The following is a 115,343-nucleotide window of genomic DNA, read 5'->3' as shown; positions in this document are numbered from 1 at the left end:
ACAGAATAGGCTCATTCAACGAAGCAAGCATGCGATACACAGAATTAAAAGATGAATTTTATATACCAGATCACATTAGAGTAAACACATCAGATGATAAACAAAAGGGAATAATAATCGATAATGAAAATTTAAAAAACAAAACTATTGAAGCTATTAAAGGTGCTGTAAATAATTCATACAAAGTGTATAAAGAACTTTTAGAGGCAGGAATTGCCAGAGAGCTTGCAAGGATAGTTCTTCCGCTGTCAGCATATACACAATTTTACTGGACAGTGAACGCGAGAAGTCTTATGAATTTTTTGAATTTAAGAGCTGATTCGCATGCTCAGTGGGAAATTCAACAGTATGCTCTTAAAATTGCTATAATATTTGAAAAACTCTGTCCCTGGACTTATGAGGCATTTATAAAATATAAATATACGGGAGATTTACTCAAGGGGGAGAAAAAATGATGCTTGAAGAAATTGTTGAACTCCTTGAAGGGAAGGTAATTGTTAACAATGGACTTGATAAAAATATTGAAAAAGTTGCCGCATCAGATTTAATGAGTGATGTGTTAGCTTTTGGAGAAGAAGGCTCTTTGCTCGTGACAGGTCTTGCAACTCCGCAGTGTGTAAGAACTGCTGGAGTGGTAGGAATACCAGCAGTAGTGATAGTGAGAAATAGAGAGTTAATGCCTGAAACAATAAAGGCTGCTGAATTAAGTGGCGTTACGCTTATCTTAACAAGGTTTGGAATGTTCGAAACTTGTGGACTTCTGTTTCAGAAAGGGTTGAAACCTTTAAGGAAATTTTAGGGGGGATTTTCAAATGTATATAGATATTAAACCTTTATGGACCACAATAAAAAATAATATAATAGAAAAAATCTCAACCCTCAATAAAACAATTACATTAGCAGCGGTTACGTTGAAACCAGATGATGCAACACAGAATTACCTGAAAAATCAGGAGAAGCTTGCAAAAAAGCTCGGTATAAATTACTCGGTATATGAAGCGATAAATAGAAATCAACTTTTTAGTATTTTAAGAGAACTTTCTTCTGATAACAATGTCCATGGTATATTTGTGACGCATCCGCTGCCTGGAATAGAGGAGATGGAAGCTGTAAATATGATATCTCCAGAAAAAGACGTGGAAGGTCGGCATCCTTACAATATGGGAATGTTAATGTATGGCTCAGAATTTTTTGCTCCCTGTACAGCGGAAGCAGTTGTAAAAATTCTGGAAGATATTACAAAACTTTCTGGAGCAAATGTTGTGGTAGTTGGAAGAAGTACCACTGTTGGTAAACCTCTGGCAATAATGCTTCTCAGAAGGGATAGGAGCGCTACTGTGACTGTGTGTCACACAAGAACAAGAAATTTGCAACAAATTACCAGAAACGCAGATATTGTTATAGCTGCGGCGGGTAAGATAAATTTAATTACGTCAGACATGGTTAAAGAAAATAGTATAGTTGTTGATGTAGGTATAAATGTAACTGATAATGGGATTGTAGGTGATGTGAATCCGGAAGTTTCAGAAAAGGCTCTTGTAACACCGGTTCCAGGTGGAGTCGGACGTATAACTACTATTATCTTAATGGAACATGTAGTGAAGGCGGCAGAAAAACTAAAATTAACATAAATCATAAAAATTGAGGAGGTGCTTCTATGAAAAATTTTGTATTTGCAGGACCACCAGATGGTGGTGCAGTAGCTACTACTCCAACCGCTACACCAGGTGCTGCGGGAGGATTATTTCAGCTGGTTTTTCTGTTATTGATATTTTTTGTCATGATGTATTTTCTTGTAATTCTGCCTCAAAAGAGACGTGAAAAACAGTTTAAGCAAATGATATCTTCTATAAAACGTGGAGATACTGTTATTACAAGCGGTGGTGTTGTAGGGAAAGTTTTAGATGTAAAAAAAGATACATTAAAAATTAAGACAGCTAATACTACAGAACTTGAAATAGCTAAAGCATATGTCTCAAGGGTTATAAAGGAAAAAACTGAAACCCAAAATAGTAAATAAGGGGGTATATATAGATGCGTGGTGATAAAACACGGGCAATTATTTCATTAATTGTTATAGCTTTAGCTTTTGTAGCCCTGCTATGGCCTGGAGGAGCTAATTATCAGGGAATAGGTAAGCTATTTAGCAGAATAAAATTAGGTCTTGATATAAGCGGTGGTGCGCGTATAGAATATCGAGTTGATATAGAGCAATCTGTTGAGAATCCTTCGGAAATAGTAGACGATGTGTGGACAGTGCTTAGAAACAGACTCGATGCTGCTGGATATACAGAGGCTATAATTAAAAAAACTTTTAGAGAGGAAAATTCATTCATAGTTGTAGAAATTCCAGGTGCTACTGATACTGCAAAAGCAGAACAACTTATAGGTTCCACAGGTGTTTTATGGTTTGGACAGGTTGTAAATGAGGCAACGTCGAATCCTTTTACAGATCCAGCTTTAGTGAACGAAGCAAAACGCGAAAAAGCGCAATGGCTTCTGGATCGTGAAGGAAAAAAATGGTATCTTGTAAGACAGGAAATTGAGAAAATAACAAATCTTAAGCTGGTATCTCCAAGAATAGTAGAAGCAATGCCAGTAGTTGATCAAAACAATGTAGCAGGTTACGTTGTTTCTTTTACCATGGCAAAAGAATATGCTGAAATATTCAAGAAAATTACAGAGAAGCTGTATGTTCCAGAAGAAATTCTTAACAAAGGTGGTATAAGCTATCAACAGGCACTTAAAAAAAGGTTAGCCATTGTTCTTGATAATAGAGTTCAATTTGCTGGATTTGTGGTTGCCAAAATAACTGATGGTAAAGCTCAAATAAGAGGCAATTTTAACCTGGACGAAGCAAAACAACTTGCAGCTATTTTAAGAAGCGGTGCACTTCCAGCCCGGCTTGAAAAAACGTCTTCTGGATGGGTAGCGCCACTTCTTGGAGCGGATATAGTCAGAACTTCTTTAAAAGCTGGTATATGGGGAATAGGCATTGTGTTAGTTTATATGATTATTGTATACGGTGTAATGGGTATAGTAGCTGATATTGCTCTTCTCTATAATACGTTCCTGCTTCTTGGAATTCTTGCTGCTACTGGAGCTATATTAACACTCCCTGGTATTGCAGGTATCGTTTTAACAATTGGTACAACTGTGGATGGGAATATAATTATCTATGAGCGTATAAAGGAAGAATTAAGGAGAGGTAGTTCAATAAAAGCAGCAATTGCTACAGCATTTTCAAAATCTTTCTGGACTTTATTCGATGCTAACCTTACTACAATAATCGCTGGTCTTTTCCTTTACTATTTTGGAACAGGAACCATTAAAGGATTTGCTATAACGCTTATCATCGGTGTAATAGGTAGTTTATTTGTCAATCTTGTAGTTACAAGAGTACTGATTGATTCACTTTCTGGTGGAATAAAAGTCAAAGCTCCAAAAGAAGGGGGTGCCAGGGCATGATAGATTTTATAGGAAAAAAGAATATATTCATAGTTGTATCATTAGTTCTTATCGTGGCATCTCTTGTTAGTATGTTTACCAGAGGTTTTAATTATGGTGTGGAATTTCTCGGAGGTTCAGAAATTATATTAAAAATAGAGGCCAGAGTTGATGAAGCTTACGTGAGAAATTTATTGCAAAACCTGGCACCTGAATTTGAAAAATCTCGTATTACGCAGATAAAAAGTGTTGATGATCCAGCAAATATAACGAAGTTTTCTATAGTTGTTTCTCCAAAAGATGAAAATGGAAATCTCCGTGTTTATACCGGTGCAGAAAAAGCTAAAATAAAAGAAGAAATTGTTGCTCGTTTTAAAGAAAACGGGAAAGTAGCTTATGTTGCAGGATTTAATGAAACAAGTGGGTATGCTGCACAGGAAATCAAAAATTTGACATGGAAAGCTATATTATTTACTCTCCTTGCCATTTTGTTTTACATTACTATACGATTTCAATTTGTATTTGGCGTTGGAGCGATACTTGCATTAATTCACGATGTAATAATAACTCTTGGATTTTTCTCATTCTTTAATTATGAACTTAACGTTGCCGCTATCGCTGCCGTTTTAACTCTTATAGGTTACTCATTAAACGATACTATAGTGGTTTACGATAGAATCAGGGAAAATTTAAGACGCCAGAGAGGTCGCTCTATTGATACATTAGTTAATGATAGTATTAATCAGGTTATAAAACGAACAATCAATACATCACTTACTACCTTTATAGTTGTCTTCATACTTTTATTGTTCTCTGGCAATAGTATTAAACCGTTTGCATTTGGAATGACTGTAGGAGTAATTGTTGGAACTTATTCTTCCCTTTATATTGCAAGTCCTGTAGTTATAAAATGGATAAAGAAGTGACTTCCTTGCAAAAACTATACGTTGGGGGCGGTGCCCTCAACGTTACTTTTTAAGGGGGTAGAAAAAATTGAATAGTTTTTTAATAACAGGAGCGATAACTGCTGCAATAATTATTTATATAACATTTAAAGTACTGGATCATTCCCCTGGAAACAAGCAAACGAACAAGCTTTCAAATATAATTCAAAAAGGTGCCCGTTCATTTCTTTTTCAGGAGTATAAAGTTTTCTTTCCGGTAGTGATAGGGCTTTCATTGCTTTTTTCGCTAATTATAAGCTGGAAAGCTGGAGTCGCCTTACTTATAGGCTCTTTTCTTTCAACGTTAGCAGGATTTTTTGGAATGACGATAGCCACAAAATCGAACGCAAGAACTACCTGGGCTGCTACTAAAGGAATTGGAGAAGCTTTAAAGGTTTCATTCTCAGGCGGAGCTATTATGGGATTGACTGTTTCAACTCTTGGGATTGTTGGGCTTGCGGTAATTTATCGTATAACAAATGAAATAGAAACTATAAGTTATTATGCTCTTGGAGCTTCTCTTGTGGCACTTTTTGCAAGAGTTGGCGGGGGAATTTATACCAAAGCTGCTGATGTTGGAGCTGATATTGTTGGAAAAACTGAGGCAAATTTACCTGAGGACGATCCAAGAAATCCTGCCGTTATAGCTGACAATGTAGGAGATAATGTGGGAGATGTTGCAGGTATGGGGGCCGATCTTTATGAATCGTATGTTGGTTCCATATTTTCTGCATTAGCGCTTGGTATATACTATTTTGGAGAAAAGGGATTCAATACAGTTATATTTGTGGTTATATCTGGATTGATCTCTTCTGTAATTGGCATTTTCTTTACTTTATTTAACGCTGCAAAAACGCAAAACCCGGCTAACACACTTAGAACAGGTACCTTTGTTGCAAGTATTCTTACTTTGGCTGCAGTCTTTTTTTATAGCATTTTAAAGTCATGGATTGAAATTTTTATAGTAATATTATTGGGTATTATTGTTGGAGTTACAATAGGGTTGGTTACCGAATACTATACTTCCGGGAGAAAGATTAAAAAGCTCGCAAAGTCAGCTGTTATGGGCCCTGCAAATATTTTAATCAGTGGAACAGCTCTTGGTATGGCTTCAACTTTTGCTGTAACGTTATTGATAAGTCTTGCTGTTATACTCTCGTATAAATTTCTTGGACTTTTTGGGGTGGCGTTGGCAGGTGTTGGAATGCTCTCAACAATTGGAATTAGTCTTTCAGTGGATGCCTACGGACCTATCGCAGACAATGCCGGCGGGATAGCCCAGATGGCCGGTTTAGATCCAAAAGTCAGGGAAATAACAGATGCGCTTGATGCTGTTGGCAACACAACAGCTGCCATGGGGAAAGGTTTTGCTATAGGTTCCGCTGCATTAACCGCTCTTGCACTTTTTGCAAATTTTAGCAATCTTTCGGGTATTAAGAGCATCTCTCCAGGTGATCCGTATTTGTTTCTGGGAGCGTTAATAGGAGGTATGCTTCCATTCTTTTTCTCTGCTTTGACAATGAATGCTGTAGGTAACGCGGCAAACGATATGGTAAATGAAATACGTCGTCAGCTCAAAGAGATACCAGGAATTCTCACAGGGGAAGGCACACCTGATTATGAAAAATGCATTCAAATAGCAACTAAAGGGGCGTTAAAAAGAATGGTTCTTCCCGCGTTACTTGCTATAATAAGTCCCATTGCAATATATTTGTTTTTCACAGCTGTAGGTATCGCAGGTCTTTTAATAGGCACAACTGTGTCTGGTGTAATGCTTGCAATATTCATGGCAAATTCAGGTGGAGCCTGGGACAATGCTAAAAAATATGTTGAAGAAGGCCATTTTGGTGGCAAGGGATCTTTTGCTCATAAAGCAACTGTTGTTGGAGATACAGTTGGCGATCCATTCAAAGACACTGCAGGACCATCTATAAATATATTGATAAAACTTATGGCCATTACATCAATTGTTTTGATAACAATTGTAAGGAGGTAATAGGAATGAAGCGTGTTGGGATACTTTGTGTTGGCAATGATTCACCTGGAATAAACGCTGCTATACGTTCAGCGGTAGTTAGAGGATTAAATTTAAATATAGAAGTCGTGGGTATAAAAGATGGTTTTGAGGGGCTTCTAAGAGACGATTTAGATGTGCTTCTTCGACCAAATGTTTCTGGAATTCTTCATCAGGGCGGAACAATACTTGGCACTTCCCTTTTTGTCCCAGCTGAAGATGATGAGATAAACAAAGTGAAAGAAAAAGTTGAGCAATATTCTTTGACATCACTTCTTATAATTGGTGGTAGATTGGGAGCAAAAGCAGCTATAAATTTAATGAAATTTGATGTTCCTTCTGTTTTAGTACCAGCTACTATTGATAATGACCTTTCATTTACAGATTTTTCTATAGGATTCTTCACTGCTGTTGAACATGTTACAAACGCTCTTGACATTTTGCACTCTACCGCTGAAGCTCACCACAGAGTTATGATCGTTGAAACTATGGGACGACCCGGTGGATGGATTGCAACAGTTGGTGGGCTTGCTGGAGGTGCAGACTTTATAATTACAAATGCAGAAAAGATAAATTTTGAAGAATTGATAGACAACATAAGAAATAGATACGAGGGTAAAAAAAGATTTTCACTTGTTGTAATAGAAAGTGGAGTGGAAATCTCTGAAAAAATTAAAAATGAATGCGGATGTACAAACAATGAGAACGCTGCGGAAATAATAGGAAAGTTTATAGAAAAAAGATTAAAGCCAGAGTTTGACATAGAATGGAGGTATACAAACCTTGGTTACCTTCAACGTGGTGGTACTCCTACCGCTATGGATAGAATAATAGCAACTCAAATGGCATCCCACGTAATAGAAATGATCAAAGCTGGTAAGAGCTATCACGCTGTAGGAATAAAGGGATTTTCTTTAACAGAAGTACCCTATTCTGAAACGATGTTAAATATAAAACCAGTTGATTTTTATTTAAAAGAATTAACGAAACTATTCTTTTAATTTTTTAAGAGGTGAATAGCATGATTGCGTTTCTCACAGATTGGGGTAATTCTCATTATGTGGGAATTTGTAAAGGCGTGATAAGGCAGATAACAAATGATGAAGTAATTGACATTACTCACAATATTACTCCTTTTAATGTTAGAGAAGCAATGTATATTTTAGATAGAACGATGATTCATTTTCCAGAAGGTACAGTTTTCCTTGCAGTTGTAGATCATGGAGTTGGAAGCTTTAGAAAAGCGATTGCTGCAAAAACTGAGAAATTCTTTTTTGTGGGGCCAGATAATGGCATTTTTACACTGGTGTTTGAGCATCAGCCTCCTATTGAAATCAGAGAATTAAACAATAAAAAGTACCACTATTTAAGCTCCAATACATTCCATGGTCGCGATATTTTTTCACCTGCTGCGGCATACATTTCAAAAGGTATGTTTGAAGAGCTTGGAGATTTACTGCCAAATTATGCGACAATTCCTTACATAAAGCCAAAAAAATCTGAAAATGTTTTGAAAGGTGAAGTTGCTTATATTGATCGATTTGGTAACATTGAGACGAATATACCTTACGAATGGGTAAATAATAAAGAATATGTAAAATTAAGGGTGAGGCGCAAATTAATAAAGATACCTGTGACAAATTTTTATGCAGAAATAGGGAAAGGAGAACTTCTTGTCCACAACGATAGTACAGATTACATTGAAATTGCGGCAAACCAGGCAAGTGCGTATGAAAAATTGAAATTAACTCCGGGAAGTCTTTTGGAGATGATAATATAGAGTTAAAAATTGAAAATGTTACAGCAGAATACAACGGAAGTAAAGTGTTAAGTTCAATAACACTGACTTTAAAAACAAAAGAAGTTGCATTATTGCTTGGGGAAAATGGTTCAGGTAAATCCACATTACTTAAGGTTCTTGCAGGACTTTATCCATATAAAGGAACTATTTCGTGTACTGGTAATGCTGATCACAGTGATGTTACCGGGTATGTATTTCAAAATCCAGAAACTCAAATAATTGGTAGTACTGTCTGGGAAGACGTTATATTTGGTTTGGAAAACATCGGGTTGAAAAAAGAAGAAATAAAAAAAAGGGCAGAGTGGGTTTTAAAAGTTGTTGGTTTATATGAATTTAAAGATAAGGATCCTTTTTTACTTTCAGGAGGCCAGAAGCAAAAACTTGCTATAGCTTCCATTTTAGCTATGAGACCTGAGTTTTTACTATTGGATGAACCAACAGCCATGTTGGACAAATATGATAGAACTGCTGTAAAAGAACTAATTAAGGAAATAATAAGGTTGCAAAAAGGTATAATTATAGCAACACATCATGCTGAATTCTTTTTCGATATAGCGCAAAGAGTCATAGTTCTTTCAAGAGGAAAGATAATTTACGATGGATTCATTGAAAATCTTCCAGAAAAATTTATAAATCGTTTTTAAATATATACCGCAGGTGATACACATGGAGATAATTAATCACATAAAAAATACCATCGAAAAATCTTCAGGCATTTCTTTGGCTTTTGTAGGAGACAACGCTGCTTATTTGAAGAAAAAAGCACTTGAGATTGCTGAATTATTCAGTTCAAATCGCTTAGAAAATCTTTTACTTATTGAAGGAAAAAACATAACCATACAGAATGTTAGAACTCTTCAAGAGTTTCTGAGTTTTGCCCCTGAGGCAGGAAAAAAATTTGTGTTACTTATAAATGCTGAGAGACTTCTTCCAGAAGCAGAAAATGCTTTGCTTAAAATTTTGGAAGAGCCTCCTGAATATTCAGTAATAATTCTTACTACTACAAGCTGGAACTCACTATATCCCACTGTTCGCAGTAGATTGCAAAGGTTTAATATTAGACGAGAGATTGAAACGATTTCATCTGAAATAAAAGATCCATTCCTGAAAAAATTGATAATTTTAAATCCCGAGTTTAAAGGGAGAATAGTAAATAATGATTACAAAGTCCTTAGTATAGATGAACTGCTGGAAGAGGACGATCTGCTGAGTATTTACATAAGCCTTTATAAGCTTATAGAAGATAGTGTAAATCAAAAAGATGTGCTATTGAAGCTAACTAAAATTCTTTCTACTAAGAAAGAGTTCGACTTTTTAGTTATTCTGGCAAGAGTATGCTTATGGGTATTAGAAAACAACCTTGGAATTGAGCATATACCTTATGAACTTGCCCTGGAGATAGATAGAATTGTCTCATCAAAAATCGGCAATTATAATTATGAATTAACGTATCATTTTCTATTACTTAGTTTAGAAAAGGCTTTTTCTGAGAAAAGTAAGTAATCATTCTTAAATGGTTAAAATCTAACTTTATTTTTTTATAATTGTACTGTATAATTTTTTCTGAAAAGTCAAGAGAAGGAGGAAAGATTTTGTTAGAAGCATTAACAGCATTTCTTCAGAGCACCGCATTTGCTCACATAACTCTTGGTAATATTATCATGTATATTATTGCAATTGCCCTAATTTACATTGCCATTGAAAAAGAAGCAGAACCACTTCTTTTGATCCCCATAGCTTTTGGAATAATCCTTGCAAATATTCCGCCAGATGTCACAGGTATTTTAAATCCTCCGTCAGAAAATTCGCCAGGTGGACTCCTCTGGTATTTACAACAGGGACTCACACTGGGAATATATCCTCCGTTGATTTTTCTTGGTATAGGTGCACTTACTGATTTTTCTTTTATATTGTCTTATCCGATAACAATCTTTCTTGGAGGCGCAGCTCAGATTGGAATATTTGTTACTTTTATTGTTGCAAGATTTCTTGGTTTTTCTTTAAAACAGGCGGCCTCTATAGGTATAATTGGTGGTGCTGATGGCCCCACTTCAATTTATATAACATCCAAATTTGCGCCTGAACTTTTATCCATAATTGCAATTTCTGCGTATTCATATATAGCGCTCATACCAGTTCTTCAGCCAGCTGTTTCAAAACTCTTAACCACGAAAGAGGAAAGAAGAATTCGAATGAAACCTCCCAGGAAAGTCACGAAAACGGAAAAAATCTTATTTTCTCTTCTCACTACGGTGATAGTTGCTTTTATTGTTCCAAAGGCGTTACCGCTCATTGGAATGCTCATGTTCGGTAATTTATTGAAGGAAGCAGGGGTTGTAAAAAGACTTGTTGAAGCTGCAAGCAGGTATATACTTGATACTGTAACTATATTATTATGCATTTCAGTGGGTGCTTCTGCAAGAGCAGATATATTTCTAACTCCACAATCATTAATGATTTTCGGTATGGGGGCGCTTGCGTTTATAGTTGCAATTAGTTGTGGTATATTTTTTGCAAAAATATTGAATTTATTTTTGAAAGACAAAGTTAATCCGCTCATAGGTGCAGCTGGAGTTTCAGCGGTACCAGATTCAGCCCGTGTTTCTCAAAAAATAGCTCAAGAAGAAGATCCAACAAATTTCATCCTTATGCATGCCATGGGACCAAATGTTGCAGGTGTTATTGGTTCTGCTGTTGCAGCTGGAATTTTCTTATCAATTATCAAGTGAGGTGATATTGTGCCAAAGCGCAATTTTATAGTAAAAATAAATTACAGCTGGTGTAAATCATGTGGAATTTGTTATCATGTTTGCCCCACTCAAACTATAAACCGCGGTGAGTTGAATAAACCTATTGTAGAAAATCATGATACCTGTATAGGATGTATGATGTGCGAAAATTTATGTCCTGATTTTGCCATAGAAATTGTTGAAAAAATGCCAGTCAAAGAGGGTGAAAACAATGCATGAAAAATCCAGAATTGTGTTTATGCAGGGAAATGAAGCAGTAGCTTATGGGGCAATCAAAGCTGGTTGTAGATTTTATGCAGGATACCCTATAACACCGTCATCAGAGATAGCTGAAACGATGGCGCGTGAACTTCCAAAAGTTGGGGGAGTATTTATACAGATGGAAGATGAAATAGGGAGTGCAGCAGCTATTATAGGGGCATCACTTGCAGGAGTAAAGTCTATGACAGCTACAAGTGGACCAGGGTTTAGCCTTATGCAAGAAGCGTTAGGATACGCTATTATGACTGAAACTCCCTGTGTCTTTGTAAATGTCATGCGTGGAGGTCCATCAACAGGTCTTCCAACGAAACCGGCTCAGGGAGATATTATGCAGGCAAGATGGGGAACCCACGGAGATCATGCTATTATAGCACTTTATCCTTCAACAGTTGAAGAGGCGTATAAATATATTATACGTGCTTTTAATCTTGCAGAAATTTACAGGACTCCTGTAGTATTTTTAATGGATGAAACTCTTGGACATATGAGAGAAACTTTTTCTTTACCTCTTGAAAGTAAAATAGAGATTGTTAAAAGAATTTCTGAGAAAGAACTTGAAGAAGAGGAAATATTTGTTCCATACGCAGAGAGCGAATACGCCGAGCCAACCCCTACAGCTCTTGTGGAAATGGGAAAAACTCGCTTTCACGTTTCAGGACTGGTGCATGATGAATCAGGTTTCCCAAATGCCTCTTATGAAACAGCAGAAAAACTGATCAAAAGATTAACAAACAAAATAAGATTGCATATAGATGAAATAGCTATGTACAACGAATATTTAGTTGACGATGCAGAAGTTCTTGTTATAGCATATGGGGTTGTAGCAAGAAGCGCACTTGAAGCAGTTAAAATTGCCAGAGAGGATAAAATGAAAGTAGGCCTTTTCAAGCCAATAACCATCTGGCCTATTCCTGTTCATCAGCTTAGAAAAAGATTGTCAAAGGTAGAAGCTGTTGTAATACCCGAAATGAATCTTGGACAATACGGGAGAGAGATTTTAAGGCTTGTAAAACCCGGGACTAAAGTTAAATTTATAAACAAAGTAGGCGGCGAACTTATAACTCCTGAAGAAATACTTGATGGAATAAACGAAATTTTAACAGAAGGTTTCGATTTTTGATGTGGAATTATGGATTGGGAAAAAATTATTGAAGAATTTTCTTCAGAATCTGCTCATTGTCCAGAATGTTTAAAATGTGGTTACTGTTGCAAACATACTCCGTGTTTTTATGGAGAGTGGGATTCTGAAAAGCAGCGATGTAGATATTTAACTGAAAATAATTTATGCGGAAAATATAAAGAAATTGTTGCACTTGAAGAAAAAATGGGTCTTCGTGAAAAAATGTTTGGTTCAGGATGTTGCTTGAATTACATGAATCCTGATAGGTTAAAACTTTTGAGAGAGGTAGAAAACAAAGAACGGTGATGGTTATGAGAAAAAACTTTCTTATATACTGGTTATGGGCTATTCCAACAATAACTGGATTGTTTTTTGGTTTTATAAATAATGATGTTTCTGATATTTTGCTTACAGTTTCATCTATATTTTTTCTAATACTTCTTTATCAATATGGAAAGATTCTTAAGGATATAACAAATGGTGTTGTAAATTTAATTCCGCTTTTCTGGACAATCGTTTTTCTGGCACTCTTTGCAAATATTCCACTTTATCTTACCAATTCATATTTTACCTGGCTTTTTGCGCAATTTATAGTTTTTTTCTTAAGCCTTTTGTATTTAAGAAAAATAATTGTTGAAATAAACTCAGACAAAAGTATACTTGCATTGCTGTTGTTATCCATAGTAACTCTTGGTATATATCCTTTCTTTTTCTACTATTCCTTGACAAAGGAAATCAGCGCTTTTGAGGAAAAAAGATTAAGCAGGTAATAATTCCAGACAGCAAGAAATATTTAAAAAGCCACTTATTTAATATTAACTGTTTTTCTACATGTTTGGTGAGTGTTAAAAGCTTCAGACTAATGTACTGTAAGAGTTTTAACCACAGATTTGACATATTTTGGACAGCTGAATAATTATTATAAAGTTGCTATAGTCGGAAAAGATTTTAATTATATCTTTTCCGGCTTTTTTGTATATTGTATATTATGTAAATACGTTGAGTGATCTTATAATGAAAAATTAGCAGTAATAGTAATGTATTCATTAACAAACTGTAAAACCGGGGAGCACTTTTATTGTCGATAAAAATGGTATAATTTTTTTGTCAATATTTACACGAGGAGGGAAATCATGAGAATATCAAAACTTTTAAATCTAATAATTCCTGTCTTAATAATTACAACATTTTCCTCTATATTTCTTATTGTTTCTCTCTCAATCAATAGTTTAAACAAACATTGGACAATGGGTGAAATGGAAGTTTATGCTTCATATGCAGATGATTTAATAAAATCTCAAACACATGGATTGCTTGAGGCTATGGCGTTTGTTGAGGGAAATAAAGATATTTTAGAGACTTTTGCAACGCGAAACAGGGAAAAATTGTATGATTTAACAAAAGATACATACGATAAGCTTAGAGAACTTGGTGTTACCTTTTTTCATTTTCACACTCCAGATAACAAAAGCTTTTTAAGAGTCCACAAGCCCGGTAAATATGGTGATGATTTATCTTCTTTTAGAAAAACTGTTGTTGAAGCAAATACCAGGCAAAGAGTAATAACAGGACTTGAGATAGGTGTTGATGGTTTAGGTTTAAGGGTAGTAAAACCTTTAATTTATAAAGGAAATCATATTGGGACTGTAGAATTGGGATACGATTTAGGTTCCTCATTTTTAAAATCACTTCCAGGAAAAAATATGATTTACATATTTTACGACAAGAATGGAAAACGAGTCGATAAAATGGTCAAAGAAACCAATGATATGGAAAATATAAGCAAATACATAGATATGTCAGCAGTGCTAAATGGAAAAGATTACACATATTTTTCAAAGACAAAATTATATGCTGGAATGCCATTGAAGGATTTTTCCGGGAAAACAATAGCTGCTATTATAAGTGAAATAGATGCTTCACATATTAATCTTGTTGGGAAAAATTTAAAGAAACAGCTTCTAATCTTTTTTATTGTTTTCACTGTTATTATGATAGTCTTTTTCTTATGGATTTCTTTGCATGTTAATAAGAACATAAGTAGAACGCTTAAAGGTCTTGAAATAATATCAGACGGAGACTTGACATACAAAATTAAAGCAAAAGGAAAAGACGAATTTGCCCTTATTGGAAAATCCTTAAACCATACTGTTGAAAAAATGAAAGATTCCATTCTGACTATAATAGGAAGTATTAAAAAAGTATATATTTCAACAGGTAAGATTTCAAACGATTTAAACAATTTCAGTGAAAATATAAATATAACAAACAAAAAGTACTCTTCCATAGCTGAAAATATAGAAAATGTTTCAGCTTCTATGCAAGAAACAAATTCTGGAATAGAAGAAATTGCTGCGGCTGCAGAGAACGTTTCAAAAACTGCTCAGGAAATCTCCCGGCAGGTAGACACAATATCTGAATCAGTGAAAATTGGTGAGAAATCTTTAAACAATATTATTAGTATGGTAAGTTCTACTCTGGAAGAATCAAATCTTACCCAGGAAAGTGTCAGTGAGCTCCTTCAAAACACCGATGGAATAAGCAAAATCCTGGAAAGTATAAATTCAATAGCGGAACAAACAAACCTTTTAGCGCTTAACGCCGCTATAGAAGCAGCAAGAGCTGGAGAAGCCGGAAAAGGTTTTGCAGTAGTTGCAGATGAAATTAGAAAACTTGCCGAGGAGAGTAAAAGGTCTACTGAAAATATAGCAGAAATACTTAAAAATATTAAAATCAGCGTTAATAAGGTAAGCCAGTTAACAAACTCGGTAGTTAATAAAATTACGGAAATCAATGATGGAACGGTAACAGCCAACACGCAATTTAAAGAAATAAAAAGAGAAGTGGAAAAAGTTTCACAAATGGTGGATATACTGGCAAGCTCAAGTCAGGAGCAAAGTGCAACCACGGAAGAAATTTCTGCTGCTATGGATAATGTAACAAAGCAAATAATGGAAATAGTTGAAATGGTAGAAGATATGTCAAAAAGAAATGACAAGCTTAAAAAGGACTCTGAAAACATAAAGGACGAAATAGAGAATATTGTTCAATCGCTCGTTTCAACTGCACATATTGTAAAAGAAACATTTTCAGTTTCAACTAAAAAAGATTATGAAAGAGAAATAAAAGAAGCTATAGAGGCTCATAAAATATGGGTTGATAAGGTAAAAGAGGCGGTAAGTTCTGGTGAAATTCCAGATGTCGAGTTTGACGCAAGAAAATGTACGTTTGGAAGCTGGTACAATTTCGTTAGACCTCCAGAGGGGCTTGAGAAAGAATGGGAAGATGTAGAAAAAATCCATCACTTTGTCCATGAAGCTGGCAAAGATATAGCAGAGGCTATTAAGCAGAATAATATTGAGAAGGCTTCTTCCATTTTGCGTGAAGCGGGAAATAATGCGATAGAATTAATAAAGCTACTTGAATCTATAGTAAGTAAGTTATAAATATCAAAGCGTAAATAAAAGATAGGACCAGTATAAAAATAGTGCGGAGCGTATGTCCGCACTATTTTTAATTAACAAATATTTACTGCAAACTGTGATGTGATAAAATAATCATAAAGCTGTATAAAGGGGGAAAACATGGGGGCTTTCTGGATATCTTTGCGTATTTTATTATTGGGGTATGAGCGAATCGCAGGGAAAAAGATAGGAGAGAAAAATTCTTCCATTTTATCTGCGTGGGGATTTTTTGGATTTTCACTTTTGTCCATGTTACCTTTTATTGGTTTTGTAAATTGGGATATAATAAAAGTATCTTTCATAAGCGGTAGTATATACTCCTTTTCTTTTTTTCTTTATATGTATGCATTAACTCACGAAGACATTTCGGTAGTGGCTCCACTTTACAATATCAATACTATCTTTTTAATTTTTGGTGCATATTTTACACTTAATGAACCTATGAATTTTTCAAAGTTTTTTGGAAGTATTTTAATGATTTATGGAGTTTCATTTTTAAAAAAGTCGAATAAAATATATAAATCCTATGTGAATGTTCTAAAAAGTAAAGGTGCACTTTCTATGATAGTATCATCAATTTTAATAGCTGTAGGTAGAATAGTCGACGGATTTCTTACTAAGGAACAAGGATATAATCCTATAGGATATTCTGTTGGTGTTTATTTTGTAATGACAATATATTTTTTTGTTTCGAGTGTTCTATATGAGAGAGGGATAAAGCACCACATTATTCTTGTTAAAGATAAACTTTTGTATCTTATTTTAGGCGGGTTTTGCAACGCGTACGCTTATATTGCTCTTCTAAAAGCGTTTAGATATATTGATATAAGTGTTGCTGAACCGCTTTCTATGCTTTCTGCTGTTGTATCCATATTGTTTGCCAGGGTGTTTTATAAAGAGGCTATCAAAATCAGGCTTGTTGGAACAGCAATTTTAATAAGCGGCGCTTTCATTATTTATCAATGAGGAGGTGAAACTATAATTACTGCTGTTGTAAATGCTATCTCGGTGGCTTTTGGAAGTATCGTTGGAATTATTATCAGGAAGGGTTTACCAGCAAACATTAGAACTATTTTGTTCTTTGCTGTTGGACTTTCGACTATTGGCTTGAGTATCACCATGATCATAAAAGTTGATAATTTTTTAATTGTACTTGGTGCTATGGCAATTGGCGGTATTGTCGGGGAAATTTTGGACATAGAAAAATTACTGAAAAAGATTGGCGATCAAATAAAAGAGGGTGATTTTTCAACGGGTTTTGTTGTTTCATCTTTATTATTTCTGGTTGGACCAATGACCATAATAGGTTCTATTACTGCTGGGCTTACAGGAGATGGTTCAATTATTTACATGAAATCATTGCTTGATGGAATATCTTCTATAGTGTTGTCCTCAATGTATGGTTTTGGAGTGATGCTTTCAGCGTTTTCGGTATTAATTATACAGGGAGCAATAGTTTTATTTTCTTCTAAGCTGTCTTTTTTAACAACTCCAGAATATTTAAATAACTTAATAGCAACAGGGGGAATTATGGTGCTGGGAATAGGCTTTAAAATACTTGAAATTAAAGATACCCGTGTGGGGAATTTTTTACCTGCACTTGCGATAGCGCCATTATTAACATTTATCGTATCTTTCTTTTAAAAGCTTACGGGAGATGATAATATGAAAATAAACATAATAGGTATTGGAAAAGTCACAACTGCATTTGCCTACAATTTAAAGGGAAAAGTAGAAATGGGCTTTATAGTATCTCGAAGTAGAGAAAAGGCAAAAGTTCTTGCAAAAGAAATAGGCGGAATTCCTGTAACATACGATGATAATTTTGTTTTAGATGACATTGTACTTGTGGGTTACCCAGATAATCTTCTTTCTGAGATACCTCAAAAATTAGAGAAATTTTTAGGAAGCAACGTAAAGGTGATTCATTTTAGTGGTTTTTATCCTTCTACAATATTTCCTGAAAACTGGTCTCCAGCTTCTGTTCACCCAAATTGTCCGGTTATCGGGAGAAAAACATCTTTTAAAGATGTTATCTTTGGAATAGAGGGAAATATTGAAGTAGCCAAAAAACTGATCTCTCTTGTAAAAGGTAAATATTTTGTTATTGATAGTAGTAAAAAAATTTATTATCATCTTGCCGCTGTTTTGATGAGTAACTTTAATCTTTCTCTCATATACCTTGCAGAAAAACTATATAAAAAAGCTAACATTCCATTTAAACATTTTTCCGAAGTAGTTGAAAGTTTGCTTAAAACTTTAATAAAGAATGTAAAAGAAAACGGGACCGTGAATTCCATCACAGGCCCGATAGTCAGGAACGATATAGAGGTGGTTAACGCTGAGATGGAAATATTCTGTGAGCATTTTCCAGAACACTGTCAACTATTCGATAACTTTATTCAAATTATACTTTCTATGAAAGAAGAAAAGGAGTTAGAAAGTCGGGACAAAAACTCATGAGCTCTATTTTTTGTGTCTCCATTTACCATGATATATGCTTTGAGCTTTGGCTCGGTACCAGAGGGTCTCACGTATATTTTTCCCTCATCGAAATCCAGTCGTAATGTTTCGTTAGGAAGGATATTGTCTATTCCTTTTGAATAGTCTACTGTATTTTGAGCACCTTGAGGGAGCTTTCCAAGCTTTAATTCTTTATAAATTTTTTTAGGAGTAGTTAAATCTTTAAATTTAAAACTCAAAAGTTTTTCCATATAGTATCCATAACGTTTGTAGAGATCTTCAAGTCTATCCAACAAATCAAACTTTTTTGCAGCTAAAGCGATCAACAAAGTTCCAATAACACCATCCTTATCTCTTGCATGGTCTCCTGCTAAATAACCGCAACTTTCTTCAAATCCAAACAAAAAATTGAAGTCTTTCTTATTTTCTATAAGGTCCCCTATAAATTTAAAACCCGTTGGAGTTTCAAAAAGTGTTATATTTCTTTCTTTACACAATGGTTTAACCATATCTGTTGAAACTATTGTTTTAACTATCATAGGATTTTCAGAAACTTTTCGCGATAAAAGATCAGTGAGTAAAACTCCTACCTGGTTTCCTGTTAATCTGCTGTCTTTCCACACAACTCCTACGCGGTCACAGTCAGGATCAGTGGCAATACCTAATTTCACGTTGTGTTTTTTCATGTATTTTCTCACGAAATTAAGCGCTTCGTCTTCTTCGGGATTTGGCGTGGAAACTGTTGGAAAATTACCATCGGGAAACATCTGTTCTTCAACTGTTATAACATTTGCTCCTAATTTTCTTAAAGCAGCTACCACAGGGATTGCCCCGGTACCATGAAGAGGAGTGTAAACTACATCCACTCCATTGAGATCTTCATCTAATATTTCACAAACTTTATCAATATAAGATTCCAGAACCACATCTTCTACGTAACTGAAACTATCTTCAAGTTTGATGTTATCGCGCTTAACATTTTCTATAAATTTTCTCAGTATATCTGTTATTTCTGGTATAGCCTGAACACCATTTGAAGTGTATACTTTGTAACCATTGTACTCTGGTGGGTTGTGACTTGCCGTTATAACAACACCTATATCGAACTTTAAATAACGCACAGCATAAGAAAGAACAGGGGTGGGAACTGGTTCTTTGAAAATCAATGTTTTATGACCATCAGCTGCAAAGACCATCGCGGCAAGTTCTGCGAACTTTCTCGAATTATTCCTTGTATCATAAGCTATAACAACTCTTGATAATCCTTTATCTTTCATATAATTTGAAACGCCTTTGCTTGCTACCATAACCGTTTCATTATCAAATTCACCTCTTTGCATTACCCCGCGAATACCACCAGTTCCAAAAAGTATCATAAACAATTCCTCCTCTCTTACATTATCACATAATAAAATTATACGTTGTAACCACAAAATGGCTTTTATGAAAATGTCTTGGTTACATAAAAGTTACCCTATCTTAACTTGATACTTCCCCAAAAGGTTATATAATATGTTGTGTATTATAGACAAAGTTTGTTTAGTATTATAGACATGTTAGAGGTGGAACCTTGAAATTGGGTATTAAATTAAAAAATCTTAGAATAGCAAAAGGTTACACCCAGGAAGAATTGGCTGATAGATGTGATTTATCAAGAAGTTTCATTTCACAATTAGAAAATGATCAGGTATCACCCTCTATTGACACTCTTGAAAGAATATTGAGGGTACTTGGAACTGACTTAAAAAATTTTTTTGCGGACGATGTGAGAAAAAAAATAGTTTTTCGAGTGGATGAAAGAGTTCCAATGTACATGGAAGAACAGGGAATAATAGGATATATATTAATGGATAATATTGAAGACAAATCTATAGATCCAAAACTTATTGAACTTGAGCCTGGTGCTCAAACAGAGGAAGAGTCACCGCATGAGGGAGACGAATTTGGGTTTGTTATAAGTGGGAAGTTAGAACTAATACTTGACAAGAAAGTATACAAAGTGAAAGAAGGAGATTGCTTTTATTATTGTGCTGATAGAAAACACAAAATTCGCAACCCGTATAAAAAAAGCGTAAAATTCTTATGGATAAACATAGAATAATTTTTACAATAAATTAAAAACGGGGAGGGATTGATATGAAAAGCTTAGGCAGACATATTATAGCAGAGTTCTACGACTGTGACAAAGAAATCCTTGATAATGTTGAATTAATTGAAAGAAGCATGAAAGATGCTGCTTATGAAACAGGAGCAACTATTGTTAATTCCTCTTTTCACAGGTTCCTCCCCTATGGGGTGAGTGGTGTAGTAGTTATTTCTGAGTCACATCTTACCATTCATACCTGGCCTGAATATGGTTATGCAGCGGTAGATTTGTTTACATGTGGCGATGATGTAGATCCATGGAAGGCTTTTTCCTACTTGAAAAAAGTTATGAAATCACAACGAGTCCATGTTGTTGAACACTTAAGAGGAAAATATGACGAAATTGGTATTCCGGAAAGCGCACCACATAAAATGGAGGTGTAATTTATGGAGTATGGTTTTGTACCAAACAGACATCTGTGGTATTTTGAATATTACACACCGGGAAACTGTGGAATCTTTATGAAAATAGATAAAATGCTTTATTCTGCAAAAAGTAAATATCAAAGAATAGACATATTTGAAACAGACTTTTACGGTAGAGTTTTTTCGCTTGATGGTATAACAATGACCACAGAAAAAGATGACTTTTTTTATCATGAAATGTTAGTACATGTTCCTATGTTTTTGCATCCAAACCCTCGGAAAGTTCTGGTTATAGGTGGAGGCGATGGAGGTAGTGTTAGAGAGGTTTTAAAACATAAAAGTGTTGAAAAAGTTATCATGTGTGAAATAGATGAGATGGTAGTAGAGGCAGCAAAAAAATACCTGCCACTTACTGCCAGTAAACTCGATGATCCAAGGGTTGAACTTGTTTATGAAGATGGTTCAAAGTTTGTCAGAAACTTTAAAAACGAATTTGATGTTATAATTGTTGATTCCACTGATCCTACAGCGGGTGAAGGCGGGCATTTATTCACGGTAGATTTTTACAAAGCCTGTTTTGATGCATTAACAGAAAACGGTACATTTGCTGCTGAAAGCGAAGATTGGATGTACGATGGAACATGGATGAGAATGGCTTACTCCAGGATAAAACAGGCTTTCCCGGTAACAAAACTCTATCTTAGTTTCATGCCAACATACCCAAGTGGAATGTGGGCTTATACTTTTGCTTCGAAAGGAATTGATCCATTAAAAGACTTTTCTGAAGAAAAGGTTAAAAGTTTTGAAGAAGAGCTAAAATATTATAATGAAGAAATCCACAGGGCTGCATTTGCTCTTCCTACTTTCTTAAAAAAAGAGTTGGAACAGCTATAAAATATAAAGAAAATGATGTTAAAAAAGATGGACAATTATGTCCATCTTTTTTTGTAAAGTTACTAAGAAATATGTCTTAATATCTCTAAAATTATATTTCCGTACTTCTTTTGCTTTATAATTTCGAGAAATTCTGGAATTTTTACTTTTTCATACTTTGAATGTTCAAAAACAATAATGCTATTTTTCCAGATTTCATTTCCAAACAAATTTAGAAGTTCGTTACCTATTCCTAATTCATATGGTGGATCCATAAAAACAATATCAAACTTTTTTGTATTTCTTTTTAAAAATATTCTGGCATCAATTTTAACTATATTTACACTTTCTTTTACGCCAAGTATTAATGCGTTTTTTTTAATTGTTTTTATAGCCTTTTCGGAAGCATCTACAAAAGTTACGAATTTTGCTCCATTACTTAGAAATTCAAAACCTGTTATACCACTACCCGCGCAAAGTTCTAAAACTTCCTTATCAGATACATCAAACATACTAATTAGTGCTCTTCTTACTTTTCCGGTGGTATATCGTGTGCGCTTATCTGGAACTATATCGATTCTTTTTCCTTTAAATTTTCCACTCTCTATTACAAGCATCTTTTCACTCCCGGAATATTTCATAAGATTTTATTATGCGATTATATTATATCTTTATTTAGGCAATATTCAAGATTGAATGTGTAAGAGTTTTTACCAATATCAGTTTTTGTAACGTCTGCATTATCGTTGTATGAACTTTACACCTATTGACAGTTGCTGACAATGCACGTAGAATATTGATAGATAACTAATTAAAAAATGGTTATTGTAGTTATTTAGTAGTTATTTAGAGCATGGAGGTGAAATTATGAACCGATTAAACAAAATACTTGATATTCTTAAAAATGCAAGGGGGCCAGTTAAAGGGAAAGTTCTTGCAGAAAAATTAGGAGTTAGTCGTCAAATAATAGTTCAGGATATCTCCTCTTTGAAAGTTAAGGGTTATAAAATTTTTTCTACAAGGGATGGATATATACTTGAAAAAGATGAAAATACTGTTAGAAAGATGGTTGCAGTTAAACATACAGCAGATGAAATTTACGACGAATTGTTTTCAATAGTAAACGCTGGTGGGAAAATTATTGATGTTATTGTGGAACACCCAATATATGGGGAAATTACCGGGCGAATAGACATAGGTTCTTCTGACGATATTGCAAAATTCATGAGTTTGTTAAAATCTACCGGTGCAACTCCTTTATTGGAGCTTTCCGGCGGTATTCACATCCATACTATAGAGGCACCTGATGAATCAACTATGAAAAAAGTTTTAAAAGCTATTCAAAAGTATCTCATTGTTGGAGGTGAGGAAATTGAAGATTGATAATATTGTTGATAGGTATATTTCAAAAAAAGAACAGAAACGCCTTTTAATTCTTACTTCTATTTTCTGGATGATTGGAGCTGCTGGTGTAATGGTCCTGGCATTTGCTATACCGGATCTTTCTTCTGAGTGGAAAATTAGTTCACAAACATTGAGTTCTATTATAAGTTCAACCTTTATGGGCATGTTGCTTGGAGCATTATCTTCAGGTGTTATAGTCGATAGTATTGGAAGAAAATTTGGTTCTTTACTTTATTTATTGATCTCGGTTGTTTTTACTTTTAGTTTTGGATTTTCAAAATCACTTGAGGTTGCAATAATATTAAGATTTCTTTCTGGCGTAGGATATGGAGGCCTTTTACCATCAGTTAATACTTATCTTTCAGAGTACACATCTATAAAACTAAGAGGAAGATATCTGGTATTTCTGGAAACAAGCTGGGCTATAGGAAGTATAATTATAGCTCTTTTTGCTGTTACAATTGGAAACAAATTTGGGTGGAGATGGGACTTTTTTATATTCATAATCGGACTTTTTGCGATTATTCCCTTAATCAAAGAGAAAGAGACACCTAAATATATTTACAAAAAATTTGGAGTGAATGGGCTCAAAAAATGGTTTAACATCAAAGAAACTAATATTGAACCTCTTGAGGAAACAAGACTAACTTTTTCTTCGCTTTTTAGGAAAACTCATATAAAACATACATTTTTAATTATAATTACATGGTTTGTTGTTAGCTTTGTATACTATGCTCTTTTTTCATGGGCACCTAAAATCTTTGTTTCTCAACTTGGTATATCTGTAACTAAAGCAAAATGGTTCACATTCTATATGTATGTTGCACAACTTCCAGGTTATTTATCTGTTGCTTATTTTATAGAGAAATGGGGAAGAAAACCCACATTGGCAATCTATTTTATTGGAATGGGATTATCAGCATTTTTATTACCATTGGTAAGTGGTAATATCTCATTTTTGTTGATTATGCTTATTATTTCATTTTTTACCCTTGGAGTCTGGGGACTTGTTTATGCGTATACTCCAGAATTGTTCCCCACTCCAATGAGAGGTACTGCTAATGGAACAGCAGGTGCAATGGCAAGAGTAGCAGGAATAATTGCGCCTTATTTTACAGGTTATTTTATTGACAAATCAATGAGCATAGCTTTAACTGTAATAGCAATATTTTCCATACTGGCAGGAGTATCCGGCATTGTTTTAGGTACTGAGACAAAAAATAAACCTGTGAATTAAACCTTCACCAACTAAATTAATAAAAAATATAGCACTTATATAATCAGAAAGTGTAGGGGAAGTGAAGATTGCCCTACACTTTTTTATTATAACCGAAAAGGATTAAAAAACGCAGTAAAAGTAAAAAACTTACAAAATTTGATATGTAATAGCATTTTAAATACTGAATTTCAAGACAAATATTTGTAATATAGATTTGTTAAAAAATTTGTATAATGTTATAATTGTAAAGTAAAGGTAACTATTGCACAAATTAATCATTAAAAAGGAGGAATTATCATCAGAATCAAATTAGAGTTTATTTCTAAAAAGGATGTTATATTGCCTGTTGGGTTCAACAAATATCTGCAGGCATTGATATATAATATGTTTTCAATGAAGCTTAGAAAGTTTGTTCATGAAAAAGGTTTTGAAAGTTTTAGTAAAAGGGTGTACAGAGATGTTTATGAAATAAGAAAAAATTGAATTTGAAATAATTATTATATGAAAGGTGGTAGAGTAATCTTGCAAATGAAATTGACTTTTCAGTTTGAAAGTTTGTACTTACCTTTTTCTTATAATAGAATTTTACAATCGTTGGTACTAAAATGGTTAAATAATGAGAAATATGCAGAGTTTATCCATAATGAAGGGTTTAAATTTGGAAAAAGGAAGTATAAACTTTTTACATTTTCAAAGCTTTTTGGAAATTTTGAAATAGATAAAAGCAAAAAACTTTTCATATTTAAAAACCAAGCAGATTTTATTGTTTCTTCTCATGACGATAATTTTATGAAATATATTGCACTTTCATTTTTCAAAGAGCCATTTGTGTTTATTAAAAATCAAAAGGTGGAAGTAATAAATGTCCAAATAAAAAAATTCGAACCGTCTAATAAAATTAGAGTTGTTACTAAGTCTCCTGTGACTGTTTATTCAACGTATTATAAAAATGGTCGTAAATGGGTTAACTACTTTAGCCCGTTTGATCAAGAATTTTACAAGATTATCAGAGAAAATTTGATAAGAAAATATATGGCTTTTTATAAAAAGGAACCAAAAGGGAGTATCTGTATAAGACATATTGGAAAAAAGGCTAAAGAACAGGTAATTAATTATAAGAATACTGTGGTAAAAGGCTGGATTTCAACTTTTGAATTGGAGGGCGATGAAGAATTATTGGAATTAGCGTTTAATTCAGGGATAGGAAGTAAAAATTCTATTGGTTTTGGTTGTATAGATTTAATTTAAATAAGGGGCGGCTGAATTATTTTAGTTATATGGTGACTCAGAGTTGGATTGATTTGCAGATTTTTCTACTACATTATACACGGGGGTGTGATGATGCTAAACGGAATAATGGAAGTTGGGAAATTGCTAAAATTGCAAAATGAAGATGAATTAATTCAAAAAGTGAAAATCGATAAAAAATACAAAGCGGTTATAAAAACTAATTTTAAAGATGAAAAAATAGAATTTTCTATTTTTAAAATAGCTCCAGGTGAAAGTTATTTAGACGAGGAAACCATAAAAGAAATTCTCTGGGTTGGAAATACAAAAGGTTCATCACCGCAAAAACGTTTTACAAGTGATGATTTATCATATTTGGCTAAGTCAATCATTAATATTGAAAAAAGCTTATCAGAAAGTTCTCCATTAAAAAAAGAATTAAAAACTATTGCTGAAAAATTTTTAATTTTTCAAAATGACGTTCCCTATTTTAATCCATACCTCTTAGATTTTGAAAAATTGTCCGTTAGTAATAATTCAATGTTTAACGAGTTTATCAGTGAGTTGGATTCAGATTTAAAATCAAAAACACATGATCGAGATTTTAATAAGAAGTATCATAAAAAGATTAGTGATAACATTAGTAAATTGTTAACTTTAAACAAGAGAGATAAAATACTATTTACGGTATTCATAAATGATCACCCTTTATTTACGAATGAAGAGTATAAAGAGATTCTAAGGAAAGAATTGTTTGGCGATAATGATGAAAGTAGATTTTCTCAGGAAGGAGTTTGCTATTCTTGTGGGAAAAAAACTCTTTTAACAACTGATTTTGCAAAATTTAAGTTAAAGTTTTTTATTACACAAAAAACTTCGTTTGCAAGTGGGTTAAAATCTGAAGGTTTTATAAAAAATTACGCTCTTTGCTCTGATTGTTTTATGAATTTTTCTTTGGGGGAAACTTTTATAATTAATAGATTGAAAATTAAATTGGCTGGTGTTGATTGCTTTCTAATTCCAGAATTTGTTAGCAGTTTTACATCAGAAAACTTACCAAAACAGCTAAAGAATTTTTCAAAGAATATTATTGATTCTGTGAATAGTTTAAGTGATTTAGATATTTATAATAAGAGTTTTGATAGGTTATCTGTATTTTTAAAAAGAAAGGATTTATTGATGAATTTTGTTTTTTCGAAAATTGAAAATGCTTCTGTGAAAATTTTATTAATGATTCAGGATGTAAAACCCATGTGGTTAAAGATTTTGCTTGATAATTTAAGAAAAATTAATGAAGAATTTAGTACAGAGTTGTTTAGTAATTCAAGGTTTAATTTCACATTTAGGAATATAGAAAATATTTTTAAAATAAGAGGAAAAAATACTTCGAAATCTCTAATTCTTAATGTCCACAAGCAGTTGATTGGAGGATTAAAAATTGATTTTCCACTTTATATCCCAATATTTAACAATGTGGCAAAGGACTTATTTTACAACGATATAGAAACAAACCTGTTAAATCATATTATTAATACTCATGCATTTTTTAAATATATTACTTCACTAAATTTAAAACTTAATTACGGGGGTGAAAAAGTGTTAGAAAATGATATTATGGAGAAAATTTTGACTATTGATGAATCCTTAGAGAAATATATTAGAGCTTTAGAATTAAACGAACAAAAATTGGCTTTATTTTTATTAGGTATTCTTGTTGCATCAATTGGAGCTGAACAGTATAGAATTAGTTCAAAAAAGGTTATACTTGAAAAGATTAATTTTGGTGGTATGCCTTTCACAAAATTAAAGAGTTTTGCGATTCAAATTTTTGAGAAATTAAATCAGTATAAAATCTTAACCTGGGAAAATGAAAATTTGTATGCAGTAGCAAAGGAGCTACTGGATAAATCTGAAAAAGAGTGGAAATTGTCTCCAGCAGAGAACGTTTATTACATATTAAGTGGATACGCTTGGAAAACTCAAAGAATAATGAGTTTTGCTAATTCAAATAAAAAAGAGGAGGATGATAAATAATGGAAAATCAAGGACTTTTTGCGGAAAATTTGTTTTCAAAAAATTCTGATATTTTGTTTATTTATGATGCGCATTTATCTAATCCAAATGGTGATCCTGATGACGAAAATCGTCCTCGCTTTGATTATGATACCAGTAGAAATCTTGTAAGTGATGTAAGATTAAAAAGATATATTAGAGATTATTTACAAAATAAGGGGTATGAAATATTTGTTACAAAGATCGACAACAAAACGGTAGATTCAACAGGAAGAATAAAAAAATTGACTGAAAAATTAGGTAAGAATGAAGTTGCAAAAATTACCGAAGAAGATATACTAAATTCGTTTATAGATGTAAGACTGTTTGGGGCTACCATTACTTTGAAATCTAATAATAGTAGTAAAGGTTCTTCGTATACATTTACTGGTCCGGTTCAGTTTACATGGGGGTATTCTTTGCATCGGGCCCAATTGCTGGAATCTTCCGGAATAACTTCTATGTTTGCAGGAAGAACAGAAGGCGGAAAAGGCGAACATGGCACAATGGGGAAAGATTGGCGTGTTAAGTATTCACTTATAGGGTTCTATGGTTTAATAAGTGGTTGGAGAGCTAAGCATACTAAATTAACGTATAGTGACGTTGAAAAATTGGATGAAGCTGTTATAAAATCATTGAAACTTTTAACATCAACTAGAAGTAAAGTTGGACAGACTCCCCGGTTTTATTTGAGAATACAATATAAAGACGCTGAAACTTTGTTCGGTGATTTAAGAGATCTTGTTATTACTGAGGAGAAAGGAGAACATTTGCCAGCAAAGCCAGGAGATGTTGAATTAAGTTTTGAGCCGCTCATAGATTATATTTATCAAAATAAAGAAACAATTGAAAAAATAGTTTACTGGCAGGATGCAAATGCGACATTTATTAAAGAGAATTTTGCAGAGGTTTTAAAAGAAAAATTAGGGAGTGATGGAAAACTTTGTGAATTAAATATTTAGGGGATGGTCAAATATGAATAGAGCTCTTATTTTTGATGTTATTGGAAAAGCAGCACATTTTAGAAAATTTTATACAAATTCTTCATCATTATCATATTATTTTCCGCCAAAAACAGTATTAGCTGGAATGATTGCAGGCATGGTTGGTCTTGAAAGAGATTCGTATTATGATTTATTTGACGAAAAAGCTTTTTTAGCCGTAGAAATAAGAACACCTTTGAGGAAGAAAATTAACGTTGTGAGTTACTTGAAAATTATAGGTAACTCAAATAAAATTGAAGAGTTTAGAGGATTTAGCGATAGGACTCAAGTACCAGTGGAGTTTGTTTTTCCAAAATCTAAGTCTAACATAGTTTACAGAGTATATTTTTATCACGAAGATGAAAGATTATTTAATAGTTTGAAATCCAGATTGAAAGGTAAAAAATATATTTATCCACCTTATATGGGAATTACAGAATTACCGGCAAAAATTGAGTACGTTGGTGATTATGAAATTGTGAAGAATGAAAATATAAATGTTAAAGTAAAGACTGTTTTAAAATCAAGTTATTTTAAAAATATAGGATTTTTTGAATATTTGCAAAGAGATAGATGTCCAGAAGCTTTCAATAGTGATAGAACTTTAAAAAAGGTTTCTGATTATATTTTTTCACCAAATGCCACAGAAATAAGTTTTGAAAGTTTGGAAAAAGCTCTGATATATGATGTCCCGGCATTAAATGTTACAATTTCGTTTATGTGAAAAGGTGTGGGAATATGAATTTTTATGCAAGACCTAATCAGTTTTTAATTGAACATTTGCATAATGTTTCAAAAAATATGGTTGAACTTGCTTGTTCTTTACCTATATCTTTTTCAGATATAGAGTTAAAAGTTTTAAGATACATTGGATTATTCCATGATTTTGGCAAGTTTACAACTTATTTTCAAAAAAAATTAAAAGGTGAGAAAACACATTATTCTTCACATTCTTATCTTTCCTCAATTTTTTGTGGGGTATATCTTTACTTAGAGAAAACACCACCTCAATATATTATAAGCGCTATGATGGGTATAGAAGGACATCATAGCGCCTTATCTTATTTTGAAAAATTAGTACCTATTACAATAAGCAGTGAAAGTTTAAGCTTTGAAGAAATTTTTTATGAACATAGAGAATTTATTTATCAGTTTAAAGATATAAAAAGCAATTGGGGAGATATAGTTTTAGAATTTCAAAAAATAGGAGTAATTTTATCAGACGAAATAGTCAACGAAGAGATAATTATGGAAAGCCTGTCATATATCGTTGATGGTTATATAAGAATATTAGAAGAGGGAAAAGATGATAAGAGAGAGAAAATTGCGTTAAAAACTCAACTTTACTTTTCGTTACTTGTTGATAGTGATCAGAAAGATGCAGCGTGTATAGAAAATCCGCAAAGATTAAGTATACCTGAAAATATAGTTAATAAATATCTTGAAAATGTGATTAACAGAAATTTAGAAATTAATAAAATCAGAATGGAATTTTATAAAGCTGTAGAAAAAAATATATATAATAATCAAATAATAAAGAACTTTGGAAAAGTCTATACTTTAACTGCACCAACTGGGATAGGTAAGACTTTAGCAGTTCTTAATTTTGCTTTGAAACTTCGAAATTTAATTTATAAAGAACATGGATATTTACCAAGAATTATATATTCATTACCCTTTATCTCAATTATTGATCAGGTTTCAAAGGTACTTGATGAAGTTTTTTCTTTGATAAGCGACTACAAAGAAAAAAAGAATGAGTATTTACTTCCCTATCATCATTTGTCTTCTTATCATGAAAAAGATTCAGAATCAGATTTCGAAGAAGACTTCGAAAGTGATAAAATTCTTTTGTTTGATACCTGGCAGAGCGAGGTTATAGTTACCACTTTTTGGCAAATTGTACATACGATATTAGGTTATAAAAGTAAGAATTTAAAAAGATTTCATACGTTAGCGGGTTCAATAATAATATTAGATGAAATACAAAGTATTCCAATAGAAAAATTTGATCTGATAGAGAAGTTTATAGGTCTTGTTGCCGAGCAAATGGGAGCTATTTTTATATTTATGACTGCTACACAACCATTATTTAAACACCTTGAACCTATTGAATTAAATGCAATATTTGAAAAAACCTTTTCAATAATGGATAGAACTAAATTGAAGAAAATGTTTAATGTAAAAAGTTTGGAAGATTTGTTGAATATAATAGATTTAAATGACAAGTCGGCCTTATTTGTTTTTAATACTATTCCCCAATCAATAGAAAATTATAGAAAGTTAAAAGGTATATGTGACCAAAGAAAAGTGTTTTATCTTTCAACGAATATTACACCTAAAGAAAGAATAAAAAGAATTGGTGAAATAAAAGCTCTTCTTGAGAAAAAAGAAAAACCTATACTAATTTCAACTCAGGTTGTGGAAGCAGGAGTTGATTTGGATTTCGATGTGGTTTTCAGAGAAATCGGCCCTATTCATAGTATATTGCAAGCCGCTGGAAGATCAAATAGAAATTATATCAATAAGAATGTTTCGAGTGTGTATATAACAAATTTTGATGAATCAGCAGGTAAAAGAGTCTATGGAGCTGCTCATATTGTGGTTTCTAATAATATTTTAAAAATTTTTGAGGGGGAAATAAGTGAAAAAAATTATAAAGATCTTGTAAAACATTTTTTTGAAGAGCTCCAGAAATATTATTCTTCTGGAGAGTTTAAAGAGATTATCAACGCCTATAGGAATTTGGAGTTTAATTCCAAAATTACTGCAAGTTTAAGTGATTTTAAATTAATAGATGAAAAACCTTCTGTTAGTATATTTGTTATTCTTGATGAAGATGATGAAGAAATATTTAGTTTGTTTGAAGAAATTTTAAATAGTAAAGATTATTTATTTAAAAGAAAGATGTATTTAAAATATCGAAGAGAAATTGAAGGCAGGATAATAAATATTCCTCTGGAGAGAGCAAAGAAAAATCTACCACCTGCTGTAAATCATTATGAATCAATTAGATTTATAAATAGAGATAGCTTGCTTACTTATTATGATTTAGAAACCGGTTTCAAATTTAGTGAAACAAAAGGGGATGCTCTTATATGGTAAATTTAGAATCTGTAAAAGCCCATTGGCTTTCTTCTTATTTAATATGCCATCGTGAAGCCTGGCTTATTTCACATGGTATAGAAGGTTATCAGGACAACATTTATTTAGACTTAGGAAGGTTCATTCATGAGCACAGTTATTCAAAGGAGAAAAAAGAAGAAATTTCATTACCCGGCATGAAGATAGATATTTTATTGAAAGGTAGGAAAGGATATGTTCTCGGAGAAATAAAATCGTCTTCAAAAAAGTTATATGAAGCAAAGATACAACTGGCATATTATATTTTACGGTTGAAAGAATATAGTTTAAAAATTGAATCTGAAATAATTATTCCCAAAGAAAAAAAGAGAATAAAAGTAATTGTAGATGATTCTATAGAAAAGGAAGTATATAGTTTAGTTGAAGAAGTTATCAAGTTAGTTCAAAAGGAAAAGCCTCCAATTCCTATAAGGAAAAGTGTATGTTCTAAATGTGCATATTTTGAATTTTGTTGGGGATGAGAGTTTGGATGTGTTGTATATTAATTCGTCCGGAAGGTTAGAAAGAAAGCAAAATACTGTTGCTTTTATACAAAAAGATGGAAAAAGAAGATATCTACCAATTGAAAATTTAAAAGAGATTTATATTTTTGGTGAAGTAGATTTTAATAAAAAGTTTTTAGAATATATTTCTCAAAAAGGTATTTGTTTACATATTTTCAATTTCTATGGTTATTATGTTGGTAGTTTTTATCCAAGAGAAAAGTATAATAGTGGTTATGTTTTTGTAAAACAAGTAGAGAAATACTTGAACCCAGCTGAAAGATTGATATTGGCAAAAAAATTTGTTAAAGGAGCTGCCAGTAATTCAATTGAAAATCTTAAATATTACTCGAGATTTATTTCTGAGATAGGAGCAGTAATAAATTTATAAAGCAAACAATTAAAAAAATAGATTTAGTTGAAAATATTAACCAACTAATGGCTTTAGAAGGTCAAATTAAAAAAAATTATTATTCATCGTTTAATTTGATTTCAAAAACTGAATTATTTAAATTTGAAAAAAGGGATAAAAGACCGCCAAAAACACCTATAGATGCATTGATTAGCTTTGGGAATTCGTTAGTATATACTGTGTCTCTTAGTCAAATTTATCAAACTCATCTTGATCCACGGATTGGTTATTTACACACTTCAAATGATAGGAGTTTTTCTTTGAATCTTGATATTGCAGAAATTTACAAACCAATTTTAGCTGATAGGGTTTTATTTAATTTAATAAATAGAAACCAACTTAGCGAAAAACATTTTTCTAAACACACTAATGGAATATTTTTAAATGACAAAGGGCGAAAAATATTTCTGCAAGAATTTGAGAACAAACTGGGAACAACAGTTTATAATAGTTCTTTAAAAAGAAAAGTATCAATAAAGAGATTGATTAGGATTGAAGCTTATAAAATTGAAAAACACGTAATCGATGACGCGGAATATCAACCTACTGTTTTAAAATTTTAAAGAATGGTGGTTAGTATGTATATAATAATGGTTTACGATATTAAAGAAAAAAGAGTAGCAAAGATTTTAAAAATAGCAAGAAAATATCTTAATTGGGTTCAAAATTCAGTTTTAGAGGGAGAATTAACTAATTCACAATTTAGACGGTTAAAGTTCGAGATAAAGGAAAAACTTAATGTGGAAGAGGATTTTGTAATATATTTTATTCTTAAAAATTCTTCACTATTAAAAAAAGAAATAGAGGGAACACCAAAAGTCGAAAATACAAACTTTCTCTGATTTAGCACTCAAGTTTTGCAAATATTTTTTTTATGATCTTTTTTGGGGAAACCCTAAATGACGAAAATATATAGGGGGGTTTTAGGAATTTTAGTTTATATTGAGAAGCATTTGTCTATGCCATTTTCAATAAATTTGATTTGAAATTTTTCAAAAAAAGTAGTAAAATTATTTTTAGCAAAGGATTATAATTCTCGTTTATAATTTTATATTGCTAAGTGTTTGCATATTACCTATGAGGGATTGAAACGATGAGGCGAACTATGTTTTTAATTCGCGTTTTTGGCGTTTGCATATTACCTATGAGGGATTGAAACGAGGCTATAAAAAAAGTGACTTTTGTGACGCTAAAGTTTGCATATTACCTATGAGGGATTGAAACTAAAGTCCTCCATAAAAATATTTTGCACTGGAACAAGTTTGCATATTACCTATGAGGGATTGAAACAAGTTTGGGAAGGCCTCGAAACAACGTGGGAATGGGTTTGCATATTACCTATGAGGGATTGAAACGCTATTTTGGTGGTATAGTACAAACAACATGGGAAATAGTTTGCATATTACCTATGAGGGATTGAAACAATGCAATAGCCCAAGCTCTTGCCTGGGCTTATAAGTTTGCATATTACCTATGAGGGATTGAAACTAACAAATCTGTCGAAAAAGTGTGTGGGGGATGATGTTTGCATATTACCTATGAGGGATTGAAACTCCTATTACCTCCTTTTTTATCACGGCCGGCGGGCCGGTTTGCATATTACCTATGAGGGATTGAAACTTCCATTTTGAACAAACGAATATCGTCTTAAATCCAGTTTGCATATTACCTATGAGGGATTGAAACCTGCTTTTTTGCGGGCGAGAATTACTACCTTTTTGTTTGCATATTACCTATGAGGGATTGAAACTATATTTTCGCCAGGATATCTGCAATATCCTGTTTGAGTTTGCATATTACCTATGAGGGATTGAAACAACAAATGAAAAATGATTTGTTCGGGGAGTGAGAAAGTTTGCATATTACCTATGAGGGATTGAAACCGCTAATGTTGATTTTTCTGCGCCAAGTGGAGTAACGTTTGCATATTACCTATGAGGGATTGAAACTAAATAGTATGCTTTTTTCTTATTTGTGGTTCTACGTTTGCATATTACCTATGAGGGATTGAAACTTTTGATATGATAGGGAATTTGGTGGATGGTAGAAGTTTGCATATTACCTATGAGGGATTGAAACTAGGAATTCACAACTTGTCCATCGGTGTTCAAAGAAGTTTGCATATTACCTATGAGGGATTGAAACTATGATGGTGTGAACTTGACTCTAAAAGGTGGCACATTGTTTGCATATTACCTATGAGGGATTGAAACTATTCAAAAAATTCAGGTTGCCCAACAACCATAACAGTTTGCATATTACCTATGAGGGATTGAAACATCTTTCCAGTGCGTTTATCCTTTTCATTCCAGACGTTTGCATATTACCTATGAGGGATTGAAACTATTTTCTCTTATTATTTTTACATCTTCTCGACCTACGTTTGCATATTACCTATGAGGGATTGAAACTTACTAAAGTATGTAAAAAACTAATGAGCTTTTGGTTTGCATATTACCTATGAGGGATTGAAACATAGCAAATAAAATCTTTAATGGCGGAGATGGATATAAGTTTGCATATTACCTATGAGGGATTGAAACACGAGATATTTCTTATTTTTTGGCTTCTGGTCTTAGTTTGCATATTACCTATGAGGGATTGAAACCAAAAAAGAATTGGAGGTGGAAGTATGACAGAAAAAGAGTTTGCATATTACCTATGAGGGATTGAAACTTTTTTAGGAACAAAAATATTCTCAACATCAATCATGTTTGCATATTACCTATGAGGGATTGAAACTTTTTTAGGAACAAAAATATTCTCAACATCAATCATGTTTGCATATTACCTATGAGGGATTGAAACATAGCAAATAAAATCTTTAATGGTGGAGATGTATAGTTTGCATATTACCTATGAGGGATTGAAACATTGTAGACACTTCTATTACTGAAATTTCTAAAAGGTTTGCATATTACCTATGAGGGATTGAAACGTCGGCAAATCAGTTTCAACAATATCTGCTATGTTAGTTTGCATATTACCTATGAGGGATTGAAACTACATCCGGATTATGACTTTATGATTGCAAATATTGGTTTGCATATTACCTATGAGGGATTGAAACTTTATCAAAACTACATACGGTATAACCTGTAATTTGTTTGCATATTACCTATGAGGGATTGAAACTACATCATATTAAGCATAAAAGCTGTCTTGCCCATAGGTTTGCATATTACCTATGAGGGATTGAAACTAAAATTTGGAATGCAAAATGACAATTTAAAATTAGTTTGCATATTACCTATGAGGGATTGAAACATATACCGACTGTTAGCACAAACCATACTCATAGTAGTTTGCATATTACCTATGAGGGATTGAAACATAACAGCTTCGTACCCGTTGCCTGTGCCTTTATAGTTTGCATATTACCTATGAGGGATTGAAACAGAAATGCATCCACGAACGAAGATTAGCCGATACATGTTTGCATATTACCTATGAGGGATTGAAACTATTTAACAATTTAAATATTATATGAGGTGATAATATGTTTGCATATTACCTATGAGGGATTGAAACTATTGTATCCCTCCTTTCTAAATTTTTCCTTGTAGTGTTTGCATATTACCTATGAGGGATTGAAACGCTGTAACAGCAGGAATAGCACCAACTGAACCTGAAAAGTTTGCACATTACCTATGAGGGATTGAAACGCGTGAGCTATCCAGAATGGAAGCAGAAAAAATGGGTTTTTACCGTACCTATGAGGAATTGAAATCTACTATTATAATAAATCATCCCGGGTTCAGGATTCGGTTTTTACCGTACCTATGAGGAATTGAAACTGAAATAACGAAAACACGCATGAATAAAAGAAAAAGAACACCGTTTTTACCGTGCCTATGAGGAATTGAGCCCGTTAAAGGTGAAATATTGAAAAAGTTAGTAATTGACTCTAAAGATTAAGAGTATGAAGTGCGCAAATATATAGAAAATGCATAACAAATGCTCCTCATGTACTTATAGCACAAGCTAATGAAAACAGACTAACATCTAAGACTCCTTCTCAACTTTCCTTGGAATTTTTGAAAATTATTAAAAGGGAGTTAAAAAAATGAAAAAATTACCGGATTGGATTATTGAAGAACAGTATAATGAATTTGAAAAGTGGATTGATTATGATGAAAATGGTTGGGTTTTAAAACCAAATGCTCTTCAATTAGTCAAGAAACTTTTTGAAGAGTTAACTGAACCAGATGTAATAATAAAAAATTCCAAATAGAGATAAAAAAACTCTAAAATGTTTAGGAAAGATATAGCAGTTTTTAATTTATATATAAAGTTAGTAGGAACATTAAAGAGAGATATTGTGTCTCTCAATAGTATAAAACTTTGTATTGATTATTAATATGATGTTTGGCGAAATCAAGAGTGCTTATATAATACATGATAAACGGTTAAAAAAACAAATAAAGAGGTGGGTACTATTATGGAAAAGAAAAAAATAGACGCATTAATATATGCAAAGCAATATTATTCAGCTGTAAGGTACTACAAAATAGATCCATATTTTTCTGAGCATGCTGCGTTTTTCAGAAAAATGGCTATTAGAAAACTTAGAAAAGTTCATGATAAGCAAACTAAAAGGTTAGTAAAAACAACTATAAAAGAAACGGATCATTTATTAAGAAAAGAGAAAAAAGAATTTATAAGTACTTTGTCAAAGTTTTCTGATATGGATAAAAAAGAATTGAAATATTTAGAAAAGATATGAAAGGAGAATTATTGTAATAAAATCTTGTGCGCAAGGCTTTTCCACCATTGATTTCTGGATAATTTCCTGGTGATTTGTCAAACATTTGCCCTCAAAAAGTGATTTTTTATAAATAAAATTTTTCCCTTTTGGATAAATCGCTTTTTCCAATCGTAAAGAATTTTTTGAAAATTATGTGAATTTTTCCATTTTTTTAGGTTTATTTTTGCAAAGAATATTTAAAACAGCTATTCTATGTGATTTGTAGTTGTTCAAAGTATTGGCTTGAGTGGATTTAATTCCGATGCTATAATTTTGTTGTACATAGTAAAAGTAAATACACTTCTCCGCAGGGGAGCTGCTGATACCGCAGCTGAGAGTGGGGAGGAATCCCCTGACCCTTTGAACTTGACCTGGGTAATACCAGCGAAAGGAGCGGAGCAGAAGATAGAAAATCTCCTGCTTCGCGCAGGAGATTTTTTTAAGGGAGGTGGTTTCTTGAAAATAAGTGTAAATGGAAAAGAAAAAGTATGTAAAGCATCAAGTGTAAAAGAGCTTTTGGAAGAACTCTTGTTGGTAGATAAGCCTATTGTTGTGGTACTCAATGGAAATATAGTATCAGTAAAGGATTATCCAGAAATAAAATTATCTGAAAACGACAAAGTTGAGATTATTACTGTAGTGGGGGGTGGTTGATATTAAGTTTTATGGAGAAGAAATAGAAAATTTATTTTTTATGGGAACGGGTAAGTTTGGAAATTTTGATATTATGAAAAAAGCGATAGAAGAAGCCAACATAGAAGTTGTTACTGTTGCTGTAAGAAGAGCTTCTTACAGTGAAACAAATGAAAATATTCTTGATTATATAAATGCAAAGAAGATAATGATAAATACATCTGGTGCAAGAAGTGCAGAAGAAGCTTTATTCATAGCAAAAATAGGAAGAGAATTGATAAATACAAACTGGGTAAAAATAGAAATTATAAATGATACAAAGTATTTAATGCCAGACAACCAGGAAACTATAAAAGCTTGCAAATTGCTAACAGAGAATGGTTTTAACGTTTTTCCATATATGTATCCTGATTTATACGATGCAAGAAGAATGGTCGAAAACGGCGCGGAGGTTTTGATGCCACTTGGTTCACCAATAGGTACAAATAAAGGTTTTAAAACAAAAGAGCTCGTAAAGATTTTACTTAACGAGATGGATGTGAAAATAGTGATTGATGCTGGTATAGGTAAACCTTCACATGCGGCCGAAGTAATGGAAATGGGATGTCACGCAGTGCTGGCCAATACTGCTGTTTCTATATCCGATAATCCTGTGAAAATGGTAAAAGCATTTTCATATGCAGTTATGGCTGGAAGGTTGGCGTATCTGGCAGGAATACCAGAGGAAAAGGATTTTGCAGAAGCTTCTTCTCCATTATTTGGTTGTATAGGAAGGGATTGATATGTTTTCAGAGTTAATAGGAGAAATTATTAGGATGGTAAAAAGTGAAATAAAAAGAAAGCATTATGTAAATTTGAATAAGGAATTTTTTATGGCAAGAGATATATTTGCTTTACTTGAAAGTAACGAGCTTTCTTTTATGGCAAAGAGAGTATTAAAAAACAACAAAAAATTTTTTGGAAATGTTGTGTTTTTATACGCACCATTATACGTCTCAAATTATTGTGTAAATGGATGTATTTACTGTGGGTTTAAGAATTCGAATTTAATTAAAAGAAGGAAGCTTAATTATGATGAAATAAGAAAAGAAATGTTATATTTAAAAAAATCAGGTGTAGAACATGTTCTTATTTTAACCGGTGAAGATCCTGAGAATGTGGGGGTGGAGTATTTATACAACGTTATAAAAATCGGTAAAATGTTTTTCAAGGAGGTTTCTTTAGAATCTTATTCGTTAAACGAGGATGATTATAAGTATCTTATTTCAGCAGGATTAACAGGAGTCACTATGTATCAAGAAACATATTGTATTGAAGAATATGCTGAACTTCATCCATTTGGACCAAAAAGTGATTATAAAAAGCGTTTAAATACAATAGAACATGCTATAAAAGCAGGAGTTAGGGAAATAAATATAGGAGTATTATATGGCTTATGTGATCCTGTATTTGAAACAATAATGCTGGCTTACCATATGGATTATTTGTTAAAAACGTATCCGTGGATAGAATACTCTGTATCGTTTCCCAGAATGAAACCTGCATATAATGTAAAATTCGATTTCGAGCAAGTTTCTGATAAAGAGCTCATACATTATATTCTTGCATTTAAGTTGCTTTTTCCAAGAGTGCATGTGAATATTTCTACCCGTGAAAATGAAAATTTTAGAAACGCGCTTGTTGGAGTTGCAACAAAGATGTCAGCTGGTTCAAGTACAAATGTGGGTGGGTACACCATTTACAAAGACGAAGTGAAGCAATTTTCAACAGAAGATAAAAGAACAATAGAAGAATTTATCAGGTATGTAAAAAGTAGAGGTTATAATCCAGCAATGGTTAATTGGGTTTAAAGGAGGAATTTATATGACGCAATTGGAATTTGCAAAAAAGGGAATTATTACGGAAGAAATGAAAATAGCAGCAGAATATGAAGGGTTAGATCCAGCATTTTTGATGAGAAAAATAGCTGATGGAAAAGTTGTACTTCCGAAAAATAAAAATAGAGCTTTTAAAAACATTCGTGCGATTGGTGAAGGTTTAAAGACAAAAGTCAATATAAATATAGGTACTTCAAAAGGATTTTCAAATTTGGATGAAGAAATAAAAAAACTTAAGGTAGCAGAGAAATATGAAGCTGATTCAATAATGAACCTTTCCACATGGGGAGATTTAAGACATATAAGAAAAGAAATAATAAAAAATTCAAATGTAATGGTTGGAACTGTACCTATATATGATGTAGCTGCAAAGGCTGTAAATCAAAGAAAAAAAGTAGTCGATTTTGAGGCAGAAGATTTTATTGAAATTGTAAAAGAACACGCAGAAGATGGGGTTGATTTTATGACAATTCATGCGGGAATTACACAAAATATGATGGAGAAATTAAAAAACTCAGATAGGATAACAAAGATAGTTTCCAGAGGTGGTTCTATAATAGCTGGATGGATGGTAATAAATAAAAGAGAAAACCCATTTTATGAATTTTTCGAAGAGATATTAGAAATATGTAGAAAATATGATGTAACCTTAAGCTTAGGTGATGCTTTAAGGCCTGGAACACTCCACGATGCAACAGATGAACTTCAACTGTATGAACTGTTAACATTAGGCGAACTTGTAGAAAAAGCTCATAGTTTTGGAGTTCAGGTAATGGTCGAGGGGCCCGGTCATATGCCTATGGGTGAAATAGAAGCTAATGTTGTATTACAAAAGAAAATATGTAAGGGGGTTCCTTTTTATGTGTTGGGCCCAATAGTAACAGACATTGCTCCGGGGTATGACCACATTACTTCTGCTATAGGTGGAGCGATTGCAGCTGCAAGTGGGGCAGATTTTCTTTGTGCAGTCACACCAGCTGAACATCTTGGATTGCCAGCTGTTGAAGATATAAAAGACGCAGTTGTAGCTGCGAAAATTGCTGCTCATTCTGCAGACATTGTGAAAAATAGAAAACATATGGAAGTCGATAATAAAATGAGCAGAGCAAGATGTAAATTAGATTGGGAAAATCAATTCAAATTAGCCATTGATGAAGAAAAAGCCAGGAATATTTACAATGAAAGAAAAATAAAAGAGGTTGAAGGATGTTCTATGTGTGGACCATTGTGCGCCTTGAAAATTTCGGAAAAGTATTTTGAAAATTCTTGAAAAATTATTATAGCGTCAGGGAGGAATCGATATGTTAATGATTTTTTCCGGGTTTGATCCATCTGGTGGGGCGGGAATATTACAGGATATAACTATTATGAAGATGTTTCAAATAAATCCAGGAGCAGTTATCTCAGCATACACTGTACAGAATGAGAAGAACTTTAAAAAAGTAATATACCGCGAGAAATTTGATGAATTTAAGTTGTTTGATAATATTACTTTAATTAAAGTTGGTCTTTCAAATTTAAAACAAATTGTTGAGTTAAGAAATAACTATAAAAATGCAAAGATAATATGGAATCCTGTTATTAAAACTTCGTCTGGTTTTAATATAATTTCTCCAGAAGAAGTGAAGAAAGGGGAAAAATACGTAGACTTAATGATAATGAATTCTGAAGAGTACAAATTGGCAAAAGTCTCTTGTGATGTAATAATAACCGGCGGGCACGAAGATACTGAAAAAATAAAAGTATTGTACAAAAACAAAGTATTTTATGCTCCAAAATACAATAAAAATTTACACGGAACTGGCTGTGTGTTTTCTTCGCTAATAGTGGCTTTTCTTTATAATAAATACACAATTGAAGAGTCTATAATAGCTTCTTTATATTATATGGATAAATTGGTTAAAAATTCTGAAAACTATGTGAAAACTGAAAACATGGTTTACGAGTTTCATAAAAGCTATATTCTGGAGGAACTGTGGAAAATTAAGACAGAAATAATAAAACTGGGGCAATATACAATACCTGAAGTTGGTCAAAATATTGTATTTGCAATGCCAAATGCGAAATGCGAAGATGATGTTGGAAAGTATCCAGGGAGGATTTACAAATTCGGTAATGAAGTCAATTTCACACATGAACCAGCATTTTTTGGTAAAAGTCACATGGCAAGAGCTGTTCTTGCCACTATGAAATATTTCCCATGGATAAGGTCTGCTATGAACATAAAATATAAAGAAGATTATATTAAAAGAGCTGAAAAGTTAGGATATAGAACTTTTTACCTGGATAGAAATAAGGAACCTGTTGAAATACGGGTAAAGGAAGGTCATTCTATACCGTATGGTCTTTCAAAGATATATGAACAGGTAAAAGAACCTATAGATTTTGTATGGGATGATGGTTTTTATGGAAAAGAGGCAATGATACGTGTTTTTGGAAGAACTCCATCAGAGGTTATAAATAAGGTGAAGGATGTGGTAGGAGTTGATGGATAAAATTTATTTTGATAGACAAATAAAATGTATTGGTCTGGAAAATACCATGAAGTTGTTAAATTACGCTGTGTATACTAAGAGTTCTCTTGCTAACAAAATTTTAAAAAATTGTGGTGTGAATATAAGCCAAAAAGGTGAGTTTAAAGATATAAAAATTTATGATGATAGCACCGTCAAGCTGGTGGGATCAGCTCAAAATAATAGTATTTTGCCTGATGAAATAATAGGAAGTCTGATTGCACAACTTGTTATATCAGAATTACTCTTTGGGATAAATACCATAAAATTGCCTTTTGACATTAGTAGAAGTATTGCACTTACTCTTAACTCTGTAAAAACCATTGTGGTTGGTTCAGGGGGTCTGGGAAATTTTGTCTCCTATGTGCTTAACAGGCGTAGAGTTCCTTTTACTATAATTGATGACGATAAAATAGATAAAACCAATCTTGCAAGGCAAATATTATTTACCGAAGATGATGTGGGAAAATTTAAGGCAGAAGTACTTGCATCAAAACTTAAGTATTGCAAAAGAGCAATTTTAGAAAAACTTAAATTAGAAAACTTAAATATTTTAGATGAATATGATGTTATATATGTTTGTGTCGATAATTTTAAAGACAGATATCTTATAACAAAATATGGGCTAAGTAAGAATAAATTAGTTTTAAATGCGGGCGTCGAAGGACAACGGGGATTAATATTAAAAAATTTTGATTTTGAAAAATATGTGGGTTTCCATGTGAATGAAAATTCTGGAAATGGTATAGTTCCTGCTATAGTTGCATTGACGGGTATAATACAGGCTTATATGCCAGTTGTAACTTTCTCATTGGTTTATTTAGACTTTTACACATCTCACAGTGTTATTTTATAAAATCTTTTGTACAAATTTTTAATATATTATTCGAAAAAGTTTTTAATAGTTGTTTTGCTGAAATTTATTTAACAACTTACACTACGATAAGTTGGTTCCTTATTATATCATTATACTTTCTACAATTTTTTAATAAATTTTCGTGATTACCTTCACATATCACTCTACCTTTATGCAAAACTATTATTCTATCTGCTTTCTTTATTGTTGATAATCTATGTGATATTATTATCACAGTGATATTCAAATTTTGTAAATTTTTAAATATCTCTGCTTCTGTTTGAGAATCAATTCCTGAAGTTGCTTCATCAAGTATAAGAACATCTGGCTTTCTGATCACAGCTCGTGCTATTGCTATTCTTTGTTTTTGACCATCAGATAGTCTTGTTCCTCTCTCTCCAACAATTGTGTCGTAACCCTTTCCCAATTCATTTATAAATTTATCTATACACGCAACTTTTATAGCGTTTGTAAATTCTTTTTCGCTGAATTTTTCTCCAAGCAAAATATTTTCTCGTATACTCATGTTAAAGAGAAAATCATTTTGATGTACCACGATTATTTTCCTTCTCAGGTCATGCAACGAATACTCAACTATGCTTTTCCCATTTACTAAAATATTTCCTTTGTCTACGTTAAAATACCTCATAACTAACTTTATTACCGTAGTTTTTCCACTACCGCTTTCTCCTACAATTGCTATACGTTCGTTCGATCTTATTTTTAAATTTAATCCTTCTAATATTGGAATGCTATCATAAGAGAAATAAACATTCCTATATTCTATATTTTTAACCTTATTTAATAATTCCAACCCACTTGTTTCTTCTTCCATTTCATGGATTTCTTTTATTCTTTTAAACACAGGTATCGTACTTTGTAGTGAAATAAAAAAATGACTTATTACTCTTACTGGTTCGTAAATCCAATTCATAAAACTGTAAAACCCTATTAAAGTTCCAAGTGTTATGTCACCTTTCATAACCAGGTATCCTCCGAAACTTAATACAATTATCGGACATATTCCTCTTATGAAGGTTATAAAATCTTCGATTGACTGTATAAACAAATTATGTTTATTACTTGCTTTTATCCAATCATTTATATAACTTTTTAGGGCTTCAATAAAGTAATTAGACTTATTAAACCTTTTAATTGTCAATGTACCTTCTATACTTTCTCGTATTCCTTCCATAACTTTGCTGTTTTTTTCACGTTCTAATTTTGAAAGTTTCTTCAACTTTTTATTAAAAGTGTTAATCGATATATTATAAAAAGGTAATGTAGCAAAAACAACTAATGCAAGTTGCCAGCTTAAATAAATAAGTACACCGCTGAAAATAATTAGAGCCATAATATTTAAACTAATACCAGGTATAGCAGCGCTTAATGATTCAGAAAAATTGGGAATATCAGAAGAGACTCGTGCTATCAAATCCCCGGTATTATTTCTCGAAATTTTTTTTTACTGGCAAATTGAAAACTTTTTTAATAAAGTAGATCTGTTCATCGCGAATAATTAAATTCCCACATTTTCTAAAATTATAATTCACAATAACCGAAAGAAATCTTTCAAAACCCTTAATAATGATAAACAGCAAAACAAATAATGGTAATTTTGAAAAATCATACTTCTGAATTATATTGTCAAATAAATATCTAATGATAAACGGGCTTGCTGCACCAATTCCAAGCAACATTGGGGAAAATATGAAAATTAGTTTTTGATATTTTAGATATTGCTTTGAATGTGCTAATAGTTTACTTAATTCTCTGTTTGAAAAAAACGAGAAAAGTTTCATTATAAATTCCTCCTCGTTTATAATGTAGTAGAGAAAATGAAATAACCCATATGATTTAAATCTTTATATTATCTCAACAAGAAGATTACAAAATGGAAATTAAATTGTCAATACTAAATATCAGATAATATTTTTAAATTCAAAAAAAAATCAAATAATGACAATATTCTCTAATTTTCATGTATTTTTAAATATCAAAATAGTTGTAAAGTTAGTTGAAATGTAAATATAACTTTTTTTTTTATTGAAATACAAATATCAAAGAGCATAAGATTTACCACTACAAATCAATTAAGAACTTGACACTGTGTAAAACTATATATAAAATATTGTTATGTTATCTAATAAGCAAAATGAGAAAGGAGAACAATATGGAAAAAATTATGCCGTATCTTTTGGGCCTTTTGATTCCAGTTCTTTTAATTTCGTTAATTGCAACATATTATATTGTTCCCAGACAAACTGTTTACAACTTTAAAGAGCAAATGGCGGCTAATACTATAATGACAAGAGAAGAAATGGAAACCGATTTAAATTATCTTGTGAATACTTTAAAAGATGTCCATCCAAAAACACTTAATGGTTTCAATAAAAAGCAAAATTATGTAATAAAGAAAGCATATAAAAAGATTGAAAGTCCAATGACAGCTGGAGAGTTTTACTTTGTACTTAATGAAGTAATATGTTCTCTGAAAGATGCCCATACTATGATATGGATTGACACAACTAAAGAGGATAAAATTATAAACTTGCCAATAATATGGCTTAAAGATGGAATGTATGTAAGCAAGAGTACAGCTGACTTAAAAAAAGGTGATAAAATTGTTTCTATTGGAGGAAAAACAGAAGCTGAACTATTAGCTGAACTTGAAAAAATAATTCCAGCTGAAAACCAGCAGTGGGTTAAAGTAATGGGAAAAATTAATCTTACTAAAGAATCTTTTTTAAACCATCTTAAGTTGATAGAAAATGACTATGTCAATATAGTGGTACAAAGAAACAATAAAAAAGTTGCAATAAAACTTCCGCTGATAAATCAAGCAGAATCTGGGAACAGTAACAACAATAGAAATTGGGTTAGTTATGATATAGATCTGGAAAATTCACTGGGAGTTTTCCGGCTTGATAAATGCATATACAACGAAGTGTATAAAACAACGTTGAAAAATTTTTTCGAAGAAGTTGCCAGAAATAATATAAAAAATATAGCAATAGATTTAAGAAAAAATACTGGTGGTAACTCTCAGGTTATAAATGAATTTATGAGATATATTGATGTAGATAAATATTTGTTTTATACAGGTGATGTGAGAATTTCAAAGCAAGCTAAACAGCAAAGAGGATATACCGGGGAAATTGATTACAAGTCATATCCAAAAAGGGTAGTCGCTAACAAGAAAGTTTTTAATAAAAACTTAATTTACAATGGCAGGATATATGTTTTAACTTCTTCATATACCTTTAGCTCCGGGAATTGGTTTGCAGTGGTTATGAGAGATAACAATTTAGGTGTAATAATAGGAGAGCCAACAGGTAATCAACCATCAAGTTATGGAGATATTTTGAGATTTCAGTTGCCAGTTTCTGGTTTTAAATTTTATGTTTCGCACAAAAAATGGGTAAGACCAAACACAGATAATGATCCAGAAAATTCATTATATCCTGACATCGAAGTTTATACTACTATAGAGGATATATTAAATGAAAAAGATCCGCAAGTGGAAAAATTAATAAAAATAATATATGAAAGATAACACTTAGGTTTTCTCAGCATGTTTTTTCAATGTATTTTATTGTTTCTTCCAGAACCTGAACTTTTAAGTTTCTGTGATTAAAGGTTTTACAATTAAAAGGTTCTACTACATTCAATTAAATTTATATTGTTATAAATAGTGTCAATCTTTACGATATTTGTTTCATGACTCTGTTCTTAAAATAACCTGAACTCTGGTTTTTTTAAGTTTTCCATTAAGTTCTTTGCTAACGAAAAAATCCTGCTATTTCCGATACTTGCTCCATATGTTATGTCTGCTATAGCTATTTTTACACTTACAATTTTGAGTTGCAAATGTTTTTCCTCACTTTTTTCAAGTCCATATCCTTCAAATAAGGCTTTCCTCAACCTGGGTCTATCTGGAGTGTATCTTTCAATTATTATTCCAAAACTGTCAACGTCAATTCCCCAGAGCATATTCTCAAAATCTATAAAACCAGTAAATCTACCATTTTCATCAACCATCCAGTTATTTTGTGAAAAATCCCAGTTTGTGGGGACAGGTTTGTTATTTGCGAAGACATAGCTATGCTTCATACACCATTGAACTAATTCTTTGTCACTGCCATTAAATAGTTCTTTATCGTATCCCAATTTCAGAATATTTTCTAATGCAGAATTAATATAATCCACTGGATCCGTTTTTGCATCATTTTCGAGGGGCGAACCATCAATCGATGGGATACCATAATACGTTCCTTCGAAATTATTGTGTAGTTGTCTGAGTAATTCTCCTGCTTTATAATATACTCGTTTTAAAATATTCTCATCATTTATTTGAGATTCATTTACTGTTTTTCCACGAATTGGTGTAGTAATTATTCCATAAAAGTTTTCGTTGTTAAAAAAATGCACTAGTTTTGGCACGTAATCTCCAAGTATACAAGTCCAATTTTTGTATGCATAAACTTCAGGACTCCATCGGTTTAACCTTTTATGAATCTTGACAAACATTCTCTTATTATTGGTAATAATTTCCAAAACACCTGTTCTGTTACTGTTACTTCTATGATTTTTTACAACTTCGAAATTCCCTATTAATGATTTCACAAACCGAACAATCTTTTCATTAATGAGCACTTTTTATACCTCCTTATATTGTTCGGCTTAAACTACTAAAATAATATCTATAATACTATAAACAATGAACAGGAAACGAACAACTTGACATACTTTTTAACATTTATTGATTCAAGATTTTTCGTCGCTTTGCTCCTTAGAATGACATAAAAAAGTAGTTAAAATATCTCTCACATTAATCCATTCAATCTAATTACGTCCAGCTCTTTAGCAGAAAAAACACCATGTTCATACAACATTAAAAATTCTTCAGATACACCATTTTGAAAAACTATTACATCGTCTGTGTTTACAGTTACTTTTATACCGTAATCAAATAATTTTCTTATAGGGTGTTTTTTTATTTCTTCTACTCTACTTAACATATAATTGCTTGTGGGACAAATATTTAATTGAATATTATTTTCGCGCAAAAATCTCATAACCGATTTCGATTTAACGGCACTTATGCCATGTTGAACTTCATCCAGTTCGAGAATTTCTACAGTTTTTTGAATGCTTTCAGCATCTCCAAATTCACCAACGTGCGCCTTTAACTTAAAACCGTTCGATTTAGCTATCCTATATAGTTGTTTAAAGTTACTTGCAGGTTGAGCAAGTTCATCACCGTAAAGGTCCACAGATTTAAAATAGTCATAATCAAGGTATGGTTCAAACCATTCAATTAGTAAATCTTGAGAAACGCTGCGGTTAAAACCTAATTCAGGAATGAAATTTACTTCAGGAGCGTATTTTTTATGAAGTTTTTTTAGAACTTCAATTAATTTTCCCGCAGATCCACCGTAAAAGTGCCTGAAATACACATCTATACTCATTTCTAATTTGACAACTCCATCTTCTTTTGCCTGTACAAAAGCAGCTTCTATGGCTTTTTCAAAACCTGTTGTTCCTTTTATATATGGCAAATAATGCTGGTTAACCCAGTTTTCCATTTCTTCAATACTGGTGATTCTTTGTGTCAACTTTGGAATTTTCCTTCCAATCCAATTTTCAATATATTCAAGATTTCCGCCTAAAATAGCATGGTTATGCAAGTCACTTTTTGGAATGGTTCTAAGTTTTTTTACATCTCTTTTTTCAAGCGCTTCAATAAATTCTTTTGTAAACATTTCAATCAGCTCCTTTGGAAACAATTTCGTCGATTATATAACTTTCAAAGTATTTTCCTATTTTAACGAGCTCATTCATAACTATTTTAACTTTGTACATATCAAGAAACCAATTGTCTTTTCTAATATCCCTCTCATCTACTACTGGAGATACAATGAACTTTACAAAATATGGGAAAAACACTTTATATGTTAGATATGCCCGACGGGCGTGAAATGTTTTGCACACCAGTATAGCTTTATTCACTGTTATTCTATGTTTTTCAATAATTTCATATGAAAATTTTGCGTTTTCAAATGTATTTGTTGCTTTATCTTCTTTTAATATTATTTCATTTGGTATTCCAAGGTCTATAGCAATATTATGCAAGAATTCCCACTCTGAATTATATTCAGGTATTTTACTATTATAACCTCCAGAAGGCAGAATATATTTAGCCAATCCTTCGTGATATAATTTCACAGCATGTTCCATTAACTCTCTATGACTACCTCCGGGAATCAATATTATATCCGCTTCTTCCAACTCATCTTCCATAAAAATAAAATCCGTAATACTATCAAACGCCTGTCTCATCCTATCTCCTTTCAATTCTAAATTGGTTTTTTCGTTAATAACGGATTTTCAAAGTCGTTATTATTGATAACAATGTCCGCTTTTTCCTTTGGAGATGCTTTTCTAAAATAAATTTGTTGGCCGGGGATATATCTTTTTTCATATTTACTGCGAATTTTTTGCTCGCTTCCAATGTAATCTTTTTCAGTGTTTCTTTTTACTGCACGTTCAACAGTTACTTTGAAATCAGCATCAACAAAAATTTTAATGTCCCAATAATTTACCAGTTCAGGTCGAAATAGAAATACTCCTTCCATTATCAAAATTGAATTACTTGCTGCTTGCTGGAACGGTGATTCAACATTTGAATCTGTTTTATAATCAAAGACTGAGGTTTTGTATAGTAATTTTCCAGAACTTAATGGTTTTAAAAGTACTTTCACCAGTGCTTTGTAATTAAATGAATTGTAATAATAACCTTCTGGCGAATCTTCACCTTTAGCGTATCGAATACTTTTAGAATTATGAAACCCATCTATAGAAGCTCTTATTATTGGCCGTTTTGAACTTTCCAGTTCCTTTGCAAGTTCTTCAGCTAAAGTTGTTTTTCCAGAAGCATCAACACCATCGATTTCTGCAAGAACAGGTCTTTGTTTATCTTTTTTAAAATAAAATTTGTTAGATATTTTAGTAAATCTTTTCGTTTTACGGAAATCCCTCCCTTTGTCTACAATTTTTTAATAAGTTTTGTTTTTTTCGGTCATTTTGCTTAAAAATTTTCCTACCGCGTCTGGACACATTCGAGAAATAAATAAAAAAACTGAAGTTTTAAAATCTGGGGTGAGCACTTTTTTATCAGCAAAGATCTTTTTTGCAAGTTTTTTTGCTGTAATCTCGGGATCTTCCATCATTTGAGGAGGAATTCCCAATGGTGATGCTGATTTTGTTCTCATTAATGGAGGATGTATTAAATTAACACTTATGTTATATTGTTCAAACTCTATAGCTAATGTTCTTGTAAGTGTTTCAATAGCAGCTTTTGTAGAAGCATAACCATGAATTTTTGCGAATCCCGTTATTCCCACCCCAGAGCTTACGTTGTATATAATACCTTTCCCCCGCTTTTTCATATGAGGAAGCACCGATTTAATCATTAAGATATATCCAAAATAGTTGACAGAAAATTCCTTTTTTGTTTCTTCTATGTTTTTGTGCTCAAAATTTTTGAAGATTGCAAGAGCCGCGTTATTAATTAAAACATCTATCTTTTCCCAATTTTCAATAACTTTATCAACTGAAAGGTTCACTTCATCTTCGATGGAAACATCACATTTGCAAAAAAGTAGATTTTCCGGGTAAATTTCCTGAAGGTTTGTTAGATTTTCTCCTGAAATATCAAAAACAGCTATTTTATGCCCATCTTCCAGAAGTGCTTTTGCCATATAGTAGCCAAGTCCATTATTTCCACCAGTTATTATCACAACCTTTTTATCTGTTTTTTTCATAATAAACACTTTCCTTTCGTAAGTATTTAGAATTTATGGAAAAAGTTTTCAATCTTATAATTTTTTAACTAAAAAGTGATAGTATCCATCTGATAAACCCTCTTCAATTATTTTAAAACCAACCTCATATAGCCATTCTTTAACCTTTTTTATAGGCGGATAATAATGATATCCTCCGTTATATACAACTTCACCTTCAACAATGGGTAATCCCATTCTTTTTCCCTCGATATATGCCTCTTTAAGCTTTTTTTCGTCTATCAATTCAACTGTAAAATATAAATATCCTTTCTTTTTCAACGCTCTGTAGAAGTTTTTTAAAACAAGCGTCCAATCTTCTGGGAAAACATTTTCCATCGCATCTATACAGATAATACCTTCAAATTCATTTTCATAACACATTTCTTGCAATCCAATTTTTACTGTCTCACAATTTGGAAATTTCTCTTTGGCTTTAATTAACATTTGTTCAGATTGGTCTATTCCTACGACCTGACAATTATTTTCCAGTATTAATTTCCAATATTTTCCTGTACCGCATGCCGCATCCAGAATCTTACATTTTTCCGGTAAAAAACTTAAAAATTTCGATAAAAAACTTTTATGTGTTTTATCAATTTTGCCCCATTTTTTATCATAATCAACGGAAAATATCGTGTCATAACGTTTTTCAGCCATACGGCGTTTTTCTTTTATCCATTTCTCTCTGTTGATTTTATCAACCCCTCGAAATTATCATTTATCGAAAAATATCATTAATTGTTCATCTCCGGTTAAAAATTTTTGTTAACACTTATAAAGAAATAAGGGTAAATTTTAGTTATTCCAGACGTGTTCGTCTCACCTTACAACATATCAATTAGTTTTTCGGGATAAAGAACTTTTTTCTTTTCTTTAAATTCTTTTATATTTACCCATTTTGCGATGTTTGGAAAAATATCAGCTGTGATATTAATTTCTTCTTTTTGATACATTTCTTCACTTACTTTTAACTCGTATATTCTACACATTTCGTGGCATTTAATTCCATTAATCTCAAAAAGATTTTCAATTGTAACTTTGTATTTTATGTTGTGAATTTCACATTCCAACTCTTCCCTTATTTCGCGGTAAATTGCATCATCGCTTTTTTCTAAAAATTCAATTCCTCCTCCAGGAAGATAATAGTATTTCCCTTTTATTTCATCTTTTTCTTCCACTACAAGGATTTCATCGCCCCTCCTGATAATACCTCTTACAGTATTTCTTATAGACTGCTTCAAATATTCAAGGGCAATAATTTCTATGTCAAAAAATCTTTCTTGAAAATCTGTTAATACACGAATTTCTTCTCTACTATACAAAGCGTTTTTATTAGCTACAACCAGTTTATCCTCATTGTCATTTTTTCTATGAATTATTCCTATAACCTTTCCCGTAAATTCAACTATTGGTTCATAAATTCCCAATATATAAGCATCTGTTTCTTCTCCATCGCCAGACAGGGTGTTTGGTACATAGCCATAATTTACGGGATAATAAAACCCATATTCCGGATGTTTTGAACCAATAGGTCTATCAACTTTCACTGTTACTGTCTTTCCCAGGAATTGTTTCATTACATTACCCCCTTACGTTTATACTTATTTATTGGAATTTCTTTGTTTTATATGCTAAAAGAATGAAAAACAAGAATTTTTTTATACTATTGCTTTTTGAAACAGGCTCGGATAGTGATATCTAATCTCGCCAGCTCTCTCTAATTATAAGATTCATCACCTTTTGGGTTTGGAATGACAAAAAAGGAGATCATTCCGAAAACTCCTTTCCTGTCACCCTGAGGAGCATAGCGACGAAGGATCTTTTTTTCCAACTCTCGCCAACCTCGCAAGATCTTTCACACTCCATGCTCAGGACAGGCCTTACCAACCTAGCCAATCCTCGCAACCTCGCTAATCTTTAACATTTGCTATTTTAAGTTTAAAGTATGAACTAAGGGTGTGAATAATAACAAAAGCTATGGATAAATAAATGTAAATTTTTAAATTTCCCAGCAGTCCAATAGCAATTAACCAGATAGTAGGTGTATATCCTGGAGCTAAAAGGCCTATCTTGTATGTGCTCCATTTACTTTCTGGAAAATATATAATCATTAACCACGCTGCAAAATATATCAAAATTCCAGCGATATATAAAGTAAGATATCTCAAAAAATGTATATCAGAAACGTTAAATTTCATAAATAATGGAATTATAAAAACCGCAAATCTCAAAGTATTTTCCAGCCATTCTAACCTTTTAACTTTTATTGTGGAAATTGGATAACCAGCTTCAATTAATTTATGAGCAAAAAGCAGGTTCCATATTAGTATTGGTATAATTAGTAAAAAACAGTTATTCAAAATTGATTTCAACTTTTATTCCTCCTATTTCCAGAGTAAACTTTGTTGTCTGATTGTGCTTGATTTACCTGGATTTATCTTTTTGTATTTCTTCTGAAAGAATTGTTAATTTCCACTCAAATAGTTCGTAGGTATAGAATTTTCTTTCTATCAAAGGGTCGTTATCTGCAATCTCTATAGCTTCTTTTAAATTTCTGGCTTCAAAAAGTACCATTCCTCCGTTTCTATCTAAAAAACCACCTCCAACTAAATATCTTTTGGCTGCGATCTCTTTTAAATATTTATAATGATCTTCAAGATCATTTTGACTGAGATTATTACCTTCAACTTTGTAATCTACTCTAACGTATAATTTATCCCCTTTTTTCATATACTCACCCTCTCTGCTGTGAATATTATTTTTTTATAGTTATAAATTATTTTTTAAGAATTTTATAGCTATATTCCTGTAAAGTTCTTTTCTACTCAGCATTAACGGATGTTCTCCTTCAGATGTAAATATTGTTAATGATGAATTTATTTGCTTTGCAACATTAGTTAGTCTTTTGCCGATATCGTTTATTAAATTATCTTTCAAACTTCCCGTAATAAGGACAGGGCAGGAAATTTTATTTAAGCTATTTTTAAAATTATTCCTGTATTTTCTGGCGTAATTAATTAACATCTTACTATCTGCATCTACAACTTTTTCCCAGTCTTTTCCATGCATGTATTTCCAGAATTTAACTGCTCCATTCTTTTTTGCGATTTCTCTTTCTTCTTTTATTCTTTGAGCTTCGGGTACTGTCAGTTTTTCACCTATGAAACTATCTGCAATAACTTTGTTAACAATCTCAGGTTTATTAATTGCAAAGTTAAGTGCTACAATTGCACCACCGCTGGTGCCTAAAATATTTACTTTATTTATTTTTAACTTGTCACACAGTTCAACTAATACTTTGGTATTTTCTACCCAATAATCTTCAGGAAAAACCTCCATTTTTCTGGATTTGCCATGGCCTATCATATCAACCAATATTATTTTATAAAAATTTGAATAGTATATTGCTTCTTCTTTCAACATTTTAGATGAAGCGGTATTTCCATGAATCATGAATAAAGGTTCTCCTTTGCCGATTGTTTCATAATATATTTCGTAATTTCCATAGCTAATAAAGCTCACGAAGAAGCCTCCTTCAAAACATGAATTTCAAATTCAATGATTATTGAAAATAAACATAGTAAATAGTGCTAATAGGTTATTTAATTATTTGTGTTTATCTATTAACACCGGTTTACATTTTCCGTCTTTTATGGCTTTAACTAAATCGTAAATGTTTTCAATTTTTTCAAAAAATTGGGTTCCTACTTTAAATAGATCAGAAACATTATGTGCATCACTACCACCTGTGCCTGGTTTTTTATAGATTCTTGCCAGTTTTTCGGCCTGTTGCCAGAACCTACGTTCTGCTTTTCCGTTGTATACTTCTATCGCATCGACTAATTTTATGATTTCGTTTGCTAATCCATTTTTATTAATTCTGCAAACTCCATAACCGGAAAATGGATGAGCTGCTATAACAACTCCACCAGATTTATGGACATAGTCGATAAATTCAAAAATGTTATTCCTGAGTTCAACACAGCTCTCTGGAGCACCAAATACTATAAAATCACCATAATCATTGAGAATTTCTATTCCAGAAAATACATGGACTCCATTAACTTTTCCCTGGACATTGTATAGGCGATTGTGTTCAGTAATTGCCAAAGAAATATTCAATACTTTTGCTCTTTTAACATAGTCTGTTAGTTTTAAGTCAGTATTTTTTGACAACTCACAATGATTATGTAAATCAATAACCATAAAAGATTCCCCTAAAAGTTTTTGAATTTTTTCACAAATTATATTAATGAATATTGTTTGAGCTAACTAAAAATCAATTTTGAGCCAGTTTTTTGAGTAAGATAACTCTTTCTTCTACAATTTTTTTATGCTGTTCTTCTGTCCATTTAGGATTCTTGTTTTTCCAGAATTTGTCACATGGAATCTCTTCGCATTCACCACAATGCTTTAATCCTTTGTTAATTACACTACATTCATAAAAATCACAAATTTCAAGGTTCACTTCGTGAAGCCAGCAAGGTTTGCCTTCTATGGCGAAACATCCACCGCATTCCTTTCCAAAAAGCCTGCAATCACTGCAGATACATCCGCATACACCGACGACTTTTTCCATGCTAATTCCCCCTTTTTATTAATGAAAAATAAGGTTGTTTTTGTATTTAATAAATGCGCTTTATATTACTCATATAAGATTTTCTATAGTTTTGGTGGAAGCTGTTCCATTTAGACTTACAACTATACTTTAAATAAGAATTAAACAACGGAACACACAAATTAATATAAAAATTAATATACTAATATGTGGAATTCTATCATAAAAAATTTTTTCTGTCAAATTAAAATTAATGAAGTTGACATTCAAAAAATAGTTATATATTACAAATTTTCTTTTAAGTCTTCCAGGAATTTTTTTGCAAACTTTTCTTTCTTATTGTAAATACCTTTTGTTTCTGGAAGATAGCAGGAAAATTTGCCTAAAATATTTTTCTCGATATATTCTATGGTTTCTTCCAGAGTTTGACCTCGCAAAGTTCCAGTAATTAAAGATTTTACAATTAAAAAAGTAGTACCACCTTCAATTAAATGAGCGTCGTGAAGAATTTTTCCTTCCAGAGTTTCAGGGATTTTTTCTTTTTGTGATTCCCATGAAACCTGAATTATTTTGTTGATTTTTTCACCTGACAATCCTTCAGTTTCTAAGAATTTACGTATCAGATTTTCTTTTTCATAAATAATGCCGTGAAAATAAGCACTGTAAACTATTAAGTCCCTGTCTATGTTGTTATAATAGTTTGTTATCTTTTTAACTGCTTTGAGTGTTCTTTTTATATGTGATAGATTGTGCATCATATCTTTGTTTTGATAAAAAGATTCAACAAATTTTTCAAGTTTTTTAATTGACACCATAATTAAAGCCTCCTGAATTTATTATTACTGTGAAACACGCAAATTATAGCAGAATAGTATAATTTTGCAAAATTATTTATATCTATAAATTATGTTGTTAATAGTTTTTAGAATAAAAATTCCACCTGTAAAGTCTTTGATTGGTTTAAAAAAATAGTTGACAAGAATAGCAAAAAATGTTCTAATTTAGATATATTTTTTTGTTATTATTAAAAAAATTAGGGTTATAGCTCTAAAAATTTATATAAATTAAATTTTGTGGGATAAAGTGGAGGGATAATGGCAAAGAGATTGTTTAGAGCGATATTAGTTTTTTTGGGTATATTAATTACGTTGTTAGTAATGTTAGTTTTGTTTGTAATATTTTCTGAAAATGGGAAATTACTTTTTCCAGTAAAACGAAAAGGTGTATTTTATAATGAGAGAATAGAGACTTTTCCATCTTTTTTAAGTGTAAAAGGCTCACAAATCCTTGATGCTAATGGAAAAATTGTAATTTTCAGGGGCTTAATGCCCCCTGATCCAGCAAGGTTACATAGCAGGAATATGTTTAAAAGAGATTTTTTTGTTAAAATCAGCGAGACAGGAGCAAATGTTGTTAGAATTCCTGTTCATCCAGAAAGTTGGGTTAAAGATGAATACTACATTTGGCGTTATCTGGATCCCATAGTTTCCTGGGCTGGTGAATTGGGGATGTATGTGATAATAGACTGGCATTATATAGGTAATATAAATACTGGTGTAGGAGAAAATATGTCAGATGTTGATACTTCTCCGAAGGAATTAACGATTAAATTCTGGAGACAAACGGCTAATTATTTTAAAGATGTTCCCAATGTTATCTTTGAAATATTTAATGAACCATCAAACATTACGGCAAAAGCCTGGCATGAGAGCGCAACAGAAATTGTGAAACTAATACGAGAGCAAAAGGCTTACCAGTTGATAATAGTAGGTGGTATTGATTATTCGAAAGATATTTCATGGGTGAAAAGATTACCGATATTGGATAAAAATGTTGCGTATGCTTCGCATATATATCCAGCACATAACAGGGTGTTATGGGACTATTATTTTGGAAAAATCTCAAAAATATATCCCGTTGTAATAACAGAATGGGGATTTATGGACGAAAATAGAAATACAACAAATCAAAAATATCTTATAGGAGATGAAAATAGTTACGGAAAAGTTCTGATGGAATATTTAGTAAAAAACAACATAGGATGGATTGCTTGCTGGTATGACGATAAATGGGAGCCACAAATGTTTACGAAAAAGTTTAAAGGATACACTGATTACGGCAAGTTTGTATTAAACCAGTTGAAGAAAAGTTATTGAGAATTTAACTTACATTGAAAATGGAAGTTGCTGGAGGAATGAGAAATGGAACAATTAAAAGCGATTAAAGTAATTTCTGAAGCTATTAAAAAAGATAAGAATGTTCGTTCGATGTTTCTTAAAGGTTCATTGGCACGCAATGAAATGGATAGTTATTCTGATGTGGATTTTTATTGTTTGGTGAAAAGTGATAGTCTGGAAGAGTTTTTAAAAAAACGATTACATTATTTAAAGCAATATAGGCCGTTAATTTATTGGAGTGAAGTAAATTTTGTTGGGCCACAAATAGTTGCAGTTTTTGATAATGGACTGCATTTTGATTTATATACTGTTACTCATGATACTTTATCAATGACAGATGAAATAAAAATAATTTATGATCCTGAAAATTTACTTGACAATTATAAAGCAGAGAAATTAGCTATAAGTGAGAAAGAGTTTTTGCGATATTTTAATAGTTTTGCGTTTACTATGCTTGAATTTGAAACAGCGTATCTTAGAAAGGATTTAATATGGGCTTCAAGATTGACAAATCATTTAAGTGCAGATTTAGCTGCGATATTACGGTATTTTTATGATAGAGACAATTCTAAACTTGGTTTCAAGAGATTACACGAAAAGTTAGATAAAAATTTGCGGGAAAAACTAATCAAAGCTATGGATTTTTCTGGTCCTTCTTATTTACCAGAAGGTGCGATTATGCTGGCAGAAATTTTAAGAGAGATAATTGAGATGCATCTTAATGAGACATTGAAAAGTAAGGTAAATATTGAGTTTTTTTATTTCATGTTTGAAAGGTTTAAGAAATTATGAAATAAAGGGGGGATGTTGTGATCATAAGAGAAATTAAAGAAAGTGATGCACTAAGGTTTTTGGAACTTCGAAAAAAACTTGATGAAGAAACTCAGTTTATGTTGCTTGAAGCTGGTGAAAGAACGACTACAGTGGAGGAACAGCGAAATATAATAAGAAATGTATTATCAAGAGACAATCAAATAGTATTTGTTGTGGAGAGTGGTGAGCGGTTAGTTGGATTTATAGGGGGCTATGGAGGAGGATTTAGAAGAAATAAACATACTGTCTACATTGTGATAGGAATATTGCAAAATTTTACAGGGCAGGGTATTGGCACCAGATTGTTTCAGAAACTGGAAGAATGGGCACGTTCCAGGAAATTGCATCGTCTGGAGTTAACTGTTATGACCCACAATAAGGCTGCGATTGCTTTGTATAGGAAAATGGGATTTAAAATTGAAGGCCTCAAAAAGCATTCACTTTTTGTAAATGGCGTATATGTTGATGAATATTGTATGGCTAAATTGCTTGAATGATCTGTAAATTCAAAAAAATTTTGTATAATAAGGGGGAGATCTTGTGAATATGAAATCTTACGATAGGGATTTACATTCATGGCAGGTTGAACTTTATGATCAAATAGTTAATGAAACAGAGGATGTTGAACTTATCAAAAAATTAATAGGAAACAACAAAAAACAATGCATTTTTGAAGTTTGTTGTGGCAGCGGACGTATTCTTATACCGCTTGCCAGAGATGGGCATATAATGACGGGGCTGGATATGGATAATTTAATGATATCAAAACTCTTTGAAAAGGCCTATGGAATTAATAATATTACAGTAATTCAGGCAGATGCAACCACAGCGGAATGGGGTAAAGAATATGACGTTGTAATTTTAGGGGGAAATATTTTACTCAATATTGTTTCGGAAGATATTAAAAGTGCTCAGCAGAAATTTATTCAAAAAGCGTATTTTGCGCTTAAACCAGGAGGTCATATGTATCTGGATAACAATTATTTTATCCATCCTGAACAATTCTTTGGTTATCCCGGAGAACGAATAATTTTTGAAGGTACAGATAGTTCGGGGAACTATGGCCGATACATGCTCGTTAATGAAGAATATGATGTTGAAAAGCAATTAGTATCTGGAATCCGTCGGTTTGAACTTAGATTAAAGTCTGGAGAGACTTTTGTTAAAGAGGAAAAGTATGTTAAATATGTTCCAACAGTTCAAGAAATGGAAAAATGGATGGGTGATGCGGGATTTGTTATTGAAAAGAAATATGGAAGTTATGCAGAAGAGCCTATAAATGAATTTACACAACGTGCTATCTATTGGGCGAAAAAACCGAAGTAATGTAAAAAAGCGCTCTTAAGGAGAGATAAGATATGTTTTTTAGAAATTTGCATAGTTGGAATGTATCTCCAAAAGAAGCAATAGATATTCAGAACAGGTTGAAGGAATTGTTAAATTTTAATACAAATGTCCATAATGTTTCGTTGGTAGCAGGTGTTGATCTTTCGTTTTTTGGGGAATATGGACTGGCGGTTATTGTGGTACTTGACAGAAATTTTGATATTAAAGATGTTGTTTACCACGTTCAGAAGATAGAATTTCCCTACGTTCCAGGATTGCTTGCCTTTCGAGAGGGTCCGGTGTTTTTAAAGGCATGGGAAAAGTTGCAAACAGAAGTTGATGTTGTTTTTTTTGATGGACATGGTATAGCTCATCCAAGGTTTATGGGAATAGCCAGTCATATGGGACTTTTCATTGAAAAACCAACAATTGGTGTTGCAAAAAGAAAATTGGTAGGAAACTATGAAAATGTTCCTGAGGAAGTTTATAGTTATTCTTACATAAAATATAATGATAAAACAATAGGAATAGCTTTTCGAAGTAAAAAGAAAACAAAACCAATTTTTATTTCTCCAGGTAATTTAATTGATCTTCAAAGTAGTTTGCATATTACCAAACTTTTTTTGAATGGATATAAACTTCCTGAGCCGACAAGATTAGCCCATATTTATACGCAAAAGTTGAAAAAAGAATTTATTGGGAAAGAACCACAATAAAATCGATGGGGAATCTTAAGTATGTTCTTTCGGAAGAGAGAGCATCTATTATTCTGTAGTAATTTTCTAAAGACTCTTCTGCGTGCTTAACGAGAAATTTTCTTTTAGGATGAACGACCTGGGCGATATTTTTAATCTCTTCAGGGTTTAAATTATTATTTAATAAAAATACAGTATCGCTTGCTATTTTTAAGTTTTTTAAATTATAAACATTTTCTGGAGGAAAATTAGCAGCTTTCCACATATAGTAGAGATTTACATTGTATGTTCTACTCTGGTTTGAGGTGTTGTTAAGGACGTAAAAGTTGTACTTTTTTGTTTTGATTAACTGTTTTTCAATTGATATTTCTTTTTTAAAATTTTTCAGGTTTCCAGCATATATATTACCTTTTTTGTCGTACTTAATTGGAAAATTTATACTCAGGATAGAAAGCCCTTTTCTAAATTGAGCGGCAAAATAAACTAATTCTCCTGTTTTGAGATTTGTTTCTATTTGTTTGAACACACTTTTATATAAATGAGATAGTGTGAATATGTCCTTTTTAAAAGCGGTTTCTATTAACTTGTTTATGACATATTTTTGCCTTTCAATTCTTGCTATATCGCCGTTTGCATCTTTTCTGTACCTGATAAAAGCAAGAAGCTCGGAGCCATTGAGTTTGTGATACCCTGGCTCGAAATTTATAAATAGATTTTGAGAATAGTCAGTATATTTCATAGGTTCGTTTACATAAACTTCTATTGGACCTATGGTGTCGCCTACTAATTTTATAACACTATAGTCCAGAATAATATATTTTTCAATATTCTGTCCGGTAAGTTCTTTTATTATTTGACTTAATTTGTCCAGACCTTCATTCTGGAATATCGAGTTTATTTTATGATCGTTATAAATGAGGTCTCTTGGAATGTTGCTTAAAATTACCTTCCGGGAAGAAGTATCTATACTTGCAAATATTATGACATCAGTTCTTCGTGTTCCTTGAATGTTTCTATCAAGACCTAAAACCAGAAAATTAGTTCTCCCGGGAATAGGAGAATAAAACATAGAATATAGGATTTTTAACCATGGAAGAGGAATAAAAATTAGCATTGCAAGGCATATTACTATGGATACAGTTAAAAAGAATGTTTTCATTTTCATTCAAGATACCCTACAAATGGTATGTTTCTGAATTTTTCATCATAGTCCAATCCATAACCAATTACAAATTTATCTTCTATTTCAAATCCAATGAAGTCAGCATCAACTTCTGGATTCTTTCCTTTCTTTTTTAAAAGGGAAACTACTTTTAAATCGGCAGGTTTGTACCTCTGAAGGTATCCGAGTATATAAGAAAGGGTTAACCCTGTGTCAAGTATGTCTTCTACAACGAGTACGTGTTTTCCTTCTATGGGTTCATCAATCCAGCTTTTCACCCTGATTTTACCGGACGATTCGGTACCGGTATAACTTGAAACGTGAATAAAAGAGTACTCTACGTTTAGATCTATGTTTTTGACAAGTTCAGTGAAAAAGTGAATAGCCCCTTTCAACACACAAACTGCATGAATTGTATCGGTTTTTGGTTTGTAATATTCTGTTAGCTCTGATCCTAATTCTTTGATTCGTTTTGCCAGCTCTTTTTCTGTTATAAGTGTTTTAAGCATTCCATCCCTCCTCTTTAATCACTCCCGCAGCTATAACTGCGTTATCATTGTCATAAAAGACAGCGATTTGTCCAGGGGTTATTGCAAAAATAGGTTCTTCTGTATTAACATATAGCTTACCATTTTTTATGCTAACTTTGCAATAAACTTCTTTAAATTTTTTCCTTACTTTAACATAACCTTCGAAATGTTCTGAAACATTCTGAAGAAAATTAACGTGCTCTACTATAAATTTAGTGTTGTAAAGTTCTTCTTTTGAAGCGACAATTAACAGGTTCTTTTCTGGATCTTTGTATTTTACGTATAGTTTTTTTCCCGTTGCAACACCAATTTTCCTTTGACCTATAGTATAATTTTGAATGCCTTTATGGGTGCCCAGCACATTTCCATGGGAGTCTATTATTAACCCTTTCCTCATTGTTACTTTGTTTTCTTCTAAAAAAGAAAATATATCGTTGTCTGGTATAAAGCACAGGTCTTGAGATTCCTTTTTGTCGTGTACATGGATATTTAAACTTTTTGCAATTTTTCTAATTTCTTCTTTCGTATATATACCATTTGGAAGTAAAATTTTTGAAAGTTTTTCTTTTTTTATGGACGCAAGAAAATACGATTGATCTTTATCGGGAGAAACTGCTTTATATAATTTTCCGTTTATAATTCTCGCGTAGTGTCCGGAAGCTACATAGTCCATTCCGTCGTTTAGCATTTTTTCAAATAAAACACCAAATTTTATCCAGTCATTGCAGAAGAAACACGGATTGGGGGTTCGTCCATTTTTATATTCTTTGACGAAATATTTTATTACTGTATTAGAAAAGTCTTTTTCTAAATGAACGATCTTAAATTCTACATTAAAATGTTTTGCGATTTTTTTTGCATCAAATGTATCTGACGGACTGCAGCACACTTTGTGCTTTATTTGTTTGGTTAAATATAATGTATCTGGAACTGTTTTTATGTGATATGCTGTTACATTATGACCTTCTTTTAATAGTAAATGAAGCGCAACTGCACTATCCACACCACCACTTAGGCCTATTCCAACTTTTGCGATTTTAAATTCCTCCTTTCAAGTTCTTCACACTTCTTCAAGTATGATTTTTTAAGCTCTTCAAGAGTGACAGATTTTAACGACTCTTCAAATTTATTCATAACAAGCTGCCATATTTCGTTTATTGAGCAGAGTTCGGGAAATTCAATTTTTGATGGGTCAACAAAACATGTTATAGCACTCTTCATATCATCTACAGAATTTACCACATCGAGAATGGTTATTGATTCTGGATCTTTTGCAAGTTTGTATCCACCAAATTTTCCTCGTGAAGAAGTTAATATCCCCGCATTAACAAGCTCTGAGAGTATTTTTTGTGCAAATTCATAGGGAAGCTTTGTTCTACATTTTCTTACAATTTCTGAAGTGCTGAGTCTTCTATTTTCTATTGAAAGTATTAAGAGAAGTCTTAAAGCGTATTCACTTTTCATTGTCACTGCCACTTTAATCTACCTCCAATTCTTATTTTTTAATATGTATACTTCAAAAGGTCTTGTACTGTTAATTCGCGCAATTCTCACATCTTCAATGTAAATATCTAATCTTTTTCCTTTAATAGCACTTCCTGTATCTTCAGCTACAAATAATAATTTTTTCAACATAGGAATATACACAAGACTTCCCAATGGAATAACTGTTGGGTCGACTGCTACTGTGTACCATTCTTTAGGAACACTGCCAAGTCTTGTTAATCTAAAAGTCGGATGCTCTGGAATTTTCCCATCGTCCCATGGGGTGTAAAACGTCACGTCAAATGTTCCTGCAAAATCAAAAAAAAGTTTAAATGGGTCACGGGGTTCCCCGTCAATCCAGATTTCAAAATGAAAAATGGTTAAACTCTGCCCAAGAGGTTTGTCTGTTACAACCCAATCACCTTCCTGATAATTTGTTTCCAGTCCTCGATAAACAGCAGTTATACCGCTTCCATGATCAATGTACAACACATTGTTTCCTTTAACTGTCACTCTTCCAGGAAGTATTGGGTAGATGTTTTTCCCATATGCTTCTATGTCTATTCCAAGATTTTGAACACCATCTTTTGTTTCTCCAAAAAATCCCACAATATTTTCAGGAGATATTTTTATCGGGATTTTTATAAAGTCCTTTGGATTGTCAACCGGGATTTTTATTACCTGACCTGGCCTGATTCTTTTTGGATCTTTAATATTATTTATGGAAATTATTCGTGATATTCCTTCCTTACCAAGTTTAAATGCGGTGCTTATCTGGTAAAGAGTGTCTCCAGGTCTTATGATGTAATTTATATATCCTGTTCTAAGTTTTAGAAGATCTACTATATCTGTTTTTGAAAACTGCGTCTTTAAAAAAGAAAGTTCTTCAGATATTTGACGTGTTAGGGCTAAATTGCGTTCTAAACTTTCTTTTTCCGGAAGATAACTGATTTTTTCTACTTTTCTGGATAACTGTGTAATTTCTTTTTCAAGAAGAGAAATTTTATTTAATTGTTGCATTATCAAAGTTGAAGCCTGAACATAAGAAGTGTTGGTAGCACTTTTAACCTGCTGTAATTCTATTACAGTACTCTGAAGTGCAGAAACAGTTGTCTCGATTTCTTTTAATTTTCTTTCCATTTTCAAAACTTCTTCTATGGAATTTTCAAATCTTGTTGAAATATCGTTTAATTTATTATTTACTTTATCTAATTCCAGATTTTTTGCAAGGTCTTCTACATAGTTAATACGATATATAAAAGTTTTCAAATCAAAAGCGGAAAGTTCCGCTGTGACTTGATTTAACTGACTTTGCACATTTGCAAGTTCTTTGGCTACCTTTTTGATAAAATTTTCTAAGTACTGATAATTGTAGTTTTTTTCAAGCTTTTTTACTCTCTCATCAATACTGTCTATTTGTACATTTATCCGGGAACTAATTTTCGATAGTTCTGATTCTATATTTTCGATTTTATTGGCATTATATTTTATTTGTTGCTCAAGATTTTCTACACGAAATACTAAGGATGAAAACTCATCTTGAGAGACAAAATTACATCCCGAAAAAATTGTGATAAGTATGAATATTATCAGTGAGAGCCACGCATACTTTGCCATCTATCCCTCGCCACCTTAACGTAATATGATGAGCTTTTTCCATGCCTTTTCATAAGCTGTGAGAACCATTCAATTGATTCTTTTTTTCTGCCAAATTGTCTATTTATTTCTCCCAGGTAAAATAATATTTTTTCTTCCATTTTTCCTTCAACGTTTGAATATCTATAACACTTTTCAAAATGTTTTAAAGTATGAGCCAGGGCGATTTTTTCTTCTTTTTCATCTCCTTTTTCTCTTAAAAGCCATGCACTTTTCAAATAAGCATCACCAAGTTTACATGGTTCATCTTTTACAGTAAGGACTATTATTAACATCGCAAACGCTTTAATGGCGTCGTCAAGATTTCGAACGTCAGTAAGATTTAGTTTTTTGATTTTTTTTAAAGTAGGTTCTAATTTTTGTGTAATTATGGGGCTCAATGACTTTTCAAATTCTGTTTCATATTCAGTATAATTGCAAAATGGACATACTATGGGTTGATAGTATATTGGATTTACGTTTTTATATATTGGTTTTAAATCATCGTCATATTTTTCAAGCTTTATTGCATCAATAAAAACTTTTTTTGAAGAGAAACTTTTCCCACAGTATGGACATTTATATTCCTTATCCCATAGTATTTTCAACAGTATCACCTTCCAGGAGCGCTTCTACAAATTCATGAGCGTTGAATGGCCTTAAGTCTTCAATTTTTTCTCCAACGCCTATGAACTTTATTGGTATGCCAAGTTCTTTTGCTATAGCTATAGCTATACCACCTTTTGCCGTTCCATCTAATTTTGTGAGAATTATTCCTGTGACATTAACAGCATCTTTGAAAACTTTAGCCTGCTGTAAACCGTTTTGCCCTGTAACAGCGTCGATAACGAGTAAGACTTCATGAGGAGCGTCTGGCACTACCTTTTTAATTACCCGGTTTATTTTTTTCAATTCTTCCATAAGGTTACTTTTTGTGTGAAGTCGTCCGGCTGTGTCTAATATAACAATGTCTTTACTTTTAGCCTGTGCGTGTTTAACAGCATCATATGCTACTGCTGCTGCATCAGCTCCTTCTGAATGGGCGATAAACGAAGATTTTGTTCTTTCCGCCCAGATTTTAAGCTGGTCTATGGCAGCAGCTCTGAATGTATCGCAGGCTGCTAAAACCACATTTTTATTCTGTGAGGAGAAAAGTGCTGCAAGCTTCCCGGCAGTTGTTGTTTTTCCGGAACCATTAACTCCTACCATATTTATAACAAAGGGGTGAGTTTCGGGTATGTTTAGCGCGTTGTCGCCTGATAGTAAATCTTCGATGATATTTTTTAAGTTATCAAATGGGTCTCCTCCTTTTATTTCTTCGAGTTTTTCTAAAATATATTGGGTAGCTTCAAAGCCAACGTCTGAAAGAATCAACAGTTCTTCTATTTCCTCACGGATTTCGTCATTTAGAGTTTTACCGGACAATATTTTTTTAAATTTTCCAAAAAAGTTTTCTCGAGTTTTTTTCAAACCATCTTTGAGTTTGTTGAAAAAGCCCACGGTGACACCTCCTGAGTTTTACAATTCTATTACTCCGTATATTACTCCACTCTTTTTTGAAAGGTATGTTCTATTAAACAAAGATTTTATTTTGTCAAATAACGCATCGCGAGTTAGTGTCTTTATTACCACGCGCTTTTTTGCTATTCGTATCATTTCTTCAATATCTTCAAAATTTAATGGGTCATATACTGCGAACGTTCTTAGCGGATTTAGTGAGCTGCTTTCATATATTGGATTTTCAAACATAGGATCACAATACACTATATCGAAGTGTTTGTCGGGAACATTTTTTATGAAAGTTTTATAATTTCCATAATGCAATTCAATTCTTTTTAGTGCATCTTTAATCCATTCCACATTCGTTTTATAATATTTGAGTCCCCACTTGACGACGCGATATATATGAATTGAACCTTCCGTGCCAATAACTTTTCCATCTGGCACAAAAGCTGAGAGTAAAATTGCTTCAGAACCAAGGCCAAAAGTTGCATCATAAATTACATCATCGGGAGAAGGGTTAATAGATTCTATAAGATAATCTTTATGCCCATTTTTGATGTTTTCCATTCTGATTTTAGAAATTCCTTGATGAAAGAAAAACTCACCGTTTTTCCATTTTATGGCTAAAGTCAAATCTTTTTCCACAACATAATAAAAATCTATCAAGCCTTTTTCTAATTTTTCATTTACATGCCTTCTATTTATATATTTTGCATCAAACTTATTGGCCAGTTTATGAGCGATACGTACACATTCTTTTGTTGGTCTGTAAGATGTTGTGACAACGTACTTTTCTTTCATCTTTGTGTATCGAGCTCCTTTCGAACTTCTTTTTCTTTTTGTTCCTCAGCTATTTTCTGGAATCGTTGATAAAGCGCCAATTTTCTCTGGTATTCTTTTGATAATGTTTCGTATTTTTCTTTAAGATTTTCTACTTCTTTGAGATTTATTTTATATCTAATATATGAACTTATTAATGTGACAAACAAAAACAAGCTTAGAATGGTTACAAGTAGTATATATAAAAAAAATCCGAATTTGTTTTTTTTATGATTGTTTCTTTTTTGATATGTCTTTGAAGTTCTTTTTTTTCTTTTGCTTCTCATTTTATCAGCTCCACTGGAAAATTATCTGTTTGAGAATATATTGTTCCGTTCCAGTCCAGTGGTAAAACAAATCGAGCATGTGGCATACCAGAAATCACTTCTTTAAGTCCTATTGTAGAAAATGTTATATTTACACCTTTATAAGTTCCTATGGTATATAAAATGTCGTTTATGTAATCTCCATCGCTTTCTGCTTTTTTTTCAGTAAAATCGTTTTCAGTTAGTGCTAAAAATATTGGGGAATAATCTGGATTTGAGAATCCAAATATTAATTTTAAATTGTTAAAATTCAAAAGGTCAAGAGAAGTTGAATCTAAATAGTGAAATACTATCGAAGTACTTTCTCTGGTTGGATTGGTTTCTGATGTTGTTGAATAGTATGTAAGGGTTGCTACTAAATCGACGTTGATTGTAGAATTGTTTTTTGCAGTCACATAGAATGTTTCCAGAGAGTTTGTAGGGATATATCTATCAAATTCTATAGGTCCAGAAGAATTAATTTGTTTTGAGATATCATTGACAGATATTGTTCCTTCAAATTCTATAGAAATTAAATCATTGTACGTTATGCTTGCTTCACCGAAGTAATATCCCTGATATATTGCTTCAACTTCTACTTTTTTTTCATTTTGAAAATCCGGGATAATATTGTCTAATAATATTCCACAACCAGAAATTAAAAACGTTCCAGAAAAGATTATGAATAAAAGCGCTACCTGAAATTTATATTTGTGACTATTATTACGTAACCGTCCTGTTCCTGGCAATCTACTTTCACCCTCTCGTGTGGTACATTAAATTTTTCAGCAACCATATTTACAACGGCTTTTTTGATTTCTTCAGAATTACTTTCAAATTCGTCTATAGGAATTTTTTTAATAGGTTCTCTTCTGCGGGAAATAATGTTTTCGAGTCTTTCGAGAGCTTCTTCCTTTGAGTTTTTTCTTTTTCTTTTTTTGAATATATCGAGCAGCCACATCCCTATCACCTCTTTTTGAAGAACCCTCGGAGTAAATCAAAGAACCCCTTGCTATTAGAGTGAATGTCTTCAGAAACTGGAACTTCTTCTCCTCGAAGTCTTCTGGTTATGTTTTCAAAACTTCTGGAAATTCCCATCCCATCTTCTAAAACAACAGGTATACCCTTATTGGTTGCGATTATTACTTCTTCAGAATCTGGTATCACTCCAAGAAGTTTTATTGCAAGAGCTTTTTCAACATCCGCTTGTGAAAGCATGTCTCCTTTTTTTGCCATGTGAATTTTGAATTTGTTAAGTAACAGAAAAATGCGATTTTCATCGAAGCCGAAGTTTTCAAGTAAACCTATGACCCTATCAGCATCCGAAATAGCAGGAAGTTCAGGAGTGGTTACTACAAGTGCAGTTTCTGCTGGAGCGGCTGCATTTCTAAATCCTCTTTCTATTCCTGCAGGTGAGTCGATAATAATGTAATCAAAATGAGGTTTGAGATCGTTAACAATAGCTTTCATATCTTCAGGTGATACCATTTCCTTTGTTGCCACTTGAGAAGCTGGAAGAAGATAGAGACTTTTAATTATTTTGTGTCTAACAAGAGCCTCTTTTGCGGTAACATTTCCTTTGATTACATCAAGACTTGTGTAAATAATTCTGTTCTCCAATCCCAGAACCACATCTAAATTTTTTAACCCAACATCTGCATCAATTAAACAAACTTTCTCCCCCTGTTTTGCTAAAACACATCCAAGATTCGCAGAAATGGTGGTTTTTCCTACTCCACCTTTTCCAGAGGTAACCACAAATACTTTTCCCATTGAAACCACCTCTTGAAATATTTTATTCGGTATTTCTTTTTGCAAAGTGTGTAAGTTCTGCTTCTATGAACATATCAATATCTCCATCCATGACTGCTTCAATATTCCCCGTTTCTACGTTCGTTCGATGATCTTTAACCATAGTGTATGGTTGGAAAACATAAGATCTTATTTGATTTCCCCAGGAAATCTCTTTTAACTCTCCTTGAATTTCCTGGAGCTGTTTTTGACGTTTTTCTATTTCGAGCTGATAAAGTCGAGCTTTAAGGACTTTAAGAGCTGTTTCTTTGTTTTGAAGTTGTGATCTTTCAGACTGGCATGTCACTACTATGCCCGTTGGAATGTGGGTGATTCTTATGGCTGACTCTGTTTTATTTACGTATTGTCCGCCTGCGCCAGAGGCTCTGTAAGTGTCTATTCTTAAATCTTCCGGGTTTATTTCAATATCAATATCTTCCTCTATTTCAGGTATTACATTTACTGAAGCAAATGAAGTATGACGTCGTTTATTTGCATCAAATGGTGATATTCGGACGAGTCTGTGAACTCCTCTTTCGTATTTTAAATATCCATATGCATATTCACCTTTTACAAATAGAGTAGCACTTTTTATTCCAGCCTCATCTCCTGGTTGGTAATCAACAAGTTCTACTCCAAAGCCATTTCTTTCAGCCCATCTTGTATACATTCTCAAAAGCATGGATGCCCAGTCCTGAGATTCAGTTCCACCGGCACCAGGATGAATTGTTAAATAAGCATTACTTGAATCAAACTTTCCATTCAGGATTAGTTCAAGCTCAAATTTTCTTACTTTCTCGTCTATTTCTGAAACAAGCTCGAGAACAGTTTGTTCCATACTTTGATCTTCATCTGCAAGCTCTATACCAACTTCTATGTCTTCAAGTTGAGCTTCTATTTCTTTCATATCTTCAATTATTTTTCTAATACGCTGCGCCTTTTTGGATATTTCCTGTGCTTTTTTCTGGTCATTCCAAAAATCAGACTCTCCCATTTTTTCTTCTAATTTCTTTAGCTCTACTGCCTTTTCTTCAGGATGAAAAACCCGTAAAATGTCTTCGTATTTTTTCTTTATTTCTTCTATCTTTTGTTTTGTTTCATAAGTAATCACGTCATTACCTCCTCATTATAACTAATTATTGTAAATTCTGGAAAATACTGTAAAGTAGATATCCAAAAAAGACTGTTATAAAACTTAAAGTTATTTCTTTTAAATAGGTGTAATTGCTTCGATCAATACTGACGTATGTTTCAACTGTTTTGCTCTCATTTTCTGTTTGACTATTTATAATAACTTTATAATTTCCATCACTGACGTTGGAACCGTCCCATGTGAAAATGTTAAGATTAGGCTTTCCTCTGAACGTATAAAAATATACTATTTTGTTATTATCGTTTACAATAGTAATTGTTACTGTTGCGTAAGTGCTGAGGAAAATTTCAACCTGCCATTTATCGTTATACCAATCACCATTGGGAGAAAAACTGTTATTTTTGCTTCTAATATACATTTTCAATTTTTTAGGGATGAAATTCACTTCTACAGCCTGTGATTCTTGAAAGTTTATTGTGACAGTGGAAGTTGCATTTTCATACCCTGGGGATGAAAAGATTAAATTAAAAGTGCCCACAGGAATTTTTATGCTGTCTTCTAGACTGTATACTTTTCCAAAATAGATACCATTTCCATATATTTCTACAGGATAAACATTGGAGAAAATTGTTAATTTCCCTGCAGGTTGCAAAGGAAGGTTTAAATACGTTCCTTCTTTATCTACGTAAAAGTTATAAGTTGCTTTTAAATAATATTCCCCTTCCAACGTAATTGTGTGGTAGCCTGCTGATGAAAATTTTATCAATAAACTTCCAAAAACATCTGTTTTGCCTGCGTAAACCCCATCTACGTAAACATCAATTAATGGCTCTCCAACGTTTATAAGGATGCTATACTCAGGAATGTCTTGGAAATTTCCAAAGTATATGGAAAAACCCACACTTATAGATACATCTGCCATTATTAAAAGCGAAAAGAGTAAAAATATAAATAATATAATTTTCTTCATAATATCACCTTTTTTCACGGGATTCAACATATGCTATTATTTCGGCTACTGCTACGTAAAGATTTTTAGGTATCTCTTCGAGAATGTTTAGTTTGAACAGTTCTCGAACAAGTTGTGGTGATTTTATTAAAGGGACTTTCGATTTCTTTGCCGTTTCTATTATTTTTTTTGCAAGCTTCCCTTTACCTTTTGCTACTACAAAAGGCACTAAATCTTTTTCAGGTTCATATTTTAGAGCCACAGCTATTTCTTTTGTTTCAAGCGTAGATTCCATTTTCCATTCCTTCTTTCTTGATACTTACAAAAGTAAAGTGCTTTTCAAGAGATGTTTTTAACAATTCGATATCTTCAGGAATTTTTTTTAAGATGATTTCTATAGAGTTGCCTCTAACAACACCCTTTATTGTGTTGTCTTCAGTATAAATTTCAAATTCTCCTGTTTCTCTATTTGTAAATACAAGAGAATTTTGGTAAGATCTCAGCCCAAATTTCCCGGATAATGCGTTCAAATACGAACCGATAGTTTTCATTTCTTCATTAACTTCCCCAATTTCTACATACTTTTTGATGATGTTAATAATTTCATTATTAATTTTCAGTCTTTCTTTTAACTCTTCCAGAAAGAATGCAATTGATACAATATGTTGCTTTTTTTTAGAAATCTTTTCCGCAAAAACGAGAAATTTAAGTGATGGTAATTTTTTTGATGGGCCAGCTATTATTTTTCCGAAAAAATCAGCATTTCCCGAGCTTTTCAACTCAACAGAGATTCCCTCTTTGGGAACAGATTTTTTAGACCTTATTACTATTTCTCCATTTTTTGTTTTTAGCTTCATAAATTTTCCAAAAGTCTCAGTTACTATTGCATACATAACACTAAACCTCTTAGAAAGAGTAATGAGTAACTCCAGTCTGTATCAGAGTGATGTCATAACTTTCAAATTCTTCGGGAGAATATTTACCACCTGGTTCTACCAATGTTTTAGCGCCGTTTTCACAACATATTTCTACGAATTTTTTAGATACAGGTGTGTCAGATACAATAGTTGAATCTTTTAAGTCTAATTTTGAAATAAGTAATTTTAACGCAAAAAGTGGATCTTCTGGGTCATTGGCTACACCTATTACTTTTGCATCTTTAGTGGCAATCACCGCGTGAGATCTGACATATTTTGAGACAGTGATGCCTAAGATTATATCGTTTTCAGAATAATTATTTCCAGAAGTTATAGAAAATTTTCCGTTTGTTTTATCAAGTTCCTGACGGGCAACAAAATTACCAAGTTTTACTTCATCGTATTCAATACCGAGTGATTTTTCAAGCTTTACAATTTTTATGTTACTGTTATAGAATAGTTTATCATCAATTTCATAAGTTATTATTATTTCAAAGTTTTTTAGTCTGGAAAGAACATTTTCGTCTACTTTTCTTATGTAAAGATTTTTGCCATTTTGTGGAATCTCCTGTTCTAAAGAAACATAAGTTGGTACACCGTTGGATATAGATATAACAGCATCTGGCAGTTCATTTGAGATTTTAAAAGCTGTATAAATGTTTCTCAATTCTTTTAGAGAAAGTTTCCAATTTGCTTTAAATTTGAAATTGCTTTCATCAATTTCACGCAAAAGTTCAGCAAACTGATGAGGATTATCACCGTAATTTAAACTGTTAAGTCTCTCTAAAGTGTGATGCTCGAATTTTTCAGATGCAAACAATTCTGAGAATACTTTGTGGACAGCTGCATCGTATCTCATAGTTTTATAAAATGCTTTTAAAGCTAATATTCTTCGATCGTGAAGAGTAACATCGCCGCACTCATCAATGCTTTTTATTATTTTTTCATAATCCTCTGGATCACATACAACCACTACATCTCTATGGTTTTTTGCGGCTGCTCTTAACAATGCCACACCACCTATATCGATGCTATCTATAAGTTTGTCTTCTGTTCTTGTTTCTCTTGAGACTTTATCAAATGGATAAAGCGTAACAACCACCATGTCTATTGGGACTATACCATTTTCTAACAAATCTCTCTGGTGAGACCTGTTACCAAATTTTGCAAGAATGCCTCCGAAAATTTTTGGGTGTAAAGTTTTGACTCTCCCTTCCAATATTTCTGGAAATTCGGTGACATTGGAAACGTGAATCACTTTTATTCCAGCTTCTTCCAAAAGTTTTGCGGTACCACCTGTGCTTATGATTTCTACACCTCTTTTTTGAAGTTCTTTTGAAAATTCAACTATACCTTCTTTATTTGAAACACTAATAAGTGCCCTTTTTATATTCATCTTTTTACTCCTCCTATATATTGAATTCTAACATATTTAGATTACTATCCCAAAAACTGTACGTAAAATGAACCCTATTAAAAACGCTACAGAAGCTGAAGCTCCTCCAACTAAAAGCATTTCCAGGCCTCCGATATACCATTTTACATCTGTGATTAACTGTCTTAATCCTCCAACGGTAAAAAGAGTTGCTCCGGTTATAATTGAGGCAGCTAAAAATTTATATGTTTGGAAGAAAGGAACAAAGTTTGAAAAAACATAAGCAATTAAAGGGGTAAATCCAGCGATTACGAACGAGAAAAATGTTACTAATGCACTTTTTATCGGGGAAACTTCATCATCACCTAATAAATTCAACTCTTCTTTCATCATGGTATCAACCCATAATTCTTTATCGGATGTAATAATGTCTACTAAAAGTTTTAATTTTTCACCTTTAACACCTTTTCTCTTGTAAATTTCTTCTACTTCTTTACGTTCGGCATCCGGAAAGTGTTCAACTTCCCATAACTCTCTTGCGCGCTCGCTGTTTATATAATCTTTTTCAGATTTTGAAGAAAGGTAATCACCTACTGCCATTGAAAAACCATCCGCGAAAAGATTGGCAAAACCAAGTATTAGTACAATTTTTGGATCAAGATTAGCTCCAGCAACACCGGCAACAACTGCAAAAGTTGTGACGATTCCATCACTTGCTCCATAAACAGCTGGACCTATGTATTTTCCCTGTTCTATTTTGTGGGGCTCTTCTTTTATGTACTTTTCTGAATGAGCTAATTTGTGTAGTTTTTTGTCTCTTTTTTTGAAAGCTTCACGAGCTATTTCTACTCTACTTTTTGTCTTTTTGAAAAACCAATGAATCAATTGTATCACTCCTTATGTAGCTGTTACTTTTAATTTTAACATAGAAAATTGGGACCTGAAATGTTCAATTTTAAAGGATAAGCGAAAATTATGTTTATAAATAATTGACATTTTTATGGCGTTGGTTTTAATTTTAACACTTCAAATGTGCTATAATTTAATATAAAGAATAATACAAATTTATTTGATTTACATATTTCAGCTTCCATAGCTTTCATCATAGGTATCAAGGGGCGATATTATGAAAATTTTGTTGATTAATCCAAAAGATTCAGGTTATTATTATAGACTTGGTGCTTTCTTTCCTCCTCTGGGTCTTGCCTATATAAGTTCGTCTCTGAAAAATGCAGGCTATGAGACAAGGCTTATAGACATGAACGTGGAAAATTTTGATTATAAAAAAGAATCTTACGAAGAATATGATGTAATAGGTATTTCTACTGATACTGTTCGATTTCCACTTGCGGCTAAAATAGGAAAAGATGCCAGGAAAAAGGGAACTATTGTTATAATGGGTGGTCCTCATGCAACTTTTAATGCGCACAGCATATTAAAAGAAGGGTTAGCTGATTATATCATTTTAGGAGAAGGAGAAATAGCTTTTGTGGAACTGGTAAAAGCTATTTCTGTTGGGGAAATGTATCCAGAGATTCCAGGAATAGCATATTTAAAAGAGAATGTGGTAAAAATATTTCCTGTGAAATTTGTAAAGAATCTGGATGTTCTCCCGTTTCCCGATAGGGAAGGATTGCCATTGCATAAATATCGTACAAAGTTTGCGGGAAATTATGCTATGAGTATAATAACATCACGTGGTTGTCCTTTTGACTGTAATTTTTGTTCTGTCACTCAATTTATGGGGAAAATGTGGAGACAGAGAAGTGTGGAAAGTACCGTTGAAGAGTTGAAAATACTTGTAGAAAAATTTGGATATAAATCTGTAGTATTTTTTGATGATAATTTTACTTTAAATCCCGGGCGAGTTATCAGGCTTTCAGATGAAATTATAAAAAATGATTTGAAAATAAAATGGTGGGCATTTTCAAGGGCAGATGAACTTTTAAGAAACGAAGATATGGTAGAGGCTATGGCAAAATCTGGATGTAAAATGCTTTTTATCGGGTTTGAAAGTGCAAACGAAGAAGTGCTGGAGGAATTTAATAAAAAGCTTCATAGCAATATAGCTTTTGAAGTGAGCAGTTTGCTCCGAAAATATAAGATAGATATATTTGCGAGTTTTATTCTCGGAGCATTAAACGAAACGACAGAGAGTATAAAAAGAACTGTGAAATTTGCCAAAAAACTGGGAGCAAGTATTGTGCAATTTTCGATACTTACGCCTTATCCAGGTACGAAGTTATTTGAGCAATTAAAAACTCGTCTTTTAACAAAAAATTACGAAAAATTTGACGGCACACATCTTGTGTTTAAACATCCACATTTTTCTCCGGAAAAACTGCGGCGTGAGTTTTTAAAAGCATATTATGCAGTGTATACAACTCCACGTTTGATATTCAAACGAGGGTTTCCATTTTTGTGGAAATTGTTGGCAAATTCCAGATAGTATTTGGAGGTAGGTGAAGGAAATAATGTATTCTAATAAAACACAATTAGTTTCAAGGTTCAAGCACATGCTTTACGAGATTTATCCTTACGTTGTAAGAAAACTGGAAGTTATTCCAGAATGGTTGTTTGAGCGTTCATCTGAGCGAATGCCTCCGTTAGGTTTTACTTCTAAGATTAGAGTAGGTTCTTTTTGGAACCCGGAGCCATCTCCTGTGTGGTTTTCTCAAAAAATTTTTATACCGGAAATTCGTCTGAATGAAAGAATTTATTTGAATTTATGGTTTGGTGGAGAAAGCCTCGTGTTTATTGATAATGTTGCTTTTGGTGAAATAAATGAATATCATAAAGAATTGGATATTTCGCCTTTTGCAGATGGGAAATGGCATACCATTAGTGTTCAGGTTGTGCCACGTGGATTATTTGGAAAATTCAGTGAAAAAACAACAGTTGAGATAAGTGAAATAAAAGTCATAGATGAGGAAATTTATAAAGCTTTCATTGAAATAAAAAATGCTATAGAAGTTTTACAGGTTACTAAGGATAATATCCTTGAGGAAAAGCTCGCTAATTTAATTGACAATGTTTTTTCCATGATGGATCTTCCAGGAGACACAAAACAGTATATTTCCGCCATATCTGAGAATTTACTTCTTAAAAACAGTTTAGAAAATCTCTGGGAAAAGCCCAGATTTTTTAAGAAAGAGAACAGTATTATAACCAACCAGCAGAGAGAAACAATTTTGAATGCTTTAACGTATTTAAAAAGAGAAATCAAAGTGTTGCAGAAGGAGTTCAAAGTATCTGGTGAAGTCAATGTAGTTGGTCATGCTCATCTTGATTATGCCTGGTTATGGCCTATTGAAGAAACAAAGCGTAAGGAAGCCAGAACTTTTGTCAACGCAATAAGGCTCGCAAAAAAATATCCTGAATTTGTGTTTGTTCAATCCTCTGCCCAGATGTATGCAGATATAAAAGAGAATTATCCTGAAATTTTTAAAGAAATTAAAGCTATGGTGAAAGATGGGAAATGGGAAATTATAGGAGGAATGTGGGTAGAATCTGATTGCAATATTCCACACGTAGAATCTTTGATAAGGCAATTTTTGTATGGACAAAAATTTTTTGAAAATGAATTTGGCAAAAGAAGTAATGTGTGTTGGCTTCCTGATGTATTTGGATTTTCCTGGATTTTGCCACAAGTATTGAAACAAGCCGGAATCTCCTATTTTTTTACTATAAAATTAACATGGAATGAGAAAAATACATTTCCTTATGATTTATGTCTCTGGCGGGGAATAGACGGTTCAAAGGTTATTTATCATAGTTTTTATAACAAAGGACGTGGATATGGTGGAATTCTTGGACCTGAAGATATTTATAATGTGTGGAATGCCTGCCGGAATAAATCGCTCATTAACAAAACATTGTTTACTTTTGGTTATAGTGATGGCGGTGGTGGGCCTACCGATGAAATGTGCGAAAACTATCAAATTTTAAAGCAATATCCTGGCCTGCCAGAATTAAAAATGCAGCCTGTACGAGTCTTTTTTGAGTCGATAGAAAATGTGAAGAAAGATTTACCCGTGTGGGATGGAGAATTGTATCTTGAGTATCACAGAGGCACGTATACATCTCAAGCGCGTATAAAAGCGTTGCATAAGAGAGCAGAAGATGAGTTATATAAAGCTGAATTTATGTCTATCCTTGCATTTAAGGATTATGAATATCCAGAAAGAGATTTAGAGCAAAATTGGAAAAAGTTGTTGAGAAATGAATTCCACGATATATTACCTGGTTCTTGTATAGAGACAGTCAAAAAAGATGCTGAAAATGAATTAGAAAATGTGATTAAAAATGCAAGCTTTATAGTAAAAAAAGCCTCTGGAAAATTAGTAACAGAAAAAGAAAAAGGAATCACTCTTTTGAACATAAGTTCTTATTCTCAACCAGTAATATTTGAAAGTAATATGGAAAAAGTATTTTTTGACGATAAAGGAGAAAAGTCAATTTCACAAAAAACATACGATGGGAAAAATATATATTGGATTGAAAATAATGTAGAACCATTTTCAATTCTGGAATTAAAAGAGGAACATGTTGCTTTAAAAAAATCTCCAAAAGAACGCATAGGTTTTTTTGACAGTCATGGTATTTTTTTAGAAAATGAATATTTAAAAGTGACGATAAATGAAGATGGTTCATTAAATATTTTTGATAAACAGTTTTCAAGAAATGTACTTGATGGAAATGGAAATCGTTTAGTACTTTATAGAGACATCCCTTCTGCGTGGGATGCGTGGGATATAGATTATCATTATGAAAAATTCGGGGAATTTCTTAAGGCTCAAAATATTGAAATTGTTGAGAATGGACCAGTTAGAGCAGTTGTAAAAGTAAGTTATAAAATAAGAAGTACATCAATAATTCAGTATTATATTTTAAGTAAAGCTTCTCGAAGATTAGATATAAAAACAGTTGTTGATTGGCATATGAGGCGTACTATGTTAAGAGCAATATTTCCGGTTAACGTGTTAGCTCGTTATGCTAAATATGATCTTTCTGCTGGTTATATTGAACGATCTACTTTCCAAAATACAGATTATGAGAAGGCACGATTTGAAGTACCAGCACACAGATGGGTAAGTATTTCTGAATCGGGATACACATTCAGCCTTTTAAATAATGGGAAATATGGACATAGTTGTAAAAACAATATTATAGGTTTAACGCTTTTAAGATCCCCTGTCTATCCAGATTTTTATGCTGATGAAGGAAGACATGAATTTACATACTCGGTTTTTTCATATGGAAGTTCGGAAATTTTGCCGACTGTAATGGAGGCAGAAAAGCTAAACAAACCTTTAATGATTTTTAAGGGATTTTTTGACAAAAGTATCTTTCCATTTTTGAAAATAAGTTCTCAATCTTTGAAAGTTATAGGAATGAAACGTGCAGAAAAAGAAAGAGCTATAATCATCAGAATGGTGGAAGTTTCAGGATCAAGAGGTATTTCAAAAATAAGTTTGAACAATTCCGTAAAAGAAGTGTGGGAGTGTAATATTCTGGAAGATAAAATAAAAAAACTCGATGTTAAAAATGGTGAAGTAAAAATCCAGTACGAACCATTTAAAATATATACGTTAATGTTTAAATAAAAAGTGTTTCAAGACCTGGAAAATAGTCCCGAAGAATGCTATTTCAGAAATAAGTTTTTATACAGAAAGATTTATAAGTGTAATTTGTAGTTTGATAAAAAATTAGCAAGGAGGGATTTAAATGGCTTTGAACGTATCGAAAGTGTTAGCAGGGCTTGGTGTGGTTTTTGGAATCTTTGGGTACATGCCTCATATAGGTTGGTTTTTTGGACTTATTGGATTGATTCTTTTCTTAATGGGAGTGTATAACATATCCAATACTTTGAAAGATTCTCGAATTTTTAGGTATTTTTTAACTTCTGTAGTTTTTGGATTTATTTCTGTAGTTATTTTTGCAATAGTGATATTTACCGGTATGGTAAGTATGTTTTCTGAGCACGCAGTGATGCCTTTTGGTGAAAGAGCTCCGTTTGGGTATGAAACGACAGATTATGGTTTTGGCGAGGTGCATTTTGAAGATCAAGTATTTTCAATGACAGGGAATTTTGTTATAAGTTTTGTTTCTTTTGTTGGGTTAATGATAATTGCAATTGTATACAAAATAAGAGCATATAGACTATTATCAGAACGTCTTTCCTTGAATATTTTTAATATGGCAGCTTCATTTTACAAATGGGGAGCTATATTGGTTGTGCTTATGATTGGAATGGTATTTATATTGATAGGTGACATTCTTGCTGTAATAGGATTCTTTTCCATTCCAGATGATTTTGGTGAAAATATTTAAAAAGTTCAGGTATTATTTTTTGTAACAAAACTATCCATTTGACGCGCGAAGCTTTTTGTGTTATACTTTAATTAGCAATCTAATTTATAGAGTGATAAAGCGTTTGATAAAGGTGAGGTGGTGTAGTGAAGGATCTTACAGAAAGGCAGCAAAAGATCCTTTATTGTGTTGTTAGAGAATACGTTAAAACTGGAAGTCCTGTTAGTTCGAAACGAATTCTGGAGTCTACAAATCTTGACTGGAGTGGAGCCACGGTCAGGAACGATTTGAGAAAATTAGATTATCTTGGGTATATTTATCAACCACATACTTCCGCTGGAAGAATACCCACAGATAAAGGGTTGCGTTTTTACGTTGACGAGGTTCTTTCGTTGAGACAGGCAACAAAGCGTACTGGCTACTCGGTTAATACTACTACACAATTTCCAATAGGAGATCTTGACAGAATTATTCAGGGGGCTGCAAAACTTCTGGCTTCAACTGTAAGAAGCTATGTTATTGTAGAAAAGCCGAGCCCTATTAATTTAAGAATAAAAAGAATAGTTCTTACACCAGTTACTCCAAATTTTACTATTGTAAACATAATAACAGAACTTGGTTTAACTTCGGTTTTGCCAATGCAACATTCAGAAGTTTTTAATTTAGTTGATATCGAGGCCTTTTTAAATAAAAGTTTGCAGGGAGCAACTTTGAACGATTTTAAAATGAGACTCAGGGAAGTGATTGAAAAATTCTCCTGGGCAGAAGGTAGATTAAAGGAATTTATTGAACTTTCCGAGAGAATTGCTACTGAAAGGTATGAAGATTATATAAGTGAGGGAATATCTAATTTGATTTCTGGAAAAAAATTTGATAGTGATAAACTGAAAGAAATCATAAGATATTCTACAACTTTTGAGTTTTATTCATACATATTTAGTATGAAAGATGGAATTTACGTAGGCAAGGAACATGGGATTAGAAATTTTGAACAATATAGTATATTAATTGTCCCATATTTTGTTGGAAATAAAAAAGTGGGAAAACTTGCCACAATCTTTGATAAATACAGTGACTATGATAAGGTTTTTGATAGTGTGGAATATGTGGTTAATAGACTTACAGAATATTTCACAGTGGTTGCAAGAAACATTCAATAGGAGGTGGTATAAGATGGAAGAAAAAAGAACAAATGCCAGCAGCGAAAAAATGAAAAATAAAGAAGTACTTGATGAAAAAAATGTAGATACAGAAAATAAAGAAGTTACCGAATTAAAAGAACGAATAAAAGAACTGGAAAATCAATTAAGAGAGTTTGAAAACTACGCCAGGCGTTTAAAGGCACAATTTGAAAATTATAAAATGGAAGCAGCAAAAGAAAAGGAAATGATATCTGTATCTGCTACAGGGCGTATTGTCGAAAAGTTTATACCAGTGCTGGATGATTTTAAGCGAGCCTTTTCAGGAGCTGAGGATAGTGTAAAAGAAAGTGTCTTTTATAAGGGTATAGAAATTATATATAAAAATTTCAAAAAAGCGTTAGAAAGTTTGGGACTTAAGCAAATAGAAGTTGGTGAAAAATTTGATCCATTTGAACACGAAGCTGTGGAAAAAATAGAAGATGAAGAAAAAGAAGAATATACAGTTTTAGAAGTTGTTGAGGATGGTTATAAATTTTTGGATAGGGTAGTGAAACCAGCAAAAGTCAAGGTATCTGTTAAACCCAGGAGGTGAATTTTATGCCCAAAAAAGATTATTATGAAATACTCGGTGTTTCGAGAAGTGCAACGGACGAAGAAATTAGAAGAGCTTACAAAAAATTAATAAAACAATGGCATCCTGATAGACACCATGAAAATAAAAAAGTAGCTGAACAAAAATTCAAAGAAATTCAGGAGGCGTATGAAGTACTGTCTGACCCGGAAAAAAGAGCTATGTACGATAGATATGGATATGTTGGGGACATTCCCCCAAACATGGGTGAAGGTTTTGGCGGTTTTGGTGGTTTTAGAGGGTTTGAAGATATATTCAGAGATTTTGGAGAATTTATTAATAATGACATATTTAACATATTTTTTGGAAATCAACGAACATCTTCCAGTAGAAAGCGAAGAACTGCCCGGAGAGGCGAAGATATTAATATTTCTGTTGATGTAAATTTTCAGGAACTGTTTACAGGTGTTAAGATACCGTTGGAGTACGAACGATATGAGGTTTGTGAGCATTGTCAAGGAGAAGGTGTGGAACCTTCAAGTGGATGGGTGAGTTGTCCGAAATGTCATGGAACGGGAACTGTTCGTGAGGAAAGAAGAACCTTTTTGGGGGTGGTTATTAATCAATATACTTGTAATCAATGTGGAGGTACAGGAAAAATTCCAGGAGAAACGTGCAGTGTTTGTAAAGGAAGTGGAAGAGTTAAGAAAAGGCATAAAGTTGAGGTAAAAATTCCGGCAGGGATAGAAAATGGAACCACCTTAAGAATTCAAAAAGGTGGAAATGCAGGTTATTATGGAGGAGAATACGGTGATTTATATATTCATGTGAGAGTTACAGGCGGTGCGGGTTTTATAAGAGAAGGAAATAATCTTGTAAAGGATGTAACAATCGATTATGTGAGTGCTATTCTTGGAACAGTAATTAAAATGCAAATGCCTGACGGCAAGGTGAAGGAAGTAAAAATTCCTGCTGGAACTCAATATGGTGAAAGGATTTACATTCGCGGAGAAGGATTACCGGATATGAAAACAGGAATAAAAGGAGATTTGATTTTAAACATTAAGGTTGAAATTCCAAGACGAGTTTCAAGACGAGAGAAAAAGCTTCTTGAGGAAATTGCAAAAGAAAGAAGGGGTTGATGTGAATATTGAGAGTGAAGTGAAACGGATAGTGGAATTCATCCGTTCCAGATTAAGTGAATATGGTTTTAAAGGAGCCGTATTAGGAGTAAGTGGTGGTATTGATTCTGCCGTGGTACTTGCTCTTCTTTTAAAGGCTCTGGATCGCAAACAGATTGCTGTTTTTATATTGCCTGAACGTGATTCATCCCCCGAAAGTACAAAAGATGCAAAATTGGTTTGCAAACATTTTGACGTTGGTTATACTTTGCATCCTATTACAGGTATTTTAAAGGCGTTGGGAATTTACAAATTACAACCGCCCGCTTATTTTATTCCATGGAAAGTAAAAGCAAAGTATGCGTTGAAGAGATGGGAAGATTATGCTAAAAATAAAACACCATATGAAACAGATGTTACAGGAAGTGATGATCAGGAATTTTTGAATGGACTTGCATATTATAGAGCGAAACATAGAGTGAGAATGGTTTATTTGTACAAAGAAGCGGAAAGAAGAAATTACGCTGTTATAGGAACAACAAATAGAACAGAATTTCTTACAGGATTGTACGTGAAGTGGGGAGATGATGCCACAGATATAGAGCCACTTTTACACCTTTACAAAACGGAGATTTTTGAAATGGCAAAGTTTTTGAAAGTTCCGGAGAAAATTATTAAAAAACCAGCTACTCCTGATCTTATCCCGGGTCTTACAGACGAAAAAATATTGGGTATGTCGTATTTTGACATAGACCGCTTGCTTTCTAAAATTGAAACAGGAGAAAGTTTAGATAACGAAGATGAAGAGATGGTCAAAAAAGTAAAAAAACTTATTGAAATGGGAGAGAGAAGAAACAGAATCAGGTTAATAAGTCTGGAAAGACTTTAATTTATGAGAAAATTCATAAAAAAACTTATTATAAAACTTATAGTTGGTGTTCCTACCCATGTAAAAACAAGTTTGGAAATAACCTTTTTGTTTATGGCTTTCATACCATTTGCAAAACTAACCCCAAGCATTGCTCCTAATATAGACTGCGAAAAACTTACTGGAATACCTATCATCGCATATATCCAGACAGTCATGGTTGCACTTATTACTACTAAAAAAGCTGTGAATTCAGTAAGTGCAATAAGCTTTTTTCCAATATTATAGGTGGCTCTTTTACTGAAAAATATAGTACCTATTGATATGGAAATTCCACCAATTAAAGCAAGTATTGAAAAATCAAATTTTTTATTTAAAACGCCTACAATGTTACCTAAATTGTTGGCACCCAGGGAATAAGCACCGTAAAGTAGAAAAATCCACGAGAGAATTTTTATAAGAAAATTTTGAGTGACAATGTGTTTTATATGGGAAAATATAAGAGAGAAAATTTTTGAAAATAGTATTCCAAAAATAAATGAAAGTGCTGGAGTTAATATCCATGAAATAATTATTATTTGTAGTTTTCCGATGTTTAGAGAAATAGATGAAAATACGGCAGATCCAATGATGCTTCCAACAATTGCTTGAGTAGTTGAAACTGGAATCTTTAAAAAATTAACAAATGTAACCACTATTGTGGCCGTAAGTAATGAGATTGAACCTGTAAGGTCATTTAATGGAGCAAGTGTTCCAATAGTCGCAGTACCTGCTTTTCCCTGAAGCAGGGCACCTAAAATTACGGATATGCTGGAAAAAATTATCGCTTTTTTATATTTTAATACTCCATTAGCAGTTAATGGACCAAAGACGTTTGCAACGTCATTTGCTCCTAATACTATTCCAAACAATACACTGGGAAGTAATATCCATAACATCATTATCACCTTTATTGACAGGTAATTAAGTGTTATTTTAACATAGTAAATGATATTTATCAAGTTTAAGCACTTATGTGCAGGAAAGGACTGAATTACTTTAGTTATATAATAACTCAGAGTTGGATTGATTTGCAAATTTTTCTACTACATTATACACGAGGAGGGAGACAATGAAAATATTAGTTCTTACAAAAATTAATGATTACTTGAAAAGCAAAATGGAAGACCTGGGAAAGAAATATAATATAAGCTGGATAGTAGTACCAGGAAAGGAAGTTAACACAGTACTGCCTGAAATTGATGCTATTGTGGCAGGATATGTGGCACCGGAGCAAATAGAGATAGCCAAAAACTTAAAAGCGATATTCGTACCATGGGCAGGGGCTGACATGCTCCCCTGGGATGTGATTAAGAAAAAAGGAGTTTTTGTTGCGAATTCACATGGCAATGGGAAAATAGTTGCTGAGAGAGCTCTTGCGCTTGCTCTGACGTTGACTGCACGGGTAGTGGAATATCACAATGATCTTTTAAAAGGAATATGGCATGGTTTTGCAGTTGGTTTTAAAAAAGAAGACTTATGGTTTTCTCTTCAAAATAAAAATGTTGCGATTCTTGGTACTGGTACTATCGGGAGGCATCTTGCAAAACTTTTACGGGGGTTTGGTTGTAAGATAATAGGCTTCAAAAGAGTTTTTAAAGAAATAAAAGACTTTGATCTGATAACGACTTCCATTGAAAGCGCAATAAAAGATGCCCATGTGGTTTTTGTGACATTGCCTCTTACAAAGGAGACTTATCATATTATTAATAAGAAAGTTTTATTGCTTATGAAAAATAAGTTTTTGATAAATGTAGGTAGAGGAGAATTGATTGAAGAAAAAGCTTTGTATAAAGCTCTTGAAAATAAAATCCTTGCGGGATACGCAAGTGATGTTTGGTACAATTACCCTGGAAAAGAAAAAAGTGTGGTGTTACCGTTCAATTATCCAATTCACAAGTTTAAAAACGTGGTGATTTCTCCTCACGTTGGGGGATATACTATAGAGGGACAGGAAGGGCGAATAGACGAGTTGATTGAGAATATAGAGCACTTTATTATGAAAGGTAAACCTAAAAATATAGTTGATCCAGAGCAAATGTACTGACACTATTTAAAGGGGGTGATTGGATGAACATATGTGTTATTGGAGCCGGCAACGGTGGATTAGCACTTGCTGGATTTCTGGGGATGAGAGGGTATAACATAACTTTGTATAATAGATCACTTCGAAGAATTTCTGCTTTTAAAACTTCACGGCAAATAAAACTTGAGGGGCAGATTAACGCTACGGTGACTATTGATGAGGTCACTACTGATTTAGAAAAAGCGCTGGAAAATGCTAAATTGATAATGATAGTTGTTCCTGCTTTTGCTCATGCTGATATAGCAAAAAAAGTGGCACCTTATGTTAAAAATGGGCAGATTTTTATTTTAAATCCTGGAAGAACTTTTGGCGCACTGGAATTCTGGGAGGTTTTAAAAAGAGAGGGAATGAAGAAAGAAATAATTGTTGCTGAAGCACAAACTTTTTTATTTGCTTCTCGTACATCAAATCCCGGTGTATCCCATATATTCAAAATAAAGAATGCCGTTCCTGTTTCGGCGCTTCCTGCGAGAAAAAACAATGAATTAAAAGACGTTGTAGAGGAAGTAATACCTGAAATGCAGGTGGTTGAGTCTACGTTATACACAAGCTTTAACAATATTGGAGCAGTATTCCATCCTGCTACATTGATATTGAATGCTGGAAGAGTGGAAAGCACATTTGGAAAGTTTGAGTTTTATCTTGAGGGTATAACACCATCAATTGCGAAAGTACTTGAAAAAATAGACTCTGAAAGATGTGCTGTTGCAAGAACTCTGGGGCTTGAACCAATGACATCTGTGGAGTGGTTGAATTATGCCTACGATGTTCTTGGTATGAATTTATATGAAGCAATTCATAATAATAGTGGTTATCAGGGGATTATTGCACCACCAAGTTTGCAAAATAGATATATATTTGAGGATGTTCCTATGAGTCTTGTTCCCATTTCTTCTATGGCAAAAAAATTAGGAATAGCTACTCCTGCCATAGATTCAATAATATATATTGCTTCGATTATGATGAATCGCGACTTTTACAGAGAGGGAAGAACCCTTGAAAAATTAGGAATAGCAAATCTCACCCTTTCTCAGATAAATAGACTTCTCAAAGAGGGTGATTTAAATTGAAAAAAATTCTTGGAGCTGCAATAGGTAGTTGCGTTCATATAGCAGGCCTTTTGAATTTTTTAAAAATGGCAGAAAATGAGGGATATAAAACAGAATATCTTGGTGGGGCTGTCGAGCTGGATAAATTTGTAGGTGCTGTAATAGAATTTGATCCAGATATTGTAGCGATTAGTTATAGACTTGATCCAGAAGCGTTATATCAATTACTTGCTGATCTTGAAAAGAAATTGAAAGCTCAGAAACTTCTTAATAAAATTTACGTATTTGGTGGAACAGTAGAAACAGGAAATATTGCCAGGAAATTTTCTTTTATAAGCAAAGTTTTTGATGGAAGAGAAGAGTTTGATGAAGTTGTTATGTGGCTTAGAAATGTTGTTAAGGGGAAAAATAAAGCCAATGAAATCCTTCCTCAAACTCTGGTTGAAAGAATAAAGTATAAAAGTCCATATCCATTGATAAGGCATCATATAGGTTTGTCAACAATTGAAGAAACGGAAAAGCATATAAAAATATTAGCAGAATCCAGATTGTTAGATATAATATCGCTTGCTCCAGATCAAAACTGTCAGCAGTATTTTTTTGAACCAGATAAAATGGATAAGAAGCAAGATGGGGCCGGTGGTGTTCCTTTAAGAACAAGAGAAGATTTTGAAAGAATGTACCAGGCTACAAGAAGAGGAAATTTTCCTCTTATGAGATGTTATTCTGGAACAAAGAATTTACTGGAATTTTCCAGACTTTTGAAAGAAACAATTAATAATGCCTGGGCCGCTGTACCCCTAACCTGGTATTCAGAACTTGATAGGCGCTCTGATAGAGAGCTTTTAGAAGCTATAAAAGAAAACCAGGAAGCTATAAAATGGAACGCTGCCAATGGAGTACCTGTTGAAGTAAACGAGGCGCATCAGTGGTCTTTACGTTATGCCCACGATGCCATGGAAGTAGCTGTGGCATATCTGGCAGCATATAATGCGAAGAAACTTGGGGTAAAGCATTATGTTGCTCAATACATGCTCTCAACACCTCCGGGTCTATCGCCAAAGTACGATTTAGCCAAGCAAATCGCAAAAAAACAGTTGATAGAATCATTACACGATGAAAACTTTATTTCCTTTACTATGATACGCACCGGCTTACTTTCATTTCCCGCAGAAGAATTTAGAGCAATGGGGCAACTTACCAGCACTATGTTTTATGGAATGTGGCTCAAACCTCACATAATTCATGTTGTGTCTTATTCAGAAGCTATAAAAAGGGCTACGAGTAAAGAAATTATAGAAAGCGTGAAAATGGTTAAACAGGTAATAAAAAATACTATGGCAGGGTTACCTGATATAAGTTTTGATAAAGATTTACGTGAAAGAATTGAAGTCTTAAAAGAAGAAGCTATGTTGATTATAGAAGCTATAAAAGACTCAGGGAAAGAATATAAAGATCCGTTAATAGAACCTGTAGTGATTTATAATGCAATTAAGTCTGGAATATTAGATGCTCCTGGATTAAAAGGACTTTCTGTGGCAAGGGGAAGATTTGAAACAAGAATAATAAATGGCGCGTCTTTTGCTGTGGATGAGAACGGAAAGATTTTAAAAGAAAATGAGAGATTAAAGTTAATTAAGAGAGGTTGAAAAAATAAACTAACCTTGCCAGTTATAAGATTCCTCGCCTGCCCGCTCCTTGGAATGACACTGGTGGGGGATTTCTACCCTTTCTTGCCCCTCGGAATGACACAGATGGGGGAATTCCTTGCTTTCTTGTTCTTTGAAATGAAAGTCTCTTTTTCTGTCATCCCGAGCGTATGCGAGGGATCTTATTCTTTTTACTAACTCTCGCAAGATCCTTCGTCGTTTTACTCCTCAGGACAGGCCTCGCTAACACTCGCCAACCTTGCTAATAATAAGATTCCTAACCCTTCGGGTTCGGAATGACAAAGGTGAGTTGGAGTCCTCACGTTTTAACAAAAAAACTGTTTTGTGTATGATATAATTTTTTTAGGTTAAAATTCATGAAGAAAGTTAATGATAAAGGAATAATTGAATATAAATATTCGAAACATAAGGAGGTGGATGAATGAGAATTGCTGTAGTGCATGACTGTGACATAAGCGATGAAGAAAGATTAATGGTTGATAGCGTTTATTCAGCCATCTCCAAGAAATATGATTGTGTAAAAATAGCGTTTGATGATGATTTTGTTAAAAAAATTAAGAATTTTGATTATGTATTTAATCTATCCAATAAGGGTGGAAAGGAAACAAAACAGATGCACGTTCCCGCTGTTCTTGATAAACTTGGAATACCATACACAGGTTCTAATGCTTATTCGCACGCTGTCTGTCTGGATAAAATTACAACAAAAATTATTTTAAGGCATTATGGAATTCCCACACCTGATTTTGAAGTTTATAATATCGGAGATACTCCAATAGATATAAAAAAAGTGTCTATTGTCAAACCCTCAAGAGAAGGAAGTGCCAAGGGAATAACAAGAGATTCTGTGGTTGATAATATAGAAGATTTGAGAAAACAGGTAGAGAAAGTTCATCGAGAATTTAAGCAACCTGCGCTTGTTGAAGAGTTCATTGATGGGATAGAAGTCAGTGTTGGGTTGATAGGTAATAATAAAAATCTTGAAGTTTTGCCGATTCTTGAAATAGATTTTTCTACTTTACCCGAAAATTTAGAAAGATTTTATTCTTATGAGGTAAAACATTATTATGGGGAACAAACAAATTATGTGTGTCCAGCAAGGATAGATAAAAATGTAGAGGAAAAGTTAAAAGATTATGCAAGAAAGGTTTTTAAAGTGCTGTCTTTAAAGGATTATGCCAGAATGGATGTTAGAATAAGAGATGATGAGATATATTTCCTTGAAATTAATTCTTTACCCCAGCTTGTTCCGGTGTATTCTGATATAACAAAAATGGCGGAAGCAGCAGGATATTCTTATGATGAATTAATTTTAAAGATATTAGAAGTATCATTTAAACGCAACAAATGAAAGGAGGTATTGCTTTGAAAAGTTATACGGAGTATCTGTGGTTTAATACAAAGAAAAGAAAAGAGCTTATCAGGATCACAGATGTTATAGATAAAATTGTGAAAAAAAGCAATATAAAAGAGGGGTTTTGCCTGGTCTCTGCCATGCATATTACAGCCGGGATAATTGTAAATGATAATGAATCGGGATTACATCAGGATATCTGGGAATGGCTTGAAAGAATGGCACCTGTTGGGGACTACAAGCATCACTGGACAGGAGAAGATAATGGAGATGCCCATTTGAAAAGAATATTAACTCATCATCAGGTTGTTTTGCCAGTGACCAATGGGAAACTTGATTTAGGCCCATGGGAGCAGATTTTTTATGCAGAATACGATGGCCAGAGACGCAAAAGAGTGGTAGTAAAAGTTATTGGAGAATGAAAGGTTCGAGGAGCTGATAATTTTGGAGCTTGTAAAATTTTTTAGAACAGTTTTAGAATCCATCATAGAAGGTGTAATTATCGTTGATGAAGACGCGCGCGTCCTATATTTTAATAAGATGGCAGCGCGTCTTCTTAATTTACCAAGTGATATTGTTGGGAAACCTGTGACTGAAGTGGTTCCAAATACCAGATTGCATATTGTTGTTCGAACAGGTATTCCAGAAATAGATAAAATACAACACGCTGGAGAAAGTGTGATTATAACCTCAAGAATGCCATTGAAAGACTTAGAAGGAAATGTTGTAGGAGCGGTTGCAGTTTTTCGTGATATTACAAGTGTGAAAAAACTGGCTGAAGAAATAACTGATTTACACGAGATAGAAGCGCGACTTAAAGCTATTATTGATTCTACCTATGATGCGATTTCTGTTGCCGATGAATATGGGAATGTTGTGCTTGTTAACAAAGCGTATACAGAAATAACAGGCCTTAAACCTGAAGAGGTAATAGGAAAGCCGGCAACTGTAGATATAGCGGAAGGAGAAAGTATACATATCCTAATTTCAAAAACAAAAAAGCCTATTTACGGCGCGCGATTAAAAGTTGGGCCGGCTCATAAAGAAGTGGTTGTAAATGCGACGCCTCTTTTTGTGAAAGGTAAATTTAGTGGAAGTGTGGCTGTAGTACACGATGTTTCAAAAATAATAAGTCTTACAAAAGAACTTGAAGAAGTAAGAAGAATGATGAGGCATTTGAAGGCCCAATACACATTTGAGGATATTATAGGCGATAGCGAGAAATTCGTAATGGCCAAGGAGCAGGCGCTTAAAGTCGCAAATACCCCAGCTACTGTGCTTTTAAGGGGAGAAAGTGGAACTGGAAAGGAGTTATTTGCACATGCTATTCACAATGCAAGTTTTAGGCGTAATGGTCCCTTTGTTAGTGTCAATTGCTCCGCTATACCGGAAAGCATTCTGGAATCTGAACTTTTTGGATATGAAGAGGGAGCTTTTACCGGGGCAAAGCGTGGCGGTAAAAAAGGATTGATAGAGGAGGCAAATGGGGGCACGCTTTTCCTTGATGAAATAGGAAAGATGCCAGTTCAACTTCAGGCTAAGATTTTAAGGTTTATTGAACGAAAAGAGTTTATGCCTGTAGGTGGAAGCAAACCAAAGAGAGTTGATGTGCGGATAATAGCAGCTACTAATATGGATTTAGAAAGTATGGTAAAAAAAGGTGAATTTCTTCCAGATTTATATTTTAGATTAAATGTATTCCCGATACATCTACCTTCTTTGAGAGAAAGAAAAAAAGATATCCCCGCACTTGCAATGTATATGGTAAAAAAGATAGGTCAACAATACGGACGTGTAGTAGATGGTATTTCTCCAGCAGCTATACGATACTTAGTTTCATATGATTGGCCTGGAAATGTGAGAGAGCTGGAAAACATTATTGGAAGGGCAATAATAAATATGAATATGAACGAAAATGTTATAGAAAAAAGGCATTTACCACCTCTTCATTTAGAAACGAGTGTAGAGTCATATAAAATCGAAGGGCCACTTAAAGTTCTTGTAGAAGATTTTGAAAGAAAAGTTATAGAAAAAGTGCTTAAAGAAAACAATGGTGATAGGACAAAAACAGCAGAAAAACTTGGGATAAGTATAAGAACTTTGTATTATAAAATAGAGCGCTACGGATTAAAGTAAAGGAGGAGTTTTTCATGAAATTAGAGATTTTGCTTGAAGGAGGAATTATAAACATTTCCAGCGTGGTAAAAGCTACTTATAGTACAATTGCATTACTCTATGATAAAGATAAAAAAATAATACTGGAACCTGGAGATTATGTAACTCATGCGTTTCTGGAGAATAAATTGAAAGAGTTAGGACTTAAAGTTGAAGAAATCACCGATGTTGTTTTAACACATTTTCACCTTGATCATGCGTATAATTCAATGTTTTTCCCGGAGGCCACAGTTCATATTCATGAAAATTATTTGAAGAAAAGTTACGAAAAGTTTGGAATGATAGTTGGAAAACAATATCTTGCGGTTATGAATTCATGGAAAAAAGCCCGGACATTCAAAGACGGAGATATTTTATTTGATAAAATTAAGGTATATCATACACCGTGGCATGCAAAAGAACACTGTTCTTTTGTTGTAGAAACAGAAAATATGGGAAAAGTATTTTTTGCTGGAGATATTGTAATGACGAGGGTGGAGTTCTATGATATAATGAGGATGTTAAGAAACGATGATTGCGCAAGATTTGTTCGAGAAATGGTTGATAATTGCGATTATTTGGTCTTGACTCATGATGGGGTGGTTGATTTAAAAAACTGGAGGTGAGCTTTATGAAAGTGGCGTTAATATCTTATGAAGTTTATCCATTTGCAAAAGTTGGGGGACTTGCTGATGTGGTAGGAGCACTTCCAAAATACCTTGAAAAACATGGAACCAAGCCCATAATATTTATGCCAAAACATAGAGTTGTTGAAAAAGGTGCTGAGAAATTTGGGTATACGTTAAAAAAAATCAAAGAAGGTCTTAATGTTCCTTTTTTAAAAACAGACGAAAAATTTGATATCTACGAAACAAAGTTACCAAAGAGCAATGTACCTGTATACTTGATTTCAAATGATTATTATTTTTCTGCAGAAAAAGTTTATGATGGTCCTGATCTTGCTGAACAGGCAATTTATTTTTCAGCTGCTGTTCTTGAAGCGATAAAAAATCTTAAGCTCAAATTTGATATCTTCCACGTAAACGATTGGCAAACTGCCTTAATTCCCGTGTATTTGAAAAGTCTTTATAAGGAAGTTCCTGAATTTTTTAAAGCAGCTGTTGTGTTAACAATTCACAATCTTGGGTATCAGGGGATTTTTGATCAAAAGTATCTGGAATTTGCAGGTTTACCAGAATATCTTTACAATATAGACGGTATAGAGTTTTATGGAAAGATAAACTTTTTAAAAGGAGGAATACTATTTTCAGATGTTATAAACACGGTTAGTCCAACATATTCGCAGGAAATTCAAACAAAAGAATACGGAGAAAAGCTTGATGGGGTTTTAAGACTTAGAGCAGCTGATTTATATGGAATATTAAATGGTATAGATTACGAAGAATACAATCCTGCCACTGACGATAGGATATATGTTAATTATTCAATTGATGACATAGAAAAAAAGTATGAAAACAAAAAGAAACTTCAAGAAGAAATGGGATTGCCGGTAAAAGATGTTCCAGTTATTGGTATGATTAATAGACTTGTTGATCAAAAAGGACTCGATATTCTTGCGGATATTTTTAGGTATATAACGTTGTTCAACGTCCAGTTTGTGTTACTTGGTACGGGAGATGAAAAATATGAAAAACTTTTTGAGGATATCGCAAAAGAATTTCCAGAAAAAGTATCAGCAAATATAAAATTTGATGTGACGCTTGCTCAGAAAATATATGCTGCAAGTGATATGTTTTTAATGCCATCAAGATACGAACCTTGCGGTTTGGGACAAATGTATAGTTTAAGATATGGCACAATTCCAGTTGTCAGGTATACAGGTGGACTCGCAGATACTGTAATGGAATATGATGAAAGTACAATGAAAGGAAACGGTTTTGGATTCAAGGAATATGATTCGGCTCATCTGTTGAGGGCAATAGCACGTTCTGTTGATATTTACTTTAACAAAAAACAGCATTGGAGAAAATTAATTAAAAATGCAATGACAACAGATCTTTCATGGGAAAGATCAGCAAAAGAATATATTAAACTTTATACACGTGCAAAAAATAAAATTGTGTAAATACTGAGGAGGTTGTGTTGATATGCCAGAGTATAGAAAGGATCCAGTGGTTAAAAGATGGGTAATAATCGCTACTGAGAGAGCAAAAAGGCCGCATGATTTCTCTGTACCGAGCGAGGAGAAACAGGGAGGTTTTTGTCCATTTGATTATGGTAATGAACATACTACACCTCCTGAAATATTAGCGTTTAGACCTGCAGATACAGAGCCCAACACTCCTGGCTGGTGGGTAAGAGTTGTTCCAAATAAATTTCCTGCGGTTAATCCAGAGTTAAAAATTCAAAAATACGGTCACGGAATGTATGATGCGATGACTGGCTTTGGATATCATGAGGTTATAATTGAAACTCCGGATCATTCCAGTACTTTTGCGTTACTTGACCCTGAACAGGCAAAAGAAGTTGTGTGGGCATATGTAAAAAGGTATAATGCCATCGCAGAAGATGAGCGAATAAAATATGTACTTATATTCAGGAACCACGGTATTCTTGGAGGAGCATCTTTAGTGCATCCACATAGTCAGATAATAGCCGTTCCAAGTGTCCCAAAAAGGGTTCAGGAAGAGCTAAACGGGGCAAAAGATTACTATGATTACAAGGAAAGATGTGTGTTTTGCGATATGATTTCTCAGGAAAAAATAGAAAATAAAAGAATAATAGAAGAAAACGAACATTTTATAGCTTTTGCGCCATATGCTTCACGCTTTCCATTTGAGGTCTGGATTCTTCCCAAAAGACATAATCATAATTTTGGGACGATTACGGAACCTGAGATTGAAAAATTTGCAATAATTTTAAAAAATACACTTTACAGGATATATTCCGTTCTCGATAATCCACCGTATAATTTTGTAATACATACGTCTCCAACTTACGAAGAAGGGAAAATATATTATCACTGGCATGTTGAGATAATGCCAAGGTTGACAAGAGTAGCAGGGTTTGAATGGGGTTCTGGTTTTTACATCAATCCAGTACCACCTGAAGATGCCGCGATATATTTAAGAGAAATAGAAGTGTAAGTGTTAATGGAAAATTACAGAGCGGTTGACATAAACCAGTGTAATGTGATAGAATGAGACATGAATTTAAGTTAGAATCTTAATTATTTTGGGAGGTGGGGTTTATGAAAATGAGGAAAGGTTTTACTTTGGTTGAACTTTTGATTGTGTTAGCAGTTATTGCAGCACTGTTATCTGTTGCAACACCTGTAGCGTTGAATGCGGTTAGAAAGGCCAAAGCAACTCAGGTTGCACAGAATTTGAGAAATTTAAAAACAGCAATTGAGAGTTATATAAATATTGAACAGAGTACTCCATCTACATTTACTGATTTAACCAATTATTTAACAGGGGCAGATTTGAAAAGTAGTTACGATTATTCTATAACTGATAATTCTACTTATTATAGCGGTGAAGTATGGTATACAAAAGATGATGTTACTTATAATGAACTCGTTAAAATCCTGCCAGATGCAACAGAAATTGGAACAGCGAAAAATCCAGGCTTGAAATTCCAGGTAGCGAAATGGTGGTAACAAGAGCAATTAGTCATTTTTGAAATAGAGAAATTTTTATGGTTTATTTTAATCTAAAAAAGTGGGCTGTTTAAAAGCAGCCCACTTTTCTATTTGATGTTTGAATTTGAGATAAACAATTGCTGTAAGTAAATCTATTAGACACTTTTTTACGACGATCTGTATAATTCCCATGGAAAGAGTGGGTTGAAATTATAATTTTAATCTTTTTATCAAATTGTATTCTTCAAGAGCTTCATCGTACATTCCAGCTTCTTCGTATAGTTGGGCTAATCTTAAATGTTTTTCTTCATCCATTGGTGAGTTATTTACAATCTTTTTGTAGGTGAGAGCTGCAAGCTTTTTTAATCCAAAAATGTAGAAGATGTAAAATCTTATGATTCTAAATGAAATTAGTATGAATAACAGTGATGTTGAAAGCCATGGTATAATATTAAAATCTTTTTTTGTGTTCTTTTTGATATTCAAATTTTCCGGAATATTTTTTATTTCGGAATTTTCGTTGATGTTGTTTAATTTTTTTTCAACTGTTTGAGTAAGAAGTGAGTGCTTTACAGGTAGTTCTGTTATTTCTTTTTTTATTTGAAATAGTTCGTCCTGAGTTAAATTTTCTGATAATCTTCTGGTTATGCTGGCGTACGTCTCTATTGCTTTTAAAATACTCGAACTCAGGTTTCCTCCAAGCTCTTTTGCTATTTCTATTATTCTTGCAATTATGGGGATATTTTTTTCATCAAAATCGTTTATGTTCGTAGCTATATAAATCAGCATATTGGTTCCTATATCTTTTGAATATTTACTGAGTTTCAAAAGTGATATGTTATCGTATGATAAAAACGTCGGATATTTTACAAAAAAATTGACAAGATTTTTCCCCGCAATTTTTGAATTTATTTCTGGATTTACTATTTTTAGCAGTCTTAAATACCGATTAAAAGTGTCAAACTCAGGAGTTTCAATGGCTTTACGTACACTTTCATTGGTTTGAGGGAAAATAGTTAAAAGTGAATTTAATATACTTGCAGGTGGAGTGGTATTTTGAACGTAGTTTATAAATTCGTCAAAATTTTCTTGAATGGCAAAATCAAAACCGGAAATATTTTTTAATGTGAGTTTCGCTTTTATGATGTGACCAATATTTTCCAGTGAGGTATCTGTAGGATTTTCAAGGACATAATCAAGAAACATTCCCCAGGCTCTTTCTGGATTGCTCTTTGAAACATCAAGTATTTGATTTTTGTTAATTCCCAGGATTATTATTGATAGAGTTATTACTAAAATCGTCGTTAATTTTTTCATTTTTCTCCCCTAATCCAAAAGGCTCTTTTTCAAGGTTTCCAATAGGTTCAACATGAATCACAACATCAAATATTCTGTCGGTTTTGGATAATATTTTTTTCTTTAAACACAATGTTAAATCATGTGCTTTACTAACAGTAAGATGCGGACTAACTTCTATATCCATGTCTATGTCGTAAAGATTTCCTATCTTTCTTACACGAACTTTGTGCGGATTGTAAACTCCGTCACATTCTTTACATGAATTGAATATAGTATTGTAAATCCACATATCTTCTGGCTTTAACCCATCCATTAAATCGTATACATTTTCTGTAAAAATTTCAAAAGCTACTTTTATTATTATACCAGACATTATAACTCCAACAACGGGATCCATCCATGGTATTCCAAGTTTGTTGAAAAATACCCCCAGAAAAACCAATGTTGATAATAATATGTCGTTCCGCATGTTTAAAGCTTCTGCAAGCATGGATGCACTGTTGTACTTTTTTCCAGTTTTGTATTCTATTATAAATAAGAAAGTTTTTCCAATAAGTGATACGATTGTTATTAAAAGTGGTATAAAGCTTGTGATAACAAAATAGTTACCTGTGACGAGCCTTTTGATACTTTCTATTAAAAGAGAAACACCGGCATAGAAAATGACGAATGATACAATTTTCGCACCAATGTTTTCAGATTTTTGATGACCGTATGGATGGGTTTCATCAGGTGGTTTTGCTGAGATTTTTGTAGATATAAGAACTACTGTGGACGTTAGTATGTCTGTTGAGGTATCTATCCCATCTGCTAGTACAGCCATACTGTTAAATAAAATACCAACAAATACTTTAAACCCTGCAAGTATTGTGTTGGTTAAAAGAGCAACAAAGGCCACTCTTTTTATTATGTTTTGGTTCACACAATCAGCTCCTGTTAATTTATTCAATAATATTTGCTCTTAGTACTTCTTTCATTAACTTTAATGATAAGTTGTGTAATTCTTTATCGTATGATGCTACGCAGTTTTTGTATACATTTGTTTCAATCTGCCTATTTCTTAGTTCTTCCACTGTGAATAACACGCATATGTTTGTTACTAAGCCTACCACATCGATTTCGGTTATGTTCAGTTCTTTTAACATTTTATCAAAATTTGTATTATAAAAAGCTGAGTATCTGGTTTTTTTTATGGAGAAAGCTTTATCATAGTTTTCAAGAACTTTTTTTATATCATCAACTATTTCTGCGCCAGGAGTATTTTCAACACAATGTTGAGGCCAGATGTTGAACTCGGGATCATTTTGTAAATGCCAGTCCTGAGTGTAAAATATTGGTAATTCTTTTTCTTTGAATTTTAATATGAGTTTTTTAATAGGGTCAATAACATTTTCTGCACCTTTGAAATACAGGCTACCTTTCGGCGTTGCAAAATCATTTTGTACATCAATAATTAACAGGGCTTTCATAAGTAACTCACCCCTTCTGGTTTTATAACCTTTTTTTGAACCCTTCTCCTAAAACGTATCGAGATTCATTTACAATGACAAACGCATCATGATCAACTTTTTTAACAAAATGTATCAGTTCATTGAGTTCTTTTCTTCTCAGCGCTACATATATTATATCTCTTTCTTTTCCAGTATAACCACCTATTCCATGTAAATATGTAAAGCCCCTTCCCATCTTTTTGAGTATAAAATCCGCTATTTCTTCTTTTTGGTCTGTTATAATGGTCACAGTAATTGCAAGTTCCAGACCTTTTAATACAAAGTCAATGGTAATACCGTTGATTATTATAGCAAGAATTGAGTACATACCAATCGATGCGTTGAAGGTCAACCCTGCAAGTATTCCTATGAAGAAATCAATAAAAAGTAAAGTTGTACCCATTGGAGAGCTGAAAAATTTGTTGAATATTTTTGCTAAAATGTCTGTGCCACCAGTTGAAGAGTTTTGAGCAAATGTTATTGCCATACCAATAGCTGTTAAGATGTCACCAAATAGTACTGCTAATATTAAATCTTCACCACTGTATTTTGGAAGGGGGACAATTCGGTCAAAAAAATCTATAAGAAAATTCAGTAAAAAAGTACAATATATTGTTTTATAGCTAAAATCAAAACCTATTGTAACAAAAGCTACTAAAAATAGAACTATGTTTATAATATACATCCATATACCAACAGGTAGAGAAATAATAGAATGTAAAATTATTGCTAATCCAGAAGCTCCTCCTGCTGCAATATTATTAGGTATTAAAAAAACTACCAGACCAACTGCTGTTATTATAACACCTATAGTTGACAAAATGTATTCACTTATTATCTCTCTTTTTGAAACGTTTGTCATAAAACTCCCCCTTTAGGTATGATTAATCTAATATTTTTATTAGTTTTCCATAAAGAGGTCCTGCTGTGACTTTTTCTATTTTTATAATGACTTTTTTGCCTATTAATTCAGGGTTACCACCGAAGGATATTATCTTATTTCTTATGTCTCTTCCATATAACAATCCAGAATTTGCCCGGGCTTCAACAATTATCTCTGTTTCTTTATTTAAGTATTGTTCATTGAGCTGTCTGTTAATATCTTTTTGAAGATTTAATAAATATGCCATTCTTTTGGTTTTAACTATCCTTGGAACATCGTCTTTAAAATATTTCCATGCTATAGTTCCCTCACGTGGAGAGTATATAGCTAAATTTAAACGTTCGAATTTAATCTCTTTTACAAGTTTTACAGTATCTTCAAAATCCTTTTCTGTTTCGCCAGGAAAACCAACAATTATATCACTTGAAATTGAAGCATCTGGTACAATTTCTCTTATTTGTTTGATAAGTTCAATATAATCTTCTCGTGTATATCTTCTATTCATTTTTTTAAGTATATCGTTGCTGCCGTGTTGAACAGGAAGATGTATATTTTTTGAAATTTTTCGATTTTTCGAAATCTCATATGCAATGTCCAGAGAAAAATCCGTGGGATATGAGGTTAAAAACCATAGCCTTTCTATGTTATTTATTTCTGATGCTTTGTGTAGTAATTTTGCAAGATTTGTGCCATCTTTTAAATCTTTTCCATAAGCATCCACATTTTGTCCCAAAAATGTTATCTCCTTTACACCACTGGAAGCCAGTTTGTTGACTTCTAAAAGAATTTCTTCTAACTTTCTTGACTTTTCTCTTCCACGGGTGTAAGGAACTATACAATAAGTACAAAATCTATTGCATCCGTAAATTATGGTTACCCAGGCATGATGTTTTGAAGCTTTTCTTGAAATCGATGTGTAATCTATCTTATCTATTAAATCTTCAAAATATGCTACTTTTTTCCCATGTAGTGAGTTTTCAACAGCTTCAACTATTCTTGGAATTGCGCGGGTACCGAGAATGAATGATATACCTCTTTTAAAGAGGTATTCTTTCTCTTTTTCCGCTACACACCCCATAAGTCCAACTTTTTTTCTATTTTTTATCAATTCTCCTATGTAACTGTACGCTTTTTCCTCCGATTTTTTTCTTACAGCACACGTGTTTAATATGACAAGTTCAGCATCATTGTCATTTTCAACTATCTCGTAACCGGCCAACTCAAGATAGTGTTTTGCTACTTCGCTATCATTTTCATTCATCTGACAACCGTAAGTTTTAATAAATATTTTCAAACTTTAACCTCCTCAATAACATTGGATGCGAGTTAAATTTTACCATCTTTGTTTAAAAATGATAAGAGATAAGTATTAACAGATATGTTAAATATGTTATTATATTTACAACAGGGGGGATTGAATGCGAATTGAGACAATTGATTACGCCAGGGGCTTGCTTATAATAGCCGTCGTTCTGGCACACTCGATGGTTCCTGAAGGAGTATTCGCTTTTATATCGTATTTGCTATCAGCTTTTTTATTTATTTCAGGATATCTTTATAAAGATTATGGATTTTATGAGAGGTTTAAAAAGCTTTTTAAAGGGATTTTAATACCATATTTTTTTATGGCTTTTTTTAATCTTCTGATTTTTGAAGTTTTTAATTTATGGACAGGTGTTTATAATAGTCCTCAGATTTTTTTGAATTTTTTTAAGCACATTTTTCTTGGTTTGCTGGATGATTTAGGAAGTGTGCCTGTGACAGTTATACCATTATGGTATTTGTACATGTTTTTTGTGGCGGAAATGTTGTTTCTTATAATGAAAAAATTAAAAATTGTTCATTTGATTCCGGTGATGTCAATTTTATTTACATATTTTGGGAACAGTTTTTTGGTTTTCAAAATAAGTGTGGCTTTTCACGGGTTGATTTATTTTTATTTAGGGTGGTTATTGAAACGTCGTGGTTTTAATTTTAAATTTAAAGTTCCGTGGTTGTATTTTATACTTTCTCTATCTGGAATTATATTTCTTATAAACATTAATGGCAATGTGGACTGGCAATTCAACTTTTATGGGAAAAATCCTTTGATTTCTTATTTTGTAGAATTTTTGTGGATAATCCTTACAATTTCCGGTGCCTGTTTAATAAAAACTAAATTTTTAAAAAGAATTTTTTTAGTTTTTGGAAGAAATACATTGTTTGTACTTGGTTATCATATTACAATACCAGCTATATTTTTATATCCTCTGTTCTCACTTTTTGGCGATCCAGTGGCTATTGCTGAAAAATTATGGATTGTATATTTCATTTTAGATTTTTCTTTGATTTATTTTATAATAAATTTTTTACCAGATTTATTCTTGAACATTTTATCCGGACAATTTTATTTATTAAAATTCCAGGAAATGCCTCTTGAAAAATGATCCTTATTGGCAAGGTTGGCGAGATTAGCAAGGCTTGTCCTGAGCACAAAGTGCGAAGGATCTTGCGAGAGTTAGTAAAAAGAATAAGATCCCTCGCATACGCTCGGGATGACAGAAAAAGAGGCTTTCATTTCAAAGAACAAGAAAGCAAGGAATTCCCTCATCTGTGTCATTCCGAGGGGCAGGAAAAGGCAGAAATCCCCCACCAGTGTCATTCCGAGGAACGTAGTGACGAGGAATCTTATTATTAGCGAGAGTTAGCGAGGCCTGTCTTGAGCACGAAATGCGAAGGATCTTGCGAGGGTTAGTAAAAGAGAATAAAAAATAAAAAGTGTTTTCCTTTTTCTGGCAGAAACAGCAGCAACTATAGAGGGCTTTTGCTGCTTTATCTCTTATGATATAATTAGTTTAGTTAAAATTCAGGAGGTGTATCTATGATTCGTCTGAGGTTTGCGCCAAGTCCTACAGGGTATTTACATGTTGGAGGAGCTCGTACTGCGCTTTTTAATTATCTTTATGCAAGAAAGATGAATGGTTCCTTTATTTTGAGAATAGAGGACACTGATATAGAACGTTCTGAAAAGCAGTTTGAAGATGGATTGATAAAAGCTTTGAAGTGGCTTGGGCTGGACTGGGATGAGGGACCTGATGTAGGCGGAAATTACGGTCCGTATAGACAAAGTGAAAGGCTTCAAATTTACGAACAAATGGCGGAAAAGCTTTTGAATGAGGGTAAAGCATACAAAGTTTATGCATATCCTGAAGAGATTGAAGCTTTACGTGAAAAACTTTTAGCAGGTGGTAAGCCACCACATTATACTCGTGAGATGCTGGAAATTTATACCACTGCTGAAAGGATAAGAGAATATGAGGAAAAAGGGTTAAAACCAGCGATTTATTTTTCAATGCCAAGAAAAGAATATGTTTTGAATGATATAGTAAAAGGAGAAGTAATATTTAAAGAAGGAACAGTTGGAGATTTTGCTATTATTCGGAGCAATGGAATTCCCATATATAATTTTGCGTGTGTTGTTGATGATCATTTAATGGAAATATCCCATGTAATAAGAGGTGATGATCACTTGTCCAATACTGTTAAACAACTGGCTTTGTATGAAGCATTTGGGTGGACTCCACCGAAATTTGGACATGTTTCTATGATTTTAGGGCCTGATGCGAAAAAGCTGAGTAAAAGGCATGGTGCAACTTCAGTAGAAGAATTCAAGGAAAAGGGATATTTACCGGAAGCTGTGGTAAACTTTTTGGTACTTCTTGGATGGTCTCATCCTGAAGGAAAGGAAATAATGAGTATTGAAGAAATGATAGAAGCTTTTTCACTTGATAGACTTGGGAAAAATCCAGCGATATTTGATCCAACAAAATTAAGATGGATGAACGCAGAACATTTCAGGAAACTCGACGATGATAAAGCGTTAGAAAAAGCAATACCTTTTTTGGAAAAATACGCCTCTTTTGAAGAGATAAAACAAAATAAAGAATGGTTTATCAGATTGATAAAATCTGTAAAAGACAGAGTAGAGGAACTTTCCGAACTTCCTAAAATGGTTGAGTTTTTCTTTGAAGAACCTTCTCTGGAAAGAAATGTATCTTCTGATATCAGAGTAGTGTTTGGGAAACTTGTTTCAGAGCTGGAAGAAACTTCGGACTGGGATGAAAAGGTTATATATTCTATTTTTAAAAAGGTGTTGAAAGGTTCTAAAGTAAAAGGCAAAGAATTTTACATGGCGCTCAGGAAGGCTTTAACAGGTAGAGAAGAAGGTCCGGAATTGATAGATATTGTGTATCTTTTAGGAAAGGATAAAATCATTCGGAGACTTAAGAGGTACATATAGTTATAAAGTCCAGGTAGGTGAGAGCATGGCAGTTTATATAACAAACACTGAAACGGGAAAAAAGGAAAAATTGCGTACAATGGAACCTGGAGTAGTTAAAATGTATGTTTGTGGACCGACTGTTTATAACTATATTCATATCGGAAACGCCAGGCCGGCTGTAACTTTTGATGCGTTCAGGCGTTTTCTTGAATATAAAGGATATCGAGTAATAATGGTGCAAAATTTTACTGATATAGATGACAAAATAATAAGAGAAGCTAATGAGTGGGGAGTAAGTTTCAAAGATGTTGCCGATACATTTATTATGGAGTACTGGAAGGATGCCCACGCTCTTGGAATAAGAGCTGCAAATTTTCATCCGAGAACAACGGATTTTGTAAAAGAAATAATAGAAATGGTGGAAAAACTTATAGCAAAGGAAATAGCATACGTTGTTGAAAATGGAGATGTATACTTTAGTGTGAGAAAATTTGAAAAATATGGGTCACTTTCAGGAAAAAATATAGATGATTTGTTGGCAGGTGCACGAATAGAAGTAAATTCTTTGAAGAAAGATCCTCTGGATTTCGTTTTGTGGAAATCTGCTAAACCCTCAGAACCAAATTGGGAAAGCCCGTGGGGGTGTGGTAGACCTGGATGGCATATTGAGTGTTCTGTAATGTCTCAGGAATTGCTGGGCGACACTTTTGATATACACGCAGGAGGTGAAGATTTAATTTTTCCTCATCACGAGGATGAAAAGGCCCAGAGTGAGGCTTTAACAGGAAAGCCGTTTGCCCTGCAATGGATGCACAATGCAATGATTATAATACGTGGGGATAAAATGAGTAAATCGCTGGGAAACGTATTTATGGTTCGTGAAGCAGTAAGAAGGTATGGAAAAGATGCGGTTAAACTTTTCCTGCTTTCCAAACATTATAGAACTCCCATAGAATTTTCCCCTGAGATTCTTGAAGATAATAAAAGAGCAGCTTCAAGAGTGCTGAAAACTTTGAAAAGATACGAAGAGAAGTATTCTTATCCTTTGGTTCCAAAGAGAGATGCCTGGTTAAACGAGAAGGAAGCAGAATTTATAGAAGCCCTGGAAGATGATTTTAATACACCAAAGGCTATAGCGATTCTTTTTGAGACGGCAAAGGAGTTAAACAGGGCAATGGATGGAGGAGATGAAGATAAGGCGCTTAAAGCGTACCATTTGATTACGAGGGTATTTGGAAGTATTTTAGGAATATTTGAGGAAGGTTCATACTATGAAGAACGAAAAGATACTGCAGGTGAAAAAGTATTAGAAAAAATAATAGAGATTAGAAATAAATTTAGAAAAGAAAAAAATTATATAGCCGCAGATTTAATAAGAGATGGGTTAAAAGAACTGGGGATACAACTTTTTGATACGGCAGATGGTACAAAGTGGGAAAAAATTGACGGGGGTGAATAAATGAGATTTTCACAATTGTATGCTCCGACATTAAGAGAAAATCCTTCCGATGCGGAGATACCGAGTCAGGCACTTTTGCAAAGAGGTGGGTTTATAAGAAAAGTTGCAGCTGGAATTTACACATATTTACCACTTGGAAGGAGAGTTTTGTTGAAAATTGAAAATATTGTGCGTGAAGAAATGAACAGAATAGGCGCTCAGGAGATTTTGATGCCTATAATACAGCCTGCGGAGCTGTGGAAAATGACTGGAAGATGGGATGATTATGGACCTGAAATGATGAAGTTTAAAGATAGACATGATAGAGATTTTACACTTGGTCCCACGCATGAAGAACTTTTAACCAGTGTTGTAAATAACGAATTAACTTCATATAAGCAGCTTCCAATGACTTTTTATCAAATAGCAAATAAATATAGAGATGAAATTAGACCACGTTTTGGTGTTTTAAGAGCCCGGGAATTTATAATGAAAGATGCGTATAGCTTTCATGATTCGTGGGAATCTCTTGATGAAATGTATTTAAAGATGAGGGAAGCGTATGAGCGTATAATGAAGCGTATCGATTTAAAATTTACTATTGTAGAAGCAGCTGCGGGAGCAATAGGTGGTAATGAATCTCATGAATTTGTTGCGTTTGCTAACGCAGGAGAAAGTACTATTCTATATTGTGATTGTGGATATGCAGGGAGTGATGAGAGAGTTCCATATAAAGGAAAGTATAGAATTTATGAAGAGAATGAAAAAGAATTAGAGTTGTTGTTTACGCCGGATGTTCGAACTGTGGAACAGGTTGCAGATTTTATAGGGGTAAAGAGTTCTAAAATAGTTAAATCTCTGGTTTTTAGAGGTAGAGATGGTTATGTTATGGCTCTGGTTCCTGGAGACAAAGAATTAAATTTTGAAAAACTCAAGAGTTATATAAACGACCAATCACTTGAAATGGCAACACCGGATGAAGTTATTCAAAATTTTGGGGTTCCCATAGGCTTTCTTGGTCCAGTTGGAGTGAGAAATGTGAGAGTTATAGCCGATTATCAGGTAAAATACATGAAAAATTTTGTGGTGGGAGGAATGAAAAAAGATTATCACTATATAAACGTAAATTATGGTAGAGATTTTGAGGTTGAAGAGTGGGCGGATCTTGTGGTTGTTGAACCAGGAGATCCCTGTCCGAGCTGTGGCAAGCCATTGAAAGGAGAGAAGGGTATAGAACTTGGCCATATTTTTAAGCTTGGTACTAAATACTCGGAATCGATGAATGTAAAGTATATGGATAAAAATGGTGAGTTAAAACCATTTATAATGGGATGCTACGGGTGGGGAATATCACGTACCTTAGGAGCCGTTGTAGAGCAATACCATGACGATAACGGAATGGTTTGGCCACTTTCAATAGCACCTTATGAAATAATAATTACTGTGGTCGGAAAAGAAAAGGAGTTAAAGTTTGGTGAAAATGTTTATAATTTTTTGAAGGAAAAGTCGGATGAAGTTGTACTGGATGATAGGGCAGTATCTCCAGGTGTAAAGTTTAAGGACGCAGATTTGATTGGATTTCCATTTAGAGTGACAATAGGAAAGATGTTAAAAAATAATAAAGTAGAAATAAAAGTTAGAACAGGTGAAAAATTTGTTGTTGAGGCCAATATACAAAAAATATACGAACTTCTGGAAAAATTGAAAAAGGAATATAAGTTATCTTAAAGGGAGCCTACTGGCTCCTTTTTTAAATTGGTTGAAAATTGATTTGAAAGAGGTGAGATGTTTGCTTAAATACTTTATCACAGGTTTTCTTATGGGGTTGGCGAATTTAATACCAGGTGTAAGTGGTGGAACTATGGCAGTAATTACAGGGGTGTATGAGGACCTTGTTAAAGCCATTTCATCGATATTCAAGTTACAAAAAAAAGATGGCATAATTTTATTATGGATAGGTATAGGCATTGTAGTTTCAATATTTGGTGGAGCTAAATTATTTGATTTGACTCTCAAAATGTATCCTTTCTATATGTACGCTTTCTTTTTTGGACTTATTCTGGCTTCTTTTTTTTATCTGTTCAAAAATGCAGAAAGCTTTAAGTTAGTACCGTTTATTCTTGGGGTGGTTCTGGTGATTTTTCCTCATTTTCTTCCGCAAAGAAGTGTTGGTGATGGATTTATATATTTCTTAGGGGGAGTTGTTGGAGGAAGCGCGATGATTGTTCCCGGTTTAAGTGGTTCTTTAATGTTACTTGTGATAGGAATATACGAAAGTGTTATAAACGCAGTTAGCGATTTTCAGGTTTTTATTTTGTTTCAAGTGGGAGCAGGTGTGATACTTGGAGTATTTTTTACTACTTTGGTTTTAAAATGGGCTTTTTCTCATTATAGAGCTGTGGTAGAGAGTTTTATTCTGGGACTTGTATTTGCTTCGTTGTATCTCATCTTTCCACCCTCCCATGGAAAAGGGAATTTAGCAGTGGGAATTTTGGTACTTTTTATAGGAGTTTTGAGTTTTTTTCTTATAGAAAGAATGGGGAAAAAATCATGATATAATTAGTTGTTGGGAGGTGGGAAAATGGAAGTTATTGTGAAAAAACCAACCCAGGAGGAATTAAAAAAATTAGGTGTTGAACAATGGCCAATCTGGACAAAAGAAGTGTCTGAATTTGATTGGTATTATGATGAAACTGAAATTTGTTATTTTATTGAAGGAGAAGTTGAAGTTGAAACGGTTGATGGGAAAATTTATAAAATAGGCAAAGGGGATCTGGTAAAGTTTCCAAAGGGACTACGTTGTAAATGGAAAGTTAAGGCTCCAGTAAAAAAACATTATAATTTTGAAAGCTGAAGGGGGAAGGAAATATGGAATTAAAAAATATGACTTTAAAAGAATTTTGTGATAAAGTAGCTGAAAAATCTCCAGTGCCTGGTGGTGGAGCAGTTGGAGCTATAGTTGCCTCATTGGCAGCTTCTTTGAATCAAATGGTTGCAAATTTAACTATAGGGAAAAAGAAGTATGAAGAATACGAAGAAATTATGGAAGAAGTACTTGAAAATATGGAGCTCTCCAGAAGGCGTTTACAAGATATAGCCGATAGAGATATCAGAGCTTTTAACAAAGTTATGGAAGCATTTAAAATTCCAAAAGATAATCCAGAGAGAAAGGAAAAACTGGAACATGCCTTGAAAGAAGCTGCAGATGTACCTTTTGAGCTTGCAAGAGAATCTCGAAATGTAATGAAGTACACGGAAATAACGTGTAAATGGGGAAACAAAAATGCTATCTCAGATGCCTTTTCTGCAGCTGAACTTTCCTTAGCTGCTTTTAAAATAGCAATGTACAATGTGCTTATAAATTTAAAGTCGATTAAGGATTCTGCTTTTGTAAAGCATTATGAGGAAGAGCTTAAAGAGTTAAAAGGAGAAATAGAAGGGATTTATAATAATATTAAGGAGCTGATTGCTGCGAATGGGTTTGAAATTTGAGCTTTTAAAAAAAGATGGAAAAGCGAGACGTGGAAGGATATTTTTGCCACATGGGGTTGTGGAAACCCCTACTTTTATGCCAGTTGGAACAAATGCTAATGTAAAGTTAATGACTCCGCGTTTGTTGAATGAAATAAAGGCACAAATAATACTTTCAAATGCATTCCATGTGTATTTAAAACCCGGGTTAGACATTATAAGACATCATTCGGGAGTGCATAACTTTATAGGATGGGATAAACCTATTTTAACAGATAGTGGGGGGTTTCAGGTTTTTAGTTTGAGAAAAGGAAGAAAAGTAACGGAAGATGGAGTTGTTATACGTTCACCGCTGGATGGTTCAAAGCATTTTATAACTCCAGAATTATCTATGGAGATTCAATATACAATAGGTTCCGATATTGTTATGGCATTTGATTACTGTGCTGAACCCGGAGTGAGTCATGAAGAAGCAGAAAGAGCTCTGGAATTGACGACTAAATGGGCAAAAAGAAGTTTGAAAAAGCTCAGAGAATTTTCAGACCAGGCGATTTTTGGAATAGTTCAGGGAGCTTTTTTTTACGATTTGAGGGAAAGAAGTGCTTTTGAAATTACAGCAATGGATTTTGATGGATTTGCAATAGGTGGATTGAGTGTAGGTGAGGAATATGATATTACAATGGCAATGACAGAGTTTACTGCGCCGTTATTACCTGAGAATAAACCCAGATATTTTATGGGAGCAGGTTCTCCGAAGATAATTGTTGATCTTGTTGCAAATGGTATAGATATATTTGATAGTGTATTGCCTACGAGAGTTGCCAGACATGGTCAGGCACTTACATGGAAAGGTAAGATTAATATAAGAGCTGCAAAGTATAAATTTAGCAGAGAACCCATTGATTACAATTGTCAATGTTATACATGTAGTAGTTTTACAAGGTCTTATATCAGGCATCTTTTTGATAGAAAAGAAATTCTTGGGCAGATACTTTTAACGATTCACAATCTTCATTTTATGATGGAACTGAGTGCTAAAATAAGAGACGCGATAGAGAACAACACATTTTCTGAACTCCGAAAGGAGGTTTTAACTTACTATGATTAAAAAGTTTTTATTGGCTGTGTTGGTGGTTATATCTGGAATATCTTTTTCAGTGGTACCTGTAGGAAATCCTGCTGATTTTTATGTAAGTGGCAAAGCATTTGGGATAGGGTTCCTGAACTACTTTGGGAAAGATTGGTTAATGGCGTTTGATTTATATTATTTAGATAATGAAAATGGTATGTCTGGAAAACTATATTTATCAACAGCGAGTGAAACAAGTCTTCGTTTAAATGTGCTTGGTTATCAAATCTCCGGACAGGGAGAAAGTATTGATTGGGGGATTAATACAAAAATAAACAATTTTGTTACAGACTCAACTTCAACTTACTCTGTGAGTTTCAGTATCGGAGTAATTAGTCATGTAGGTAGATATCTGAATGTAGGAGTTTTTGTTGATGACTTTTTCCTTTACTCGCAGACACCAAAGGATTTTTTCACTACAAATGCGGGAGTTAGTATTTCTGCAGGAGTTGATACTTTTAATTTGTACGGAGAGGCTGTTCTTATCAGACAGCAATATGTTCAGATTAAAGCTGGTGCGAAATTAGCCTTTCAAAATTTTTCCTTTGGGGTTTTCTGGACACCTGAATATGTGTTGTCTAATGGAGAGATGTCTCAACAAGTTTCAGGATATGTTGTAGCAAAGTTTGGTTCTTTAAAGATGCGTTTCGATGCTCATTATGCTTTTAATGAATTAACAACGTCGTTAGAGTTACCGATAAATTTTGAATTGTACACTCATGGCTATAAGGTGACTGTAGAAATTAATTTTTGATGGAAATGATAAAGATTTCAGGTAAAAATAATATACGATATTTCTGGTCCAAGAGTAGAGTTAGGCTTTCAGAAACTAATGACGATAAGGGAGCTTGTGTTGAGCAAATATAATGTTTTATAAGGCGAAGGAGGCATTGAAGTGGCGCTGTTTGGAACTGATGGAATCAGAGGAATAGTGAATGAATCACTTACTCCTGAAATAGCATTTCGTTTAGGCAATGCGTTGGGAAAGATAGTTGATAGGAGAGTTTTTATAGGAAAAGACACAAGAAATTCAGGTGATTTACTTGAAGCAGCCCTTATTTCAGGGTTAACATCTGCGGGAGTTGATGTTTACAGGTGTGGTATAATGCCGACACCTGCTCTGGCTATGATTACGAAACTGGAAGATTCATGTGGTATCATGATTTCCGCTTCTCATAATCCTCCAGAGTATAATGGTTTGAAAGTTATTTTGAGAGGATTTAAGTTGCCTGACGATGTTGAGAAGCGTATAGAGGAAGAAATGGAGAAAACCCTGTTAGTTGATTATAGAAAGATAGGTAGAGTTATTGATTACAAACTTGCGGTGGATGAGTATTATGATTATGTAAGAAAAATGTATAATGATCTGGATTTATCTGGTTTTAAGCTGCTCGTCGACGTAGCTAATGGTGCAACTTTCGAAATTAATCCTGAAATACTGGAAAGTTTTGGAGCAAAGGTTGAGATAATTAACAACAAACCAGATGGTTTTAATATAAATGACAGTTGTGGATCTACTCATCCTGAATATGCAAGAAAAAAGATGAGAGATGGATGGATAGGGATTTTGTATGATGGAGACGGCGATAGATGCATTATTTTAGATGAATCTGGCAAAGAAGTCCATGGGGATAAAATAATAGGAATAGCAGCAAAATCCATGTATCATGAAAAAAGGTTGAAAAATCACGCAGTGGTTCTTACTATACTTTCAAATATAGGAGTGGAAAAGTATTTAAAAAAGTTGGGAATAAAAACTATTCGTACAAAGGTTGGAGATAGATACGTTTTGCAGGAAATGTTGAGCAATGAAATTATGCTTGGCGGGGAAAGAAGTGGGCATATTATATTCCTGGATCGTTCTACTACAGGTGATGGTCTTATAACAACTCTTGAAATATTGAGGATAGTTTCTAAATCTGAGAGAACCCTTGAAGAACTTGCAGATGAAATACCAGATTATCCGCAAGTAATGTTAAACGTAAAGGTTAATAATAAAGAAGTTGCAAGAAGACAGGAAATATTTGAGGAAATTAAGAAATATGAGGGCAGTGATTATAGAGTAATTGTCAGACCTTCTGGTACAGAACCTGTTGTCAGGGTGATGGTTGAAGGTAAAGATGAAACGAAAGCAAATGAGATAGCAGATAGTATTGCAAAATTAGTGATCCAGCTGGATAATAAGGAGGCGCATTAAAAATGGCTGAGAGTTTGAAAGAACAAGTGTGGAATAAACTAAAGCAGGTTATTGATTTTGAGATAGGACTGGATATAGTTTCCCTTGGATTGGTGTATAAGGTTGAGGTGGATGACAATAATAACGTATACGTTCTTATGACAATGACAACTCCTATGTGTCCTCTGGCCGGGATGATTTTACAGGATGCAGAAACGAAAGTAAGAGAGTTAGAAGAAGTTAAAGATGTGAAAATAGAACTAACATTTGATCCACCGTGGACTCCAGATATGGTGGATCCTGAGGTGAGGGGGCAACTTGGTATATGAAAATTGGAGAAGCTATTAAAATATCGAAAAGAATGGGGCTTCCAGAAACGGAAGCCCTTATTCTTCTTTCATATTTGTCAGGAAATTCAAAAGAATACCTTTTATCCCATTTAGAGGAAGAATGTAATGAAAAGTTTTTTTTATTTGTAAAAAAAAGACTTTCTGGTTATCCTTTACATTATATTATAAAGAAAAAACATTTTTTTAAAGGGGAATTTTATGTGGAAGAAGGTGTTTTTATTCCCCGGTTTGAAACAGAAGGACTTGTAGAACTTGCAATAGATATTATAAAGAGAAGAAAAATCGGTACGATAGCTGAAATTGGCGTTGGAAGTGGGGCAGTCTCTGTTAGCATTTTATGTGAGACAAACGTTCGTGCTTTAGGAACAGATGTTTCAGAGAAAGCTATAAAAGTGACTCGTTTGAATGCTTCAAATTTTGGTGTAGAAAGCAGGATTGATTTACGAAAGGGGAGATTTCTGGAGCCATTTCGCAGTGAATATAAAAATATAGAGCTGATTATATCGAATCCTCCTTATGTGAGGCAGGGAGCTATATTACCTGAGGATGTTACTTTTGAGCCTCCAGAAGCTCTTTTTGGGGGGGAAGATGGCCTTTACTTTTACAAGGAATTCTTTAAGTTGTATGATACTTCTGGTAAAATAGTATTAATGGAAATAGGAGATGATCAGGGGGAATATTTTAGAAAACAAAATATAACTGTTTTAAAAGATTACTCGGGAAAAGACAGATATATATTAGTTGAATAGGAGGTGCTTTAAATGAAAGTGGTTTTTTTAAAAGATGTTCCAAAAATGGGAAAAAAAGGAGAAGTGAAGAAAGTATCAGATGGGTATGCGAGAAACTTTCTTATTCCAAAAGGTCTAGCTGTAGAAGCTACACCAGATGTTTTAAAACGTCTTGAAAAACAAAAGGCTGCTCAGCTTGAAAAAGAAAGGAGAATACGCCAGGAAAATGAGGCACTTTTAAGTGAAATGAAAAAACATTTATACAAAATAAAAGTTAAGGCAGGGGATTCTGGAAAACTGTTTGGAGCGCTTACAAGTTCGGATATTGCAAGAACTATTTCGGATGTTCTTGATAAAGCTATTGATAAAAAGTGGATTATATTGGACAAACCAATAAAAATGTTAGGGCTTTATGATATTGATGTTAAGCTACCAGGTGGAGTTTCTGGAAAAATTAAAGTAGAAATTTTGCAGGAGGGAAAAAGTTGAACATATTATCATACTCTAAGGCTCTTTATACAACCTGGGTTTATTATTCCCCGGATAGAACACTTTTTGATTCAGGAGAATGTGTAGCTACGATGTTAAATAACAAAGTTTACGCAATAAAAAATATTTTTTTAACCCACGGACACGTAGATCATATTTCGGGATTATGGGCACTTATAAATACACGGAACAACGCAATGGGAGATAGAGCAAAGGAATTGAATGTTTATTACCCAAAAAATAATAAAGGGATAGAAGATTATATAAAATTTATCAAAAGAGTAAATTCCGATTTGCGTTTTAAGCTGAATTTTTTTCCCATAACTCCAGATGATAAGATAATTTTGCGCGGAAAAAAAAGAATAGAAAAGTATATTCGGCCCTTTTTTGTTACCCATACTCAAAGCGAAATAAGTTTTGGTTATCACATAATAGAGGTTCGAAGAAAGTTGAAAGAAGAGTTCAGAAATCTCTCTCAAGAAGAAATAGCAGTTCTTGCAAAAAAATATGGAAGTGAATATATTACAAGAAGTTATGAAAAGAAGGTGTTTACAATATCAGGAGATACTTTTTTGCTTAGCCGTGAAGAGGTAAAAGATTCTGAGATAGTTTTTCATGAATGTACTTTTCTTGATAAAAGGGATCGCAAATATAAAAATCACGCTTCTATAGAGGATATAGTTTCATTGATAGAAGGTTCAAATATAAAAACCTTAATTTTATATCATATATCCAGCAGGTATGGAAGAAGTATAGAGAAACTTCTTGAACCTTATAGAAACAGATTAAAAGAAGAAGGTGTAGATCTGTATTTTGTAAAACCCGATAGACTTTTCAAGCTATAAAATGGACAAGAAGGTGGACTTTTATGAAAAAGATATTGTTCATCAGCGATATGCATATAGGTGATGGGAGTGCTAAGGATGATTTTGAATACGATGATTTGTTTGAAAAAATTATAAATGATTTTTCTGAATTGAGTGATATAGAACTTTGTATAGTGGGCGATGGTTTGGAAATTCTTGAGACTCGAATGGTGCTGGACAATGGTCTTATCCCTTTTAAAGATTTGGTTAATAACATTGAAAAAGAAGTCCTTATAGATATAGAAAAAAAACATCCTAAGGTTTTTAAAGCGCTTAGAAGATTTGGAAAGAGCCACAAAATAAATTATATTGTTGGTAATCATGATTACTATTTCCTTAAAAATGAAAAGTTGTGCGAAAAACTTTGTGAAATGATACCAAATTTGGAAATAAAGCCATACTTTTATGACGCCTCTTCAAAGATACTGGTAGTTCATGGAAATCAATTTGATCCCATCAATCGCTTTACAATTGATCGGAAAACAGGAGAATTAATCCCACCATTAGGAGATTTCATTGTTCGTTATATGATGAATCATTTTGATAACAAAGTGAGAAATTTTGTTCCAAAGGAAATAATAAAGGATTATGATAATGTAAGGCCAACACTTGACCT

Annotated in this window: 122 protein-coding genes, 1 CRISPR repeat array and 1 riboswitch (2 of these 124 cut by a window edge); of the genes, 81 read left to right on the top strand and 41 right to left on the bottom strand. The window is 33.1% G+C overall.

Features of this window, described 5'->3' with window-relative positions:
* From thyX to JYK00_RS09540, 20 genes are all read left to right on the top strand, one after another.
* Window positions 1-455 carry the 3' portion of an FAD-dependent thymidylate synthase gene (thyX, locus tag JYK00_RS09635; protein WP_207566681.1) on the top strand. Its footprint begins 235 nt before the window's first position, so only the last 455 of its 690 coding nucleotides appear in the window; the start codon falls outside the window, past its left edge; its stop codon occupies window positions 453-455.
* Window positions 452-799: a hypothetical protein gene (locus tag JYK00_RS09630; RefSeq protein WP_207566680.1), complete on the top strand. Its 348-nt coding sequence runs from the start codon at window positions 452-454 to the stop codon at window positions 797-799. The genes thyX and JYK00_RS09630 overlap by 4 nt, the downstream gene beginning before the upstream one ends.
* A 13-nt stretch (window positions 800-812) precedes the next feature.
* Entirely contained in the window at window positions 813-1,631 is an 819-nt protein-coding gene (locus JYK00_RS09625; protein ID WP_207566679.1) for a bifunctional 5,10-methylenetetrahydrofolate dehydrogenase/5,10-methenyltetrahydrofolate cyclohydrolase, read from the top strand.
* Window positions 1,632-1,657: 26 nt separating this feature from the next.
* A complete protein-coding gene (gene yajC / locus JYK00_RS09620) occupies window positions 1,658-2,020 on the top strand; it encodes a preprotein translocase subunit YajC (protein WP_207566678.1) in 363 nt (120 codons plus the stop codon).
* Between the two features lie 14 nt (window positions 2,021-2,034).
* The gene (gene secD / locus JYK00_RS09615; RefSeq protein WP_207566677.1) at window positions 2,035-3,468 is read left to right on the top strand and encodes a protein translocase subunit SecD; all 1,434 of its coding nucleotides are present in this window, start codon (window positions 2,035-2,037) and stop codon (window positions 3,466-3,468) included.
* Window positions 3,465-4,373, top strand: coding sequence for a protein translocase subunit SecF (gene secF / locus JYK00_RS09610; RefSeq protein WP_207566676.1), 909 nt, complete (start codon window positions 3,465-3,467; stop codon window positions 4,371-4,373). Before secD ends, secF begins: the two co-directional genes overlap by 4 nt.
* A gap of 67 nt (window positions 4,374-4,440) precedes the next feature.
* Window positions 4,441-6,387: a sodium-translocating pyrophosphatase gene (locus JYK00_RS09605; RefSeq protein ID WP_207566675.1), complete on the top strand. Its 1,947-nt coding sequence runs from the start codon at window positions 4,441-4,443 to the stop codon at window positions 6,385-6,387.
* A 5-nt stretch (window positions 6,388-6,392) separates the two neighbouring features.
* On the top strand, window positions 6,393-7,406 hold the full coding sequence (locus JYK00_RS09600) for a 6-phosphofructokinase (protein ID WP_207566674.1): 1,014 nt from the start codon (window positions 6,393-6,395) through the stop codon (window positions 7,404-7,406).
* Between the two features lie 20 nt (window positions 7,407-7,426).
* Window positions 7,427-8,185: an SAM hydrolase/SAM-dependent halogenase family protein gene (locus JYK00_RS09595; RefSeq protein WP_207566673.1), complete on the top strand. Its 759-nt coding sequence runs from the start codon at window positions 7,427-7,429 to the stop codon at window positions 8,183-8,185.
* A 44-nt stretch (window positions 8,186-8,229) separates the two neighbouring features.
* Complete coding sequence (locus JYK00_RS09590) at window positions 8,230-8,850, top strand: energy-coupling factor ABC transporter ATP-binding protein (protein WP_228288162.1); 621 nt, start codon at window positions 8,230-8,232, stop codon at window positions 8,848-8,850.
* Between the two features lie 22 nt (window positions 8,851-8,872).
* Window positions 8,873-9,709: a hypothetical protein gene (locus JYK00_RS09585; RefSeq protein ID WP_207566672.1), complete on the top strand. Its 837-nt coding sequence runs from the start codon at window positions 8,873-8,875 to the stop codon at window positions 9,707-9,709.
* A gap of 89 nt (window positions 9,710-9,798) precedes the next feature.
* Window positions 9,799-10,935: a sodium ion-translocating decarboxylase subunit beta gene (locus JYK00_RS09580; RefSeq protein WP_207566671.1), complete on the top strand. Its 1,137-nt coding sequence runs from the start codon at window positions 9,799-9,801 to the stop codon at window positions 10,933-10,935.
* Window positions 10,936-10,944: 9 nt separating this feature from the next.
* Window positions 10,945-11,175, top strand: a complete 231-nt coding sequence (locus JYK00_RS09575) for a 4Fe-4S dicluster domain-containing protein (protein ID WP_207566670.1) — start codon at window positions 10,945-10,947, stop codon at window positions 11,173-11,175.
* Window positions 11,168-12,337 (top strand): 2-oxoacid:acceptor oxidoreductase subunit alpha, encoded by a 1,170-nt coding sequence (locus tag JYK00_RS09570; protein ID WP_207566669.1) that lies wholly within the window; start codon window positions 11,168-11,170, stop codon window positions 12,335-12,337. The genes JYK00_RS09575 and JYK00_RS09570 overlap by 8 nt, the downstream gene beginning before the upstream one ends.
* Window positions 12,338-12,346: 9 nt before the next feature.
* Complete coding sequence (locus JYK00_RS09565) at window positions 12,347-12,643, top strand: hypothetical protein (protein WP_207566668.1); 297 nt, start codon at window positions 12,347-12,349, stop codon at window positions 12,641-12,643.
* A gap of 5 nt (window positions 12,644-12,648) precedes the next feature.
* Window positions 12,649-13,107 (top strand): DUF4234 domain-containing protein, encoded by a 459-nt coding sequence (locus JYK00_RS09560; RefSeq protein WP_207566667.1) that lies wholly within the window; start codon window positions 12,649-12,651, stop codon window positions 13,105-13,107.
* 363 nt (window positions 13,108-13,470) lie between these two features.
* The gene (locus tag JYK00_RS09555; protein ID WP_207566666.1) at window positions 13,471-15,783 is read left to right on the top strand and encodes a methyl-accepting chemotaxis protein; all 2,313 of its coding nucleotides are present in this window, start codon (window positions 13,471-13,473) and stop codon (window positions 15,781-15,783) included.
* 138 nt (window positions 15,784-15,921) lie between these two features.
* On the top strand, window positions 15,922-16,767 hold the full coding sequence (locus tag JYK00_RS09550; protein WP_207566665.1) for an EamA family transporter: 846 nt from the start codon (window positions 15,922-15,924) through the stop codon (window positions 16,765-16,767).
* A gap of 12 nt (window positions 16,768-16,779) precedes the next feature.
* Window positions 16,780-17,445 (top strand): DUF554 domain-containing protein, encoded by a 666-nt coding sequence (locus JYK00_RS09545; RefSeq protein ID WP_207567689.1) that lies wholly within the window; start codon window positions 16,780-16,782, stop codon window positions 17,443-17,445.
* Between the two features lie 21 nt (window positions 17,446-17,466).
* On the top strand, window positions 17,467-18,264 hold the full coding sequence (locus JYK00_RS09540) for a Rossmann-like and DUF2520 domain-containing protein (RefSeq protein WP_207566664.1): 798 nt from the start codon (window positions 17,467-17,469) through the stop codon (window positions 18,262-18,264).
* Here JYK00_RS09540 and JYK00_RS09535 read toward each other — a convergent pair.
* Window positions 18,204-19,640 (bottom strand): phospho-sugar mutase, encoded by a 1,437-nt coding sequence (locus tag JYK00_RS09535; protein ID WP_207566663.1) that lies wholly within the window; start codon window positions 19,638-19,640, stop codon window positions 18,204-18,206. The genes JYK00_RS09540 and JYK00_RS09535 overlap by 61 nt on opposite strands.
* Before the next feature lie 194 nt (window positions 19,641-19,834).
* On the opposite strand from JYK00_RS09535, the gene JYK00_RS09530 reads away from it, so the two are divergent.
* From JYK00_RS09530 to speE, 3 genes are read left to right on the top strand one after another with little or no spacing between them, the layout of a single operon-like run.
* Window positions 19,835-20,365 carry a helix-turn-helix domain-containing protein gene (locus tag JYK00_RS09530; protein WP_207566662.1) on the top strand — a complete coding sequence of 177 codons (531 nt, stop codon included), beginning with the start codon at window positions 19,835-19,837 and terminating at the stop codon, window positions 20,363-20,365.
* Window positions 20,366-20,400: 35 nt separating this feature from the next.
* Window positions 20,401-20,793: an adenosylmethionine decarboxylase gene (gene speD, locus JYK00_RS09525; RefSeq protein ID WP_207566661.1), complete on the top strand. Its 393-nt coding sequence runs from the start codon at window positions 20,401-20,403 to the stop codon at window positions 20,791-20,793.
* Between the two features lie 3 nt (window positions 20,794-20,796).
* Window positions 20,797-21,669, top strand: a complete 873-nt coding sequence (gene speE / locus JYK00_RS09520) for a polyamine aminopropyltransferase (protein WP_207566660.1) — start codon at window positions 20,797-20,799, stop codon at window positions 21,667-21,669.
* Between the two features lie 62 nt (window positions 21,670-21,731).
* Here the strand turns inward: speE and rsmD are convergent, their stop codons facing one another.
* The gene (gene rsmD / locus JYK00_RS09515) at window positions 21,732-22,265 is read right to left on the bottom strand and encodes a 16S rRNA (guanine(966)-N(2))-methyltransferase RsmD (protein ID WP_207566659.1); all 534 of its coding nucleotides are present in this window, start codon (window positions 22,263-22,265) and stop codon (window positions 21,732-21,734) included.
* Between the two features lie 250 nt (window positions 22,266-22,515).
* On the opposite strand from rsmD, the gene JYK00_RS09510 reads away from it, so the two are divergent.
* The 20 genes from JYK00_RS09510 (at window position 22,516) to JYK00_RS09420 (ending at window position 43,197) form a co-directional block, all read left to right on the top strand.
* Complete coding sequence (locus JYK00_RS09510) at window positions 22,516-23,031, top strand: transcription repressor NadR (RefSeq protein WP_207566658.1); 516 nt, start codon at window positions 22,516-22,518, stop codon at window positions 23,029-23,031.
* Window positions 23,021-24,289: an MFS transporter gene (locus JYK00_RS09505; RefSeq protein WP_207566657.1), complete on the top strand. Its 1,269-nt coding sequence runs from the start codon at window positions 23,021-23,023 to the stop codon at window positions 24,287-24,289. Before JYK00_RS09510 ends, JYK00_RS09505 begins: the two co-directional genes overlap by 11 nt.
* A gap of 321 nt (window positions 24,290-24,610) precedes the next feature.
* Window positions 24,611-24,754, top strand: a complete 144-nt coding sequence (locus tag JYK00_RS09805; protein WP_228288161.1) for a hypothetical protein — start codon at window positions 24,611-24,613, stop codon at window positions 24,752-24,754.
* 45 nt (window positions 24,755-24,799) lie between these two features.
* Entirely contained in the window at window positions 24,800-25,519 is a 720-nt protein-coding gene (cas6, locus tag JYK00_RS09495) for a CRISPR-associated endoribonuclease Cas6 (RefSeq protein ID WP_228288235.1), read from the top strand.
* Window positions 25,520-25,612: 93 nt separating this feature from the next.
* The gene (locus JYK00_RS09490) at window positions 25,613-27,532 is read left to right on the top strand and encodes a TIGR02556 family CRISPR-associated protein (protein ID WP_207566655.1); all 1,920 of its coding nucleotides are present in this window, start codon (window positions 25,613-25,615) and stop codon (window positions 27,530-27,532) included.
* Window positions 27,532-28,512 (top strand): type I-B CRISPR-associated protein Cas7/Csh2, encoded by a 981-nt coding sequence (gene cas7b / locus JYK00_RS09485; protein WP_207566654.1) that lies wholly within the window; start codon window positions 27,532-27,534, stop codon window positions 28,510-28,512. Before JYK00_RS09490 ends, cas7b begins: the two co-directional genes overlap by 1 nt.
* A gap of 13 nt (window positions 28,513-28,525) precedes the next feature.
* Window positions 28,526-29,257: a type I-B CRISPR-associated protein Cas5b gene (gene cas5b, locus JYK00_RS09480; RefSeq protein ID WP_207566653.1), complete on the top strand. Its 732-nt coding sequence runs from the start codon at window positions 28,526-28,528 to the stop codon at window positions 29,255-29,257.
* Between the two features lie 14 nt (window positions 29,258-29,271).
* Window positions 29,272-31,638 carry a CRISPR-associated helicase Cas3' gene (gene cas3, locus JYK00_RS09475; RefSeq protein WP_207566652.1) on the top strand — a complete coding sequence of 789 codons (2,367 nt, stop codon included), beginning with the start codon at window positions 29,272-29,274 and terminating at the stop codon, window positions 31,636-31,638.
* A complete protein-coding gene (gene cas4 / locus JYK00_RS09470; RefSeq protein ID WP_207566651.1) occupies window positions 31,632-32,138 on the top strand; it encodes a CRISPR-associated protein Cas4 in 507 nt (168 codons plus the stop codon). The genes cas3 and cas4 overlap by 7 nt, the downstream gene beginning before the upstream one ends.
* Window positions 32,139-32,148: 10 nt before the next feature.
* Window positions 32,149-32,550, top strand: a complete 402-nt coding sequence (gene cas1, locus JYK00_RS09860) for a CRISPR-associated endonuclease Cas1 (protein ID WP_266097031.1) — start codon at window positions 32,149-32,151, stop codon at window positions 32,548-32,550.
* Between the two features lie 47 nt (window positions 32,551-32,597).
* Entirely contained in the window at window positions 32,598-33,134 is a 537-nt protein-coding gene (gene cas1 / locus JYK00_RS09855; RefSeq protein ID WP_266097021.1) for a CRISPR-associated endonuclease Cas1, read from the top strand.
* A gap of 15 nt (window positions 33,135-33,149) precedes the next feature.
* Entirely contained in the window at window positions 33,150-33,413 is a 264-nt protein-coding gene (gene cas2 / locus JYK00_RS09460) for a CRISPR-associated endonuclease Cas2 (RefSeq protein ID WP_207566650.1), read from the top strand.
* A gap of 220 nt (window positions 33,414-33,633) precedes the next feature.
* Window positions 33,634-36,236: direct repeats of the CRISPR family, unit length 30 nt; unit sequence GTTTGCATATTACCTATGAGGGATTGAAAC.
* 401 nt (window positions 36,237-36,637) lie between these two features.
* On the top strand, window positions 36,638-36,805 hold the full coding sequence (locus JYK00_RS09455; protein ID WP_207566649.1) for a hypothetical protein: 168 nt from the start codon (window positions 36,638-36,640) through the stop codon (window positions 36,803-36,805).
* A 207-nt stretch (window positions 36,806-37,012) separates the two neighbouring features.
* Window positions 37,013-37,297, top strand: a complete 285-nt coding sequence (locus JYK00_RS09450; protein WP_207566648.1) for a hypothetical protein — start codon at window positions 37,013-37,015, stop codon at window positions 37,295-37,297.
* Window positions 37,298-37,617: 320 nt separating this feature from the next.
* Window positions 37,618-37,728: riboswitch (TPP riboswitch) on the top strand.
* A gap of 46 nt (window positions 37,729-37,774) precedes the next feature.
* Window positions 37,775-37,972, top strand: coding sequence for a sulfur carrier protein ThiS (thiS, locus tag JYK00_RS09445; protein WP_207566647.1), 198 nt, complete (start codon window positions 37,775-37,777; stop codon window positions 37,970-37,972).
* Window positions 37,965-38,732: a thiazole synthase gene (locus JYK00_RS09440; protein WP_207566646.1), complete on the top strand. Its 768-nt coding sequence runs from the start codon at window positions 37,965-37,967 to the stop codon at window positions 38,730-38,732. Before thiS ends, JYK00_RS09440 begins: the two co-directional genes overlap by 8 nt.
* A 1-nt stretch (window position 38,733) precedes the next feature.
* On the top strand, window positions 38,734-39,801 hold the full coding sequence (locus tag JYK00_RS09435; RefSeq protein WP_207566645.1) for a radical SAM protein: 1,068 nt from the start codon (window positions 38,734-38,736) through the stop codon (window positions 39,799-39,801).
* Window positions 39,802-39,814: 13 nt separating this feature from the next.
* Window positions 39,815-41,098 (top strand): phosphomethylpyrimidine synthase ThiC, encoded by a 1,284-nt coding sequence (gene thiC, locus JYK00_RS09430; protein WP_207566644.1) that lies wholly within the window; start codon window positions 39,815-39,817, stop codon window positions 41,096-41,098.
* A gap of 31 nt (window positions 41,099-41,129) precedes the next feature.
* Window positions 41,130-42,323 carry a thiamine-phosphate synthase family protein gene (locus JYK00_RS09425; RefSeq protein ID WP_207566643.1) on the top strand — a complete coding sequence of 398 codons (1,194 nt, stop codon included), beginning with the start codon at window positions 41,130-41,132 and terminating at the stop codon, window positions 42,321-42,323.
* Complete coding sequence (locus JYK00_RS09420) at window positions 42,316-43,197, top strand: HesA/MoeB/ThiF family protein (RefSeq protein WP_207566642.1); 882 nt, start codon at window positions 42,316-42,318, stop codon at window positions 43,195-43,197. The genes JYK00_RS09425 and JYK00_RS09420 overlap by 8 nt, the downstream gene beginning before the upstream one ends.
* Before the next feature lie 76 nt (window positions 43,198-43,273).
* Here the strand turns inward: JYK00_RS09420 and JYK00_RS09415 are convergent, their stop codons facing one another.
* Together JYK00_RS09415 and JYK00_RS09410 are read right to left on the bottom strand one after the other, a co-directional pair.
* Entirely contained in the window at window positions 43,274-44,632 is a 1,359-nt protein-coding gene (locus JYK00_RS09415; RefSeq protein ID WP_207566641.1) for an ABC transporter ATP-binding protein, read from the bottom strand.
* A gap of 10 nt (window positions 44,633-44,642) precedes the next feature.
* Window positions 44,643-44,999 (bottom strand): 6TM ABC transporter family protein, encoded by a 357-nt coding sequence (locus JYK00_RS09410; RefSeq protein ID WP_207566640.1) that lies wholly within the window; start codon window positions 44,997-44,999, stop codon window positions 44,643-44,645.
* Between the two features lie 371 nt (window positions 45,000-45,370).
* Between JYK00_RS09410 and JYK00_RS09405 the strand changes: the two genes are divergently transcribed.
* Window positions 45,371-46,753, top strand: a complete 1,383-nt coding sequence (locus JYK00_RS09405) for a S41 family peptidase (RefSeq protein WP_207566639.1) — start codon at window positions 45,371-45,373, stop codon at window positions 46,751-46,753.
* A gap of 176 nt (window positions 46,754-46,929) precedes the next feature.
* Here JYK00_RS09405 and JYK00_RS09400 read toward each other — a convergent pair whose 3' ends face one another.
* The 13 genes from JYK00_RS09400 to JYK00_RS09340 form a co-directional block, all read right to left on the bottom strand.
* On the bottom strand, window positions 46,930-47,853 hold the full coding sequence (locus JYK00_RS09400; RefSeq protein WP_207566638.1) for an aminoglycoside phosphotransferase family protein: 924 nt from the start codon (window positions 47,851-47,853) through the stop codon (window positions 46,930-46,932).
* A 170-nt stretch (window positions 47,854-48,023) separates the two neighbouring features.
* A complete protein-coding gene (locus JYK00_RS09395) occupies window positions 48,024-48,962 on the bottom strand; it encodes an amidohydrolase family protein (RefSeq protein ID WP_207566637.1) in 939 nt (312 codons plus the stop codon).
* 1 nt (window position 48,963) lies between these two features.
* A complete protein-coding gene (locus tag JYK00_RS09390) occupies window positions 48,964-49,539 on the bottom strand; it encodes a YdcF family protein (RefSeq protein ID WP_207566636.1) in 576 nt (191 codons plus the stop codon).
* Between the two features lie 17 nt (window positions 49,540-49,556).
* Window positions 49,557-50,150: a cytidylate kinase family protein gene (locus tag JYK00_RS09385; protein ID WP_228288233.1), complete on the bottom strand. Its 594-nt coding sequence runs from the start codon at window positions 50,148-50,150 to the stop codon at window positions 49,557-49,559.
* A 105-nt stretch (window positions 50,151-50,255) separates the two neighbouring features.
* A complete protein-coding gene (locus tag JYK00_RS09380) occupies window positions 50,256-51,023 on the bottom strand; it encodes an SDR family NAD(P)-dependent oxidoreductase (protein WP_207566635.1) in 768 nt (255 codons plus the stop codon).
* Window positions 51,024-51,077: 54 nt separating this feature from the next.
* Window positions 51,078-51,701 carry a class I SAM-dependent methyltransferase gene (locus JYK00_RS09375; protein WP_207566634.1) on the bottom strand — a complete coding sequence of 208 codons (624 nt, stop codon included), beginning with the start codon at window positions 51,699-51,701 and terminating at the stop codon, window positions 51,078-51,080.
* A gap of 167 nt (window positions 51,702-51,868) precedes the next feature.
* The gene (locus JYK00_RS09370; protein ID WP_207566633.1) at window positions 51,869-52,621 is read right to left on the bottom strand and encodes an NUDIX domain-containing protein; all 753 of its coding nucleotides are present in this window, start codon (window positions 52,619-52,621) and stop codon (window positions 51,869-51,871) included.
* Between the two features lie 333 nt (window positions 52,622-52,954).
* Entirely contained in the window at window positions 52,955-53,416 is a 462-nt protein-coding gene (locus tag JYK00_RS09365) for a hypothetical protein (protein ID WP_207566632.1), read from the bottom strand.
* A gap of 52 nt (window positions 53,417-53,468) precedes the next feature.
* Entirely contained in the window at window positions 53,469-53,774 is a 306-nt protein-coding gene (locus JYK00_RS09360) for a YciI family protein (RefSeq protein WP_207566631.1), read from the bottom strand.
* 39 nt (window positions 53,775-53,813) lie between these two features.
* Window positions 53,814-54,566, bottom strand: a complete 753-nt coding sequence (locus tag JYK00_RS09355; protein WP_207566630.1) for an alpha/beta fold hydrolase — start codon at window positions 54,564-54,566, stop codon at window positions 53,814-53,816.
* Window positions 54,567-54,650: 84 nt separating this feature from the next.
* Window positions 54,651-55,250, bottom strand: a complete 600-nt coding sequence (locus JYK00_RS09350; protein ID WP_207566629.1) for a PHP-associated domain-containing protein — start codon at window positions 55,248-55,250, stop codon at window positions 54,651-54,653.
* Between the two features lie 73 nt (window positions 55,251-55,323).
* Window positions 55,324-55,623, bottom strand: coding sequence for a DUF3795 domain-containing protein (locus tag JYK00_RS09345; protein ID WP_207566628.1), 300 nt, complete (start codon window positions 55,621-55,623; stop codon window positions 55,324-55,326).
* 263 nt (window positions 55,624-55,886) lie between these two features.
* Complete coding sequence (locus tag JYK00_RS09340) at window positions 55,887-56,417, bottom strand: HD domain-containing protein (RefSeq protein ID WP_207566627.1); 531 nt, start codon at window positions 56,415-56,417, stop codon at window positions 55,887-55,889.
* Between the two features lie 279 nt (window positions 56,418-56,696).
* Between JYK00_RS09340 and JYK00_RS09335 the strand changes: the two genes are divergently transcribed.
* The 5 genes from JYK00_RS09335 to nfi are packed head-to-tail and all read left to right on the top strand — an operon-like array spanning window position 56,697 to window position 60,634.
* Window positions 56,697-57,758 carry a glycoside hydrolase family 5 protein gene (locus JYK00_RS09335; protein WP_207566626.1) on the top strand — a complete coding sequence of 354 codons (1,062 nt, stop codon included), beginning with the start codon at window positions 56,697-56,699 and terminating at the stop codon, window positions 57,756-57,758.
* Between the two features lie 45 nt (window positions 57,759-57,803).
* Window positions 57,804-58,571 (top strand): aminoglycoside 6-adenylyltransferase, encoded by a 768-nt coding sequence (locus JYK00_RS09330; protein WP_207566625.1) that lies wholly within the window; start codon window positions 57,804-57,806, stop codon window positions 58,569-58,571.
* Window positions 58,572-58,588: 17 nt separating this feature from the next.
* A complete protein-coding gene (locus JYK00_RS09325; protein ID WP_207566624.1) occupies window positions 58,589-59,089 on the top strand; it encodes a GNAT family N-acetyltransferase in 501 nt (166 codons plus the stop codon).
* 49 nt (window positions 59,090-59,138) lie between these two features.
* Entirely contained in the window at window positions 59,139-59,918 is a 780-nt protein-coding gene (locus tag JYK00_RS09320; protein WP_228288232.1) for a class I SAM-dependent methyltransferase, read from the top strand.
* Window positions 59,919-59,950: 32 nt separating this feature from the next.
* Window positions 59,951-60,634 (top strand): endonuclease V, encoded by a 684-nt coding sequence (gene nfi, locus JYK00_RS09315; protein ID WP_207566622.1) that lies wholly within the window; start codon window positions 59,951-59,953, stop codon window positions 60,632-60,634.
* Here the strand turns inward: nfi and JYK00_RS09310 are convergent.
* Genes JYK00_RS09310 through JYK00_RS09225 form a run of 18 tightly spaced genes read right to left on the bottom strand, consistent with a single transcriptional unit; the run spans window position 60,612 to window position 75,062 of the window.
* Window positions 60,612-61,778: an LCP family protein gene (locus tag JYK00_RS09310; RefSeq protein ID WP_207566621.1), complete on the bottom strand. Its 1,167-nt coding sequence runs from the start codon at window positions 61,776-61,778 to the stop codon at window positions 60,612-60,614. The two genes, nfi and JYK00_RS09310, sit on opposite strands and share 23 nt — an antisense overlap.
* Window positions 61,775-62,284: a hypoxanthine phosphoribosyltransferase gene (hpt, locus tag JYK00_RS09305; protein ID WP_207566620.1), complete on the bottom strand. Its 510-nt coding sequence runs from the start codon at window positions 62,282-62,284 to the stop codon at window positions 61,775-61,777. The genes JYK00_RS09310 and hpt overlap by 4 nt, the downstream gene beginning before the upstream one ends.
* Window positions 62,277-63,308 carry a tRNA 2-thiouridine(34) synthase MnmA gene (mnmA, locus tag JYK00_RS09300; protein ID WP_266097020.1) on the bottom strand — a complete coding sequence of 344 codons (1,032 nt, stop codon included), beginning with the start codon at window positions 63,306-63,308 and terminating at the stop codon, window positions 62,277-62,279. The genes hpt and mnmA overlap by 8 nt, the downstream gene beginning before the upstream one ends.
* Window positions 63,309-63,322: 14 nt before the next feature.
* The gene (locus JYK00_RS09295) at window positions 63,323-63,781 is read right to left on the bottom strand and encodes an RrF2 family transcriptional regulator (RefSeq protein ID WP_207566619.1); all 459 of its coding nucleotides are present in this window, start codon (window positions 63,779-63,781) and stop codon (window positions 63,323-63,325) included.
* Between the two features lie 6 nt (window positions 63,782-63,787).
* The gene (locus JYK00_RS09290; protein ID WP_207566618.1) at window positions 63,788-65,407 is read right to left on the bottom strand and encodes a 3D domain-containing protein; all 1,620 of its coding nucleotides are present in this window, start codon (window positions 65,405-65,407) and stop codon (window positions 63,788-63,790) included.
* Window positions 65,380-66,033 (bottom strand): DUF2225 domain-containing protein, encoded by a 654-nt coding sequence (locus JYK00_RS09285; protein ID WP_207566617.1) that lies wholly within the window; start codon window positions 66,031-66,033, stop codon window positions 65,380-65,382. The genes JYK00_RS09290 and JYK00_RS09285 overlap by 28 nt, the downstream gene beginning before the upstream one ends.
* Entirely contained in the window at window positions 66,014-66,925 is a 912-nt protein-coding gene (gene ftsY, locus JYK00_RS09280; RefSeq protein ID WP_207566616.1) for a signal recognition particle-docking protein FtsY, read from the bottom strand. Before ftsY ends, JYK00_RS09285 begins: the two co-directional genes overlap by 20 nt.
* A gap of 18 nt (window positions 66,926-66,943) precedes the next feature.
* Window positions 66,944-67,729 (bottom strand): class I SAM-dependent methyltransferase, encoded by a 786-nt coding sequence (locus JYK00_RS09275; protein WP_207566615.1) that lies wholly within the window; start codon window positions 67,727-67,729, stop codon window positions 66,944-66,946.
* Window positions 67,726-68,034 carry a hypothetical protein gene (locus JYK00_RS09270; RefSeq protein ID WP_207566614.1) on the bottom strand — a complete coding sequence of 103 codons (309 nt, stop codon included), beginning with the start codon at window positions 68,032-68,034 and terminating at the stop codon, window positions 67,726-67,728. Before JYK00_RS09270 ends, JYK00_RS09275 begins: the two co-directional genes overlap by 4 nt.
* Entirely contained in the window at window positions 68,031-68,801 is a 771-nt protein-coding gene (locus JYK00_RS09265; protein WP_207566613.1) for a hypothetical protein, read from the bottom strand. The genes JYK00_RS09270 and JYK00_RS09265 overlap by 4 nt, the downstream gene beginning before the upstream one ends.
* The gene (locus JYK00_RS09260) at window positions 68,747-69,013 is read right to left on the bottom strand and encodes a trigger factor (RefSeq protein WP_207566612.1); all 267 of its coding nucleotides are present in this window, start codon (window positions 69,011-69,013) and stop codon (window positions 68,747-68,749) included. Before JYK00_RS09260 ends, JYK00_RS09265 begins: the two co-directional genes overlap by 55 nt.
* A 5-nt stretch (window positions 69,014-69,018) precedes the next feature.
* Window positions 69,019-69,825, bottom strand: a complete 807-nt coding sequence (gene minD / locus JYK00_RS09255; RefSeq protein ID WP_207566611.1) for a septum site-determining protein MinD — start codon at window positions 69,823-69,825, stop codon at window positions 69,019-69,021.
* Window positions 69,826-69,847: 22 nt separating this feature from the next.
* Complete coding sequence (gene prfB / locus JYK00_RS09250) at window positions 69,848-70,954, bottom strand: peptide chain release factor 2 (protein WP_207566610.1); 1,107 nt, start codon at window positions 70,952-70,954, stop codon at window positions 69,848-69,850.
* A 25-nt stretch (window positions 70,955-70,979) separates the two neighbouring features.
* The gene (locus JYK00_RS09245; protein WP_207566609.1) at window positions 70,980-71,906 is read right to left on the bottom strand and encodes a PEGA domain-containing protein; all 927 of its coding nucleotides are present in this window, start codon (window positions 71,904-71,906) and stop codon (window positions 70,980-70,982) included.
* A 4-nt stretch (window positions 71,907-71,910) separates the two neighbouring features.
* Window positions 71,911-72,180: an EscU/YscU/HrcU family type III secretion system export apparatus switch protein gene (locus tag JYK00_RS09240; RefSeq protein ID WP_207566608.1), complete on the bottom strand. Its 270-nt coding sequence runs from the start codon at window positions 72,178-72,180 to the stop codon at window positions 71,911-71,913.
* On the bottom strand, window positions 72,164-72,778 hold the full coding sequence (locus JYK00_RS09235) for a hypothetical protein (RefSeq protein WP_207566607.1): 615 nt from the start codon (window positions 72,776-72,778) through the stop codon (window positions 72,164-72,166). The genes JYK00_RS09240 and JYK00_RS09235 overlap by 17 nt, the downstream gene beginning before the upstream one ends.
* Window positions 72,779-72,791: 13 nt before the next feature.
* Window positions 72,792-74,198, bottom strand: coding sequence for an IMP cyclohydrolase (locus JYK00_RS09230; protein ID WP_207566606.1), 1,407 nt, complete (start codon window positions 74,196-74,198; stop codon window positions 72,792-72,794).
* A gap of 36 nt (window positions 74,199-74,234) precedes the next feature.
* Window positions 74,235-75,062 carry a VIT1/CCC1 transporter family protein gene (locus tag JYK00_RS09225; protein ID WP_228288160.1) on the bottom strand — a complete coding sequence of 276 codons (828 nt, stop codon included), beginning with the start codon at window positions 75,060-75,062 and terminating at the stop codon, window positions 74,235-74,237.
* Window positions 75,063-75,303: 241 nt separating this feature from the next.
* Between JYK00_RS09225 and JYK00_RS09220 the strand changes: the two genes are divergently transcribed.
* The 7 genes from JYK00_RS09220 (at window position 75,304) to nadE (ending at window position 84,212) form a co-directional block, all read left to right on the top strand.
* Window positions 75,304-76,626, top strand: a complete 1,323-nt coding sequence (locus tag JYK00_RS09220) for a B12-binding domain-containing radical SAM protein (protein WP_207566605.1) — start codon at window positions 75,304-75,306, stop codon at window positions 76,624-76,626.
* Window positions 76,627-76,651: 25 nt separating this feature from the next.
* Window positions 76,652-79,783 carry an alpha-mannosidase gene (locus JYK00_RS09215; protein WP_207566604.1) on the top strand — a complete coding sequence of 1,044 codons (3,132 nt, stop codon included), beginning with the start codon at window positions 76,652-76,654 and terminating at the stop codon, window positions 79,781-79,783.
* Between the two features lie 121 nt (window positions 79,784-79,904).
* A complete protein-coding gene (locus JYK00_RS09210; RefSeq protein ID WP_207566603.1) occupies window positions 79,905-80,510 on the top strand; it encodes a DUF996 domain-containing protein in 606 nt (201 codons plus the stop codon).
* Between the two features lie 125 nt (window positions 80,511-80,635).
* Window positions 80,636-81,649 carry a heat-inducible transcriptional repressor HrcA gene (hrcA, locus tag JYK00_RS09205; RefSeq protein WP_207566602.1) on the top strand — a complete coding sequence of 338 codons (1,014 nt, stop codon included), beginning with the start codon at window positions 80,636-80,638 and terminating at the stop codon, window positions 81,647-81,649.
* 49 nt (window positions 81,650-81,698) lie between these two features.
* Window positions 81,699-82,223, top strand: coding sequence for a nucleotide exchange factor GrpE (locus tag JYK00_RS09200; RefSeq protein WP_207567685.1), 525 nt, complete (start codon window positions 81,699-81,701; stop codon window positions 82,221-82,223).
* Window positions 82,224-82,228: 5 nt separating this feature from the next.
* Window positions 82,229-83,344: a molecular chaperone DnaJ gene (gene dnaJ / locus JYK00_RS09195; RefSeq protein ID WP_207566601.1), complete on the top strand. Its 1,116-nt coding sequence runs from the start codon at window positions 82,229-82,231 to the stop codon at window positions 83,342-83,344.
* Window positions 83,345-83,351: 7 nt separating this feature from the next.
* Window positions 83,352-84,212, top strand: a complete 861-nt coding sequence (gene nadE, locus JYK00_RS09190) for an NAD(+) synthase (RefSeq protein ID WP_207567684.1) — start codon at window positions 83,352-83,354, stop codon at window positions 84,210-84,212.
* Here the strand turns inward: nadE and JYK00_RS09185 are convergent.
* The gene (locus tag JYK00_RS09185; protein ID WP_207566600.1) at window positions 84,209-85,192 is read right to left on the bottom strand and encodes an inorganic phosphate transporter; all 984 of its coding nucleotides are present in this window, start codon (window positions 85,190-85,192) and stop codon (window positions 84,209-84,211) included. The genes nadE and JYK00_RS09185 overlap by 4 nt on opposite strands.
* 110 nt (window positions 85,193-85,302) lie before the next feature.
* Here JYK00_RS09185 and JYK00_RS09180 point away from each other — a divergent pair, with 110 nt between their 5' ends.
* The 10 genes from JYK00_RS09180 to JYK00_RS09135 all read left to right on the top strand — a co-directional run bounded on the left by JYK00_RS09180 (window position 85,303) and on the right by JYK00_RS09135 (window position 96,165).
* Entirely contained in the window at window positions 85,303-86,277 is a 975-nt protein-coding gene (locus JYK00_RS09180; RefSeq protein WP_207566599.1) for a 2-hydroxyacid dehydrogenase, read from the top strand.
* A gap of 23 nt (window positions 86,278-86,300) precedes the next feature.
* Window positions 86,301-87,386, top strand: a complete 1,086-nt coding sequence (locus tag JYK00_RS09175; protein WP_207566598.1) for an NAD/NADP-dependent octopine/nopaline dehydrogenase family protein — start codon at window positions 86,301-86,303, stop codon at window positions 87,384-87,386.
* Window positions 87,383-89,014: a cobalamin-dependent protein gene (locus JYK00_RS09170; RefSeq protein ID WP_207566597.1), complete on the top strand. Its 1,632-nt coding sequence runs from the start codon at window positions 87,383-87,385 to the stop codon at window positions 89,012-89,014. Before JYK00_RS09175 ends, JYK00_RS09170 begins: the two co-directional genes overlap by 4 nt.
* A 442-nt stretch (window positions 89,015-89,456) precedes the next feature.
* Window positions 89,457-90,386, top strand: a complete 930-nt coding sequence (locus JYK00_RS09165; protein WP_207566596.1) for a D-alanine--D-alanine ligase family protein — start codon at window positions 89,457-89,459, stop codon at window positions 90,384-90,386.
* A 14-nt stretch (window positions 90,387-90,400) separates the two neighbouring features.
* A complete protein-coding gene (locus JYK00_RS09160; RefSeq protein WP_207566595.1) occupies window positions 90,401-90,811 on the top strand; it encodes a secondary thiamine-phosphate synthase enzyme YjbQ in 411 nt (136 codons plus the stop codon).
* Window positions 90,812-90,833: 22 nt separating this feature from the next.
* On the top strand, window positions 90,834-92,525 hold the full coding sequence (locus JYK00_RS09155; protein WP_207566594.1) for a sigma-54 interaction domain-containing protein: 1,692 nt from the start codon (window positions 90,834-90,836) through the stop codon (window positions 92,523-92,525).
* Window positions 92,526-92,539: 14 nt separating this feature from the next.
* The gene (locus JYK00_RS09150) at window positions 92,540-93,169 is read left to right on the top strand and encodes an MBL fold metallo-hydrolase (protein WP_207566593.1); all 630 of its coding nucleotides are present in this window, start codon (window positions 92,540-92,542) and stop codon (window positions 93,167-93,169) included.
* Window positions 93,170-93,174: 5 nt separating this feature from the next.
* A complete protein-coding gene (locus JYK00_RS09145; RefSeq protein WP_207566592.1) occupies window positions 93,175-94,629 on the top strand; it encodes a glycogen synthase in 1,455 nt (484 codons plus the stop codon).
* Window positions 94,630-94,651: 22 nt separating this feature from the next.
* On the top strand, window positions 94,652-95,650 hold the full coding sequence (gene galT / locus JYK00_RS09140) for a galactose-1-phosphate uridylyltransferase (RefSeq protein ID WP_207566591.1): 999 nt from the start codon (window positions 94,652-94,654) through the stop codon (window positions 95,648-95,650).
* Window positions 95,651-95,760: 110 nt separating this feature from the next.
* Window positions 95,761-96,165, top strand: coding sequence for a type II secretion system protein (locus JYK00_RS09135; protein WP_207567683.1), 405 nt, complete (start codon window positions 95,761-95,763; stop codon window positions 96,163-96,165).
* A 192-nt stretch (window positions 96,166-96,357) separates the two neighbouring features.
* Here JYK00_RS09135 and JYK00_RS09130 read toward each other — a convergent pair whose 3' ends face one another.
* The 5 genes from JYK00_RS09130 to miaB are packed head-to-tail and all read right to left on the bottom strand — an operon-like array spanning window position 96,358 to window position 101,113.
* Window positions 96,358-97,464 carry a tetratricopeptide repeat protein gene (locus tag JYK00_RS09130; protein ID WP_207566590.1) on the bottom strand — a complete coding sequence of 369 codons (1,107 nt, stop codon included), beginning with the start codon at window positions 97,462-97,464 and terminating at the stop codon, window positions 96,358-96,360.
* A complete protein-coding gene (locus JYK00_RS09125) occupies window positions 97,406-98,368 on the bottom strand; it encodes a cation diffusion facilitator family transporter (protein ID WP_207566589.1) in 963 nt (320 codons plus the stop codon). The genes JYK00_RS09130 and JYK00_RS09125 overlap by 59 nt, the downstream gene beginning before the upstream one ends.
* A gap of 19 nt (window positions 98,369-98,387) precedes the next feature.
* Window positions 98,388-98,915, bottom strand: a complete 528-nt coding sequence (locus JYK00_RS09120; protein WP_207566588.1) for an isochorismatase family cysteine hydrolase — start codon at window positions 98,913-98,915, stop codon at window positions 98,388-98,390.
* A 22-nt stretch (window positions 98,916-98,937) separates the two neighbouring features.
* Entirely contained in the window at window positions 98,938-99,798 is an 861-nt protein-coding gene (locus JYK00_RS09115; protein ID WP_207566587.1) for a YitT family protein, read from the bottom strand.
* A gap of 22 nt (window positions 99,799-99,820) precedes the next feature.
* Entirely contained in the window at window positions 99,821-101,113 is a 1,293-nt protein-coding gene (miaB, locus tag JYK00_RS09110) for a tRNA (N6-isopentenyl adenosine(37)-C2)-methylthiotransferase MiaB (protein ID WP_207566586.1), read from the bottom strand.
* 124 nt (window positions 101,114-101,237) lie between these two features.
* Here miaB and JYK00_RS09105 point away from each other — a divergent pair, with 124 nt between their 5' ends.
* From JYK00_RS09105 to JYK00_RS09880, 15 genes are all read left to right on the top strand, one after another.
* The gene (locus JYK00_RS09105) at window positions 101,238-102,245 is read left to right on the top strand and encodes an acyltransferase family protein (protein ID WP_207566585.1); all 1,008 of its coding nucleotides are present in this window, start codon (window positions 101,238-101,240) and stop codon (window positions 102,243-102,245) included.
* A gap of 434 nt (window positions 102,246-102,679) precedes the next feature.
* A complete protein-coding gene (gene gltX / locus JYK00_RS09100) occupies window positions 102,680-104,098 on the top strand; it encodes a glutamate--tRNA ligase (RefSeq protein WP_207566584.1) in 1,419 nt (472 codons plus the stop codon).
* 25 nt (window positions 104,099-104,123) lie between these two features.
* Complete coding sequence (gene cysS / locus JYK00_RS09095) at window positions 104,124-105,539, top strand: cysteine--tRNA ligase (protein ID WP_207566583.1); 1,416 nt, start codon at window positions 104,124-104,126, stop codon at window positions 105,537-105,539.
* Complete coding sequence (locus JYK00_RS09090; RefSeq protein ID WP_207566582.1) at window positions 105,540-107,246, top strand: proline--tRNA ligase; 1,707 nt, start codon at window positions 105,540-105,542, stop codon at window positions 107,244-107,246.
* 61 nt (window positions 107,247-107,307) lie between these two features.
* On the top strand, window positions 107,308-108,072 hold the full coding sequence (locus JYK00_RS09085) for a DUF368 domain-containing protein (protein WP_228288159.1): 765 nt from the start codon (window positions 107,308-107,310) through the stop codon (window positions 108,070-108,072).
* A 27-nt stretch (window positions 108,073-108,099) separates the two neighbouring features.
* The gene (locus JYK00_RS09080) at window positions 108,100-108,372 is read left to right on the top strand and encodes a cupin domain-containing protein (RefSeq protein WP_207566581.1); all 273 of its coding nucleotides are present in this window, start codon (window positions 108,100-108,102) and stop codon (window positions 108,370-108,372) included.
* Window positions 108,373-108,386: 14 nt separating this feature from the next.
* Entirely contained in the window at window positions 108,387-109,010 is a 624-nt protein-coding gene (locus JYK00_RS09075; protein WP_207566580.1) for a cyclodeaminase/cyclohydrolase family protein, read from the top strand.
* Window positions 108,994-110,097, top strand: a complete 1,104-nt coding sequence (gene tgt / locus JYK00_RS09070) for a tRNA guanosine(34) transglycosylase Tgt (RefSeq protein WP_207566579.1) — start codon at window positions 108,994-108,996, stop codon at window positions 110,095-110,097. Before JYK00_RS09075 ends, tgt begins: the two co-directional genes overlap by 17 nt.
* A complete protein-coding gene (locus JYK00_RS09065; RefSeq protein ID WP_207566578.1) occupies window positions 110,090-110,872 on the top strand; it encodes a hypothetical protein in 783 nt (260 codons plus the stop codon). Before tgt ends, JYK00_RS09065 begins: the two co-directional genes overlap by 8 nt.
* A 141-nt stretch (window positions 110,873-111,013) precedes the next feature.
* On the top strand, window positions 111,014-112,315 hold the full coding sequence (gene glmM / locus JYK00_RS09060) for a phosphoglucosamine mutase (protein WP_207566577.1): 1,302 nt from the start codon (window positions 111,014-111,016) through the stop codon (window positions 112,313-112,315).
* A gap of 2 nt (window positions 112,316-112,317) precedes the next feature.
* Complete coding sequence (locus tag JYK00_RS09055; RefSeq protein ID WP_207566576.1) at window positions 112,318-112,623, top strand: metal-sulfur cluster assembly factor; 306 nt, start codon at window positions 112,318-112,320, stop codon at window positions 112,621-112,623.
* Window positions 112,620-113,393 (top strand): HemK/PrmC family methyltransferase, encoded by a 774-nt coding sequence (locus JYK00_RS09050; protein WP_207566575.1) that lies wholly within the window; start codon window positions 112,620-112,622, stop codon window positions 113,391-113,393. Before JYK00_RS09055 ends, JYK00_RS09050 begins: the two co-directional genes overlap by 4 nt.
* 12 nt (window positions 113,394-113,405) lie before the next feature.
* Window positions 113,406-113,861, top strand: coding sequence for a 50S ribosomal protein L9 (gene rplI, locus JYK00_RS09045; protein ID WP_207566574.1), 456 nt, complete (start codon window positions 113,406-113,408; stop codon window positions 113,859-113,861).
* Window positions 113,858-114,706, top strand: a complete 849-nt coding sequence (locus tag JYK00_RS09040) for an MBL fold metallo-hydrolase (protein ID WP_207566573.1) — start codon at window positions 113,858-113,860, stop codon at window positions 114,704-114,706. The genes rplI and JYK00_RS09040 overlap by 4 nt, the downstream gene beginning before the upstream one ends.
* A 23-nt stretch (window positions 114,707-114,729) precedes the next feature.
* Window positions 114,730-115,343 carry the 5' portion of a metallophosphoesterase gene (locus JYK00_RS09880; RefSeq protein WP_323128247.1) on the top strand. It continues 100 nt past the right edge of the window, so the window shows 614 of its 714 coding nt (coding positions 1-614); the start codon lies at window positions 114,730-114,732; its stop codon lies off the right edge, out of view.

It is taken from the genome of Thermosipho ferrireducens, assembly GCF_017358165.1.
Lineage (GTDB): Bacteria > Thermotogota > Thermotogae > Thermotogales > Fervidobacteriaceae > Thermosipho_B > Thermosipho_B ferrireducens.
Note: the sequence above shows the minus strand (reverse complement) of the source record. Positions and strands in the feature narration are given on the sequence as shown.

Excerpts from the sequence above, each read along its gene's own strand:
- JYK00_RS09630 (WP_207566680.1), top strand. The coding sequence starts at position 452 with ATGATGCTTGAAGAAATTGTTGAACTCCTTGAAGGGAAGGTAATTGTT.
- JYK00_RS09625 (WP_207566679.1), top strand. The coding sequence starts at position 813 with ATGTATATAGATATTAAACCTTTATGGACCACAATAAAAAATAATATA.
- yajC (WP_207566678.1), top strand. The coding sequence starts at position 1,658 with ATGAAAAATTTTGTATTTGCAGGACCACCAGATGGTGGTGCAGTAGCT.
- secD (WP_207566677.1), top strand. The coding sequence starts at position 2,035 with ATGCGTGGTGATAAAACACGGGCAATTATTTCATTAATTGTTATAGCT.
- secF (WP_207566676.1), top strand. The coding sequence starts at position 3,465 with ATGATAGATTTTATAGGAAAAAAGAATATATTCATAGTTGTATCATTA.
- JYK00_RS09600 (WP_207566674.1), top strand. The coding sequence starts at position 6,393 with ATGAAGCGTGTTGGGATACTTTGTGTTGGCAATGATTCACCTGGAATA.
- JYK00_RS09595 (WP_207566673.1), top strand. The coding sequence starts at position 7,427 with ATGATTGCGTTTCTCACAGATTGGGGTAATTCTCATTATGTGGGAATT.
- JYK00_RS09585 (WP_207566672.1), top strand. The coding sequence starts at position 8,873 with ATGGAGATAATTAATCACATAAAAAATACCATCGAAAAATCTTCAGGC.
- JYK00_RS09570 (WP_207566669.1), top strand. The coding sequence starts at position 11,168 with ATGCATGAAAAATCCAGAATTGTGTTTATGCAGGGAAATGAAGCAGTA.
- JYK00_RS09565 (WP_207566668.1), top strand. The coding sequence starts at position 12,347 with ATGGATTGGGAAAAAATTATTGAAGAATTTTCTTCAGAATCTGCTCAT.
- JYK00_RS09560 (WP_207566667.1), top strand. The coding sequence starts at position 12,649 with ATGAGAAAAAACTTTCTTATATACTGGTTATGGGCTATTCCAACAATA.
- JYK00_RS09555 (WP_207566666.1), top strand. The coding sequence starts at position 13,471 with ATGAGAATATCAAAACTTTTAAATCTAATAATTCCTGTCTTAATAATT.
- JYK00_RS09550 (WP_207566665.1), top strand. The coding sequence starts at position 15,922 with ATGGGGGCTTTCTGGATATCTTTGCGTATTTTATTATTGGGGTATGAG.
- JYK00_RS09540 (WP_207566664.1), top strand. The coding sequence starts at position 17,467 with ATGAAAATAAACATAATAGGTATTGGAAAAGTCACAACTGCATTTGCC.
- JYK00_RS09535 (WP_207566663.1), bottom strand. The coding sequence starts at position 19,640 with ATGATACTTTTTGGAACTGGTGGTATTCGCGGGGTAATGCAAAGAGGT.
- speD (WP_207566661.1), top strand. The coding sequence starts at position 20,401 with ATGAAAAGCTTAGGCAGACATATTATAGCAGAGTTCTACGACTGTGAC.
- speE (WP_207566660.1), top strand. The coding sequence starts at position 20,797 with ATGGAGTATGGTTTTGTACCAAACAGACATCTGTGGTATTTTGAATAT.
- rsmD (WP_207566659.1), bottom strand. The coding sequence starts at position 22,265 with ATGCTTGTAATAGAGAGTGGAAAATTTAAAGGAAAAAGAATCGATATA.
- JYK00_RS09510 (WP_207566658.1), top strand. The coding sequence starts at position 22,516 with ATGAACCGATTAAACAAAATACTTGATATTCTTAAAAATGCAAGGGGG.
- cas6 (WP_228288235.1), top strand. The coding sequence starts at position 24,800 with ATGAAATTGACTTTTCAGTTTGAAAGTTTGTACTTACCTTTTTCTTAT.
- JYK00_RS09490 (WP_207566655.1), top strand. The coding sequence starts at position 25,613 with ATGCTAAACGGAATAATGGAAGTTGGGAAATTGCTAAAATTGCAAAAT.
- cas7b (WP_207566654.1), top strand. The coding sequence starts at position 27,532 with ATGGAAAATCAAGGACTTTTTGCGGAAAATTTGTTTTCAAAAAATTCT.
- cas5b (WP_207566653.1), top strand. The coding sequence starts at position 28,526 with ATGAATAGAGCTCTTATTTTTGATGTTATTGGAAAAGCAGCACATTTT.
- cas3 (WP_207566652.1), top strand. The coding sequence starts at position 29,272 with ATGAATTTTTATGCAAGACCTAATCAGTTTTTAATTGAACATTTGCAT.
- cas4 (WP_207566651.1), top strand. The coding sequence starts at position 31,632 with ATGGTAAATTTAGAATCTGTAAAAGCCCATTGGCTTTCTTCTTATTTA.
- cas1 (WP_266097021.1), top strand. The coding sequence starts at position 32,598 with ATGGCTTTAGAAGGTCAAATTAAAAAAAATTATTATTCATCGTTTAAT.
- cas2 (WP_207566650.1), top strand. The coding sequence starts at position 33,150 with ATGTATATAATAATGGTTTACGATATTAAAGAAAAAAGAGTAGCAAAG.
- JYK00_RS09455 (WP_207566649.1), top strand. The coding sequence starts at position 36,638 with ATGAAAAAATTACCGGATTGGATTATTGAAGAACAGTATAATGAATTT.
- JYK00_RS09450 (WP_207566648.1), top strand. The coding sequence starts at position 37,013 with ATGGAAAAGAAAAAAATAGACGCATTAATATATGCAAAGCAATATTAT.
- JYK00_RS09435 (WP_207566645.1), top strand. The coding sequence starts at position 38,734 with ATGTTTTCAGAGTTAATAGGAGAAATTATTAGGATGGTAAAAAGTGAA.
- thiC (WP_207566644.1), top strand. The coding sequence starts at position 39,815 with ATGACGCAATTGGAATTTGCAAAAAAGGGAATTATTACGGAAGAAATG.
- JYK00_RS09425 (WP_207566643.1), top strand. The coding sequence starts at position 41,130 with ATGTTAATGATTTTTTCCGGGTTTGATCCATCTGGTGGGGCGGGAATA.
- JYK00_RS09420 (WP_207566642.1), top strand. The coding sequence starts at position 42,316 with ATGGATAAAATTTATTTTGATAGACAAATAAAATGTATTGGTCTGGAA.
- JYK00_RS09410 (WP_207566640.1), bottom strand. The coding sequence starts at position 44,999 with ATGAAACTTTTCTCGTTTTTTTCAAACAGAGAATTAAGTAAACTATTA.
- JYK00_RS09405 (WP_207566639.1), top strand. The coding sequence starts at position 45,371 with ATGGAAAAAATTATGCCGTATCTTTTGGGCCTTTTGATTCCAGTTCTT.
- JYK00_RS09395 (WP_207566637.1), bottom strand. The coding sequence starts at position 48,962 with ATGTTTACAAAAGAATTTATTGAAGCGCTTGAAAAAAGAGATGTAAAA.
- JYK00_RS09390 (WP_207566636.1), bottom strand. The coding sequence starts at position 49,539 with ATGAGACAGGCGTTTGATAGTATTACGGATTTTATTTTTATGGAAGAT.
- JYK00_RS09380 (WP_207566635.1), bottom strand. The coding sequence starts at position 51,023 with ATGAAAAAAACAGATAAAAAGGTTGTGATAATAACTGGTGGAAATAAT.
- JYK00_RS09375 (WP_207566634.1), bottom strand. The coding sequence starts at position 51,701 with ATGGCTGAAAAACGTTATGACACGATATTTTCCGTTGATTATGATAAA.
- JYK00_RS09370 (WP_207566633.1), bottom strand. The coding sequence starts at position 52,621 with ATGAAACAATTCCTGGGAAAGACAGTAACAGTGAAAGTTGATAGACCT.
- JYK00_RS09360 (WP_207566631.1), bottom strand. The coding sequence starts at position 53,774 with ATGAAAAAAGGGGATAAATTATACGTTAGAGTAGATTACAAAGTTGAA.
- JYK00_RS09350 (WP_207566629.1), bottom strand. The coding sequence starts at position 55,250 with ATGGTTATTGATTTACATAATCATTGTGAGTTGTCAAAAAATACTGAC.
- JYK00_RS09345 (WP_207566628.1), bottom strand. The coding sequence starts at position 55,623 with ATGGAAAAAGTCGTCGGTGTATGCGGATGTATCTGCAGTGATTGCAGG.
- JYK00_RS09340 (WP_207566627.1), bottom strand. The coding sequence starts at position 56,417 with ATGGTGTCAATTAAAAAACTTGAAAAATTTGTTGAATCTTTTTATCAA.
- JYK00_RS09335 (WP_207566626.1), top strand. The coding sequence starts at position 56,697 with ATGGCAAAGAGATTGTTTAGAGCGATATTAGTTTTTTTGGGTATATTA.
- JYK00_RS09330 (WP_207566625.1), top strand. The coding sequence starts at position 57,804 with ATGGAACAATTAAAAGCGATTAAAGTAATTTCTGAAGCTATTAAAAAA.
- JYK00_RS09320 (WP_228288232.1), top strand. The coding sequence starts at position 59,139 with ATGAAATCTTACGATAGGGATTTACATTCATGGCAGGTTGAACTTTAT.
- nfi (WP_207566622.1), top strand. The coding sequence starts at position 59,951 with ATGTTTTTTAGAAATTTGCATAGTTGGAATGTATCTCCAAAAGAAGCA.
- JYK00_RS09310 (WP_207566621.1), bottom strand. The coding sequence starts at position 61,778 with ATGAAAATGAAAACATTCTTTTTAACTGTATCCATAGTAATATGCCTT.
- hpt (WP_207566620.1), bottom strand. The coding sequence starts at position 62,284 with ATGCTTAAAACACTTATAACAGAAAAAGAGCTGGCAAAACGAATCAAA.
- JYK00_RS09290 (WP_207566618.1), bottom strand. The coding sequence starts at position 65,407 with ATGGCAAAGTATGCGTGGCTCTCACTGATAATATTCATACTTATCACA.
- JYK00_RS09275 (WP_207566615.1), bottom strand. The coding sequence starts at position 67,729 with ATGAAAGAAAAGTACGTTGTCACAACATCTTACAGACCAACAAAAGAA.
- JYK00_RS09270 (WP_207566614.1), bottom strand. The coding sequence starts at position 68,034 with ATGAGAAGCAAAAGAAAAAAAAGAACTTCAAAGACATATCAAAAAAGA.
- JYK00_RS09260 (WP_207566612.1), bottom strand. The coding sequence starts at position 69,013 with ATGTGGCTGCTCGATATATTCAAAAAAAGAAAAAGAAAAAACTCAAAG.
- minD (WP_207566611.1), bottom strand. The coding sequence starts at position 69,825 with ATGGGAAAAGTATTTGTGGTTACCTCTGGAAAAGGTGGAGTAGGAAAA.
- JYK00_RS09245 (WP_207566609.1), bottom strand. The coding sequence starts at position 71,906 with ATGAAGAAAATTATATTATTTATATTTTTACTCTTTTCGCTTTTAATA.
- JYK00_RS09240 (WP_207566608.1), bottom strand. The coding sequence starts at position 72,180 with ATGGAATCTACGCTTGAAACAAAAGAAATAGCTGTGGCTCTAAAATAT.
- JYK00_RS09235 (WP_207566607.1), bottom strand. The coding sequence starts at position 72,778 with ATGTATGCAATAGTAACTGAGACTTTTGGAAAATTTATGAAGCTAAAA.
- JYK00_RS09230 (WP_207566606.1), bottom strand. The coding sequence starts at position 74,198 with ATGAATATAAAAAGGGCACTTATTAGTGTTTCAAATAAAGAAGGTATA.
- JYK00_RS09220 (WP_207566605.1), top strand. The coding sequence starts at position 75,304 with ATGAAAATTTTGTTGATTAATCCAAAAGATTCAGGTTATTATTATAGA.
- JYK00_RS09215 (WP_207566604.1), top strand. The coding sequence starts at position 76,652 with ATGTATTCTAATAAAACACAATTAGTTTCAAGGTTCAAGCACATGCTT.
- JYK00_RS09210 (WP_207566603.1), top strand. The coding sequence starts at position 79,905 with ATGGCTTTGAACGTATCGAAAGTGTTAGCAGGGCTTGGTGTGGTTTTT.
- JYK00_RS09200 (WP_207567685.1), top strand. The coding sequence starts at position 81,699 with ATGAAAAATAAAGAAGTACTTGATGAAAAAAATGTAGATACAGAAAAT.
- dnaJ (WP_207566601.1), top strand. The coding sequence starts at position 82,229 with ATGCCCAAAAAAGATTATTATGAAATACTCGGTGTTTCGAGAAGTGCA.
- JYK00_RS09180 (WP_207566599.1), top strand. The coding sequence starts at position 85,303 with ATGAAAATATTAGTTCTTACAAAAATTAATGATTACTTGAAAAGCAAA.
- JYK00_RS09175 (WP_207566598.1), top strand. The coding sequence starts at position 86,301 with ATGAACATATGTGTTATTGGAGCCGGCAACGGTGGATTAGCACTTGCT.
- JYK00_RS09165 (WP_207566596.1), top strand. The coding sequence starts at position 89,457 with ATGAGAATTGCTGTAGTGCATGACTGTGACATAAGCGATGAAGAAAGA.
- JYK00_RS09150 (WP_207566593.1), top strand. The coding sequence starts at position 92,540 with ATGAAATTAGAGATTTTGCTTGAAGGAGGAATTATAAACATTTCCAGC.
- JYK00_RS09145 (WP_207566592.1), top strand. The coding sequence starts at position 93,175 with ATGAAAGTGGCGTTAATATCTTATGAAGTTTATCCATTTGCAAAAGTT.
- galT (WP_207566591.1), top strand. The coding sequence starts at position 94,652 with ATGCCAGAGTATAGAAAGGATCCAGTGGTTAAAAGATGGGTAATAATC.
- JYK00_RS09135 (WP_207567683.1), top strand. The coding sequence starts at position 95,761 with ATGAGGAAAGGTTTTACTTTGGTTGAACTTTTGATTGTGTTAGCAGTT.
- JYK00_RS09130 (WP_207566590.1), bottom strand. The coding sequence starts at position 97,464 with ATGAAAAAATTAACGACGATTTTAGTAATAACTCTATCAATAATAATC.
- JYK00_RS09120 (WP_207566588.1), bottom strand. The coding sequence starts at position 98,915 with ATGAAAGCCCTGTTAATTATTGATGTACAAAATGATTTTGCAACGCCG.
- JYK00_RS09115 (WP_207566587.1), bottom strand. The coding sequence starts at position 99,798 with ATGACAAACGTTTCAAAAAGAGAGATAATAAGTGAATACATTTTGTCA.
- JYK00_RS09105 (WP_207566585.1), top strand. The coding sequence starts at position 101,238 with ATGCGAATTGAGACAATTGATTACGCCAGGGGCTTGCTTATAATAGCC.
- gltX (WP_207566584.1), top strand. The coding sequence starts at position 102,680 with ATGATTCGTCTGAGGTTTGCGCCAAGTCCTACAGGGTATTTACATGTT.
- cysS (WP_207566583.1), top strand. The coding sequence starts at position 104,124 with ATGGCAGTTTATATAACAAACACTGAAACGGGAAAAAAGGAAAAATTG.
- JYK00_RS09090 (WP_207566582.1), top strand. The coding sequence starts at position 105,540 with ATGAGATTTTCACAATTGTATGCTCCGACATTAAGAGAAAATCCTTCC.
- JYK00_RS09080 (WP_207566581.1), top strand. The coding sequence starts at position 108,100 with ATGGAAGTTATTGTGAAAAAACCAACCCAGGAGGAATTAAAAAAATTA.
- JYK00_RS09075 (WP_207566580.1), top strand. The coding sequence starts at position 108,387 with ATGGAATTAAAAAATATGACTTTAAAAGAATTTTGTGATAAAGTAGCT.
- tgt (WP_207566579.1), top strand. The coding sequence starts at position 108,994 with ATGGGTTTGAAATTTGAGCTTTTAAAAAAAGATGGAAAAGCGAGACGT.
- JYK00_RS09065 (WP_207566578.1), top strand. The coding sequence starts at position 110,090 with ATGATTAAAAAGTTTTTATTGGCTGTGTTGGTGGTTATATCTGGAATA.
- JYK00_RS09055 (WP_207566576.1), top strand. The coding sequence starts at position 112,318 with ATGGCTGAGAGTTTGAAAGAACAAGTGTGGAATAAACTAAAGCAGGTT.
- JYK00_RS09050 (WP_207566575.1), top strand. The coding sequence starts at position 112,620 with ATGAAAATTGGAGAAGCTATTAAAATATCGAAAAGAATGGGGCTTCCA.
- rplI (WP_207566574.1), top strand. The coding sequence starts at position 113,406 with ATGAAAGTGGTTTTTTTAAAAGATGTTCCAAAAATGGGAAAAAAAGGA.